General features: G+C 32.5%; 110 protein-coding genes (2 of these 110 only partly in view). 52 read left to right on the top strand and 58 right to left on the bottom strand.

Annotation, left to right across the window (positions count from 1 at the left end; translation table 11 throughout):
* Positions 1-226, bottom strand: the beginning of a protein-coding gene (locus Q5N74_RS04465) for an HIT family protein (protein WP_304387517.1). It extends 431 nt beyond the left edge of the window; only the first 226 of its 657 coding nucleotides appear in the window; the start codon lies at positions 224-226; its stop codon lies beyond the left edge, outside the window.
* 946 nt (positions 227-1,172) lie between these two features.
* Here Q5N74_RS04465 and Q5N74_RS04460 point away from each other — a divergent pair.
* From Q5N74_RS04460 to Q5N74_RS04445, 4 genes are all read left to right on the top strand, one after another.
* Complete coding sequence (locus Q5N74_RS04460; RefSeq protein WP_304387516.1) at positions 1,173-2,006, top strand: OmpA family protein; 834 nt, start codon at positions 1,173-1,175, stop codon at positions 2,004-2,006.
* Positions 2,007-2,184: 178 nt separating this feature from the next.
* Positions 2,185-2,802, top strand: a complete 618-nt coding sequence (locus Q5N74_RS04455) for a YqaA family protein (protein WP_304387515.1) — start codon at positions 2,185-2,187, stop codon at positions 2,800-2,802.
* A gap of 42 nt (positions 2,803-2,844) precedes the next feature.
* The gene (locus tag Q5N74_RS04450) at positions 2,845-3,141 is read left to right on the top strand and encodes a DUF3817 domain-containing protein (protein ID WP_304387514.1); all 297 of its coding nucleotides are present in this window, start codon (positions 2,845-2,847) and stop codon (positions 3,139-3,141) included.
* Positions 3,134-4,381, top strand: a complete 1,248-nt coding sequence (locus tag Q5N74_RS04445; RefSeq protein WP_304387512.1) for a mechanosensitive ion channel family protein — start codon at positions 3,134-3,136, stop codon at positions 4,379-4,381. The genes Q5N74_RS04450 and Q5N74_RS04445 overlap by 8 nt, the downstream gene beginning before the upstream one ends.
* A 1-nt stretch (position 4,382) precedes the next feature.
* Here the strand turns inward: Q5N74_RS04445 and Q5N74_RS04440 are convergent, their stop codons facing one another.
* The 7 genes from Q5N74_RS04440 to Q5N74_RS04410 all read right to left on the bottom strand — a co-directional run bounded on the left by Q5N74_RS04440 (position 4,383) and on the right by Q5N74_RS04410 (position 12,224).
* Positions 4,383-5,993: an alkaline phosphatase PhoX gene (locus Q5N74_RS04440; RefSeq protein ID WP_304387511.1), complete on the bottom strand. Its 1,611-nt coding sequence runs from the start codon at positions 5,991-5,993 to the stop codon at positions 4,383-4,385.
* 76 nt (positions 5,994-6,069) lie between these two features.
* Entirely contained in the window at positions 6,070-7,128 is a 1,059-nt protein-coding gene (gene leuB / locus Q5N74_RS04435) for a 3-isopropylmalate dehydrogenase (protein WP_304387510.1), read from the bottom strand.
* 10 nt (positions 7,129-7,138) lie between these two features.
* Positions 7,139-8,662: an alpha-isopropylmalate synthase regulatory domain-containing protein gene (locus Q5N74_RS04430; protein ID WP_304387509.1), complete on the bottom strand. Its 1,524-nt coding sequence runs from the start codon at positions 8,660-8,662 to the stop codon at positions 7,139-7,141.
* Entirely contained in the window at positions 8,663-9,259 is a 597-nt protein-coding gene (leuD, locus tag Q5N74_RS04425) for a 3-isopropylmalate dehydratase small subunit (RefSeq protein WP_304387508.1), read from the bottom strand. It lies immediately after the preceding gene.
* A 52-nt stretch (positions 9,260-9,311) separates the two neighbouring features.
* Positions 9,312-10,706 carry a 3-isopropylmalate dehydratase large subunit gene (leuC, locus tag Q5N74_RS04420; protein WP_304387507.1) on the bottom strand — a complete coding sequence of 465 codons (1,395 nt, stop codon included), beginning with the start codon at positions 10,704-10,706 and terminating at the stop codon, positions 9,312-9,314.
* A gap of 229 nt (positions 10,707-10,935) precedes the next feature.
* Positions 10,936-11,322, bottom strand: a complete 387-nt coding sequence (locus Q5N74_RS04415) for an acyl-CoA thioesterase (protein ID WP_304387506.1) — start codon at positions 11,320-11,322, stop codon at positions 10,936-10,938.
* An 8-nt stretch (positions 11,323-11,330) separates the two neighbouring features.
* Positions 11,331-12,224: a DUF72 domain-containing protein gene (locus Q5N74_RS04410; RefSeq protein WP_304387505.1), complete on the bottom strand. Its 894-nt coding sequence runs from the start codon at positions 12,222-12,224 to the stop codon at positions 11,331-11,333.
* A 120-nt stretch (positions 12,225-12,344) separates the two neighbouring features.
* On the opposite strand from Q5N74_RS04410, the gene Q5N74_RS04405 reads away from it, so the two are divergent.
* Positions 12,345-12,761: a glyoxalase gene (locus Q5N74_RS04405; RefSeq protein ID WP_304387504.1), complete on the top strand. Its 417-nt coding sequence runs from the start codon at positions 12,345-12,347 to the stop codon at positions 12,759-12,761.
* An 8-nt stretch (positions 12,762-12,769) separates the two neighbouring features.
* Positions 12,770-13,216, top strand: a complete 447-nt coding sequence (locus Q5N74_RS04400; RefSeq protein WP_304387503.1) for a hypothetical protein — start codon at positions 12,770-12,772, stop codon at positions 13,214-13,216.
* On the opposite strand, the gene Q5N74_RS04395 is transcribed toward Q5N74_RS04400, so the two are convergent.
* The 22 genes from Q5N74_RS04395 to Q5N74_RS04290 form a co-directional block, all read right to left on the bottom strand.
* Positions 13,209-13,886: a DUF2461 domain-containing protein gene (locus Q5N74_RS04395; RefSeq protein ID WP_304387502.1), complete on the bottom strand. Its 678-nt coding sequence runs from the start codon at positions 13,884-13,886 to the stop codon at positions 13,209-13,211. The genes Q5N74_RS04400 and Q5N74_RS04395 overlap by 8 nt on opposite strands.
* Before the next feature lie 90 nt (positions 13,887-13,976).
* Positions 13,977-14,528: a hypothetical protein gene (locus Q5N74_RS04390; RefSeq protein ID WP_304387501.1), complete on the bottom strand. Its 552-nt coding sequence runs from the start codon at positions 14,526-14,528 to the stop codon at positions 13,977-13,979.
* 146 nt (positions 14,529-14,674) lie between these two features.
* The gene (locus Q5N74_RS04385; RefSeq protein ID WP_304387500.1) at positions 14,675-14,830 is read right to left on the bottom strand and encodes a DUF1328 domain-containing protein; all 156 of its coding nucleotides are present in this window, start codon (positions 14,828-14,830) and stop codon (positions 14,675-14,677) included.
* A gap of 188 nt (positions 14,831-15,018) precedes the next feature.
* Positions 15,019-15,795 (bottom strand): tRNA pseudouridine(38-40) synthase TruA, encoded by a 777-nt coding sequence (locus Q5N74_RS04380; RefSeq protein ID WP_304387499.1) that lies wholly within the window; start codon positions 15,793-15,795, stop codon positions 15,019-15,021.
* Positions 15,796-15,909: 114 nt separating this feature from the next.
* Positions 15,910-16,503, bottom strand: coding sequence for a bifunctional phosphoribosyl-AMP cyclohydrolase/phosphoribosyl-ATP diphosphatase HisIE (hisIE, locus tag Q5N74_RS04375; protein WP_304387498.1), 594 nt, complete (start codon positions 16,501-16,503; stop codon positions 15,910-15,912).
* 95 nt (positions 16,504-16,598) lie between these two features.
* Positions 16,599-17,354, bottom strand: a complete 756-nt coding sequence (gene hisF, locus Q5N74_RS04370; protein ID WP_304387497.1) for an imidazole glycerol phosphate synthase subunit HisF — start codon at positions 17,352-17,354, stop codon at positions 16,599-16,601.
* Between the two features lies 1 nt (position 17,355).
* Positions 17,356-18,090 carry a 1-(5-phosphoribosyl)-5-[(5-phosphoribosylamino)methylideneamino]imidazole-4-carboxamide isomerase gene (hisA, locus tag Q5N74_RS04365; RefSeq protein WP_304387496.1) on the bottom strand — a complete coding sequence of 245 codons (735 nt, stop codon included), beginning with the start codon at positions 18,088-18,090 and terminating at the stop codon, positions 17,356-17,358.
* A 96-nt stretch (positions 18,091-18,186) separates the two neighbouring features.
* On the bottom strand, positions 18,187-18,768 hold the full coding sequence (hisH, locus tag Q5N74_RS04360; protein ID WP_304387495.1) for an imidazole glycerol phosphate synthase subunit HisH: 582 nt from the start codon (positions 18,766-18,768) through the stop codon (positions 18,187-18,189).
* A 77-nt stretch (positions 18,769-18,845) separates the two neighbouring features.
* Positions 18,846-19,982 (bottom strand): bifunctional histidinol-phosphatase/imidazoleglycerol-phosphate dehydratase HisB, encoded by a 1,137-nt coding sequence (hisB, locus tag Q5N74_RS04355; RefSeq protein ID WP_304387494.1) that lies wholly within the window; start codon positions 19,980-19,982, stop codon positions 18,846-18,848.
* Complete coding sequence (hisC, locus tag Q5N74_RS04350; RefSeq protein WP_304387493.1) at positions 19,982-21,016, bottom strand: histidinol-phosphate transaminase; 1,035 nt, start codon at positions 21,014-21,016, stop codon at positions 19,982-19,984. The genes hisB and hisC overlap by 1 nt, the downstream gene beginning before the upstream one ends.
* A gap of 84 nt (positions 21,017-21,100) precedes the next feature.
* On the bottom strand, positions 21,101-22,384 hold the full coding sequence (hisD, locus tag Q5N74_RS04345) for a histidinol dehydrogenase (protein WP_304387492.1): 1,284 nt from the start codon (positions 22,382-22,384) through the stop codon (positions 21,101-21,103).
* A 10-nt stretch (positions 22,385-22,394) separates the two neighbouring features.
* The gene (hisG, locus tag Q5N74_RS04340) at positions 22,395-23,252 is read right to left on the bottom strand and encodes an ATP phosphoribosyltransferase (protein ID WP_304387491.1); all 858 of its coding nucleotides are present in this window, start codon (positions 23,250-23,252) and stop codon (positions 22,395-22,397) included.
* A gap of 344 nt (positions 23,253-23,596) precedes the next feature.
* Positions 23,597-24,412, bottom strand: a complete 816-nt coding sequence (locus Q5N74_RS04335; protein ID WP_304387490.1) for a prohibitin family protein — start codon at positions 24,410-24,412, stop codon at positions 23,597-23,599.
* A 13-nt stretch (positions 24,413-24,425) separates the two neighbouring features.
* Complete coding sequence (locus Q5N74_RS04330) at positions 24,426-26,459, bottom strand: VWA domain-containing protein (protein ID WP_304387489.1); 2,034 nt, start codon at positions 26,457-26,459, stop codon at positions 24,426-24,428.
* Positions 26,460-26,515: 56 nt separating this feature from the next.
* Positions 26,516-27,262, bottom strand: coding sequence for a 3-oxoacyl-[acyl-carrier-protein] reductase (fabG, locus tag Q5N74_RS04325; protein ID WP_304387488.1), 747 nt, complete (start codon positions 27,260-27,262; stop codon positions 26,516-26,518).
* A gap of 152 nt (positions 27,263-27,414) precedes the next feature.
* Complete coding sequence (gene sucD / locus Q5N74_RS04320) at positions 27,415-28,287, bottom strand: succinate--CoA ligase subunit alpha (RefSeq protein ID WP_304387487.1); 873 nt, start codon at positions 28,285-28,287, stop codon at positions 27,415-27,417.
* Positions 28,288-28,360: 73 nt separating this feature from the next.
* Entirely contained in the window at positions 28,361-29,299 is a 939-nt protein-coding gene (locus tag Q5N74_RS04315; RefSeq protein ID WP_304387486.1) for a UDP-3-O-(3-hydroxymyristoyl)glucosamine N-acyltransferase, read from the bottom strand.
* Positions 29,300-29,366: 67 nt separating this feature from the next.
* Entirely contained in the window at positions 29,367-29,933 is a 567-nt protein-coding gene (gene efp / locus Q5N74_RS04310) for an elongation factor P (RefSeq protein WP_304387485.1), read from the bottom strand.
* 50 nt (positions 29,934-29,983) lie between these two features.
* The gene (gene lpxA / locus Q5N74_RS04305; RefSeq protein WP_304387484.1) at positions 29,984-30,769 is read right to left on the bottom strand and encodes an acyl-ACP--UDP-N-acetylglucosamine O-acyltransferase; all 786 of its coding nucleotides are present in this window, start codon (positions 30,767-30,769) and stop codon (positions 29,984-29,986) included.
* Between the two features lie 39 nt (positions 30,770-30,808).
* The gene (locus tag Q5N74_RS04300) at positions 30,809-32,215 is read right to left on the bottom strand and encodes a bifunctional UDP-3-O-[3-hydroxymyristoyl] N-acetylglucosamine deacetylase/3-hydroxyacyl-ACP dehydratase (RefSeq protein WP_304387483.1); all 1,407 of its coding nucleotides are present in this window, start codon (positions 32,213-32,215) and stop codon (positions 30,809-30,811) included.
* The gene (gene lpxD / locus Q5N74_RS04295) at positions 32,206-33,228 is read right to left on the bottom strand and encodes a UDP-3-O-(3-hydroxymyristoyl)glucosamine N-acyltransferase (protein ID WP_304387482.1); all 1,023 of its coding nucleotides are present in this window, start codon (positions 33,226-33,228) and stop codon (positions 32,206-32,208) included. Before lpxD ends, Q5N74_RS04300 begins: the two co-directional genes overlap by 10 nt.
* Before the next feature lie 137 nt (positions 33,229-33,365).
* On the bottom strand, positions 33,366-34,592 hold the full coding sequence (locus Q5N74_RS04290; protein ID WP_304387481.1) for an HD domain-containing protein: 1,227 nt from the start codon (positions 34,590-34,592) through the stop codon (positions 33,366-33,368).
* A gap of 104 nt (positions 34,593-34,696) precedes the next feature.
* Here Q5N74_RS04290 and Q5N74_RS04285 point away from each other — a divergent pair, with 104 nt between their 5' ends.
* The 3 genes from Q5N74_RS04285 (at position 34,697) to Q5N74_RS04275 (ending at position 37,570) form a co-directional block, all read left to right on the top strand.
* The gene (locus tag Q5N74_RS04285) at positions 34,697-36,250 is read left to right on the top strand and encodes a PglZ domain-containing protein (RefSeq protein WP_304387480.1); all 1,554 of its coding nucleotides are present in this window, start codon (positions 34,697-34,699) and stop codon (positions 36,248-36,250) included.
* A gap of 90 nt (positions 36,251-36,340) precedes the next feature.
* Complete coding sequence (gene tsaE / locus Q5N74_RS04280; protein WP_304387479.1) at positions 36,341-36,748, top strand: tRNA (adenosine(37)-N6)-threonylcarbamoyltransferase complex ATPase subunit type 1 TsaE; 408 nt, start codon at positions 36,341-36,343, stop codon at positions 36,746-36,748.
* A gap of 282 nt (positions 36,749-37,030) precedes the next feature.
* Positions 37,031-37,570 (top strand): hypothetical protein, encoded by a 540-nt coding sequence (locus tag Q5N74_RS04275; protein WP_304387478.1) that lies wholly within the window; start codon positions 37,031-37,033, stop codon positions 37,568-37,570.
* 489 nt (positions 37,571-38,059) lie between these two features.
* Here the strand turns inward: Q5N74_RS04275 and Q5N74_RS04270 are convergent, their stop codons facing one another.
* The gene (locus Q5N74_RS04270; protein WP_304387477.1) at positions 38,060-40,492 is read right to left on the bottom strand and encodes a TonB-dependent receptor; all 2,433 of its coding nucleotides are present in this window, start codon (positions 40,490-40,492) and stop codon (positions 38,060-38,062) included.
* A gap of 205 nt (positions 40,493-40,697) precedes the next feature.
* On the opposite strand from Q5N74_RS04270, the gene Q5N74_RS04265 reads away from it, so the two are divergent.
* From Q5N74_RS04265 to Q5N74_RS04250, 4 genes are all read left to right on the top strand, one after another.
* Positions 40,698-41,897, top strand: a complete 1,200-nt coding sequence (locus Q5N74_RS04265; RefSeq protein ID WP_304387476.1) for an alanine dehydrogenase — start codon at positions 40,698-40,700, stop codon at positions 41,895-41,897.
* A gap of 34 nt (positions 41,898-41,931) precedes the next feature.
* The gene (locus Q5N74_RS04260; RefSeq protein ID WP_304387475.1) at positions 41,932-42,306 is read left to right on the top strand and encodes a hypothetical protein; all 375 of its coding nucleotides are present in this window, start codon (positions 41,932-41,934) and stop codon (positions 42,304-42,306) included.
* Positions 42,306-42,902, top strand: a complete 597-nt coding sequence (locus Q5N74_RS04255; protein ID WP_304387474.1) for a sugar transferase — start codon at positions 42,306-42,308, stop codon at positions 42,900-42,902. The genes Q5N74_RS04260 and Q5N74_RS04255 overlap by 1 nt, the downstream gene beginning before the upstream one ends.
* A gap of 98 nt (positions 42,903-43,000) precedes the next feature.
* Positions 43,001-44,068 carry an SDR family NAD(P)-dependent oxidoreductase gene (locus Q5N74_RS04250; RefSeq protein WP_304387473.1) on the top strand — a complete coding sequence of 356 codons (1,068 nt, stop codon included), beginning with the start codon at positions 43,001-43,003 and terminating at the stop codon, positions 44,066-44,068.
* A 5-nt stretch (positions 44,069-44,073) separates the two neighbouring features.
* Here the strand turns inward: Q5N74_RS04250 and Q5N74_RS04245 are convergent, their stop codons facing one another.
* Positions 44,074-45,240, bottom strand: a complete 1,167-nt coding sequence (locus Q5N74_RS04245; RefSeq protein WP_304387538.1) for a proline dehydrogenase family protein — start codon at positions 45,238-45,240, stop codon at positions 44,074-44,076.
* Positions 45,241-45,343: 103 nt separating this feature from the next.
* Here Q5N74_RS04245 and aroB point away from each other — a divergent pair, with 103 nt between their 5' ends.
* Both aroB and Q5N74_RS04235 read left to right on the top strand, forming a co-directional pair.
* Positions 45,344-46,411: a 3-dehydroquinate synthase gene (gene aroB, locus Q5N74_RS04240; protein WP_304387472.1), complete on the top strand. Its 1,068-nt coding sequence runs from the start codon at positions 45,344-45,346 to the stop codon at positions 46,409-46,411.
* 54 nt (positions 46,412-46,465) lie between these two features.
* Positions 46,466-47,212 (top strand): tyrosine-protein phosphatase, encoded by a 747-nt coding sequence (locus Q5N74_RS04235; protein ID WP_304387471.1) that lies wholly within the window; start codon positions 46,466-46,468, stop codon positions 47,210-47,212.
* Here Q5N74_RS04235 and Q5N74_RS04230 read toward each other — a convergent pair.
* Genes Q5N74_RS04230 through Q5N74_RS04215 form a run of 4 tightly spaced genes read right to left on the bottom strand, consistent with a single transcriptional unit; the run spans position 47,209 to position 53,496 of the window.
* Entirely contained in the window at positions 47,209-49,605 is a 2,397-nt protein-coding gene (locus Q5N74_RS04230; RefSeq protein WP_304387470.1) for a tyrosine-protein kinase, read from the bottom strand. The two genes, Q5N74_RS04235 and Q5N74_RS04230, sit on opposite strands and share 4 nt — an antisense overlap.
* Positions 49,606-49,610: 5 nt before the next feature.
* Entirely contained in the window at positions 49,611-50,384 is a 774-nt protein-coding gene (locus tag Q5N74_RS04225) for a polysaccharide biosynthesis/export family protein (RefSeq protein WP_304387469.1), read from the bottom strand.
* Between the two features lie 44 nt (positions 50,385-50,428).
* The gene (locus Q5N74_RS04220; protein ID WP_304387468.1) at positions 50,429-52,369 is read right to left on the bottom strand and encodes a nucleoside-diphosphate sugar epimerase/dehydratase; all 1,941 of its coding nucleotides are present in this window, start codon (positions 52,367-52,369) and stop codon (positions 50,429-50,431) included.
* Positions 52,366-53,496, bottom strand: coding sequence for an aminotransferase class I/II-fold pyridoxal phosphate-dependent enzyme (locus Q5N74_RS04215; RefSeq protein WP_304387467.1), 1,131 nt, complete (start codon positions 53,494-53,496; stop codon positions 52,366-52,368). Before Q5N74_RS04215 ends, Q5N74_RS04220 begins: the two co-directional genes overlap by 4 nt.
* A gap of 635 nt (positions 53,497-54,131) precedes the next feature.
* On the opposite strand from Q5N74_RS04215, the gene Q5N74_RS04210 reads away from it, so the two are divergent.
* From Q5N74_RS04210 to Q5N74_RS04095, 24 genes are all read left to right on the top strand, one after another.
* Positions 54,132-55,349 carry a DUF2334 domain-containing protein gene (locus Q5N74_RS04210; RefSeq protein WP_304387466.1) on the top strand — a complete coding sequence of 406 codons (1,218 nt, stop codon included), beginning with the start codon at positions 54,132-54,134 and terminating at the stop codon, positions 55,347-55,349.
* 287 nt (positions 55,350-55,636) lie between these two features.
* Positions 55,637-56,635, top strand: a complete 999-nt coding sequence (locus Q5N74_RS04205; protein ID WP_304387465.1) for an SDR family oxidoreductase — start codon at positions 55,637-55,639, stop codon at positions 56,633-56,635.
* A gap of 24 nt (positions 56,636-56,659) precedes the next feature.
* Positions 56,660-57,940, top strand: coding sequence for a nucleotide sugar dehydrogenase (locus Q5N74_RS04200; RefSeq protein ID WP_304387464.1), 1,281 nt, complete (start codon positions 56,660-56,662; stop codon positions 57,938-57,940).
* A gap of 19 nt (positions 57,941-57,959) precedes the next feature.
* A complete protein-coding gene (rfbB, locus tag Q5N74_RS04195; RefSeq protein ID WP_304387463.1) occupies positions 57,960-59,009 on the top strand; it encodes a dTDP-glucose 4,6-dehydratase in 1,050 nt (349 codons plus the stop codon).
* A 3-nt stretch (positions 59,010-59,012) separates the two neighbouring features.
* The gene (gene rfbA / locus Q5N74_RS04190; RefSeq protein WP_304387462.1) at positions 59,013-59,876 is read left to right on the top strand and encodes a glucose-1-phosphate thymidylyltransferase RfbA; all 864 of its coding nucleotides are present in this window, start codon (positions 59,013-59,015) and stop codon (positions 59,874-59,876) included.
* Positions 59,876-60,286, top strand: a complete 411-nt coding sequence (locus Q5N74_RS04185) for an FdtA/QdtA family cupin domain-containing protein (RefSeq protein ID WP_304387461.1) — start codon at positions 59,876-59,878, stop codon at positions 60,284-60,286. The genes rfbA and Q5N74_RS04185 overlap by 1 nt, the downstream gene beginning before the upstream one ends.
* A complete protein-coding gene (locus tag Q5N74_RS04180) occupies positions 60,270-60,689 on the top strand; it encodes an FdtA/QdtA family cupin domain-containing protein (protein WP_304387460.1) in 420 nt (139 codons plus the stop codon). The genes Q5N74_RS04185 and Q5N74_RS04180 overlap by 17 nt, the downstream gene beginning before the upstream one ends.
* Positions 60,686-61,240 carry an acyltransferase gene (locus Q5N74_RS04175; RefSeq protein ID WP_304387459.1) on the top strand — a complete coding sequence of 185 codons (555 nt, stop codon included), beginning with the start codon at positions 60,686-60,688 and terminating at the stop codon, positions 61,238-61,240. Before Q5N74_RS04180 ends, Q5N74_RS04175 begins: the two co-directional genes overlap by 4 nt.
* Entirely contained in the window at positions 61,233-62,336 is a 1,104-nt protein-coding gene (locus tag Q5N74_RS04170; RefSeq protein ID WP_304387458.1) for a DegT/DnrJ/EryC1/StrS aminotransferase family protein, read from the top strand. Before Q5N74_RS04175 ends, Q5N74_RS04170 begins: the two co-directional genes overlap by 8 nt.
* Positions 62,337-62,341: 5 nt before the next feature.
* On the top strand, positions 62,342-63,790 hold the full coding sequence (locus tag Q5N74_RS04165) for an MBOAT family protein (protein WP_304387457.1): 1,449 nt from the start codon (positions 62,342-62,344) through the stop codon (positions 63,788-63,790).
* A 14-nt stretch (positions 63,791-63,804) separates the two neighbouring features.
* Positions 63,805-64,782, top strand: coding sequence for a hypothetical protein (locus tag Q5N74_RS04160; protein ID WP_304387456.1), 978 nt, complete (start codon positions 63,805-63,807; stop codon positions 64,780-64,782).
* A gap of 1 nt (position 64,783) precedes the next feature.
* Positions 64,784-65,506 carry a hypothetical protein gene (locus tag Q5N74_RS04155; RefSeq protein WP_304387455.1) on the top strand — a complete coding sequence of 241 codons (723 nt, stop codon included), beginning with the start codon at positions 64,784-64,786 and terminating at the stop codon, positions 65,504-65,506.
* Positions 65,506-66,990 (top strand): O-antigen translocase, encoded by a 1,485-nt coding sequence (locus Q5N74_RS04150; RefSeq protein ID WP_304387454.1) that lies wholly within the window; start codon positions 65,506-65,508, stop codon positions 66,988-66,990. The genes Q5N74_RS04155 and Q5N74_RS04150 overlap by 1 nt, the downstream gene beginning before the upstream one ends.
* Before the next feature lie 8 nt (positions 66,991-66,998).
* Entirely contained in the window at positions 66,999-67,919 is a 921-nt protein-coding gene (locus Q5N74_RS04145; RefSeq protein ID WP_304387453.1) for a glycosyltransferase, read from the top strand.
* A complete protein-coding gene (locus tag Q5N74_RS04140) occupies positions 67,916-68,917 on the top strand; it encodes a glycosyltransferase (RefSeq protein ID WP_304387452.1) in 1,002 nt (333 codons plus the stop codon). Before Q5N74_RS04145 ends, Q5N74_RS04140 begins: the two co-directional genes overlap by 4 nt.
* Positions 68,914-70,017 (top strand): glycosyltransferase family 4 protein, encoded by a 1,104-nt coding sequence (locus Q5N74_RS04135; protein ID WP_304387451.1) that lies wholly within the window; start codon positions 68,914-68,916, stop codon positions 70,015-70,017. The genes Q5N74_RS04140 and Q5N74_RS04135 overlap by 4 nt, the downstream gene beginning before the upstream one ends.
* Complete coding sequence (locus tag Q5N74_RS04130) at positions 70,014-71,219, top strand: glycosyltransferase (protein ID WP_304387450.1); 1,206 nt, start codon at positions 70,014-70,016, stop codon at positions 71,217-71,219. Before Q5N74_RS04135 ends, Q5N74_RS04130 begins: the two co-directional genes overlap by 4 nt.
* Positions 71,220-71,266: 47 nt before the next feature.
* On the top strand, positions 71,267-72,748 hold the full coding sequence (locus Q5N74_RS04125) for an amino acid adenylation domain-containing protein (RefSeq protein ID WP_304387449.1): 1,482 nt from the start codon (positions 71,267-71,269) through the stop codon (positions 72,746-72,748).
* A gap of 12 nt (positions 72,749-72,760) precedes the next feature.
* A complete protein-coding gene (locus tag Q5N74_RS04120) occupies positions 72,761-73,000 on the top strand; it encodes an acyl carrier protein (RefSeq protein WP_304387448.1) in 240 nt (79 codons plus the stop codon).
* 15 nt (positions 73,001-73,015) lie between these two features.
* Complete coding sequence (locus Q5N74_RS04115; protein WP_304387447.1) at positions 73,016-74,461, top strand: MBOAT family protein; 1,446 nt, start codon at positions 73,016-73,018, stop codon at positions 74,459-74,461.
* A gap of 4 nt (positions 74,462-74,465) precedes the next feature.
* Positions 74,466-75,401, top strand: a complete 936-nt coding sequence (locus tag Q5N74_RS04110) for a hypothetical protein (RefSeq protein ID WP_304387446.1) — start codon at positions 74,466-74,468, stop codon at positions 75,399-75,401.
* A 29-nt stretch (positions 75,402-75,430) separates the two neighbouring features.
* The gene (locus Q5N74_RS04105) at positions 75,431-76,528 is read left to right on the top strand and encodes an EpsG family protein (RefSeq protein WP_304387445.1); all 1,098 of its coding nucleotides are present in this window, start codon (positions 75,431-75,433) and stop codon (positions 76,526-76,528) included.
* Positions 76,529-76,541: 13 nt separating this feature from the next.
* Positions 76,542-77,540 (top strand): glycosyltransferase, encoded by a 999-nt coding sequence (locus tag Q5N74_RS04100; protein ID WP_304387444.1) that lies wholly within the window; start codon positions 76,542-76,544, stop codon positions 77,538-77,540.
* 223 nt (positions 77,541-77,763) lie between these two features.
* Positions 77,764-78,879: a glycosyltransferase family 4 protein gene (locus Q5N74_RS04095; protein ID WP_304387443.1), complete on the top strand. Its 1,116-nt coding sequence runs from the start codon at positions 77,764-77,766 to the stop codon at positions 78,877-78,879.
* 72 nt (positions 78,880-78,951) lie between these two features.
* Here Q5N74_RS04095 and Q5N74_RS04090 read toward each other — a convergent pair whose 3' ends face one another.
* Positions 78,952-80,790, bottom strand: coding sequence for a right-handed parallel beta-helix repeat-containing protein (locus Q5N74_RS04090; RefSeq protein ID WP_304387442.1), 1,839 nt, complete (start codon positions 80,788-80,790; stop codon positions 78,952-78,954).
* A 513-nt stretch (positions 80,791-81,303) separates the two neighbouring features.
* Here Q5N74_RS04090 and Q5N74_RS04085 point away from each other — a divergent pair.
* Complete coding sequence (locus tag Q5N74_RS04085; protein ID WP_304387441.1) at positions 81,304-82,452, top strand: glycosyltransferase family 4 protein; 1,149 nt, start codon at positions 81,304-81,306, stop codon at positions 82,450-82,452.
* On the opposite strand, the gene Q5N74_RS04080 is transcribed toward Q5N74_RS04085, so the two are convergent.
* Positions 82,449-82,931 carry a GNAT family N-acetyltransferase gene (locus Q5N74_RS04080; RefSeq protein ID WP_304387440.1) on the bottom strand — a complete coding sequence of 161 codons (483 nt, stop codon included), beginning with the start codon at positions 82,929-82,931 and terminating at the stop codon, positions 82,449-82,451. The genes Q5N74_RS04085 and Q5N74_RS04080 overlap by 4 nt on opposite strands.
* Before the next feature lie 131 nt (positions 82,932-83,062).
* On the opposite strand from Q5N74_RS04080, the gene Q5N74_RS04075 reads away from it, so the two are divergent.
* The 3 genes from Q5N74_RS04075 to Q5N74_RS04065 all read left to right on the top strand — a co-directional run bounded on the left by Q5N74_RS04075 (position 83,063) and on the right by Q5N74_RS04065 (position 85,445).
* Positions 83,063-84,136, top strand: coding sequence for a hypothetical protein (locus Q5N74_RS04075; RefSeq protein WP_304387439.1), 1,074 nt, complete (start codon positions 83,063-83,065; stop codon positions 84,134-84,136).
* Between the two features lie 99 nt (positions 84,137-84,235).
* A complete protein-coding gene (locus Q5N74_RS04070; RefSeq protein WP_304387438.1) occupies positions 84,236-84,853 on the top strand; it encodes a sugar transferase in 618 nt (205 codons plus the stop codon).
* Complete coding sequence (locus Q5N74_RS04065) at positions 84,837-85,445, top strand: sugar transferase (protein WP_304387437.1); 609 nt, start codon at positions 84,837-84,839, stop codon at positions 85,443-85,445. Before Q5N74_RS04070 ends, Q5N74_RS04065 begins: the two co-directional genes overlap by 17 nt.
* Before the next feature lie 40 nt (positions 85,446-85,485).
* On the opposite strand, the gene Q5N74_RS04060 is transcribed toward Q5N74_RS04065, so the two are convergent.
* The 7 genes from Q5N74_RS04060 to Q5N74_RS04030 all read right to left on the bottom strand — a co-directional run bounded on the left by Q5N74_RS04060 (position 85,486) and on the right by Q5N74_RS04030 (position 92,655).
* Positions 85,486-86,586, bottom strand: a complete 1,101-nt coding sequence (locus Q5N74_RS04060) for a GNAT family N-acetyltransferase (protein ID WP_304387436.1) — start codon at positions 86,584-86,586, stop codon at positions 85,486-85,488.
* A 6-nt stretch (positions 86,587-86,592) separates the two neighbouring features.
* Complete coding sequence (locus tag Q5N74_RS04055) at positions 86,593-87,279, bottom strand: HAD family hydrolase (RefSeq protein ID WP_304387435.1); 687 nt, start codon at positions 87,277-87,279, stop codon at positions 86,593-86,595.
* Entirely contained in the window at positions 87,263-88,228 is a 966-nt protein-coding gene (locus Q5N74_RS04050; RefSeq protein ID WP_304387434.1) for an ATP-grasp domain-containing protein, read from the bottom strand. Before Q5N74_RS04050 ends, Q5N74_RS04055 begins: the two co-directional genes overlap by 17 nt.
* 147 nt (positions 88,229-88,375) lie before the next feature.
* Positions 88,376-89,314 (bottom strand): hypothetical protein, encoded by a 939-nt coding sequence (locus Q5N74_RS04045; protein WP_304387433.1) that lies wholly within the window; start codon positions 89,312-89,314, stop codon positions 88,376-88,378.
* A 5-nt stretch (positions 89,315-89,319) separates the two neighbouring features.
* Positions 89,320-90,771, bottom strand: coding sequence for an MBOAT family protein (locus tag Q5N74_RS04040; protein ID WP_304387432.1), 1,452 nt, complete (start codon positions 90,769-90,771; stop codon positions 89,320-89,322).
* A gap of 176 nt (positions 90,772-90,947) precedes the next feature.
* Entirely contained in the window at positions 90,948-91,427 is a 480-nt protein-coding gene (locus Q5N74_RS04035; RefSeq protein ID WP_304387430.1) for an Lrp/AsnC family transcriptional regulator, read from the bottom strand.
* 70 nt (positions 91,428-91,497) lie between these two features.
* A complete protein-coding gene (locus Q5N74_RS04030) occupies positions 91,498-92,655 on the bottom strand; it encodes a M14 family zinc carboxypeptidase (protein ID WP_304387429.1) in 1,158 nt (385 codons plus the stop codon).
* A 291-nt stretch (positions 92,656-92,946) separates the two neighbouring features.
* On the opposite strand from Q5N74_RS04030, the gene Q5N74_RS04025 reads away from it, so the two are divergent.
* Complete coding sequence (locus Q5N74_RS04025) at positions 92,947-93,351, top strand: helix-turn-helix transcriptional regulator (protein ID WP_304387428.1); 405 nt, start codon at positions 92,947-92,949, stop codon at positions 93,349-93,351.
* Between the two features lie 41 nt (positions 93,352-93,392).
* Positions 93,393-93,767 carry a DNA topoisomerase IV gene (locus tag Q5N74_RS04020; RefSeq protein WP_304387427.1) on the top strand — a complete coding sequence of 125 codons (375 nt, stop codon included), beginning with the start codon at positions 93,393-93,395 and terminating at the stop codon, positions 93,765-93,767.
* Here Q5N74_RS04020 and Q5N74_RS04015 read toward each other — a convergent pair.
* Both Q5N74_RS04015 and Q5N74_RS04010 read right to left on the bottom strand, forming a co-directional pair.
* Complete coding sequence (locus Q5N74_RS04015) at positions 93,760-94,260, bottom strand: hydrolase (protein WP_304387426.1); 501 nt, start codon at positions 94,258-94,260, stop codon at positions 93,760-93,762. The two genes, Q5N74_RS04020 and Q5N74_RS04015, sit on opposite strands and share 8 nt — an antisense overlap.
* Positions 94,261-94,270: 10 nt before the next feature.
* Entirely contained in the window at positions 94,271-95,032 is a 762-nt protein-coding gene (locus tag Q5N74_RS04010) for an MBL fold metallo-hydrolase (protein WP_304387425.1), read from the bottom strand.
* Between the two features lie 257 nt (positions 95,033-95,289).
* On the opposite strand from Q5N74_RS04010, the gene Q5N74_RS04005 reads away from it, so the two are divergent.
* A complete protein-coding gene (locus Q5N74_RS04005; protein ID WP_304387424.1) occupies positions 95,290-96,762 on the top strand; it encodes a TonB-dependent receptor in 1,473 nt (490 codons plus the stop codon).
* Between the two features lie 38 nt (positions 96,763-96,800).
* Here the strand turns inward: Q5N74_RS04005 and bcp are convergent, their stop codons facing one another.
* On the bottom strand, positions 96,801-97,253 hold the full coding sequence (bcp, locus tag Q5N74_RS04000; protein ID WP_304387423.1) for a thioredoxin-dependent thiol peroxidase: 453 nt from the start codon (positions 97,251-97,253) through the stop codon (positions 96,801-96,803).
* A 32-nt stretch (positions 97,254-97,285) separates the two neighbouring features.
* Between bcp and nth the strand changes: the two genes are divergently transcribed.
* Positions 97,286-97,951 carry an endonuclease III gene (gene nth / locus Q5N74_RS03995; RefSeq protein WP_304387422.1) on the top strand — a complete coding sequence of 222 codons (666 nt, stop codon included), beginning with the start codon at positions 97,286-97,288 and terminating at the stop codon, positions 97,949-97,951.
* A 25-nt stretch (positions 97,952-97,976) separates the two neighbouring features.
* Here nth and Q5N74_RS03990 read toward each other — a convergent pair whose 3' ends face one another.
* Together Q5N74_RS03990 and Q5N74_RS03985 are read right to left on the bottom strand one after the other, a co-directional pair.
* Positions 97,977-98,123: a hypothetical protein gene (locus tag Q5N74_RS03990; RefSeq protein ID WP_304387421.1), complete on the bottom strand. Its 147-nt coding sequence runs from the start codon at positions 98,121-98,123 to the stop codon at positions 97,977-97,979.
* Positions 98,124-98,180: 57 nt separating this feature from the next.
* Positions 98,181-98,765, bottom strand: coding sequence for an RNA polymerase sigma factor (locus Q5N74_RS03985; RefSeq protein WP_304387419.1), 585 nt, complete (start codon positions 98,763-98,765; stop codon positions 98,181-98,183).
* Positions 98,766-99,001: 236 nt separating this feature from the next.
* Here Q5N74_RS03985 and uvrA point away from each other — a divergent pair, with 236 nt between their 5' ends.
* Together uvrA and Q5N74_RS03975 are read left to right on the top strand one after the other, a co-directional pair.
* Positions 99,002-101,785 (top strand): excinuclease ABC subunit UvrA, encoded by a 2,784-nt coding sequence (gene uvrA / locus Q5N74_RS03980; RefSeq protein ID WP_304387418.1) that lies wholly within the window; start codon positions 99,002-99,004, stop codon positions 101,783-101,785.
* A 197-nt stretch (positions 101,786-101,982) separates the two neighbouring features.
* Entirely contained in the window at positions 101,983-102,651 is a 669-nt protein-coding gene (locus Q5N74_RS03975) for a hypothetical protein (protein WP_304387417.1), read from the top strand.
* Between the two features lie 104 nt (positions 102,652-102,755).
* Here the strand turns inward: Q5N74_RS03975 and Q5N74_RS03970 are convergent, their stop codons facing one another.
* Genes Q5N74_RS03970 through Q5N74_RS03960 form a run of 3 tightly spaced genes read right to left on the bottom strand, consistent with a single transcriptional unit; the run spans position 102,756 to position 104,974 of the window.
* On the bottom strand, positions 102,756-103,571 hold the full coding sequence (locus Q5N74_RS03970) for a DUF6503 family protein (protein WP_304387416.1): 816 nt from the start codon (positions 103,569-103,571) through the stop codon (positions 102,756-102,758).
* Positions 103,572-103,595: 24 nt separating this feature from the next.
* Positions 103,596-104,330 carry an SDR family oxidoreductase gene (locus Q5N74_RS03965; protein WP_369686017.1) on the bottom strand — a complete coding sequence of 245 codons (735 nt, stop codon included), beginning with the start codon at positions 104,328-104,330 and terminating at the stop codon, positions 103,596-103,598.
* Between the two features lie 41 nt (positions 104,331-104,371).
* Positions 104,372-104,974: a TetR/AcrR family transcriptional regulator gene (locus Q5N74_RS03960; RefSeq protein ID WP_304387415.1), complete on the bottom strand. Its 603-nt coding sequence runs from the start codon at positions 104,972-104,974 to the stop codon at positions 104,372-104,374.
* Positions 104,975-105,146: 172 nt separating this feature from the next.
* Between Q5N74_RS03960 and Q5N74_RS03955 the strand changes: the two genes are divergently transcribed.
* On the top strand, positions 105,147-106,334 hold the full coding sequence (locus tag Q5N74_RS03955; protein ID WP_304387414.1) for a hypothetical protein: 1,188 nt from the start codon (positions 105,147-105,149) through the stop codon (positions 106,332-106,334).
* A 129-nt stretch (positions 106,335-106,463) separates the two neighbouring features.
* Here Q5N74_RS03955 and Q5N74_RS03950 read toward each other — a convergent pair whose 3' ends face one another.
* Genes Q5N74_RS03950 through Q5N74_RS03935 form a run of 4 tightly spaced genes read right to left on the bottom strand, consistent with a single transcriptional unit; the run spans position 106,464 to position 111,924 of the window.
* Positions 106,464-107,921: an oligosaccharide flippase family protein gene (locus tag Q5N74_RS03950; RefSeq protein WP_304387413.1), complete on the bottom strand. Its 1,458-nt coding sequence runs from the start codon at positions 107,919-107,921 to the stop codon at positions 106,464-106,466.
* Positions 107,922-109,199: a glycosyl transferase family 1 gene (locus Q5N74_RS03945; protein WP_304387412.1), complete on the bottom strand. Its 1,278-nt coding sequence runs from the start codon at positions 109,197-109,199 to the stop codon at positions 107,922-107,924.
* Positions 109,192-111,618 carry a YfhO family protein gene (locus tag Q5N74_RS03940; RefSeq protein WP_304387411.1) on the bottom strand — a complete coding sequence of 809 codons (2,427 nt, stop codon included), beginning with the start codon at positions 111,616-111,618 and terminating at the stop codon, positions 109,192-109,194. The genes Q5N74_RS03945 and Q5N74_RS03940 overlap by 8 nt, the downstream gene beginning before the upstream one ends.
* Before the next feature lie 30 nt (positions 111,619-111,648).
* The gene (locus Q5N74_RS03935; protein ID WP_304387410.1) at positions 111,649-111,924 is read right to left on the bottom strand and encodes a DUF4834 family protein; all 276 of its coding nucleotides are present in this window, start codon (positions 111,922-111,924) and stop codon (positions 111,649-111,651) included.
* A gap of 155 nt (positions 111,925-112,079) precedes the next feature.
* Here Q5N74_RS03935 and Q5N74_RS03930 point away from each other — a divergent pair, with 155 nt between their 5' ends.
* Positions 112,080-113,075: a transporter gene (locus tag Q5N74_RS03930; protein WP_304387409.1), complete on the top strand. Its 996-nt coding sequence runs from the start codon at positions 112,080-112,082 to the stop codon at positions 113,073-113,075.
* Between the two features lie 20 nt (positions 113,076-113,095).
* Positions 113,096-114,217 (top strand): GTP cyclohydrolase, encoded by a 1,122-nt coding sequence (locus Q5N74_RS03925; protein ID WP_304387408.1) that lies wholly within the window; start codon positions 113,096-113,098, stop codon positions 114,215-114,217.
* A 54-nt stretch (positions 114,218-114,271) separates the two neighbouring features.
* Here the strand turns inward: Q5N74_RS03925 and Q5N74_RS03920 are convergent, their stop codons facing one another.
* On the bottom strand, positions 114,272-115,343 hold the 3' portion of the coding sequence (locus tag Q5N74_RS03920; protein WP_304387407.1) for an aminotransferase class I/II-fold pyridoxal phosphate-dependent enzyme. 188 nt of this gene lie beyond the right edge of the window; 1,072 of the gene's 1,260 nt are visible here — the last part of the coding sequence; its start codon lies off the right edge, out of view; the stop codon is at positions 114,272-114,274.

Raw genomic sequence — 115,343 nt, 5'->3', positions numbered from 1 at the left:
TAACAGCACTTACTAAAGAATCAAATTCTGTCGAATATTTTTTTGGAATTTTACTGCAAGACTCAAAATGTTGTTTGGAGCATATCAAAAGATAACCTTCAACGATAGGGCCTAGTGAAAGCATAACATAAAAATTGTCAGATTCAAAAAGTATTCTATTCTTATCTGGTGGGTTACAAAACCGACAGTATTTTTCTATATCTAGTTCAAGTGATTCTGAATGCATAACGATGGCTATCCTAATAATAAATTAATTATCCAAATTGTAGAGTTATACAACTTTACAAGCTAAATTAGATGATAAATTTAGTCATTCTTTTTAACTAAAAGCAGGTCTTTTAAGCTATATTTTTGGTTTATTATGGCTAAAATTGAGAATCTTAAAGATGTTATATTTTTTCACTTAACTATGATTGGAATTGAAGTATGCTAAAAGCGAAAGTTGTTACTACAATTACTTAAAAAAAATTATTCTAAAAGCCTCTTCTACAATGTTAATGGCACACTTTTTATGCGACGACTTAGGAGGGAAGCATAGTAATGTGTGTGGAATGGAAATGTTTACCTTTGCATAGAATTAAAGCAGTTACTATGGTTTCATATGAAATACGAGGTTTTATTGAGAGATTAAATCAAGATATTGAAAATAAAGAAATAAGAAGAAGATTTCATGAGAACTATGAATGGTTAGAATCTTATTTATCGAATACGCGATTTTTAATAAGAGCAAAAAGGTTAGCTTTTATTTTGGCGTTGGCAAGCGATGGATAATTGTGTTATAAATAAATTGCAATAAGCAATTTGATTTTATAAAAGCAATCGAGTGCTTGGTAGCGGCTATTTTACATAACAACAAATTATAGATACAAATGTTTTATAAACGCTGCGAAGCAAACCGCTTATTAGTTTAATGACCCAAGTTCGTATTACTGTAATGGAATACAATGTTTCTGGGATATTTTACATAATACTACATTATAGCTATCAAATGGACTTCTGTCTTAAATAACCGAATGATAACATTTGTACTATAATTAATATTATGTAAAATAGACTTTCTACAAACACTTCTATTACAATGGATTACATAATATTTTACAAATTATTAAAATCCATATAATCTAGAACCTTCTTTTCCCCGTAATTAATAGTAAACAGTTAAAAATTATATTATGAGGAAAGTATCGTTGGTAGTTTTGGCTACTATTTTTATGACAGCATGTGTTTCAAAGAAAAAATATGTCGCTCTAGAACATGAAAATGGTCAAATAAAAAGTGCTTTAACTAAAACACAATTTGAAAAAGAAGAACTTGAAACTAAGTTTGCTAAAATTGAAGCGCGTGTGGAAGCCTTCAATACTAAAATAAATACATTAACAGCAGAAAACGACGTAAAAATGGAATCTGTTGGTAATGTGGCAGTCATTTCTAACGAAACAAAAAAGAAAATGCGCCATACCTTAACTAAGGTAGACCCGAATAAATTAAGACAAGCTACGACTCTAAAAGATTCTATGAATTTAGCCGTGTCTTACAACTTAAAAAAATCGTTCGCTAACAGTAACTTAAACGAAGATGAAGATATCGCTATCGATATTGATGAAACGGTGGTTATGATTTCTATTTCAGATAAAATGTTATTCAACACAGCGAGTTACCGTATTAGCAATAAAGCAAACAACATACTACAAAAATTGGCAGACGTTATTAATTCAGAGCCAAGTATTGAAGTAATGGTTGAAGGCCATACAGATGCGCGTTCAATTAACACGCCTAAAATCGCAGATAACTGGGATTTAAGTGTATTACGTGCAACATCTGTAGTTAGAAAATTACAAGACAGCTATGGTGTGGCTCCAGAAAAATTAATTGCCTCGGGACGAAGTAGTTACTTACCTGTTGCTGGTAACGATTCCAAAGAAGATCGTTCTAAAAACAGAAGAACCCGTATTGTTATTTTACCAAATATCAATAAATTCTTTGCTCTTATGGCATCGAATGAGTAAAAAAATCCCTTGATTAATTAATCCATTAAAAGGTTGCTTATATGTTTATATAAGTGACCTTTTTTTATGCCATAAGCATAACATTCTCCATATGTTATAATAATATTAAAATTGGTTCACTGGTGGTATTAAACATATTATTTGAAGTATCTTTGTGCTCCCAAATAAGACTCGTTTTATGAAAGAAAAGCCGAAACCAAAAACAGAAAAATCACGCTGGCAATTACTGCATCAGTATTACAGCTATACGGGTTTTTACAGTTTTGTTTGGCAAGCTGTAAAAAAGGCGCTGCCTTTTATTATTCTTATTGTTGCGGCTATTTATGTGGTGAATCATTATTATGATATCAATGCGGCTTTAGTTAAACTGACTGAAACACTACCTGCATATGGCGTACTTACTTTCTTTTTTGTTTCTGAAACCATTTTGGGCTTGGTCCCTCCCGAAATTTTTATTGCTTGGGCTGGTAAAATGTATGCGCCCTGGTTATACCTTGCGGTGTTAGCTTTATTATCATATTCTGGTGGTTTAGTTTCGTATTATATTGGCCATGTTATTACTAAAATACCTAAAGTGCACAATTATTTAGAAGTTAAAATGGCAAAACAGCTTAAAAACTCTAAAAAATGGGGCGGTTTTTTAATTGTGGTGGGCGCCCTATTGCCTCTGCCCTTTTCAATTTCTTGTATGGCTGCTGGTATTATCGATTTTCCGTTTAGAAATGTAGTGGCTTACGGTTCACTGCGGTTACTACGGTTTTTAATTTATGGCATCGTTATTTTTCACGCTTTTTAAAAAGCACAATCACATCTGCATTTACACACAAATTTAATTTCTATGTTTTCATTCGTTACTATATTTAGAGCTATAGCCTTTTTAGAAGGGGTTTCATATATTTTATTATTATTTATCGCAACACCTATCAAGTACTTTTTAAACGACCCACAATACGTAAAATTACTAGGTATGCCGCATGGTATTTTATTTATTGGCTATATTATTATGGCGTTTATGCTTAAAAAGGAATCTCACTGGAACACGAAACAGTTTGCTGAAATAGTGATCGCTTCTATAATTCCGTTTGGTACTTTTTATATTGATAAGAAGTATTTAAAATCTCTTAAAAATGGATAAAATAAAACATTTTATATACGATTACCTACTCACGCTTGGCTTGACTGAAACAGGTGCAAAATACTTGAATGTATTAGGACTTATCATTCTTTTGCTACTCGTTATTTTTATCATAGATTTTATTATTAGAAAGGTGCTTATTGGTGTGTTTTCACAATTTGCTTCTAAATCTAAAACCAATTTTGACGATTTATTAGTTAAAAATAAAGTACCCAGAAACATTGCCCACATCACGCCCTTATTGGTGGCTTTAGAGTTTATCTCAGATGTATTTTATGATTTTCCTGGTTTTGAAATGGTCGTGGAACGTGGTTTAAAAGTATATGCCATCATTTTAACTTTATGGATTGTACGCAGTATTCTTAACACCCTTAAAGATTACTTTAAAACTTTAACAAGCTTAAGAGACAAACCTATTGATAGTTACATACAAGTATTCATGATTTTTGCATGGGTAGTTGGTGTGTTTTCTGCCATTGCGCTTATTACAAAAACACCTTTTATACATTTTGTAACCGGTTTGGGTGCCGCATCGGCGATTATTATTTTAATTTTTAAAGACACTATTTTAGGTTTTGTTGCCAGTATTCAGGTCTCTATTAATGATATGGTACGCATTGGCGACTGGATTACTTTTGAAAAATATGGAGCCGATGGTGATGTGATTGAAATAAATTTAGCGACTGTAAAGGTTCAGAATTTTGATAAAACCATTACGACCATTCCAACCTATGCGCTTATTTCAGATTCGTTTAAGAACTGGCGTGGTATGGAAAGTTCTGATGGAAGACGTATTAAACGTGCCATTTTCATTAAACAAGGTGGCGTGCGCTATTTAACAGATGATGATGTACAAGAACTAAAAACGATTCAACTTATTAGCACGTACTTGGAAACCAGACAGGCTGATATTAAATCGTACAACGAATCTAACTCCATCAATAAAGACCTTTTATTAAACGGAAGAAACCTGACGAATTTGGGTATTTTTAGAAAGTATATTGATTCGTATTTGCAAAATCATTCTGCCGTCAATAAAGATATGATGATTATGGCGCGCCAATTAGCTCCAACAACACAAGGAATACCTTTAGAAATTTATGCTTTTAGTAGTGATAAACGTTGGGAAAACTACGAATACATCATGTCTGATATTTTCGACCATCTTATTGCTGCTCTTCCGTATTTTGATTTAGAAATTTTTGAATTACCGAGTGCCTCTAGTTTTTTAGCTGAATAATTTAGTTTACAATCAATTTAGACGTTTCTTGGTTATTTATTTTAACTGAATAAATACCAGTAGCTATATTTTTAAGGTCTAAATGTACTTGATTTACAGATGTGTAATCCATATCTAGAAGCACTTCACCAAGAATCGAATACAGCTTCATGTTTTGAATGTGATGCCCTTTAATAGTAAGCTGTTTATCCTGTTTTAAAGGGTTTGGAAACAACTTTAATGCATTTTCAGGTAAGCCAGCAACCGATAAAGAAGATCCTAAATGTTCATTGCGGGCAATAACCAATACCGTGCCTTTATCAAAATGCGTTGTTTTTCCAGCGGCATCTATTTGGTTGGCTACATTTCCAGAATCGGGATGTTGTATGGACATGAACAAATATTTATAATCGGGTGTAAACGTGATGCCCGTAGGCTCGGAACCTATAGGCGTGGTACCAAACAACTCGACTAAGGGATTCGCCTGAGTATGTCCCGCTTTTACGACCCATATGTAATGGTTATCACCATCTTGCAATACCCATAAATTACCGTCACCATCAAAAGCTAAATTATCATTGCCACTGCCCCAAGCAACAGCTGTGGTTGTTGCACCATCATTAATAGTGTAGGTTATATTTTGGTTGGCATCTGTATTGCCTACAAAGGTTTCCATAGTTATGGTAGACGCTGTAGTTTCTAACACATCTGAATCTTGAAAACGGTAAACGCGATGGTCTGGGGCTCCTTTTACAGCAAAATAGACCCAACCATCAGGACCTATTTCAACATCTTCAATGCCATTAAATTCGGTAGCATCTGCATAATCGGTATCACTATCTGTAAGATCGGGGTCTGCTCCACTCCTACTATACGTGTTATTTCGGTCTGTTTTACTACTGTTTGGTAAAAGGATCCAACTTCCAGTTCCGTTTTTAGAACCTTTGTACACATATAGTAATCCATCACTTAAATCTTGTGCATTGGTCGCAATAAACTTATAGAGATAGCCCACTTTGCCAGATTCAATAACATCAGCCCCTTGATATACCGTTCTATGATTCGAATGAATGGCCACATTTTCATGAGAAAAATTTCCCATGGCCCAGAGTTTTTGATTATTAACAATGGTTTTCGTAGCCGGGTCAATTTCTACATTCCAACCAAAATCTGAATAGAGATCGCTATTAAAGTCGAAGGATGCCGATAATTCTTCAGAGCTTATAATGGTTCCCCATGGAGTCACGGTTCCAGAACAATTAGCTGCAGTTCCTGCTACTGGTGAAAAATCAATGGCTTGAGATGCGCTGGTGTTCCAAAGTTTTGACGTGGCATTAAAATTTATATCTAAAACTGCGACACCTCCCGGGTAGGTTTCTGAATTAATACTTAAATAACCTGCCGTACTACTTCCTGTTATAGGTACGTACCCTGTAAAATCAGGATTTCCGGCTAAAACGCCACCTTCCGTAAGGGCATCATCAACTTCTATTATTTTTTGAAAGATGTGTGTGGATGGAATCACAAAATTTTCAGTACGACTTATAGGCGTTACCGAGGTAAAATCGCCCATACTTTGTGAAAAGGAATAAAAGGAAAAAGCGCAGAATAAACCGAGTAATTGTACTTTCATTTTATGGTATAAAAAAAAGGATTCAGTATAAATTTACTGAATCCTTTTATATAGTCGATAATTAAATCGTTATTATTTAGATATTTGCAGCTAACCAGTCACCTACTTCTTTAGTACCGTATGCTTTTCCTCCATCGGCTAAATCTTCAGTAACAATACCTTCAGCTAATGCTTTGTTAACAGCATCTCTAATTACTTTCCCTTCCTCAGGTAAATTAAAAGCAATTTCGAACATCATTGCTGCCGATAAAACCATAGCCATTGGGTTAGCAATATTCAATCCTGTTGCTTGTGGATACGACCCGTGAATAGGTTCGAATAAAGCAATATCAGACCCCATAGATGCCGATGGCATTAATCCCATAGATCCTGAAATAACAGACGCTTCATCCGTTAATATATCACCAAATAAGTTTTCAGTAATCAATACATCGTAAGTGTTAGGCCATTGCACCAAACGCATCGCTACAGCATCAACCAATTCATAAGAAACAGTAACTTCTGGATAATCTTTTTCCATAGCCTGAACTGTTTCTCTCCACAAACGAGATGTTTCCATAACGTTAGCCTTATCAACACAACACAATCTATTAGAACGTGTCATTGCTAATTCAAAACCTTTTTTAGCCAAACGTTGTACTTCCATACGTGTATAAACACAGTTATCGAAAGCAGTTTCTCCACCGTCTCTTCTACCCTTTTCTCCAAAATAGATACCACCAGTTAACTCGCGTAAAAACACTAAATCTGTTCCTTCAATACGTTCCTTTTTTAAAGGTGATTTATCTAATAACGACGGAAACGTAAATGTTGGTCGTAAATTAGCAAATAAGCCAAGTTGTTTACGCATTTGAAGTAAACCATTTTCTGGACGAACTTTTGCAGAAGGGTCATTATCAAAACGAGGAAGACCAATAGCGCCAAATAAAACAGCATCTGAAGCTAAACAAACTTGATGTGTAGAATCTGGGTAAGGTTCTCCAACTGCATCAATGGCAGCGGCACCAGTTAATGCTGGTTTCCAAGTTATTTCATGTCCAAATTTTTGAGCAACTGCTTCACTCACTTTTTGTGCTTGCTCCATGACTTCAGGTCCAATCCCGTCACCAGCTAATACTGCTATATTAAATTTCATATTTATAATCTTAATTAGTAATAATATTCAACATTTTTTCTGTGGCCTTAATTGCAGACACCGTTTGATCGGAGTCTAAACCACGTGTTTTAAATTCTTTTTCTGGACTTTTCCAGGTTATAATAGTTTCACACAACGCATCGGAATGACTACCAGGAGGTATTCTCACGGCATAATCAATCAAATCTGGCAGTACTGTTTTTTTACTGATATAAATGCTTCTAAGAGCATTCATAAAAGCATCAAACTGCCCGTCACCTTGTGCATTTTGTTCGAAAACTTCGCCATTTATGGAAAGAGATACCGTGGTTGAAGGTTTTAAACCTTTGGCATGCGTTAATACATACGCAATCACTTTTACCTTTTCTTCATAAGAATAGCTATCCAAAACATCGGAAATGATGTATGGTAAATCTTCTTTAGTAACTACTTCTTTTTTATCACCCAATTCAATAATACGTTGGGTTACTTTCTTTAAATCTTCATCATTAAGAGACAGACCTAATTCTTGTAAATTCTTTTGAATATTGGCTTTTCCAGATGATTTTCCTAAAGCATATTTTCGCGTTCTACCAAAACGTTCTGGCATTAAATCGCTAAAATATAGGTTCTTTTTATTATCACCATCGGCATGAATTCCAGCCGTTTGCGTAAACACATTGGCTCCAATAATAGGTTTGTTTGCAGGAATCATAATACCTGAAAAGTTTTCAACCAGTTTGCTTACCGTATATAAAACCTTTTCATTAACCCCAACTTGTATGTTAGGCATAAAATCGTTTATAACTGCAATCGTACTAGCCATAGGTGCATTTCCTGCACGCTCGCCCATGCCATTTACGGTTAAATGCAAACCATCTGCTCCCGCATTTAAAGCTGCCATCACATTGGCAACACCTAAATCATAATCATTATGTGCGTGAAAATCGAAGTGTAAATTCGGGTAGGTATCTTTAATTTCTTTTAAAAACTCAAAAGATTCTGTTGGCGTTAAAACCCCCAATGTATCTGGAAGCATAATACGCTCTACAGATTGGGTGGCTAAAAATGCTAAAAACTCAAAAACATAGTCTTTAGAATTACGCATACCATTACTCCAATCTTCTAAATACACATTGGTTCTTATCCCATTTTCTTTAGCTAAAGAAATAGTTTCTGATATTTCCTCAAAGTGCTGATTAGGAGTCTTTTTTAACTGATATGTTAAATGATTTAATGAACCTTTAGTTAATAGATTTTGAACTTTAGCTCCTGCTTCAATCATCCAATGGATAGAGACTCCTTTGTCCACAAAAGTTAAAACTTCAACTTGGTCCAGATACTTATTTTCTTTTGCCCAATTAGTGACACTTTTCACTGCTTGAAACTCACCTTCAGACACACGTGCCGAGGCAATTTCTATTCTATTTACTTTTAATTCTTCAAGTAAAAGTTTAGCAATAGTAAGTTTTTCTGAAGCTGAAAACGACACGCCCGAGGTTTGTTCACCATCGCGCAATGTCGTATCCATTATTTCAATATGTTTTGGAGTCATTTACAGTAGTAAGCCGTTTGCAAATGTTTCAATATCCCCTTTTATGTTTTGTAAATAATCTATATCATCAAAACCATTAAGCATGTTTTCTTTCTTATAACTATTGATTTCAAAAGATTCTTGAGCTCCCGTTGAAAGAATAGTAATGGTTTGATTTTCAAGATTTACTTCGATTTCCGTTTTCGGATCGTCGTAAATGGCGTTAAAAATCAGTTCAGAGAATTCAGCACTTACTTGCACTGGTAATACACCTACATTTAAACAGTTGTTTCTAAAAATATCTGCAAAGAAACTAGATACCACACAACGGAAACCATAATCGTAAACCGCCCATGCTGCATGCTCTCTAGAAGAACCTGAACCAAAGTTTTTACCTCCTACTAAAATTTTACCTGTGTAAATAGGGTTGTTTAGTACGAAACTTTCTTTTGGTGAATCGTCGTTATTGTATCTCCAATCACGGAATAAGTTATCACCAAAACCTTCACGTTTTGTTGCTTTTAAGAAACGTGCTGGTATAATTTGATCGGTATCCACATTTTCTAATGGTAATGGAACCGCTGTACTAGTTAATATATTGAATTTATCGTATGCCATTTTTCTATTGTATTTTTTGATTTAATCGTTGATTTGTTTATAAAGTCAATGATTATAATAAGTCTCTTGGATCTGTAACAACACCTGTAACAGCAGCAGCAGCAGCTACTAACGGACTCGCTAATAAAGTTCTAGAACCAGGTCCTTGGCGTCCTTCAAAATTTCTGTTTGACGTACTTACAGCGTACTTACCAGCAGGAACCTTATCGTCATTCATCGCTAAACATGCTGAACAACCTGGTTGTCTTAAAACAAATCCAGCTTCATGTATAATGTCTAAAATACCTTCTTCAGTAATTAAAGCTTCTACTTCGTGAGATCCTGGAACTAACCAAGCCGTAACGTGGTCTGCTTTTTTCTTACCTTTTATAATAGAAGCAAATGCGCGGAAATCTTCAATTCTACCATTTGTACAACTTCCTAAAAATACATAATCGATCTTTTTACCAATCATAGATTCATTTTCATTGTAACCCATATAGTCTAAAGACTTTTTATAAGTTGCAACACCACCTTCTACAGCTTCAGCCGTTGGAATGTTTTTAGAAATCCCCATACCCATACCCGGATTGGTTCCGTAGGTAATCATTGGTTCGATATCGCTTGCAGCGAATGTTAATTCTTTATCAAATACAGAATCTGCATCGGTTTTTAATGTTTTCCAGTGTGCAACCGCTGTATCCCAAGCATCACCTTTAAGTGATAATGGTTTACCTTTTAAGTATGCAAACGTCGTTTCATCTGGAGCAATCATACCACCACGTGCACCCATCTCGATAGATAAGTTACAAACAGTCATACGGCCTTCCATAGTCATATTTTCAAATACATCACCTGCATATTCTACAAAATAACCTGTAGCGCCCGATGTAGATAATTGAGCGATAACATATAAAGCAACATCTTTAGGCGTCACACCTTTTCCTAACTGCCCATTAACGTTAATTCGCATTTTCTTAGGTTTTGGTTGCATGATACATTGTGTAGATAATACCATTTCAACTTCCGATGTACCAATACCAAATGCAATAGCACCAAAAGCACCATGCGTAGATGTATGTGAATCTCCACAAACAATAGTTGCTCCTGGGAATGTAATACCGTTTTCTGGTCCTACAACGTGTACAATACCATTTTTTTGGTGACCAAGACCCCAGTGGCTAATGCCATATTCATTTGAATTATCTTCTAAGGCTTTTAATTGCTTAGCAGATAACGGGTCTTCAACTGGTAAATGTTGGTTAATTGTTGGTGTGTTATGGTCTGCCGTTGCAAATGTACGCTCTGGATATAATACTTTTAAACCGCGACTTTTTAACCCAAGAAATGCTACAGGACTTGTAACTTCATGAATAAAATGACGATCTATAAAGAATACATCAGGTCCTCCTTCAATTTGTCTTACAACATGCGAATCCCATACTTTATCAAACAATGTTTTGCTCATATTCTATCTAATTTAATTTAAATCTTTGTGAATTTTTTGCTAATAATTTTGGTTTAGCAAAAGGCTTACAAAGTTAGGAAAAACTGCTCTTTTTATTAAGCATATCACAAGTTTTAAGAGCCTTCTCCATTTATTTTTATAGTATTATTAATGGAAACATAAAAAATCGATGATATTTTAATAGAATAGCAGGATAGGTTATGAATTTTGAAGCAATTATGAATCAATATTACTTTAACCGGTCTACAACGAATTCAATTTGAGTTTTTCCGTGCGGTTTTGCCTTCCCGTCGGGTCCTACATTTACCATAACAATGTTTGAAATGGTGATAATAGTTTCTCTGGTCATTTTATTTCTAACCTCACAACTAAGGGTTATAGATGCTTTTCCAAATGTCACAACATCAATGCCAATTTCAATGATATCGCCTTGTTTTGCCGATGCTTTAAAATCTATTTCACTTATGTACTTGGTAACTACTTTTGGGTTTTCTAATTGAATGATGGTATAAAGCGCCGCTTCTTCATCAATCCATTCTAATAGTCTACCTCCAAACAAGGTGCCGTTAGCATTTAAATCTTCTGGTTTTACCCATTTTCTGGTGTGAAATCTCATAATTTTATTTATAATAATGTTTGTTGTCCGTTTGTGTCATCATTGGGAATAACTAAATGGTAGCCCAATTCCGTATTCAGCTTTTTTATAAAATATGCTGAAAGTAATGGTGATTCTTTTTCAATGTTTTGATGAATAAAAAAATCTATTTCTTTAACACCTTGTTCTTTCCAATCTTTCAATCGCTCAATCCAAGCATCCAACCGGTTGTAATCGCTGGCATGGTTTGCGCCCACATAACGTACAAAGGCCGTAGCATTGGTTAACCGCATGTGCATAATATCGCGCCTTCCGGCAGAATCTACAATGATATTTGAAATGTTGTTTGCTTCTAAAAGTTGATATAAATCTGGTGCAATGGAAGCATCGTTGTACCAATTAGTATGTCTAAACTCCATGGCTAATGGTATTTCTTTAGGCCATTCTTCCACAAATTTAATAACTCTATCAAAATATTTAGGTGCGAAATTATCATTCATTTGTAAAAATATAGTGCCTAATTTTTCTTTTAAATTAGAAGCATTATACAAATAATGTTCTACTACCTCTTTCGTTTCTTGCAAGCGCTTCCAATGGCTAATTTCTTGATTTAGTTTTGGGAAAAACTTAAAATTAGCAGGTGTTTTGTCATACCAAGAAGCAAACTGATCCGCAGGGAAAATTCTATAAAAGGTCGCATTTAATTCTATAGAGTTAAACTGACTGGAATAATACACCAACTCATCTTTAGTGCCTCTGGGATAAAAACCTTTTAAATCGGCTCTGTTCCATTTAGCACAACCAACATATACTTCGGGGATGTTATCATCCTTAAATTTATTTAAAACACGACGGGTTTCTGAATGATCTGGAGGTAAGGTGAAATCTATATTTTCAGGGTTATTTACGCTTCCAAACTTCATTTTTATTTTTTGGCTTAAAGATAAAAATTTATAGTTGTTAATAACCCCGTTAACAACTATAAACCCTCCAAAACAGATTAAGTTTTAATATTTGATACTTTTAATAAAAACTCTTAAACCATGAATACACGACAATTTAATCTAAAAAGCATTCGTCCTGAAATTCTTAGTACCACCATTCGCGACGATATGAGTAACGACGAGCGCTTTCAAAATTTAGTACTTCGCCCTGTAATAAAGTTGCAAAATGATTTGTTTATTGAAGTTTTTAAAAACTATATTGCTAAGCATAAAATGGTGTTTTATGATTTGACTTTAGAGAAGCGTTTAGATTTTATTGAAAGCGCTGTAAATAGAGATATCAAGTTTCGTAACTCATTAAAAGGCATGGTGATAGGATTGTTTACTGTGGAAGAATATCTAATTTACATTCAAAATTCTTCAGCTTTAAATAAACGCATGATGCAAATTGTTAAAGAGCGATTAATTAGTAACGTGCAACTTTTTGAACAGACAGAAGTGCTTAAAGCAGTGTGAAAAATTTAATGACAACAAAACAGAAACTATTGCAAATTTGTAATGAACGTGTTGATAAACGCATTAGTGATTACAAAGAAGAAGTTAATTTAATAAAAGAATCTATTGAGAGTAACGATAAAGGAAACTCTGAAGGCGACGATTCTGGTAGCGGAAAACTGTTAAATGACTTAGAAAAAAACATGACTTACTTAAATGATGCTAAGAAAACCAAAGAGTATCTAAGTAACATAAAATCAAATATTGTTAGTCAAGAAGTGATATTGGGCAGTATCGTAAAAACGAATGTGATGGATTTTTATATTTCCACGAGTATTGGGAAAATAGAACTGGATGATGCTGTTTTTTATGCTATTTCAGTGAACTCCCCTATTGGCCAATTACTAATTAATAAACCTGTAAATAGTAGTTTTGAGTTCAATCAAAACAAATATACTATTACAGAAATTATATAAGAGATTCACCATTTAAATCGGTTGTAAGCACATCGCTCATATAATTAAAATATGGGCGAATGGCTTTAAAAGACTGGTTTACATCGTCAAAAAAGCCTTCACTTAATACTTGAGCATCTGTGTATTTCTTAGTGAAAATATATTGCTTCTTTCGTATTAAATCGATGGATTTATGTTCTTTACTAAAACCTTTAGGAGCTGTTTTTACTTCATCACCCACAATACCACCCCAAACACTTTTAAAGTTTTCATCTTTTAAAATGGCACGTATTTCAGTGTCGTCCATTTCAAATTCTTTTCGAATGCGTAGTAAATCGGCCGAAACTGGTTCCCAGAAACCTGTAGCGATAAAACTTTCATTATTGGGTTGAATGTGTAAATAATAACCACCACGTAACCTAGGCTTTGTTCTATGGAATGAACCACCAAAATGGGTTTTATAAGGTAACTTGTTTTTTGAGAAACGCACATCACGATAAATACGGAATATTTTTAGTTTATCGACTTCATCGTGTTCACCTATCTTTTTAAAAACCGCATTATAAAAGGCTTTAACGTCTTTCTCTAATTCTTTGAATTCAGGTTTATGCTCATTAAACCAATCTCTATCATTGTTTTTTTCTAAGCGTTTAAAAAAACCTAATGCTTCTTTCTGAATTTGTGGAATCATGCTATTATATTAACTTTATAAAGTTCGAAAATACAAAAAGCCCCGTTAAAACGGGGCTTTTAAACATCAATTAATTAACCCTTACATTAATTACTTCTGCATTAAAATAAACTCTTGACTGGTTACAGTTTGAGTATTTTTGTCATAAAACTCGATGGTAAAACTTCCGTCTTCATTAAAATATCCAATACCTGTATCATTTCCTTTTTGAAATAAATAATGGTTATCTCTATTAAATTTAACAATGTTACCATAGCTATTTGGAGTATCTGTATCATTCACTAATACTGAAAACCCATTTTCTACTTTTCTAAAACCGTATTGATTTCCATTAAATTCATAATAAGATATTTCTGTTTTAGAATCGTATGAATTGCCCTTATCATCATCTACTTCAATGGTTCTTTTTACTTTTACAGGACTGTTAACAACATCCTTATCTCTTTTGTTTTCATCCTTATGAGCGAACTCTATATCTTGTTCTTCTCGTGTTGTGACTTTAATTTTTTTCTCAGTTATTTCAGACCCATTATTGGTTTTAACTGTTTTAATTGTAGATTCTTCCGATACATTTTTAGGTTTATCTTGTGCCCAAACGTTACCAGCAACCAAGATTAAACAAGCGTACATTATATTTTTCATTTTATTTAATTTTAAATTATTATTAGTATTTATTTTGAAGAAAGAGCACTACACCCTATTTCTTCTCGTTTTATTTCAGAGTGAAAATTGTAATTTTTCTACACACATGTGCTTTTCATTATTATAAGATTTATAGTAATTCCTGTTTATTTCCTACCCTTTAAGAGTGATAAAAGAAAAAGAACAAGGAATATAAAGAAACATATTCTCGCAATACCAGCGGAAGCTCCAGCGATACCTGAAAAACCTAACACTCCAGCAATTAATGCTATAATAACGAATGTAATTGTCCAACGTAACATAGTTTCAAATTTTAATGGTTTATATTAAGTTTTGAAGATTTAACTTCGTTTGATGTTACAAAGGTGCGAAGAAAGGGAAGGTTTGCTGTTACATGTTTTTTGCAATAATTTGTATAATTCACATAAAAAACCATGTAAAACACTTATTATCAGTGTTTAAATTGAGTGTTTGAAAGAAAGTTAGTGGTTTAAGAAAATTCTATACTATTCAAAATTAAGCCAGAAGCAGGGGCTATATATGTCATTTTAATAAAGCAGTCTTGCTCTAAACTTTGCTTTATGGTATCCAAACTTAGCTTGCCTCTACCTAAATCTATAAGGGTTCCCATCATAAGTCTTATCTGGTTTCTCATAAAACCTTTACCACGAACACGAAGTATGTATGTTTTTTCAGGGAAGTAGTTGGCGGTGTAGATGGTGTTTTCAACTAATTCGCAGGTAATTATCTCTCGATTGTAAATACCGTGATCTGTTGGTTTAAAGCAATATGATTTAAAATAATGGGCACCTTCAAAAAGTTTAGCGCCTTGTTTCATTAAATCAATATCCAGATCATCCAAAATGGTCGTCATAATAGGGGCACAAAACGGATGGCATTTTTCACCGTAGGTGAATAAATAAAGGTATTCTTTAATTTTTGAATGATTGATGATATTGAATTTAGCATCCACTTCACGAATGGTAATTGCTCGAATATCTTGGGGTAAATTATAATTGAACAGACTTAAAAAAGCATCTGGATCTTCTAAGGGTTCTTCTAAAAACAACTCAAATGCAGCACATTCCGCAGATACCATGGCATCCGTTCTACCAGAACTTAAGCTTTTAAAATACTTACCGTCTAACACAAAATTCAAGGTTCTATCTACCATTAAATGCAAGGTTTTTACATTCGGTTGTTTTTGCCAACCATGAAAACGGTACCCTAAATATTGTACGGTTATGACGTAAAAGTATTTTTTCATCAATGAAATTTATGCGTGTAGAAATTTTCTAAAGAAATAGATAAGGAATTTAAAAGTAAACGATTCCTAAAACAAAAAGGCTTTAGAAATGTATAAAGCCTTTTGTTTTGATTTTTATTTATGTCTGCCTTTAAGCTCTGCTTCAATATCTTTTAAAGTAAAACCTTTGGCTTGTAGTAACATTAAGTAGTGAAAAAGTAAATCGGCCGATTCATATAAAAACAACTCATCATTGTTATCCATCGCTTCAATAACCGTTTCCACAGCCTCCTCGCCTACTTTTTGTGCTACTTTATTTATGCCTTTTGAAAACAAACTGGCCACATATGATTTTTGAGTGTCTTTATTTGCAACCCGTTCTGTAATAACGTTTTCTAAAGTTGAAAAGAAACCGTAATTCGAGTTGTTTTTCTCACTCCAACAGGTATCGGTACCTTTATGACAAGTTGGTCCTACTGGGTTTACTTGAAGTAAAAGCGTATCATTATCGCAATCGTTTTTAATAGTAACCAAGTTTAAAAAGTTCCCACTTTCTTCACCTTTTGTCCATAGACGCTGCTTACTTCTACTAAAAAAAGTAACTTGTTTTGTATCAATCGTTTTTTGGTAAGCTTCGGCATTCATGTAGCCCAACATCAACACGTTTTTTGTTGTGGCATCTTGAATAATGGCTGGAACGAGTCCGTTTGTATCGTATTTAATATCCATAATTTTCTATTGTCATTACAAAGCAAATAATCATTTACTATGGCAATCTTATTCGTTTTCAAGAAATTACTTGGTCATTTTTCTTCGTAATGACGTTATAAGCGTATTTCTATATGATGTTCTTTTAATTCTTTTTTCAAATCTGGAATAGGTATTTCACCAAAATGAAATACACTGGCCGCTAAAGCAGCATCTGCTTTCCCTTCCTTAAACGTATCCACAAAGTGCAGTACATTACCGGCACCGCCTGAGGCAATAATAGGGATGTTTAAAGATTCAGACAATTTAGCTAAGGCCTCATTAGCAAACCCATTCTTGGTACCATCATGATCCATCGAGGTAAATAAAATTTCACCGGCACCACGTTGCTCAACTTCTTTAGCCCATTCAAATAAATCCATATCGGTGGGAATACTTCCGCCTGCTAAATGCACTTTCCAATTCCCATCAATTTGTTTGGCATCAATGGCGACAACTACGCATTGGCTTCCGAATTTGTTAGCCAATTCATTAACCAAATCCGGACGTTTCACTGCGGATGAGTTGATAGAAACTTTATCGGCACCACATTTTAACAAGGCATCTACATGTTCTATAGACGAAATTCCACCACCTACAGTAAATGGAATATTTACTTGCTCTGCAACACGAATTACCATGTCTAAAGTAGTGGCGCGTGCCTCTAAAGTGGCCGAAATATCAAGAAACACCAATTCATCGGCGCCAACATTGGCGTATTGTTTAGCAAGTTCTACAGGATCTCCCGCATCACGTAAATCAACAAAATTCACACCTTTTACGGTACGACCGTTTTTAATATCTAAACAAGGAATAATTCTTTTAGTCAACATATTACACGAACTTTTCAAGTTGTTTTAAGCTAATTCTATTTTCGTAAATAGCTTTTCCAATAATAACACCTTCACAGCCTAACTCTTTAAGGATAGGCAATTCGTCTATTATTGAAATACCGCCTGAAGCAATTAATTTAATAGATTGCCCATTACTGCTATTGGTGCATTCTGAAATTATTTGTTTATACAAATCAACCGACGGGCCTTCAAGCATACCATCTTTAGAAATATCTGTACAAATAACATATTGAATGCTCTTTTTTTGATACCTTTTTATAAATGGGATAACCTCTTCTTTACTTTGCTCCATCCACCCACTTATGGATATTTTTCCATCATCACTATCGGCTCCCAATATAATTTTAGCAGCACCATATTTGGAAATCCAACCTTCAAAAGTTTCTGGATCTTTAACAGCAATACTTCCACCTGTTACTTGTTTTGCACCAGAATTGAATGCTATATGTAAATCTTCATTCGTTTTTAAACCACCACCAAAATCAATTTTAAGATTGGTTTTTGATGATATTTGTTCTAAAACCTTATAGTTTACAATATGCTTTGCTTTCGCACCATCTAAATCGACTAAATGTAAATACTGAATGCCCGCATCTTCAAACATTTTAGCAACTTCAAGCGGATTTTCATTATATATCTTTTTTGTGCTGTAATCACCTTTAGTTAAGCGAACACATTTTCCGTCTATAATATCTATGGCTGGTATAATTCTCATATCATTTCCTGTGAAAGGAGGAATTTTTTAATTAAACTTTTATTCTTAATAATGGCTATAATTACTGTAATAGAAGAAGCCATTTTTTTATGGATTTTATAACTTCAAAAAGTTCTCTAAAATCTTTTCTCCTGCGAAACTACTCTTTTCTGGGTGAAATTGTACCCCGTAAAAGTTATTATGCTGTAATGCAGAAGCATAATTAATACTATAATCTGTTGTAGCTATGGTTTCGGCACAATGTTCAGCGTAATAACTATGCACCAAATACATATACTCATTTTCTTTAATGCCTTTAAACAACTCCGATTTTAAATCTTTAATAACATTCCAGCCCATATGTGGCACTTTTACATCATTATCAAAGCGCTTAACTTGTGTTTTAAAAACACCAAGGCCTTTTGTATTTCCTTCTTCTGTATACTCACATAGTAGTTGCATACCTAGGCAAATACCTAAAACAGGTTGCGTTAATTTAGGGATAAGCGTATCCAACCCCGTCTCTTTTAACATCGCCATGGCAGTGCTAGCCTCACCTACTCCTGGGAAAATAATTTTATCGGCTGCTAAAATTTCTTCTGGATTGTTTGATAAAACAGCATCAACCCCCAAACGTTTAAAAGCAAATTGGATGCTTTTAATATTTCCTGCGCCGTAATTTATAATAACTAATTTCAATTTTTTGATATTAAAAGTTCGATATTAGAAGGTGAAAGACTTTTTAATTTTCACCTTCTAATACTTAATATATGTCTTTATAAAACACCTTTTGTTGAAGGTAAAAACATCTTGTTAGAATCTCTTTTTACAGCCATTTTCATGGCTTTCGCAAAAGCTTTAAAAATACCTTCTATTTTATGATGCTCGTTTACCCCTTCAGCTTTTATATTTAGGTTGCATTTAGCACCGTCTGTAAACGATTTAAATAAGTGAAAGAACATTTCCGTTGGCATGTCTCCTATTTTTTCGCGTTTAAATTCAGCATCCCATTCTAACCAATTTCTACCACCAAAATCGACAGCGACTTGCGCTAAACAATCGTCCATTGGTAAACAGAATCCATAACGTTCAATCCCTAATTTATTTCCTAAGGCTTTATTGAATAACTCCCCAAAGGCAATCATGGTATCTTCAATAGTATGATGTTCATCAACTTCCAAATCACCATTTACTTTTATAGTTAAATCCATAGAACCATGGCGACCAATTTGATCGAGCATATGATCGAAAAATGATAAACCGGTATCAATGTCATTTTTACCAGAACCATCTAAATTCAACTTAATATAAATCTGTGTTTCGTTCGTATTACGTGTAATTTCTGCAACGCGATCATTTAATTTTAAAAACTCATAAATAGTTTTCCAATCGGTTGTTGTTAACGCGATAGCATCTAAAATTTCTTTTTGAGACGCTTCTATTTCATCAGCACCTAAGTCGGGGTTTTCAGATAAATAAATACCTTTTGCTCCTAAATTTTTGGCCAATTCCATATCGGTAATACGATCACCCAACACATAGGAATTTGCTAAATCATAAGCATCTGTAAAGTACTTGGTTAACAAACCTGTTCTTGGTTTACGCGTTGGTGCATTTTCATGCGGGAATGTTTTATCTATATGAATCTCAGTAAATTCAACACCTTCTTTGGCAAAGGCACTCAATACTTTGTTTTGTGCTGGCCAGAATGTGTCTTCAGGAAATGAATCGGTACCCAAACCATCTTGATTCGTAACCATAACCAATTCATAATCCAACTCGCCTGCAATTTTAGCCATGTATTGAAATACTTTTGGGTAAAACTCTAACTTTTCTAAACTATCCAATTGGTAATCTACGGGTGGTTCTAAAACCAAAGTGCCATCACGGTCTATAAATAATACTTTCTTCATTATATAGATTTTAAGGTATCTATTAATATTTTATTCTCTTGGGGTGTTCCCACCGTTAAACGCAAGGTATTGTCACACCCAGGTTGCGTGGTTCTGTTTCTTATCACAATCCCTTTTTCTATAAGCTGATTGTAACGCTTAGTGGCATCATCAACCTTTACAAGTACAAAATTAGCGTCTGATGGATATATTTTAGAAACATAACTGACAGATTCTAATTCTGAAATTAAAGCACTACGTTGCGTTAGAATATCTTTAATTTGATTAGAAGCCAAATCTTTAATATTTAAAAGTTCGATGGCTTTTTTCTGCGTTAGCTCGTTAATATTATAAGGTGGTTTAATGGTATTTAAAACCGTAATAATTTCTGTGGAAGCATAGCATATCCCCAAACGAATCCCTGCCATTCCGTAGGCTTTAGATAGGGTTTGCGCTACAATTAAATTGGGGTATGTGTCTAGTTTTGAAATCCAACTAGCTTCGTTTGAAAAATCGATATACGCTTCATCAACAACCACAATTCCCTTAAAATTACTGACTAATCGCTCTATAGCTTCCGTATTAAAACTATTTCCAGATGGGTTATTAGGCGAACAGATAAACAACAGTTTACTGTTTTCATCTGCAGCATTCAGTACCGCACCCACTTCAGGCTGAAATTCAGCATCTAAGTTCACCTTTTTAATGCCAATCGCATTCAAATTAGCAAGCACTTCATACATGCCGTATGTAGGCGGTAAAATAACAACGTTATCTTGGTTAGGCTCACAAAAAGCTCTAAAAATTAAATCTAACACTTCATCGCTACCATTACCAAATAGAATTTGGTTTGTTGGCAGCCCTTTCGTTTTAGATAAAATAGCTTTTAAAGCACCTTGTTGTGGATCTGGGTATCGGTTTACACCATTTTCAAACGGATTTTCATTCGCGTCTAAAAACACCATATCAGCAGTTACACCTTGAAATTCATCACGTGCAGAAGAATACGGTTTTAGTGCTTTTATCGTTGGACGTATTAAATCTTGTATGTTCATTTTTTCGTCACACTGAATGTATTTCAGTGTCTCATGTATTTATGAGTGTGATGTTGAATCAAGTTCAACATGACGCTTAGTTAATTATTTTAAATCTTTCAGTCTTATGGAAACCGCATTTTTATGTGCATGCAAACCTTCTGCTTCAGCCATAAGTTCTATAGTTTCACCAATATTCAAAATGCCTTCTTTCGATATTTTTTGAAAGGTCATGCTTTTAGAAAAACTATCTAGATTCACTCCCGAATAGGCTTTACTAAAACCGTTGGTTGGCAAGGTATGGTTGGTTCCCGAAGCATAATCGCCTGCACTTTCAGGTGTATAATCACCTATAAAAACAGAACCTGCATTTTCAATATGATCTACGTAAAAATCTTCATTTTTAGAACAAACTATAAAATGTTCTGGGCCATATTCATTTATTAATTCCAACGCTAAATCATCATTTTCAACATAAATAAGCTTCGAATTTGCAATCGCTTTTTCAGCAATCGCTTTACGCGGAAGGACTTCCAGTTGTTTTTCAACTTCTTCGGATACTTTATTTATTAAATCAGTCGAAGTTGACACCAAAATAACTTGACTATCGGCACCGTGTTCTGCTTGACTTAACAAATCGGAAGCAATATATGCTGCGTTAGCAAATTCATCGGCTACCACTAAAAGCTCACTTGGTCCTGCTGGCATATCAATAGCCACACCAAATTTGGTTGCTAATTGTTTTGCTACAGTTACAAACTGATTTCCTGGTCCGAATATTTTATAAACTTGAGGAATCGTTTCCGTTCCAAAAGTTAATCCTGCTACGGCTTGAATGCCACCAACTTTTATAATTTTAGTCACGCCACAAAGTTGTGCTGCAAACAATATTTCTGGAGCTAATTCCCCTTTCTTATTAGGTGGCGAACATAATACAATCTCTTTACAACCTGCAATTTGTGCTGGAACCGCCAACATTAAAACGGTTGAAAATAAAGGTGCTGTACCTCCAGGAATATATAAACCCACTTTTTGTATGGGGCGTTTTTCTTGCCAACATTGTACACCCTTTGTGGTTTCAATGTGAATTTTATTAGTTTTTTGTGCTGAATGAAAAACTTCAATATTATGCTTAGCTGTTTTTATAGCCTTTTGTAGTTTTTCTGGCACAGTAGCGATGGCTTTCTCAATTTCTTCAGGAGTCACCAATTGAGACGCTAAAGAAACGCCATCAAACTTAGAAGTGTATGTATTGATAGCCGTATCGCCATTCTCACGCACGTCTTCAAAAATTTGAATAACGGTTGCTTCAATATCACCAACAGTTTGAGTAGGTCTTTTTAATACCTGAGACCAATCGCTTTTATTTGGGTTGTTTATTATTTGCATAACAAATTAATTAAAGCACCATTTTCTCGATAGGACAAACTAAAATACCTTGTGCACCGTTCGCTTTTAACTCGTCTATAACATTCCAAAACTCATTTTTACTTATTACAGAATGTACAGAACTCCAACCCTCTTGAGCCAAAGGTAATACCGTTGGACTTTTCATGCCTGGCAACACATTAATAATGTCTTGTATTCTATCGTTTGGTGCGTTTAATAAAATATATTTTGACTGTCTTCCTCTTAAAACCGATTGCATTCTAAACTGAATGGTGTCTAAAATAGCTTGTTTTTCAGCATCTAAAATAGGTGAAACTGCTAAAACCGCTTCCGATTTTAAAATCATTTCCACTTCTTTCAGGTTGTTTTTAAACAAGGTGCTACCACTAGAAACGATATCTACAATAGCATCTGCTAAACCAATATTAGGCGCAATTTCAACCGAACCATTAATAATGTGAAGGTTTGCGTTAATGCCATTTTTATCTAAAAAACTTTGAACCGTATGTGGGTAAGAAGTAGCTATTCGTTTTCCTTCCAAATCTGAAATACTAGTGTAATTCATTGTTTTTGGCACAGCAACACACACACGACAGCTAGAAAAACCTAATTTTTCTGCTATGTTGATACCGTTTCCTTTTTCAATTAATACGTTTTCACCAATAATAGCAGCATCTACCACACCATCTTTAAGGTATTGTGGAATATCACCATTTCTTAGATAGAAAACTTCAACAGGAAAATTTCTTGCTGATGCTTTTAATTGATCAATGCCATTATCAATAGAAATACCAATATCTTTTAGTAATTCCATAGATTCGTCGTGTAAACGACCTGACTTCTGTACTGCAATTCTTAATGTACTCATTTTAAATAATTTAAATAGTTATCCGTTTTCGGGATAAAAAGATTCCCGTTTTCACGGGAAAAATAAAACCCGCTTGATTGTCTCAAACGGGTTTAAAAAATATGTTGATTTTATTCAATACATTTTCATTTCGCTTGAAGGCAAATTTGAAAATGATGATGATGTGATTGAATAAAGTTCATGTTGTTTTGTTTTCACTTTTGCAAATATCACTAATTATAGTGGATTATTCCAAATAATTTTAACAAATCTTAGTGATATTAAATATTCTATATTTTAAAGCAAATATCATTAACTAATATTCAAAATATCTTTAAAATTTATGAATTATTTTATTCAATATCCTATTGATTTCCTAAGATAAGCGGTAAACCACTGTCTCCTGAACCGATAACGATTATTTTAGTGTTTGGAGATTCTGACAATTTAACTGTAGCGTCAATCCCTTTATCTTGTAAAATTTTATCGGTTAATGAGGCGCTAAGTATTCTATTAGATTCTGCTTTACCTTCAGCTTCAATAATTACTTTTTGAGCTTCTTTAGCAGCCGTAACCAATCTAAATTCATATTCTAAAGATTCTTGCTCTTGCTTCAATTTACGCTCAATTGCATCTTTAATAGTAGATGGCAGGGTCACGTCTCGTACTAAGACTTCATTCAATTGAATGTATTGTGGCTCCACTATTTTCTTTGTTTCTTCAAAAATTTCTTGTTGAATAGCATCTCTTTTACTTGAATACAATTGTTCTGGGGTATAGCGACCAACAACGCTACGAGCCGCAGAACGAATGGCTGGAAGCAAAACACGTTCTTTATACATTTCACTTTTTTCTTGATGCAACTTCCCTAATTCTATGAAATTTGGCTGAAACCAAACAGAGGCTTCTAACTTAATATCTAGCCCGTTAGATGAAAGTACATTCATTTTTTCTAATATTTCTTGCTGACGTACTTCATAAACAAAAACTCTATTCCAAGGCGCTACAACGTGAAAGCCTTCTCCTAAAGGCGGCTCATCGGTAACTACACCATTATCAAATGTTCTATAAAGCACACCTGCTTGACCTGATGCAACAGTTACTGTTGATTTAGAAAGTAATACTATAATAATTATCGCTACCACTAATATGGGCAATGCTACTTTTGGTAATTTTTCCATTGTTTATTCTTTTTTAAATTAATCCGTTATATTTTCTTAAAAACCACTCTAAAGACAAACTTAAAATGATAATGATGAGCAGGTATTTCCAGTCCACCAGAGGAAGCCTGTTTTTAGTACTTTTTTGAATTGTTGCGAATCTACTATCTTTTAATAGACTTTCCATCAAACCTTCTGTATTGTTTACAAAAAAACTTTCACCTTGACTGTTAGTAGCCAATTGTTTTAGTTTTGTTACATCTGCATTTAAAAATTGTTGTTCTACGTTGTATTCTAGTATTTTAAAGTTACCAGATTTAGATATATTCTCGTTTGAAGCACTTATTGTAAAGCTATAGTCTGATGGTGGTAAACTACTTAAATCGACTTGAAAATTGGTACTACTTAAAATAAGCGGAAAGGTTTTTGTTTCTTTTGAAACTGTATTTACCACTTTTATTTGAAGTGCTTCGCGAGTATCAAACTCATAATTTTTATCGAAAAATTCTGCTTTTATAATAACATTTGTACTCCCGTTATAAAAGGATTCATGCTCAATATTCAATCTATTTTTCTGTTTGTTTGACGCTACATATTGAATAAGCTTCCCTATAAAATCATCAAACTGTAGAAACGATTTCGATTCCATATAGCTTTGTGCACGCCATTGCCAAATATTCTCACCAAACAATACTGCTTCTCGCCTACCGTTGGTTTCAAACGTTGCTAATAAAGGATCCTTTTTTGAGATACCATTAATTGTTTTATTTAGAATGGTTTCAAAAGGCACCGTAAATAACACAGAACCGTATGGTGAATTTAAAGGCGGAAACAACTCAAAATTAATGTCTTCAATAATGAATGGTGCATAACTTTTATTTAGTTCCGCTTGATAATTTTCTATTTGGTTGGTAACTTGTGTTGTGAATGTTTTATTGATTCTGTTTACAAAATTCAGGTCTGTTTTCGTGCCAATTATTGTGAATCTGTTTTTATTTTCTTTATTTAAAACATCATAAATAATATTAAACTTATTATTTGGCTGATACAATATAACTAATTGAAAATCATTTATTTGATTTAGATACTCATTAATAGTTAAGAGCGATACAGAACGCTGCTCATTACTCTCAATACTCTTTTTTAAAACGCCTAAGTCTGGATGCGTAAAATCACTTACTATGGCTATTTTTGTTTTTTGATCAATAACTTCTATCGCGAAATTTTTAAAGTTATTGGTTGTGTTTTTTTCATTACTCAACGGTTCCAACATGGCCTTGTAAGCGTGTACTCCAACTGAATTTGCAGGTAGCTTAAAGTTAATAACTTTAGAATTATTCTGTTTGGTAAAATTTACGTTTTCAGAAAACACAACCTTATCCCCAATTGTTACAACAAACTTAGACTGAACAGATTCGCTACCATTATATACTAAAATGGTTTCGATAGGAAATTGGTTTTTTAAATATGCATACTTATTAACGTTAAGTTGCTGGATTTTCAAATCGGTATACTTAACCGTATCACCCAAAATAACAGAATATATTGGCTGCTTGTAATCAGTATAGGCGAACTCATAACTGTTTCCATAAGTCTGGTTTCCGTCGCTAATTAAGATGGTCGGTGAAGTTGTTTGCTTATATATTTGTGCTAACTGACTAAAAGCATTCTCAATATTGGTCTGTTTCTCATTAAAGCCAAAACTACTTGACGCTTGTAGTTTCTCGCCCAGCGTATAGGTTTCAATATTAAACTTAGCCTTTAAAGGTTTACTTGCTTTTAATTTATCTATTAAATTATGAGCTGCTTTATCTTGTTTTAAATAGGCTATAGAACTGGAATTATCAACCGCAATAACCAAATTGGGTTTTATAGAAGAAAGTGTTATTTGCTCCAACTTGGGGTTGACAAGCAATAATAACACAGAAAAAATGGTTACAAACCTTAAAAACAAAAAAAGCATGTTTAATTTAGACATGCTTTTTTTGTTCAATTTATACTGAAATCCTGCCAATAACAAAGCAATGATTCCAGAGAGTATGATATAAACTAGAGTTTCAGAACTCATTAAATAACTTTTGGGTTTAAATTGATGAGATTCCTGCCTTCGCAGAAATAACAAATCTAGGTTAACATACCACCATCAACATTAAGTGTTTGTCCAGTTACATATGCACTCATATCACTTGCTAAAAACACACAAACATTCGCTACATCATCTGGAGTACCACCACGTTTTAATGGAATTCCTGCACGCCATCCTTTTACAACCTCTTCATCAAGTTTTGCTGTCATTTCAGTTTCAATAAAACCTGGTGCAACTACGTTACTTCTAATGTTTCTAGACCCTAATTCTAAGGCAACTGATTTTGAAAACCCTATAATTCCAGCTTTAGAAGCTGCATAATTGGTTTGACCTGCGTTTCCTTTCACTCCAACTACCGAACTCATATTAATAATAGAGCCCTTACGTTGTTTAAGCATTGTTTTCTGAACAGCTTTCGTCATATTGAAAACCGACTTTAGATTCACTTCAATAACCGTATCGAAATCTTCTTCAGAAATACGCATTAATAAATTATCTTTTGTAATACCTGCATTGTTAACCAATACATCGATACTACCAAATTCTGCAACAACATCTTCTGCTAATTTTTGAGATTCATCAAAACTAGCTGCATTACTCTTATAACCTTTAGCTTTAACACCTTGAGCAATCAGTTCTTTTTCAAGTTCGTTAGCAGCTTCTACAGAGCTACTGTATGTAAACGCCACATTAGCGCCTTGAGCAGCAAACACTTGTGCTATACCTCTACCTATGCCTCTACTAGCTCCTGTGATGATGGCCGTTTTTCCTTCTAATAATTTCATCTATAAATTAATTTAATTTCATACTAGACACATAAATGATGTGCTATATGAATAGTTGGTTATTTCCTAAATTCAAATATAATAAATACAAATTGCAACAAATAAAAAACCTCACAAATTATTGCGAGGTTTTTCAAATATTTTAAAAGATTTTATTCTAAAACTTCTTTTACTTTCTTACCAATTTCAGCAGGAGAATCTACTACGTGAATTCCACAAGCAGCCATAATTTTCTTTTTGGCTTGTGCTGTATCATCACTTCCACCTACTATCGCACCAGCATGACCCATTGTACGTCCTGCAGGAGCTGTTTCACCAGCTATAAAACCAACAATAGGTTTCTTGCTTCCACTAGCTTTGTACCAGTTTGCAGCATCTGCTTCTAATTGACCTCCAATTTCACCAATCATAACAACTACTTCTGTTTCTGGATCGTTAATTAAAAGTTCAACAGCTTCTTTAGTAGTCGTTCCAATAATTGGATCTCCACCAATACCAATAGCAGTCGTGATACCTAAACCTTGTTTTACAACTTGGTCTGCCGCTTCATACGTTAAAGTTCCTGATTTAGAAACGATACCTACTGTTCCTTTTTTGAAAACGAAACCTGGCATAATACCAACCTTTGCTTCACCTGGAGTAATAACACCAGGACAGTTAGGGCCAATTAATCGGCACTCTTTATTTTTTATATAATTTGAAGCCGTAATCATATCGGCAACAGGAATACCTTCTGTAATAGTGATGATTACTTTAATACCTGCATCAGCAGCTTCCATAATCGCATCTGCAGCAAAAGCTGGTGGCACGAAAATAATGGTTGTATCTGCGCCAACTTGCTCTACAGCATCTTTAACAGTATCAAACACGGGTCTATCTAAATGAGTTTGACCACCTTTTCCAGGAGTTACGCCACCTACAACGTTTGTTCCGTATTCAATCATTTGACTTGCATGGAATGTACCTTCACTACCAGTAAAACCTTGAACTATAATTTTTGAATCTTTGTTTACTAAAACACTCATTTTATATTTTTTTATTTAAATAAAGCTGCACAAAAATACTTTATTTGCTTATACTTTTAGCAGCATTTAAGATTTATTTTTTAGTTTTTATAAACTGTAATATTTCGGGTATTCTCTTAATGTTTGCCATTTCCTTCATTACAGATCTGGCCTCTTGAGCCGGCGTTCCCCAATAGGTTTTATTACCTTCCAAGGATTTGCTTATACCAGATTGCGCATGAACCACAGCGTTTTTATGAATCGTAATACCACTGGTACAGCCAACTTGCCCCCAAATGGTCACTTCATCTTCAATAATCACACAGCCAGCAATACCAGCTTGTGAAGCAATTAAGCATTTTTTACCAATAACGGTGTCGTGCCCAATTTGAATTTGATTATCTAATTTAGAACCTTCTCCAATAGTCGTATCACCGGTTACACCTCTGTCTATGGTGCAATTAGCTCCAATATCTACATGATCTTTAACAACAACACGTCCACAAGATTTTAAACGATCAAAACCATCAGGTCTCTTTTTATAGTAAAAAGCATTCGCTCCTAAAACAGTTCCAGAATGAATGGTTACATGGTTTCCAATGACGGCATCATCATAAATACTCACATGGGCATGAATGATACAATTTGCACCAATCACCACATTATGACCAATAAAAGCCCCAGGTTGTACAACCGAATTAGCTCCAATAATAGCAGAATCTGATATATGACTAGGCGATGCTTTGAAAGGCTTAAAAGAATCGGTTAGCTTATTGAAATCTCTAAAAGGATCATCACTAATTAACAAGCCCTTCCCTTCAGGACATGCGACTTCTTTATTAATTAAAATAATAGTAGCAGCTGAATTTAAAGCCTTGTCATAATACTTCGGATGATCTACAAAAACAATATCACCAGGTTCTACAACATGAATTTCATTCATTCCCAAAACAGGAAAATCGTCGCTACCAACAAAATCGCATCCAATTAATTGAGCAATTTGTTTTAAAGTATGTGGATTTGGAAACTTCATTTATTTGCTTAGTTGCTGAAATTGCTGAAATGTTTAAACCAATAAACGCTTCAACAATTAAACATAATTACTCTTTTACACGCTCTTTGTAAGTTCCCTTTTCAGTTTCTACTTTTATTTTATCACCTTCATTAATAAATAAAGGAACATTTACAATAGCACCTGTTTCAACCGTTGCTGGTTTAGTCGCATTAGTTGCTGTATTTCCTTTAACACCCGGCTCTGTTGCAGTTACTTCTAAAACTACACTTGCAGGCATCTCTACAGAAAGCGGCATGTTGTCTTCAGAATTAATAATTACTGTAACTACCTCACCTTCTTTCATTAACCCTGGATTATCTAAAGCAGATTCTGTAAGTTGAATTTGCGTATAATCTTCCGTGTTCATAAAATGATAATATTCACCATCATTGTATAAAAATTGAAATTTATGAGTTTCAACACGTACATCTTCTAATTTATGTCCTGCTGAAAATGTATTATCTAACACTTTTCCGTTAGTAACACTTTTCATTTTAGTTCTAACAAACGCAGGCCCTTTTCCAGGTTTTACGTGTAAAAATTCTGTTATTTTATAAATGTCGTTGTTATACCTTATACATAATCCGTTTCTAATATCACTTGTAGTAGCCATTGTAATGTTTGTTGTTTGTTATTAATGTAAAGTTGTAAAAACTAATTTTCTTAGTTTGCTTTGAAATAGCCTTTCATGATTCCTCTTTGTGAATCTTTTATAAATTGAAGGATTTCATCACGCTCTGGAGTTGCCTCCATTTCAGCTTCCATAATTTCGGTAGCTTGTGTGTTATTGTAATTTTTTTGGTAAAGAATTCTATAAATATTCTGAATTTCTCTAATTTTTTCTGTTGAATACCCGCGTCTTCTTAAGCCAACAGAGTTAATACCAACATAAGATAAAGGTTCTCTTGCCGCTTTCACAAAAGGAGGTACGTCTTTACGAACTAAAGAGCCACCAGTTACAAAGGCATGATTTCCCACGGAAACAAATTGATGAACAGCGGTCATACCTGCTAAAACCACATAGTCACCAATGGTGATATGTCCTGCAAGCGTACTGTTATTAGAAAAAATACAGTTATTACCCACTATACAGTCGTGTGCAATATGGCAATAAGCCATGATTAAGCAATTGTTCCCAATCACTGTTTTCATTCTATCAGTTGTACCTCTATTAATGGTAACACATTCTCTAATGGTTACGTTATCCCCTATTTCTACGGTTGTTTCTTCGTCGTTATATTTTAAATCTTGTGGAACAGCCGAAATAACTGAACCAGGAAAAATACTGCAATTTTTACCTATACGAGCACCTTCCATAATGGTAACATTACTCCCTATCCAAGTACCTTCACCAATAGTTACATTATTATAAATAGTGGTAAATGGCTCTATTACAACATTTTTTGCAATTTTAGCACCAGGATGCACGTAAGCGAGTGGTTGATTCATTTATTAGTTTTTATTATTAATAAATCAATATAGATTTAATTATTTAACTTTTGATATTTGAGCCATTAGCTCTGCTTCTGCACATAGTTTACCGTTTGCATATGCATAGCCCTGCATGTGGCAAATTCCGCGACGAATTGGCGTTATTAACGAACATTTAAAAATTAAAGTATCGCCTGGAACCACTTTTTGTTTAAACTTAACATTATCCATTTTCATGAAAAAGGTTAGGTAATTTTCTGGATCTGGAACCGTATTTAAAACTAACACACCACCTGTTTGCGCCATCGCTTCCACGATTAGAACTCCTGGCATTACAGGAGCACCTGGAAAGTGACCTGCAAAAAAGGACTCATTCATAGTTACATTTTTCTGAGCAATCACATGACTATCAGAAAGTTCAAAAACCTTATCTATTAATAAAAATGGTTGTCTGTGAGGTAACATAGCCATAATTTGAGTCACATCCATTAAAGGTGTTTGATTCAAATCGATATTAGGCACATTATTACGACGGTCGTTTTTAATAAGTTTAGAAAGCTTTTTGGCAAACTGTGTGTTTACAAAATGACCTGGTTTGTTAGCGATTACTTTACCTCTAATTCGGGTACCAATAAGTGCTAAATCACCTAAAACATCTAACAATTTATGTCTTGCTGCTTCATTTGGGTGGTGTAAAGTCAAATTATCAAGAATACCATTAGGTTTTACCGCAATACTATCCTTTTTAAAAGCCACTTTAAGCTTTGCCATGGTTTCTTCAGACAATGGCTTATCTACATAAACAATAGCGTTATTTAAATCGCCACCTTTTATAAGTCCGTGCTGAAGAAGCATTTCTATTTCATGTAAAAAACTAAAAGTTCTTGCGTTTGAAATGTCATTTTTAAAATCTGAAATTTGATTTAAAGTTGCGTTTTGAGTACCTAAAACTTTAGTGCCAAAATCTACCATAGTAGTAATTTGATACTCTTTTGAAGGCATAACTAAAATTTCACTTCCCGTTTCTTCATCGGTATATGAAACAATATCTGTAATAACATATTCCTCTCTAAAAGCATCCAGTTCTTCTATCTCGGCTTTTTCTAAAGCTTCAACAAAAAACTTAGAAGATCCATCCATAATAGGAGGCTCTGAAGCATTCAGTTCAATAATAACATTATCAATATCTAAACCAACTAAGGCAGCCAATACATGCTCTGAAGTTTGTATGATAACCCCATTTTTCTCTAAGCAGGTACCGCGTTGTGTGTTTGTTACATAATTGGCGTCTGCTTCAATAATTGGTAAACCTTCTAAATCAACACGTCTAAAGGCAAAACCCGTATTCGCTGCTGCTGGTTTGAAAGTTAAAGTCACATTTTTCCCTGTGTGTAAACCAACACCCATTAAAGAAACCTCGTTCTTTATGGTTTTTTGCTTTATTTCAGTATTTACTATTCCCATTTATTTTTCTCTAAATCATTAATATTTCTAACAATCTTAGGTAAGTTCTTAAAGTGAACGTACGATTTATTATAGTCGGTTAAACTAAGTGCTGGCGAACCTTGAAGCACTTCGTTGTCTTTTACATTTCTTGCAATACCAGATTGCGCTTGTATTTTTACATTATTGCCAATAACAATATGTCCAGCAATACCTACTTGACCACCAATTTGACAATTATCACCAATTTTAGTAGACCCAGCAACACCAGATTGCGCTGCAATAACAGTGTGTTTACCAATTTCTACACCATGTGCAATTTGAATATGGTTGTCTAGCTTAGCGCCCTCACGAATAATAGTGGAGCCAATAGTCGCTCTATCAATTGTTGTAGCAGCACCAATATCTACATAATCTTCAATAATAACATTTCCTGTTTGAGGTATTTTATTATAGCCTCCCTTTTCATTCGGTGCAAAACCAAAACCATCAGCCCCAATAACAACCCCTGAATTTATAACACAAGATTGCCCGATTATGGTTTCTGAGTAAATTTTTGCTCCAGAAAAAATAATGGTATTATCTCCAATAACCACATTTTCTCCAATATAGGCGTTTGGAAATATTTTAACATTATCGCCAATCTTAACATGGTCGCTAATGTATGAAAATGCGCCAACATAAACAGCATCTCCATAACTGGCAGATTCTGAAATAAAACAAGGTTGCTCTATACCAACCTTATTAAGCTTAATGGCATGGTAATATTCTAGAATTTTCGAAAAGGCTAAATAAGCGTCTTCAACTTTAATTAATGTTGTTTCAACTGTGTTTTCAGGAACAAAAGATTTGTTCACAATAGTAATAGAAGCCTTGGTACTATATATATGAGGTGTGTATTTTGGGTTTGCTAAAAACGTTAAAGAGCCTTCAAAACCTTCTTCAATTTTAGAAAGTTTTGACACTTCAGCATCTGGATTACCAACCACATCACCTTCTAAAATCCCTGCTATTTGTTGTGCTGTAAATTTCACCCTTTAAAGTTTTTTGTTTTTTATAATAGGTTTGGCAAAAATAGGAAAAATGTACTAAACTTTTTCAAATGCGCTTTCTTATTGTTAAATACTGATTTACAGATAATTAAAATCGAAACCATATAATTAACCGTAAATTATTTGCTTATTGCCTCTTTTGGGTAACATATATAGTACTTAGTTATTGGTTTTGATAGCGCTTTTAGATTAAGCTGATCGGAGGCCTTAACAATGTCTTCTACTTTACCCGATTTGTGCAAAATATTTATCCCTGTATGATTATTTTGATAGGCTTGATTTGAAATGCTACCAGAGAACACAAAATATTTCGCTTCCTCTTCAGTAACATTATATGTGGTAATCAACTTTTGTAAATGTTTGTGTAAATCTTTTTCTTTTATAGGCTTCTTTTTCAGCTTGATAGTTAATAGGTTTCTATTAATAATCATTTCACATAAATGACTCAACACAAAATCGGAATCGTATTGCCAATGTTTCATGGCTGAGATAATATCAAAATCATCTAAACGTGAAAACACATCGAGTGTGTTCTCGTTAAAATCATCTATAGCTATTTTATTTTCTAAAAAATACAACAACGGTTTACTTGCTTCTAGTTTATGATTACTATTATGCAACTCTTTGGCACGCTTTAAAACTCTAATTAACAACTGCTCTGCAGCCAATCCTGTTTTATGCAAGTACACTTGCCAATACATAAAACGTCTGGCAATCAAGAATTTCTCAACACTGTAGATTCCTTTTTCTTCTACTACCAATTCATCATTCACCACATGAAGCATGGTAATTAAGCGTTCGCTGTTTACATTACCTTCTGCAACACCCGTGTAAAAGCTATCGCGTTTTAAATAATCGGCGCGATCCATGTCAAATTGCCCAGAAATAAGCTGGCACATAAACTTTCTAGGGTATTCACCCTTAAAAATTTGAATGGCAAGCGTTAAACTTCCGTTAAATTCTTTATTTAAACGCTCCATGAAAAGCAAGGAAATTTGCTCATGAGACACGTTTTCTACAATGCTATGTTCCATAGCGTGCGAGAATGGCCCGTGGCCAATATCATGAAGTAAAATAGCAACATATAAGCCGGTTTCTTCTTCATTAGAGATTGTAACCCCTTTAAAACGAAGTACATTAACGGTTCTTTGCATTAAAGACACGCAACCTATGGCATGATGAAATCTGGTGTGATGTGCCCCCGGATAAACTAAATAGGACATCCCCATTTGGGTGATTCTTCTTAAACGCTGAAAATACTTATGCTGGATTAAATCGAAGATAAGGGAATTTGGAATCGTAATAAATCCGTAAATTGGGTCGTTTAATATTTTAAGTTTGTTCAAACTTTAAAAGTTAAGGTTTAATAGACACAAATATAATTATATACGTATATATAATAGACTATACTAAGAACAAATTGCTAATAATGCTTATTAAAAACATATAAATGAATACAATAAAAATACTTTGGGTAGATGATGAAATTGATTTACTGAAACCTCATATATTATTTTTACAACAACGCAACTACACCATTACCACTTGTAAAAGTGGTACGGAGGCCATTGATATACTTGAAACTGAGAATTTTGACATTGTTTTTTTAGATGAAAACATGCCTGGACTTAGTGGTCTTGAAACTTTAAATGAAATTAAAGAAAAGCAAGATAATCTTCCTGTTGTGATGATTACAAAAAGTGAAGAAGAGTATATTATGGAGGAAGCTATTGGTAATAAAATTGCCGATTACTTGATAAAACCCGTAAACCCAAACCAAATTCTACTAAGTTTAAAGAAGAATTTAGACCATTCTAGACTTGTTTCAGAAAAAACAACCTCCAATTACCAACAAGAATTTAGAAAAATAGCGATGGATTTGGCTATGGTGAATTCATATGAAGAATGGGTTACCTTGTATCAAAAACTGATTTACTGGGAAATTCAACTTGAAAACATTGAAGATCCTGGCATGTTTGAGATTTTAGAATCTCAAAAAAACGAAGCTAACATTCAATTCGGGAAATTTATTGAAAAGAATTATGCAAAATGGTTTGACCAACGCTCTGATGCTCCTATCATGTCGCACACCCTTTTCAAAGAAAAAATTGTACCGGAATTAAGCAAAGACCAACCCACCCTTTTAGTTGTTGTTGATAATTTAAGGTACGACCAATGGAAAGTATTTGAACCCATCATTAACAACCATTATAAAAAGGACAAAGAAGAAGCGTTTTTTAGCATATTACCAACAGCCACTCAATATGCTAGAAATGCCATATTTTCTGGATTAATGCCTAGTGATATGGAAAAATTGTTTCCGCAGTTTTGGAAAAATGATACGGATGAAGGCGGTAAAAATTTACATGAGGAAGATTTTTTAAACACCCAATTAAAACGCCTTGGATTAAACCATTTAACGACCGAGTTTTATAAAATCACGAATTTAAAAGCAGGAAAAAAATTAGCAGACAACTTCAAGTCACTTAAAAACAACGACTTAACTGTTGTTGTTTATAATTTTGTAGATATGCTTTCACATTCAAAAACTGAAATGGAAGTTGTTAAGGAACTAGCGTCTAATGATAAGGCCTACCGCTCTCTAGCATTAAGTTGGTTTAAAAACTCTCCGCTTTTAGAAATGATTCAACATGCTCAACAGTTAGGGTTTAAACTGATACTAACAACAGACCACGGGACTATTAACGTTAAAAACCCATCAAAAGTAATTGGTGATCGGGACACGAGTTTAAATTTACGCTATAAAACAGGACGTAGTTTAACTTATGAAAGTAAAGAAGTATTGGTGTTTAAAAACCCTCACGAAATACACCTACCATCTATAAATATGAGTAGCTCTTATATTTTTGCGAAAAGTGACTTGTTTTTCGCATACCCGAACAACTATAATCATTATGTAAGTTATTTTAGAAACACGTATCAGCATGGTGGTGTGTCACTTGAAGAAATGATTATACCTTTTGCTGTATTCAACCCAAAGTAGTCCATGTAATACAAAAATCACCGATAAAATACATTTTTTATTAGCTTTTTGTGTTTTTAATTTGTAACATTGCCTATTAAATATATAGAATTGGAAATTAATTATCAATTAGCTGATGTTGATGCAGTTGTTAAAGAGTTGCTCAAGCATTTAAAATCAAAAACCATATTGTTTTATGGAGATATGGGAGTTGGAAAAACAACTTTTATAAAGGGCTTAGTAAAAGAACTAGGAAGTACAGACGAAGTAAGCAGCCCAACCTTCTCTATAGTTAATGAATATGAATTGAAAAATGATAAAATTTTTCATTTTGATTTATACAGAATAAAAAGTTTAGAAGAAGCCTATAATTTTGGTATTGAAGATTATTTAGATTCCGATCATTGGGTTTTAATTGAATGGCCCGAACACATCATCCCCATTTTAAATAATCACTTTGATATATTAAATTTTGAGCTTAATAGCGAAACTAGTAGAAAATTAACCATAAAAAATTAAAAAACAACCAAGCATACAGTTATAAATAAATCGTTAATAACTTATAAAAAACAAGAAAATATTGGGCATTACGGGAAAACCGCACTAGAAAATCGAAATAAATATTGTTTTTAACATAATTTTAACATTTAAACACTTTCTTCATCTTAGTCTTTATTTACATTTGGGATATATTAATTAATTAAATCCCTTATAAAATGAAAACTAAAAATTATTTAATCGCAGTAGCGATCTTCGGAGGAATGTTGTTCACAGCTTATGCAGCTAACACAATTAACTTAGATGGACAGCAATCAGCCAAAGTTGAAAGATCTACAATCAAAGTACCTACCAACGGATAAAAAAAGCTTAATAATAGGTAGTATTATTGCTACTATTTTAGCAATAACTCCTTATTTATTTTCTCTGTACGAAAGTGTTCCTAATGAAAAAGTTTGGAACACTTTTTTGTTCACATACAATAGTGGTTTTTTCGAAAATGCCAATACAGCCATGTGGATCATTACAGGTAAAGCCATACCTCTTTTATTAATTTTAATTTGGTTTTTTACAAATAGACATTGGTGGTATCATGTATTACTAGTACCAATTGCCATGTATATATTTCAGATAGTTAGTGTTTTCTATGATGATCAGTTTCTTGACAAATTTCAATTAATATATATGCTACCTATAATGGCAATTGTCATTCCGTCAATATACTTAGTGCGAGCACGAATTTTTAATGAAATAAATTCAGCTAATAAATCACTAGAAGAACTGGAAGAAGAATTTAAAATATCTCCTAAAAATTTCTGGCAAAAAATTAAACAATATTTTTAATCTTTCTTAGAATTCAATCTATCTCGTTCTTCTAAATCAATTTGTCTTTGATTGGTCTTAAGACTAGCGTTTCCAAATTTATAATTAAAGCCAAATCAACCTATCCTCTCCCCTTCTTATTGCATCACATTCTGATTCCTGTTCTTCGTTGAACTATTGAAATTCTAGCCTTTAAACATGTCTATATAAGATAAATTAATAGAAGCACTTTGGTACCATAAAGATTTTTAATACGTATCAAGCTGATGACCACTAATAAGCGTTAGTCTATTATATTTTGATAAACGACACTTACATCTAAACTATTATTAAGTAAAGCGAACTAATTTATCCCATTAAGATATAACGTCCGTTTTTCATTTTGAGTTTATTTTTTAATAATTTCTAAAATATAAAATTCATTATCGTAATAGAACAACGAGAATAATACATAAATCCTCCAAAGTTTATCCAATCAAGTATTTCTGTATAAAAAATAAAACAATATTTTTAATCTTTTTTAGAATTCAATCTATCGCGTTCTTCTAAATCAATTTGTCTTTGATTGTTCTTAAGACTCGCATTTCCAAATTTATAATTAAAGCCGAAGGTAAAAAGCCTATTCTCTACTCTAGTAATTGTATTTACATCTTGATTTGAATACTTAGTAGAGGTATTGAAGTTTTGATTATTAAACATATCAACAAACCCTAAACTTACCGAGGCTTTATTATTCCACAAAGACTTTTTAATGTTTAAATCAAGTCCATGGCGACTACTAACAAGCGTTGGCCCATTAAATAACGGAGAGATATATTGATACGATATACTCAAGTTTAAACTATTATCTTTTAAAAGTGAGAAATAGTTAACTACATTTCCATACAGTGACCATTTTTCATTCTGAGTTAATTCATTATTACTCTCTAAGGCATAAAACTCATTCTCATAATAAAATAACGAGGATAGCACATATATGTTCCAACGTTTAGCCAATTTAGTGTAAGTCATAAAATCCAAACCATAAGAAACACTATGGTCAATATTGGTGTTAATGTACTTTAAAATGTTTTCCTCGTTGTCTTGAAAAGTTATTTCTAGAGTTGGATTATTTTCATAACGGTAATACAACTCAAAGGTATAATCTTTATTAAAGGTGTAACCTAAAGTAAATACATCATCAATCTGTGGCTTTAAATCAGGGTCTCCTGCTATATAGGCATTATCATTTAAGAAATACTTAAAAGGGTTTAATTCGCTATATCTGGGGCGATATATACGCTTATTGTAACTAAAATAAATATCATTGTTTTCATTTAATCTATTCAACACGTGTAAAGACGGGAAGAATTTCATGTAATCTCTTTTATTTACAGTATTGGTTGATAATGAATTTCCTGTAATATCTGTGTATTCAACACGAAGACCAGACTTCAAACTCCATTTCTCCCATTCATTCGAAAAAGAGCTGTATACTGCGTAATTAAGTTCGTCATACAGAAAAGTATCCGACATTTGTAAATCAACTACTTTCTCACCGTTTTCAAAAATATACTGGGTTAAAATACTCTCAGAATTTATACTCGAAACTTTAGCGCCCGTTTCAAATTGCCCTGATTTACTAAAAGGTAACTCATAATCTATTTGCCCTGTAAACAATTCTATATTCTGACTTGAAAAGGTTTGAAAATTATTATTTCTAAAAGCTGTTGTTTCATTTGGCAAGAAATAACCTGTTTTTACATCTTGAAAACTCGAGAAGTCATAATTTGTATGATGGGCACTTGCAAGTAGTTTTTCACCTTCTTTTTTAAATTTATGTATGTAATCGAGCGTAAAAGCCATATTAAACGTTTCTTCTGCCAGTCGATTCATGGAGTTAAATGTAGAATCTAAGACGTGACCAACACCAAAAACATCTGTGTTCGAATTTACATGAGTTTTTGAGTTTTTTCTCGGGGCCACTAATATACTTGTGGAAAAACCTAAACTATTATTAGAATTCAACTCATAGTCAATATTCGCATTTATATTATGATTGGAAGATTTTCGAGTCCTTTTAAAATCAGTTTCCCAGCTTGTTGTATTCTCATCATTCTCTATAAAATTAATAGACTCATTATTATGCCTATAATCTTTTCTTGGGTTGCCACTATAGTTGAAATAAGTGTTTAACTTGTCTGTTTTAAAAAAATGACTCGTTCCAAGCGAATACTTTGGGTACTCACTACCTTGTTTATAGTTGCCAAAAACACTCCCGTTATATCCTGCAATAATATTTTTACTCGTTACTATATTAATAACAGCGCCTCCTTCTGCTTCGTATTTTGCAGGAGGGCTTGTAATAACTTCAATAGACTTTATATTACTAGCTGTAGTGCCCTCTAAAAGTTGCTGTATTTCACTAGAGGACAAGTGCACTTTTCTATCATTTATATAAACTGTAGGCGTTGACTGTTTTACTGTAATAACCCCATCATGCACCAAAACACCTGGTGTATGCTTTAAAACATCTAATACATTATTATTAGAAAGTGTGGAGTTTTCAACATTAAAAACCAAGCGATCTACCATACGTTTAACCGTTGGTCGTTTTGAAATAATGGTAACACCATCTAAGCTTTCCAACTTTTCTTTGAGAACAATAACCCCAATGTTTTTAGTTTTATCAAGATCAATAACCATACTCTGTTCTTCAAACCCTAAAAAACTAATTATTACCGTATAAGTATTCGCAGTAAGGTTTTTGAATTGAAACACCCCGTTTTCATCACTTGTAGTTCCGTTAATAAGTTTAACATCAGCACTACTATAGAGTACTATATTAGAAAAAGCTACTGGTAAATTACTTTGATCTACTACAGTACCCGTTAAAATAATATCTTGTGAAAAACTAAATAAAGTATTTAGGAATAGAATGTAGGCTAAAAACGGTCTAAGCATAAAATTGGTTCAGGGTGTAAAAATATAAATTTATATTAATTACTGATAAGTTATCTCTGTTTTCATGTTTTTTCGTTCAAACCCACTAATTCAGATGAAATACTATAAATAATCACTTTTTAAACTCTAAAATAATTAATTTTGGTATCTGACTATCGAATAAAAAAAATATTTGTAATTTGATTTTTTTGTAAACTAAGCAACTATGGCAAAACAATTGTCTCCTTTTACTAAACAACAACTCTTACCCCAAGAAGAAACTCTTGAAATATTTAAACGGAAAGGTGAACTCTTTATAGGTATTCCCAAAGAAACAGCATTTCAAGAAAAGCGTGTTTGTTTAACACCAGATGCCGTTTTCGCCCTGGTTAGCAATGGCCATAGAGTATTATTAGAAGCTGGTGCAGGAAATGGTGCTAATTTTAGCGATAAAGATTACAGTGAATCTGGTGCAGAAATCACTAAGGATACCGCAAAGGTTTTTGCTTGTCCTATGGTTTTAAAAGTAGAGCCACCAAGCATCGAGCAAATAAAACTGATGAACCCGCAAACTATTTTAATTTCTGCTTTACAAATTAAAACGCAAAGCAAAAAGTATTTTGAAGCACTCGCATCTAAACGTATTACTGCTTTAGCCTTTGAGTTTATTAGAGATTCCGATGGCACCTATCCCGCCGTAAAAGCGCTAAGTGAAATTGCAGGAACAGCTTCTGTGCTTATTGCTGCAGAATTATTATCAGACACCAAAGGCGGTAACGGCTTAATGTTTGGAAACATTAGCGGTGTGCCTCCTATAGAAGTTGTGATTTTAGGAGCTGGAACTGTTGGGGAATTTGCAGCGAGAAGCTCCATTGGTTTAGGTGCTAATGTGAAAATATTCGATAATTCCATTACCAAATTAAGACGTATTCAAACCCACTTAGGTAGACCTCTTTTCACCTCTACCATTCAGCCAAAAAATTTAAACAAGGCTTTAAAACGTTGTGATGTTGTTATTGGAGCTGTTAGAGGGAATAACAGATCTCCTATTGTTGTTTCAGAAGCGATGGTGCAGTCTATGAAAAAAGGAGCGATTATTATTGATGTAAGTATCGATATGGGAGGTTGTTTTGAATCGAGTGAAGTTACCACACACAAAGAACCTACCTTTGTTAAGTATGGGGTAACCCATTATTGTGTGCCAAATATTCCTGCAAGATACTCTCGTACAGCCTCAGTATCAATAAGTAATATATTTACACCTTATTTATTAAAAATTGCAGAAGACGGTGGTTTAGAAAATTCACTTCGATTTGATAGAGGTTTAAAAAATGGGTTGTACTTTTACCACGGAATTTTAACTAGTAAATCTGTTGGTGAGTGGTTCGATTTAAATTATAGCGATATTAATCTCATTATTTTTTAAAGACACAAAGGCAACGAAACTTCTATTACATTAAATGAAATTAATTCAACGTATTGGTTACTACTTGGGAGGTTTTTCCCTCGGACTCGTCATATTAGCCTTCTTCTTAAATGGTAAAAAAACATCCTGCAGTTATGGTCCTGACGCCCGTGTTTTAAAGAATATTCGGCTAAAAAAAATTGAGTATTCTAATACCATTCAATCGCAATTACATACCAATAATTTAGATTCAGTTGCTGTCAACTACGTTTTAAGAAAAGGAAATATCAATTTTTCTGAAAGTAATTCAAGACAGAAGCCTTGTGGTGTTTATATGGTTGAGGGCGACTATAATGAAAAGGAAATTATATTAACTGTCGAAAATTGCGATAGCATTGCGACCATTACGAATTTTAGAATAGCTAATTAATGATTGCCAAGCGTTGTTTCGATATGATAGGCGCCTTTATTGGATTAATCATTCTCGCTCCCTTTTTAATACTCATTGCTATTTGTATTAAATTAGATTCGAAAGGACCTATTTTATTTATACAAGGCCGTGTTGGAAAAAACAATAAAGACTTCAACATCTATAAGTTTCGAACTATGCGTATGCAGTCTGAAACTAAAGGATTGCTTACTTTAGGAAATCACGATTCTAGAATAACAAAAGTAGGATATTTTTTACGACGCTATAAAATGGATGAGTTTCCGCAACTTATAAATATTTTAAAAAGCGACATGAGTTTTGTTGGCCCAAGACCTGAATTACGTTATTATGTGAACTTTTATAATGAAGACGACATGAAAATATTCACCGTTCGGCCAGGTATTACAGGACTTGCTTCGTTAAAATACAGAAATGAAGTAGAACTTTTAAAGGCTGCCGAAAACCCTGAAGAATTCTTCATTAAAACCATTATCCCAGATAAATTAAAATTCAATAAAGAGTATATAAAAAACAGAAGTTTTCTCTTCGATTTGAAACTCATTTTTATTACCATCATTAAAGTGATTACTCGGTAATACTTCTACCCTATTCTTCTTGTTTAGATACTTTATTATTCCTAATTTGGAACGGTGCTTAGCCTCATAAAAAAGCACTTAATCCGAGTATTGAATACATGAATCAAGCAACCTACAATCACATCAATCAACTCATAAAAGATTCTGGCGTTCTTCATAATAATGAAAGTTCTAAAAAAGAATTTCAAAACTTCAATTTCTCTGAAGAAACTATTTTAATTACAGGTGCTGCCGGTACTATTGGAAGTGAGTTAGCAAGACATATTTTGGCCTGTGAGTTTAAAAAAATGATTCTTGTTGATATAGCTGAATCGCCTCTTTATAATTTAATTAAAGAATTTGAAGATGAAGATTCCAATAAAATAGAATGTTTCCTTCTAAATATAAATGATAACGAATCTGTTGAATACCTGTTTCAAACCTATAAACCAACATTAATTTTTCATGCGGCGGCTTATAAACATGTGCCATTAATGGAATCGCACCCGTATGAAGCCGTAAAAACTAATATTCTAGCGACTAAATTATTAGTTGATTTGGCTATAAAACATAGCGTTTATAAATTCATTTTTATTTCTACAGATAAAGCAGTGAACCCCATTAGTGTGATGGGAATTTCTAAATATGTTGCAGAATGTTACATTAAGCAGCAAAAACCAAAAAGTAGTACACAATTTGCCATTACCCGCTTTGGAAACATTATAGGTTCTAATGGTTCTGTGCTCCCGTTATTTAAAAACCAGATAGACTCTGGGCTTTCTTTAACTTTAACCAGTAAAACCATAACACGGTATTTTATAGATAAGGGTAAAGCGTGTCACTCCATTTTAAAAATTGCTTCTTTTAAAAGTTTTGATGCTGATGTGTTTACCTTCAACATGGGAGATCCCATTAAACTCCACGATTTAGCACATTGTTTTATAGATAATTATGCTGAAAATGATTCAGTCGAAATTAAAATAACAGCCTTGCGTCCAGGAGAAAAGCATGATGAAGAGATTATTTCTAAAGATGAATTCTTAGAACCAACTTCAGATACTGATATTTTACTTGTGAAGCAAAAAGAATACAAAAAACAAAAGGAGATAGATTTAAGTAAATTAGTAATGATTACTCCTTATCTATCCCCTCAAGAGATTAAAAGTATTTTAATTAGTTATATATAACAACCTTAGGTTTTACGTCTTTTTTTCTCTTTGGTTATAAGAGCCAATTCACGGCCTGTTTGGCCTGCTACCGAAGTGTTTTCCTCTGCACGACGAATTAAGTAGGGCATCACGTCTTTTACAGGGCCAAAAGGCACGTACTTCGCTACATTATAACCTTTATCAGCTAAATTAAAACTGATATGATCACTCATTCCGTATAATTGTCCGAACCAGATTCTAGAATCAGTAGGCTTTAAACCTTTTTTCTCCATCAAGTCCATTAGTAAATACGAACTCGATTCATTATGAGTCCCTGCGAATATAGACATGCTATCTAAATGATCTAACATATAATGCAATCCCGCATTAAAGTTTTCATCTGTAGCAATTTTATTTTTACAAATGGGAGATTCATAGCCTTTAGCTTCTGCGCGGTCACGTTCCTTTTCCATGTAAGCACCACGCACTAATTTATAGCCAAGAAAATAGCCTTCAGTTTTCGCCTTTTCATGCTCATTCTTTAAAAAATCCATGCGATCGTGTCTATACATTTGAAGCGTATTAAAAACGACTGCTTTTTCTGTATTGTATTTTTTCATCATAGCGGTTACCAAAGCATCAGCGGCGTTTTGAAACCAACTTTCTTCAGCATCAATCAATACAGCCACATTATATGCTTTAGCTTTTTTACAAACTGCATCAAAGCGATCGACAACCTTATTCCATTCCGCTTGTTCCTTTTCGGTTAAGCCCGCGCCTTTACTTAGTTTTTCATACAAGTGAAACCTTCCAAAACCAGAGGGTTTAAAGACAGCTATTGGAATGGCTTTAATTTCTTTACAGAACTCCAAAATATTTAGAATGACGTCGCGTGCATGGTCAAATTCCTTTTCGCTCTCTTTAGCTTCCACCGAAAAATCTAAAACAGAACTCACCCCCTTTTCATGCATGCTATTAATTACTGGCAAGCAGTCTGTTTCATTAATACCTCCACAAAAATGATCGAAAACCGTATACCTAATTAAGCCTTCAATAGGTAAATGGACTTTTAAAGCAAAATTTGTAACTGCGCCACCAATGCGTACTAAAGGTTCAACAGACATCATTTTGAATAAAAAATAGGCGCGCTCTAATTCGGAATCACTTTTTAAAGCAAAAGCAATTTCGGTATTATCAAAAATAGGGGTAATTTTTTGCATTATATTCAATATTTGCTGCAAATATAATTAACCGCAAGTTACCATTTTATATAAAATCTCCTTAATTTCGTGTTTTCAAAAAAAAAACTATTTCATGAATTCTATAGAAACAAACAACTGCACTATTCATTTTAACAACATTTGTTATTCATCTATAAATGAACGTCTTAAGTCTAAAAATTTTTCTAAAATATTTATTTTAGTAGATGAAAATACGCATCAGTTTTGTTTACCATATTTTTTAGAAAGACTGGAAACAGACGTTGTTATCGAAATTATTGAAATAGAATCCGGTGAAATAAACAAAACCATAGACACCTGTGCTGGTGTTTGGAACACGCTTTCTGAGTTAAATGCCGATAGAAAAAGTCTTCTTATAAATATTGGTGGTGGTGTTATTACAGATTTAGGAGGTTTTGTAGCCTGTACTTTTAAACGCGGTATTGCTTATGTAAACGTCCCTACAACCCTATTATCTATGGTAGATGCTTCTGTGGGTGGAAAAACTGGGGTTGATTTAGGACACTTAAAAAACCAAATAGGTGTTATTAGTAATCCCGATTTAGTTCTTATCGATACTCATTTTTTAGGTACTTTACCCCAAAACCAAATGCGTTCTGGTTTAGCTGAAATGTTAAAGCATGGATTAATTAGCGATGAAAATTATTGGAACAAATTTCAAGATTTATCACAACTTTCTTTAGACGATTTAGATCAATTAATTTATGAGTCTGTCATAATTAAAAAGAATGTTGTTGAAATAGACCCTTTAGAAAATAACCTTAGGAAAACCTTAAACTTTGGTCATACACTTGGCCATGCTATCGAATCTTATTTTTTAAGCAATCCTAATAAGACAACTTTATTACATGGTGAAGCGATTATAGTCGGCATGATTTTAGCCGCTTATATATCAACGGAACTAGCTGGTTTCCCTAAACAAGTAGCACACCATATTAAAACACTATTTGTTGATTATTATGGAAAAGTAACCATTGAGAAATCGGAGTACGCAGCAATCATGGATTTACTTAAATATGACAAAAAGAATAACCATGGCAATATTAATTTTGTGCTATTAGAAAATATAGGAGCACCAAGAATAGATTGTTTGGTAGATGATACTATCATTATTGATTCATTTGAATTTTATGGGTCATAAGCAATACATTAGTACTTCCCAAATACTACTATTTTAACTTGTTCTGGTTTCAAAATGCTAAACTTCTTTTTTAAAAAACACTATTTAAAAGATTTACTTGTTGATTTTGTAGATATTCATAATCATATACTTCCTAGTATAGATGATGGTGCACAAAACATTAGAGAATCGATTGACCTTATTAAAAAACTTAAGGAGTTAGGTGTAAAACAATTTATACCCACGCCTCATGTGATGCAGGATTTCTATCCGAATACCGATGAGACTATTGGAAATGCGTATCAGTCACTGTTAGAAAATTTAAACAAACAGATTCAAAAAGGAATTACTATAAATCCAGCAGCAGAATATATGTTGGATTCATCATTTGAAAAATTATTGGATGCCGGGAACCTTTTTACATTAAAAGGAAACTATGTACTTATTGAAATGTCTTATTTTCAGCCTCCAATAAACTTAGAAGCTTTAATTTTTAAAATAAAAACGAAAGGGTACATTCCTGTTTTAGCACATCCAGAACGCTATGCTTTTTATCATAACAAATTGGGGAATTATGACAAACTAAAACAACAAGGCTGCTTATTTCAACTCAATTTGTTATCACTAGACAACCATTACGGTAAAGATGTGGAAACAACTGCAAATTACTTAATAGATAAAGGTCTTATAGATTTTACAGGAACCGATGCGCATCATGTAGCACATGTTGATAAACTTTCCCGTCTAGTATTGAATAAGAAAACATCTGAAAAAATGGTGCCTATAATTAGAAATACAAACACCACTTTTTCAGTAATTTAAAAGAGTCTTTTAAAGAAACTTTTCTTCTCTGGCGTACCGTAATAACCGTACTGAGCTCCATACCCAAAGTTTTCTTGGTGAACATCGTTAACAACCAACATCATCCCATTAAGTTTTTTGTTTGCGTGTAGTTCCTTAGCAAAGTTTAAAACCTGTTTTTCGGTATAGCCCGCCCGTGTTAAATAAATGGTATGTCCAGCATATTCACTTAACAATAGAGTATCGGTGACGAGCATCGCCGGAGCCGTATCTACAATGACGATATCATATTGACTAGAAGCATAATCAAATAGCTCTTTAACTCTATCTGTCATTAATAGTTCTGCAGGGTTTGGTGGTGTTTTTCCTGAAAATAAAATATCTAATTTTATACCATTAATGGTATATGAATTAATGGTTTCGCCTGCCAGAATTGTTTTATCTACTAAATACTCCGTTAAACCAATCATCTCATTACTAGTTGGTTTTATTTGATTCTTAATAGTGTTGTAAATTTGTGGATTTCTAATATCAGCACCAATTAATAATACACGTGTACTGGTATTGGCCATGGTAAGCGCTGTATTAATACTAAAAAAGGATTTCCCTTCACCTTTAATAGTAGAAGTTATAAATATCACATTATCATAGTTTTCAACGTTTCTTCCACGTCTCACATAATCAAAATTGGTTCTTACAATTCTAAAAGATTCTGAAAGAATAGATCTATCATTTTTCTCGACTAATAAAGCTTCTCCCTTCTTTCCACTTACCTTAGGAATCTCACCTAAAACTGTTATGTTTTTAATTTCTGTCTCTAAATCTTCTTTATTATGGATCTTATTGTCTAATAAATCACTTATATAAATAATTGAAAAAGGAATAAGGAACCCTATAAAAAGAGCTAATAAATAAGCTGTTTTTCTATTAGGAGAAATTGAGCCTCCACTATCATAAGCTTCGTCTATAATTTTCACATTAGGAGATGTTGCTGTAAGTGCTATAGTGGCTTCTTCCCTTTTTTGTAATAAATAAAGATATAATGATTCCTTTATACCTTGCTTTCTTTCAATCGACCTCAATTTACTTTCTTGACCTGGTACTGAAAATATTTTAGAATTAATTCTACTTGACTGATTTTCTAAACTATTCAAAGTTATATTTATTGACTTAGAAGAATTGTTAATAGATTGTTGTAAATTTTGCTTAATACCATTTAAAGTATTATCTAATTCGACGATGATGGCATTCTTTGAACCGGCACTCATTAACAATCTTTTGCGATTAGCTAACAATTCATTATACTTGGATGAAAGCCCTGAAATTACAGCGTCCCCCAATCCTAAATTAACTGGAATTGGTTGAAAGGATGAAGAATCATCACCTAAAGATTCTTTCATATAATTTAACTGTCTCAACTGGTTACGGGCAGCATCCAATTGTTGCTCATTTTGAGCACTTGAAGCTAAGAACTGTCCTGCCTCAGAGGTCACATTAGTTACCTTATTTCCTGTTTTAAACCTAACAATACTATCATCAACATTAACTAGATCAGAAGCTATTAATTGAACACGCTCATTAATGAAGTTAGCTGTATTTTCAGATCTTTTATTTTTTAATTCTAACGAAGATGTATTATACTGAACAATTAATGCATTAATAACATCTTTAGCTTTTTGTGGGATAGCGTCAGTTAAACTTAAATTTAAAATTTTAGAGCCCGATTCACCATCTCGGTAAATACCTATCCTATTTCTAAAATTCTCAGCAACATCTATAACTGGAGATAATTGAATTCTTATGTCTGTTTCAGAGGCTCCTTTAAATTGAGAATCATTTGGTGTTAAAATCATCCCACCAAATGGAGTTTTTATTTCTTTACCAAATGATATTTTTTTTGGTTCATCATCTTCGTTAATCCGGTATCCAAATTCAAGATCAGAATAAATTTCTATATAAAAATTAAAGTTAGTTTTATTAACAACGGAGTCAGATGCAATAAATGTAACTATTACAGGAGAACTTTTATATAATTCAGTTTCAAATACTTTTCCTTTAACGAAATATTGAATATTAAGATTCAATTTGTTAACAATATTTTTAAAAAAATCTCTAGATGTAATTACTTGAATTTCATCATCAACTTTTGCTTGATCGTTATTAGAGAAAATAGACAAATCATTAAGAGCATTTGTACCCGATGTTTTATCCTCATCATCCAGGAGCATTATTTTAGCAAACGCAGCGTAAACAGGTGTTGTATATCTCAGATTGATAAAAGCTATTCCTAAACAAATTAAAATGCTTAGAATAAACCAATACCATTTTTTATAAAAAAGTGAAAATAATTTTTTTAAATTAAATTGATTTGAATTAGACTGAGTTAATTCAATATTATTAGGGTTTGATACCATACGGACTAATTTCTAGTTACAAATATAAGGGCTGTAGTTAAAATAAATGATGAAATACTTATAATAGTCCCTATTCTAGCATCTCCTGACGCGTTACTAATGGATGATGTATTAGGTTCAACGTAAACATAATCATTCTGAGTCAAATAGAATACAGGAGAATTGAAAACCTCTTTACTTCTTAAGTCAACTCTTGTATATGTTTTTGTCCCATTAAAATCCCTAACAATTAGCACGTTATCTCGTCTACCTTTAATGGTTAAACCTCCGGCCATTCCAAGCGCTTCAAGAATTGAAATACGTTCTCCAGAAACTGGATAAACTCCTGGACTTCCTACTTCCCCATCTACAGTTACTTTAAAATTAACCACTCGGATTATTACAACAGGATCTTTTAGTAAGTCTCCATCAGAAAATTTTTTCTTAAATAAGGCTTTTGCTTCTTCAATTGTCAAGCCCAACAATTTAACTTTTCCTAAAACAGGGTAATCAATGTTACCTTCCGAGTCAATCAAGTAATCAATTAATTGACCACTGCCAGCACCTGTCGAAATCATTAAATTATATGGTTCGGTAACCGTTAAATTTAAACTTGATATATAAATACTTACAATGTCTCCTATTTTTAATTTGGCGGTAAAAGTATCTGTATCAACTACCGTTTCAAAATTTTTAGCATTTTGAAAGTAAACGATATCTTGTTTAGTTACACAAGAAGATAATAGAAGAAAAATAACACAAGCAAACATTAATTTGCTTTTAGCAATCGATATAGTCATTATGGAATAATTTGGGCAGAAAAGTAATGATTATTTTTTTTAAATTAAATTTTACTATAACTTTTATCTGAATTATCTAATAAATCACCTTTCGCTTTTTTATAAATTTGAACTTTTTTATCAAAACGTTCGTAGTCAGAATTATTAGACTTATACTCTGGTATCAAACGTTTCATTTTAATAACAATATTGTTATTCTGAAAACGGTTGGTTATACATAGTTCTTCTATTTCAGATTTCACTGTCGCATAGTCAATTTCTCTGGTTTTACTTATCATTATTTTTTTATGATACGTAGACAAGGTATTTTCACCATTAGCTAAAAGTTCTTCATAGAGTTTTTCTCCTGGACGTAATCCTGTTATTTTTATATCAATATCTTCAGGGAAACGAAGTCCTGATAATTTAATCATATTTTTAGCAAGCTCGTATATTTTCACAGACTCTCCCATATCAAATATAAATATTTCACCACCCTTACCCATCGTGCCTGCTTCTAAAACTAACTGCGCAGCCTCAGGTATAGTCATAAAAAATCGTGTAATGTCCTGATGTGTTAAAGTTAATGGTCCACCATTTTCAATTTGTTTTTTAAATAATGGTATAACAGATCCATTAGAACCTAATACATTTCCAAAACGGGTTGTTATAAATTTGGTTTTACTTGTTTTTTGTAAACAACTAATATACATTTCCGCCATACGTTTCGTTGCTCCCATAACACTTGTTGGGTTTACAGCTTTGTCTGTAGAAACAAAAACAAACTTCTTCACATTATAACGCGAACAGGTATCTGCTAAAAGTTTGGTGCCATTCACATTAATTTTAATAGCTTCATAAGGTGATTTCTCCATTAAAGGCACGTGCTTATAAGCCGCCGCATGAAAAACCATCGTTGGTTTATGTTCTTGAAAAATACTATCAATACGCAAGCCATCTCTAATATCGGCAACGATACTTATAAAGTTATGCTTACCATCACGTAACAAATCTTGTTGAACATCATATAGTGCGGATTCCGCTTGGTCAACCAATATTAATTTTTGAAGATCAAAATTTGAAAGTTGTTTCACCAATTCGCTACCAATTGAGCCTGCAGCTCCAGTTACTAAAATAGTCTCACCGCTAAATTCATCTATAAGATTTGGATTATCAATTTTTATTGGAGCTCTTCCTAAAAGATCTTCAATTTGAACTTGCTTAATTTGACGCACATTTAACTCCCCATTAATCCAACTTTCTATTGGTGGTACTTTGGTTATTTTCACATTCAAACTTACCAAACTAATTAGGCTGTCTTTATTAATGTTTTCTGAAGTAATTATAATTTCATTAATATTATGTGTTTCAATATATTCTTGATCAATTTTATTTTTATTCAAAATAGAAATACCATTAATAGATTTTCCGTTTTTACTTGAGTTGTCGTCGATAAAGCCCAAAATATCGAATTTTTCACGAACATTACTAATTAATGCATTATAAGTAACAATCCCAGAATCACCCGCTCCATAAATAAGAACACGTTTCGATAATACATATTTGCATTTTAAATGGTTATAGGCCATTTTAAACACCAATCGACTCGCACTTAAAAAAACAAAACTTAATAAGGCGTGCATTGTAATTATAGAAAGTGGTATCGTAAAGTTTGAAATTAAAACCACTTCCCTATTTGCAAGCACAAATAATGCTGTTAAAAGAGTCATGACTAAAACCGATTTAAATAAATTCACAACGTCTGTAAATCCTGTATGTCTAATAACACTCTTAAACGATCCAAAAACAAAAAAGCTAATTACTGCAACAACTAATATAAATGGAAGTTGAAACAAAAACTGTGCTAAATCAAAGTTTAAAGTAAAGTTAAACCTAATAAAATAGGATAAGCAAAAAGTGATTAAAACTAAAGTTAAATCAATAGCTAAAACAAGCCACTTAGATGCATACTTTTGAGAGAGATAAGTAATGTAATTGTTTATCATAAGTTTGGGATTTTAGATATTATATTAAGAATCCTTTCTAAATCATCTTGATCTAAATTCGATCCACTAGGTAAACAAAGTCCTTTTTCAAAAAGAGCTTCAGAGGTACCATTTGTAAAATGTAGGCAATCTTTAAAAACAGGCTGCATGTGCATGGGTTTCCATAACGGCCTTGACTCAATATCATCTTTAAGTAATTCAAGTCTTATTTCTTCACGCAGTTCGTACGAACTGGTTTTAACACAAGTGATCCATCTGTTAGAAAAGAAACCTTGTGGTTCATCTACAAAAGATAAATTAGTATGTTTCGATAAATTTTCTTTATAAAAATTAAAATTATGTCTTCTAGCCGCTACCCGTTCATCAAGAACTTCCATTTGCCCTCTACCAATACCTGCTAAGACATTACTCATCCTGTAGTTAAAACCAACTGAAGAATGCTCGTAATGTGGCGCTTGGTCTCTAGCTTGAGTGGACAAGAAAACGGCCTTTTCTTTAAGTTCTAAGTTCTTCACAATTAAGGCTCCACCACCAGAAGTTGTTATTATTTTATTTCCGTTAAAGGATAAAATCCCGATATCAGAAAGTGCTCCGCACGGCATATCATTATAATAACTTCCAAAAGCTTCTGCACTATCTTCTATGACAGGAATGTCATATTTTTTGGAAATTTCATTTATTTCCTGTGCCTTATATGGCATACCATATAAATGAACAGCTATAATAGCTTTTGGTTTCTTGTGTTTTTCAATTCGATCTCTAATCGCTATTTCAAGTAATTCTGGACACATATTCCAGGTATCTGATTCACTATCTATAAAAACGGGTGTGGCTCCTTGATATATAATAGGATTTGCAGACGCCGAAAAAGTAAAACTTTGACATAATACTTCATCACCTCTTGAAACACCTAATAATTGAAGCGCTATATGTATAGAAGCAGTTCCTGAGCTTAATACAGCTGCATGAACGTTATTACCCAAATAATTTTGAATATCTTTCTCAAAACCATCTACATTAGGTCCTAAAGGAGCTATCCAATTCGTATCGAAAGCTTCGTTTACAAATTTTTGCTCAGAACCACCCATATGAGGTGATGATAAATATATTTTAGTTTTGGTCAACATTTTAAATTTAAATCTTTTTAATAATTGTGGAAAGTTGGAAAATTCACGCACTATATTAACCCTAGTTTATTAACTGTGGTTAAAATAATTTATATTAATCTTGGGTTTTCCTGCTTTCGCACATAACAAAATTTATTAATTATAAGCTTAACTATAACTGATGCTAGATGTTTATAAATTGTTTTTTAGTAAACAAATTAAAATTGAGAGTCTAAAAATATTTTAATTAACATCTGTACAATTAAATTAATGCTGCTATTAATCAATTCAATCTTGTATTTGATGCTGTAAATTTAGTGATTGTTTTTAACCAAAAAGCCAAGTGTGAAGTTAATTCGCTAAAAGAGTTATTAAAATCGGTTAACGACATTGCCCTACAGAGTTCATAGTAATTCTTTGTAGATAGTCGATTTGTATTACACTTTTTCTACTTACTATATAGGTCAAAACAACCATCTTCTACTATGACATTCTTTGTTCTTAACCTAGTTTAAATTTATTAAATATGACTGATTTAATTGTTCTGCGCATAATTTTTAGACGGTAAAAACATAATCTTTATCAAATTTATTTATCATTTAAACTTTTATTTTTAACATTTGCAGTATTATTATTATTTATGTAAATAAAATCACATGTCGACACTACGTTATCCAACAAAAATTATATTACTACTTATATTAAGTTTGTTAACTAATTCTAGTTGTAGTGAAAAAACAAATACTGCATCCATCAAAATGGTATTTAGGTTTGATGATTATTCAGCTAAAAGTAACACGGATTTAGAATTAAAAATTATTGATGCGTTTAGAAAAAACAAGGTACCTTTTACTATTGCTACAATTCCATTTGTAATAGCAGGTGATGAGCACAGTTTTGCTCCCCAAAATGGATTACCATTAACTCAAGAGAAAGCCAACATTCTTAAACATGCCATGAATGAGGGTGTGGTTGATATTGCCTTACACGGTTATACACATCAAGTACATGTTAACGATAATAATGAGTTTGCTGATTTAAGTTATAATATTCAAAAGGAAAAGCTAGTAAAAGGAAAAAAACTACTTGAAGATTTAATAGATGAACCTATACACACTTTTGTTCCCCCTTGGAATTCATACGACATAAACACTTTAAAAGCTATGGAAACTGTTGGTTTTTCAACTTTATCAGCTGATCGTGGCAGGATAGGTAATTCTAATTCGAATTTGAACTTCTTACCCTTTACATGTGAATTACCGAACATATGGAATGCTATAACCGAAGCAAGAAATGAAGTAAAAAACAACAAAAAGTCAAAGCCCACCATTGTTGTCATGTTTCATGAATATGACTTTAAAAGTGTAAAAAACACAGGTAATATTACCATAAGTGAACTAAATGACTTATTAAAATCATTAAAAACACAGGAGGACATTAGTTTATTCTCAATAGGAGGAATTATACAAAAATTTAACGATTTCACACCCAATCAATACATCATAACAAATAGGATTTATTTTTTAAATCAATATTTACCTTCATTTTTAAGGCATGAGGTTCATATAACTCACTATTCAGATATAACACATTACCCTACGCTCCTAAAGGCAATTGGTTTTTATTTCATAATAATTACTGTTATAGCGATTCTTTTCTATTATATAGGAATGCTAATATTCCGATACTCAGAATTATTCTTAAAGATTGTATTATTATTAAGTAGTATTTCTACTGCTATTTTATTCTATCGTGTGTTTTATAATTTTAAATTTGGTAGAATGGGTCTTTTAATTTGTGTGACTGCTCTTGGAGCGACTATAGGACTAATAATTAGTTTTATCAAACTAAAACTTAAAAGAAATTTTAAATAATTTTTTTTTCATAAAACGATATTTTAGAAGTATTTTCTTGTGTGTTTTTTATAAATATAAAGGATTAATTTATCCCTATATTTTCATATACCACAATTCGTACTAAATTGTAGTAATTTTCGAGATATAAATTATTCAATATACAACTAGTTTACACCAATATTAGCAACACAATTCGCTTCAAATGACATTCGTCGGAAAAAACATAACCTTAATATAATTAAGTAAACGTTTTAAATATATTTTTCACATATTTGCCTTCTATTAATAATAACCCACACATTTTAATGACCAACAATCAATTAAACGTATTAGAAGGAAAACAAGTTCTTATAACTGGAGGTGCAGGCTTTATTGGATCGAATTTATGTGAAGTTCTACTTAATAACAATGTAAAAGTAGTTTGTTTAGATAATTTCTCTACAGGCAAACGTATTAATATAGCCCCTTTTCTTCAAAATTCTAATTTCCATTTAGTTGAAGGTGACATTAGAAATATGGACGATTGTAAAAATGCCTGTAAGAATACGGACTATGTGTTACATCAAGCCGCTTTAGGCTCGGTTCCGCGCTCTATAAATGACCCTATTACAACTAACGATGTAAATGTCTCTGGTTTTTTAAATATGCTCGTTGCAGCAAGGGACGCAGGAGTTAAGCGTTTTGTATATGCCGCAAGCTCTTCAACATATGGGGATCACGAAGCATTGCCCAAAGTGGAAGATATTATAGGTAAACCATTGTCTCCTTATGCGATCACTAAATATGTGAATGAATTATATGCTAATATTTTTCATACTACTTATAATTTTGACACCATTGGATTGCGGTATTTCAATGTTTTTGGAAAAAGACAAGCTCCAGATGGCGCCTATGCAGCTGTTATCCCTAAATTTGTTCAACAATTTATAAATCATGAATCACCAGTAATCAACGGTGATGGGAGCTACTCTCGAGATTTCACTTATATTGACAACGTTGTGCAAATGAATTTGAATGCACTAACTACTACGAATAAAGAAGCTTTAAATACCGTGTACAACGTGGCTTACGGAGAAAGAACTACGCTATTGGAATTAGCCAGTTTGCTAAAGTCATACTTATCTGAATTTGATAGATCAATAGCTGATATTGAAATTGAACACAGAAACAATAGAGTTGGTGATATTCCCCATTCTTTGGCTTCAATTGACAAAGCAAAACGACTTTTAAATTATGATCCTAAATATAATATTAGTAACGGTTTAAAGGAAGCTGTTAGCTGGTATTGGGAAAATTTAAAATAATCAAGAAACACCATTAAAGTTATAATGAAAAATATTAAAATTGCTGTTATAGGCTTAGGCTATGTTGGCTTACCGTTAGCGAGACTTTTTGCAACAAAATATTCTGTTGTAGGTTTTGACATTAATCAAAAAAGGATAAACGAATTACAATCTGGAAAAGATGCCACTTTAGAGGTTGAAGAATCTGTTTTACAGTCTGTTCTTAAAATGAATTCGAATGATGATTTAGGGTTATTCTGCTCTTCAAATATTGAAGATATTAAAGATTGTAATTATTATATTATTACAGTTCCTACCCCTATCGATAAAAATAATAGACCAGATTTAACGCCGCTTTATAAATCGAGTGAAACTGTTGCTAAAGTTTTAAAGAAAAACGATATTGTTATCTATGAGTCTACCGTTTACCCTGGAGTGACGGAAGATGAATGTGTTCCTGTACTTGAAAAAATAAGCGGCTTAACGTTTAATGTAGATTTTTATGCAGGTTATTCACCAGAACGTATTAACCCAGGGGACAAACTACATACCGTTGATAAAATATTAAAAGTTACAGCAGGTTCTACTCCTGAAATTGGCATAAAGGTAAATGACTTATATGCCAGTATTATTACTGCAGGTACACACCTAGCTCCTACTATCAAAGTTGCTGAAGCTGCTAAAGTGATTGAAAATTCACAACGTGATATCAATATTGCTTTTGTTAATGAATTAGCCAAAATTTTCAATTTAATGAATATTGATACGCACGCCGTGTTAGAAGCGGCTGGTACCAAGTGGAATTTTTTACCCTTTAAACCAGGTTTAGTTGGTGGCCATTGTATTGGGGTCGATCCCTATTATTTAGCACAAAAAGCACAAGAAGTTGGGTACCATCCTGAAATCATATTAGCTGGACGTCGGGTTAATGACAGTATGGGGCAATACGTAGCATCTGAAGTTATTAAATTGATGGTTCATAATGATATCCGGATCAAGGGAGCAAGCATATTAGTATTAGGCATTACCTTTAAAGAAAATTGCCCTGATGTTCGAAATACAAAAGCGGTTGATGTTATAAATCAATTAAAAGGTTATGGAACACAAGTAACTATTTTCGATCCTTGGGCAAACCCAGAAGAGGTTTCTCATGAATATAATTTAGACACACTAAATCAATTACCCACGGGTAAATTTGATGCCGTTGTTTTAACTGTTGCTCATAACGAGTTTTTAACAGCAAACTTAAGTTCATTATTAAATTCAAATGGGATTTTATATGATGTTAAAGGCATTTTAAAAGAGCATGTTAGTGGAAGATTATAATTTTTAAAATGAATTCAAAATGAAGATTTTAATAACAGGAGGTGCTGGCTTTATAGGTTCACATGTGGTGAGATTGTTTGCTAAGAAATATTCAAACTATCAAATTTATAATTTAGATAAGTTAACTTATGCTGGTAATCTAGAAAATTTATCTGATTTACAGTCATTTAAAAACTACAGCTTTATTAAGGGAGATATTACCGATGAAACTTTTATAAACAAGCTATTCTTAGAGCATAAATTCGATTCTGTAATTCACCTTGCGGCAGAATCTCATGTTGACCGATCCATTACAGACCCATTGGCATTTGCAAAAACCAATATATTGGGTACCATGATTTTATTAAATGCTTTTAAAAACATATGGAATGGCCAGTGGGAGAATAAATTATTTTACCATGTTAGCACCGATGAAGTATATGGAAGTCTAGGTACGACTGGGTTATTTGAAGAAACAACATCATACGATCCCAATTCACCCTATTCGGCTTCAAAAGCTAGTTCAGACCACTTTGTTAGAGCATATGGTGAAACATATGGAATACCATATGTGATTTCTAATTGTTCTAATAATTATGGTGCCAATCAGTTTCCAGAAAAACTGATTCCTCTATTCATAAATAATATCATTCAAAACAAGTCTCTGCCTGTTTATGGAGATGGTAATTACACCAGAGATTGGCTATATGTTATAGACCACGCAATTGCTATCGATTTAGTTTTTCATAAAGGAAAGAACCATGAAACCTATAATATTGGAGGATTTAATGAATGGAAAAATTTAGACTTAGTTAAATTACTATGTCAAAATATGGATACCAAATTAGGAAGACCTTTAGGTGCTTCCGAAAAACTAATAACATTTATAAAAGACAGACCAGGCCATGATTTACGCTATGCCATTGATGCTTCAAAAATAAATAAAGAATTGGGTTGGAAACCAACGGTAACTTTTGAAGAAGGATTAAGCAAAACCATTAATTGGTATTTAGAAAACACCATTTGGTTAAATAATGTCACGTCTGGTGAATATTTAAAATATTACAAAAACATGTATTTAAACTCATAACATATGAAAGGAATAATACTTGCTGGAGGTTCGGGAACAAGACTTTTCCCTCTAACCATATCTGTTAGTAAACAGTTACTACCCGTTTATGATAAACCCATGATTTATTACCCGCTATCTGTTTTAATGCTGGCAGGAATTAGAGACATACTTATCATTACAACACCTCATGATCAACACGCTTTTATTAATTTATTAGGCGATGGTTCACAAGTAGGGTGTCATTTTGAATACGCTGTACAACCAGAACCAAATGGATTAGCCGAAGCCTTTATAATTGGTGCCGATTTTATTGGAAAAGATAAAGTAGCCCTGGTTTTAGGTGATAATATTTTTTACGGAAGTGGTTTTGGTAAATTACTCAGAAGTAAAACCAGTATAACAGGCGCCTCTATCTTTGCGTACCCTGTAAACGACCCAGAACGTTATGGCGTGGTAGAGTTTGATGAAAATGAAAAAGTAATAAGTATTGAAGAGAAACCTAAAGTAGCAAAATCTTCATACGCCGTACCAGGCCTCTATTTCTATGATAATAGGGTTGTTGCATTTGCTAAAAAAGTAAAACCGTCTGCACGAGGTGAAAAAGAAATAACGACCCTAAACCAAATGTATCTCGAGGAAAACGAACTAGAAGTAGGCATCATGACTAGAGGTATGGCTTGGCTAGACACGGGTACTGTAGATTCTATGGATGACGCTACCGAATTTGTGCGCGTTATGGAAAAACGTACGGGAACTAAAATAGCCTGTATTGAAGAAATCGCTTTTTTACACGGGTATATAAATAAAGAGCAAGCTAAAGAAGTTGCTAAAAAATACGGAAAAAGTGGTTACGGTGATTATATATTAAAAGTAATATCCGAATAATGGAAGGTGTTAAAATTATAAATTTACCAAAAATATTAGATCCAAGAGGCAATCTTAGTTTTTTTGAAAATAGTAATCAAATTCCATTTGATATTAAAAGAAGCTATTGGATATACGATGTTCCTGGAGGAGAAATACGTGGAAGTCATGCTTTTAAAACGTCACACGAATTTATTATAGCACTTTCAGGAAGTTTTGATATCGTTTTAAACGATGGCGAAAATGAAGAGAAATTCAGTTTAAACAGGTCTTATTACGGGCTTTATGTCCCTAATTTATTATGGCGACGTATTGAAAATTTTTCCACAAACTCCTTAGCACTCATCGTCTCAAATGTAGCTTATAATGAAAGTGATTATATAAGAGATTTTGATGCATTTAAAAAAAACAGAAATGAAGTTAAAAGCTAGTACAGTATATGATTGTTCTGTAATAGATGTTTCTAAAGTTAACAATGATGCTGGAAATATTACGGTAGTGGAAAATGGTCATAATATTCCTTTTGAAGTAAAAAGAATTTATTATTTATACGATGTTCCTAGTGGTGAAGCACGAGGTGGACATGCACATTATGAATTAGAACAATTTATTATAGCTGCCAGTGGTAGCTTTGATGTTATTTTAGATGATGGTGTAAACAAAAAACGGGTTTCTTTAAATAGACCCAATTTAGCGTTACATATTGTACCTGGCTTATGGAGAGAACTGGATAATTTTTCTTCTGGCTCTATTTGTATGGTTTTGGCATCTCATAAGTACGAAGAAAGTGATTATATCAGGGATCATAATGAATTTATTAAACTAAAAAAATGAGTTTTTTTACACATAATTTATCTGATATTCAATCAAAAAATATAGGTGATAACACAACTATTTGGCAGTTTGTTGTTGTTTTGAAAAATGCTATAATAGGTAAAAATTGTAATATTTGTTCTCATGTTTTTATAGAAAACAAAGTTGAAATAGGTGATAGTGTGACTATTAAATGTGGTGTTCAAATTTGGGATGGAATTAAATTAAAGGACCATGTTTTTATTGGCCCTAATGTCACGTTCACAAACGACTTATCTCCTAGATCAAAAGGTGATTTCAAAATTATAGAAACAACCATTAACAAAGGGGCTTCTATTGGTGCTAATGCCACCATTATAGCAGGTAATAATATTGGGGATTATGCTATGGTTGGTGCGGGATCCGTGGTTACAAAAAACATAAAAAACAACGAACTTTGGATAGGTAACCCCGCCAAACATGTCGGGTATATCACAATCGAAGGAGAAATTTTAGATTTAAATTTAGTACATAAAAAATCTAAAGAACAATATAAATGGAATAAAACCAATTTAATTAAATCAGATGATTAAGTTTTTAGATTTACAGAAAGTAAACCAACAATACCAGGAAGAATTAAAAGAAGCTGCTTCACGCGTTATAGATTCTGGATGGTATTTACAAGGTAACGAATTAGAATTATTTGAAACTAATTACGCTACATTTTGTGGTAGTAAATATGCTCTAGGGGTTGCAAATGGTTTAGATGCATTACGCCTTATATTCAAAGCTTACATAGAGATGGGTGTCATGCAAAAAGGAGATGAAGTTATTATTCCTGCAAACACTTACATTGCTTCGGTATTGGCAGTTACCGACAATGGCTTAGTACCTGTTTTAGTTGAGCCTACCATTGCAACATATAATTTAGATACATCAAAATTAGAACGAGCCATCACATCTAAAACAAAAGCTATTTTAACAGTGCATTTATACGGACAAAACTCCGTGGATGCTGTTATGTTAGCTATTTGTAAAAAATATAATTTAAAATTAATAGAAGATAGTGCACAATCCCACGGTGCCATCTATAACGGAAAAGTGATGGGTAGCATTGGTGATGCAACAGGCCATAGTTTTTACCCAGGTAAAAATTTAGGCGCTTTGGGTGATGCAGGTGCAGTTACCACAAATGATGAAGCTTTATTTCAAGTCATTAAAGCTCTGGGTAACTATGGTTCAATAAAAAAATATGAAAACAAGTACAAAGGTTTAAATTCTAGATTAGATGAAATTCAAGCGGCCTTTTTAAATGTAAAGCTTAAGTATATTAATGCGGATATTAAAAACCGTAGAATGGTTGCCAATTATTATTTAAATAACATTAAAAACCCTCTAATAACACTTCCTACGGTATTAATCCAAGATGGTCATGTGTGGCACTTATTTGTTATTAGATTAAAAAACCGTGAAGCTTTGCAAAATTACTTATTGGAAAATGGCGTTCAAACATTAATACACTACCCCATCCCTCCACATAAACAAATGGCTTATACCGAATTAAGTGATTTAAATTTGCCGATAACAGAAAAAATACATCAAGAGGTTTTAAGTTTACCTATAAGCGCTGTCTTGACTCAAGATGAATTAGTGCGTATTGTAGAACTTGTAAATGCTTATAAACAATAATATAAATGCTATTTAACTCTCTAGATTTTGCGGTTTTTTTACCAATAGTATTTGTGCTCTATTGGTTTGTTTTAAAAAACAACCTAAAGTCCCAAAACATACTAATAGTTATTGCTAGCTATGTGTTTTATGGATGGTGGGATTGGAGATTTTTATCTTTAATCGCATTTAGTACTGTTTTAGATTTTTTGATTGGATTGAAACTTTCTAAAGAAGAGAACCAGCAAAAACGTAAAATACTATTATGGTGCAGTATTTTTGTAAATCTTGGCTTTTTAGGGTTCTTCAAGTATTATAATTTCTTCTTAGACAATTTCATTACCGCATTTTCATTTTTTGGAAATGACATTAAAGCAAACTCATTAAATATTATACTACCTGTTGGTATTAGTTTTTATACCTTTCAAACTTTAAGCTATACCATTGATGTGTATAGAAAAAAACTAGAGCCTACTAAAGATTTTGTTGCTTTTACAGCCTTTGTTTCCTTCTTTCCACAATTAGTAGCGGGGCCTATAGAAAGAGCAACCAACCTACTCCCCCAGTTTTATAAAAAAAGAACGTTCAATTATACCTTAGCTGTAGATGGTTTAAGGCAAATATTATGGGGCCTTTTCAAAAAAATTGTTATTGCTGATAATTGTGCAACCTATGCTAATTTAATTTTCAATAATTCTGATGATTATTCGGGAAGTACTTTAGTGTTAGGCGCTTTATTTTTTACCTTTCAAATTTATGGCGATTTCTCAGGTTATTCTGATATTGCCATAGGAACATCCAGACTGTTTGGCTTCGATTTAAAACAAAACTTTGCATTCCCTTATTTTTCAAGAGATATTGCGGAGTTCTGGAGGCGTTGGCACATATCATTATCTTCTTGGTTTAAAGACTACGTATATATACCACTTGGAGGTAGTCAAGGAGGTACGGCCATGAAAATAAGGAATACTTTTATCATTTTTATAGTAAGTGGGTTTTGGCATGGTGCGAACTGGACATTTATTGTTTGGGGCGCTTTAAACGCCATCTATTTTCTACCATTGTTACTCACTAATAAAAACAGAAACAACATAGAAGTGGTTGCTAACAATACCTTTTTACCTAGTATAAAGGAAGTTTTTCAAATGCTTATTACCCTTAGTTTAACAATATTGGCTTGGGTGTTTTTTAGAGCAGATACTGTTGGGCATGCCTTAAGTATTATTTCTGAAATTTTTTCTAAAAGCCTATTAACCATTCCAAATTTTGAAGGTTTCATAAAATCTCTAGTTGTTATATTAATGATCCTGTTTTTTATATCGATTGAGTGGTTAGGAAGAAGAGGTTTATTTGCACTTGAAAAAATTTACGTTGTGAAATATAGACTATTGCGTTGGGCATTCTACTTAATGTTGATTATATCCATAATCATTTTTGGAGGCGACCAACAAGGTTTTATTTATTTTCAATTTTAAAACACACGATTATTATGAAAAGGTTTTTATTGCAAGCACTTGGTTTTATTGTCGTTTTTTCAATTTTAAATTTAATTGTTGGTTACGTATATGATATACCTGTTAAAGAATCTATTAAAAATAAAACTCATAAAAATTATTTAAAATATTCAAAAATTCATGACTCAAATAATAAGTATGACATTGTTTTTTTAGGTTCTAGTAGAGGCTATACTGCTTATAATCCTGTGATTTTTGATAGTATCTTGCAAACCAAATCATTTAACATGTGTACGGGTTCTCAAAATGTTATAGAATCGTATTTTGTTTTAAAAGACATCTTACAACATCAAAAACCTAAAAAAATCGTTTATGAAATGTTTTTAGAATCATTCGATACCACCGATGATTATTACCAAATACTATCTAATGCCACTTTTTTCGAATCAACCCAATTAAAACAAGAGATGATTATTAATGGGTTTGGATTATCTGGTATATCTAATTACCTTTCTCCCATACTTTGTAATAAACTATACATTAAAGCAGCGATCATGGGATTAATTACTGGTGGAAACGATGTGACCTCCAATAACAAAAAAACAAGTTACTGGGTTTCGGGCTATTTACATGAAGAAAAAGAGGTTAGCAAAAATGCTATATCTAATTTTGAACATTTGGCAACCCTATCTAATTCAAATGTATCTGATAAAAAATTAGAGTACTTCAACAAAATAGCGGCCTTGTGTAAAGAAAACAATATAGAACTTGTGTGTGTAAGGTCGCCATTCCCTCCTACGCGTTTGCAAAATGAAAAAAATAAAGATTTAAAAGATTTAAATAACTATTTTAATAATTTATGTATTCAAAATCAATTGAAGTTTTATGATTTCAATACCATAAAGAACCAAGATATTAATTATTTAGATACCGATTTTTCCGATTCCCACCATATGAATTATAAAGGGGCTTCTAAAGCATCACTTCAACTATCATTATTGTTAAAAAACTAAAATGAAAAGAAAAATAATTCGTTTATTTAAACATATAGCAAGAGACCCGTTAACTTTTCCTTTAAGATTTGTAATTAGTTTAATTTGCTACTCTAGATCTTGGTACTATTCCCGCAACATAGATGAAGGTGGAGGTAAAATAATTATTACAGAACCATTTATTAACTTTAAAATCAAAAAGGATAAAACGGCTTATTTATATATTAAAGAGAATTTAAGAATCATTCCACACATTGGAGGTAATTCTAACTCTGTCATTTCAATGGGAGCAAACTCTAAATTACTAATTAAAGGTTCCTTTACAATTGGACACGGAGTGCGGTTTATGTTAGCTTCTAACTCAACTTTGGATATTGGAGGAAAAGATAAGGAATCTGATTCAGGTATTACGTCAGACACTCTAATCATGGTAAACAAACATATAAAAATAGGTAAAGACTTTTTATGTGCATGGAATGTCTTTATAAGTGATTCAGATTGGCATTCCATTAAAGGTCAAGACCATCAAGCAAATGTAATCATTGGAGATCATACCTGGGTAGCAAATAATTCAAGTATATTGAAAGGGACCATTTTAGGAGATAACTCTATCGTAGCAAGCTTTACCAAAGTAATTAATAAACAATATCCTGGTAATTCTATGATTGCAGGTACTCCTGCAAAAGTGGTAAAGACAGGGGTTGATTGGAATAGAGACACATCACACATTTTTTTAGACAATTAATGAAGTTAAATCAGTCATCATACAGACAAATAATGAAAGCAACCTCCATCTTTGGAGGGGTTCAAGTTTTCAATATTATTATAACTATTATTAAATCTAAAGCCATTGCTGTGTTATTAGGGCCTGCGGGTATGGGTATTAGTGGCTTACTTCAATCAGCTATTGGGTTAATAACGACTACCACGAACTTCAGACTTGGTAACAGTGCTGTGAAAGATATTGCGGCTGCCCAATCTACAGGAAATCAAGACCGAATAGCTAAAGTAATTGGCGTACTAAGGCGACTCGTTTGGGTGACAGGATTATTAGGTGCCTTAGTCACGGTAGTCTTATCTCCTTGGCTTAGTGAACTTACTTTTGGTAATAAGGAGTACACAACAGCCTTTATATGGCTTTCTGTTACTTTGCTATTAAACCAATTATCGAGTGGTCAAATGGTGTTGTTACAAGGTATGAGGCAACTTAATTATTTGGCGAAAGCGAATATAGCTGGTTCAGTCATGGGGCTTATTGTATCAGTACCAATTTATTATTTCTATGGTGTTGATGGTATTGTCCCTACCATGATTTTATCCTCTGTTTTTTCTATGGTTATCTCATGGTACTACAGTAGTAAAATCGTATTGTCTAAAATTTTTATTACTAAAAAAGATATTGTTTTAGAAGGAAAAGGAATGCTTCAATTAGGGTTCATGCTAAGCTTGACCAGCTTAATGACTGCAGGGGAATCGTTTATAGTACGAAGTTATATAAGCAATATTGGAAGCCTCGAAGATGTTGGTTTATACAGTGCCGGTTTTGCCATAATAGGAACCTATGTGGGCTTAATATTTGCTGCCATGGGCACTGATTATTTCCCAAGACTTTCGGGTGTTGCGAAGGATAATAAAGAAGTGACAAAATTGGTTAATCAACAATCCGAAATTGGCATATTAATATTGGCACCTATCTTAACCGTATTTTTAATTTTTATTAACTGGGTGGTTATTATTTTATATTCTACCAAGTTTATTGCTGTTAATGAAATGATTCATTGGGCAGCACTCGGTATGTACTTTAAGGTTGTAAGTTGGTGTATGGGGTTTATTTTTTTAGCAAAAGGAGCTTCAAAAACTTTTTTTTGGAGTGAATTGGCAGGAAATAGTTATTTATTAATATTAAATATATTAGGCTATAAGTTTTTTGGTCTAGAAGGTCTAGGCATATCATTTTTAGTTGGCTATTTTCTAGTATTAATTCAGGTTTATTTTATTGCAAAATATAAATATCAATTCTATTTCGAAGTTGAATTCTATAAAATTTTCGGAATTCAAATGGTACTCGCTCTAATTTGTTTTTGGGTTTCTAGATTTATTGAAAGCCCGTGGATGTATGTAATTGGAAGTTTTTTAATTATGATTTCATGCTTCTATTCCTATGTAGAATTAGATAAACGACTAGATATCAAGAGCGTAATTAGGAATTTAAAAAACAAAAACAAATAAAGACATTTATGATTCAGAAACCCCCAAATGACATTCATAATAGCAACAATCCTTTAGTTTCTATAATTATAGTTACCTATAATTCTGGTAAGTTTATACTAGAAACCTTAGAAAGTGCTAAAACGCAATCTTATAAGAATGTGGAACTTATTATTAGTGATGATTGTTCTTCTGACAATACCATAAAAATTTGTGAAGAATGGATAAAGGCTAATAGAGCCTATTTTATTAACTGTATTATAGTAACAACTCCCGTTAATACTGGAATACCAGCCAACTGTAATAGAGGTCTTAATGCAGCGCAAGGCGTATGGATAAAAATATTAGCTGGAGATGATATGTTTTATCAAGATTGTATTCAATCCAATATAGATTATACATCCCAAAACAACAATATTAAATTTTTATTTTCAAAAGTTGATTTTTTAATAAATGAACCAGCCATCAAATATGGCCAAGACATTCCGTTAATAGATCTGGAGTTTTATAATGCGACACCTAAATATCAACATGAATTATTAGTAGAGGGCAGTAAAAAAGCCTATGTACCAGCTGCTACAGGTTTTCTAAACAAACAAACATTAATAGATTTAAGTGGCTTTGATGAAGAGATACAATTATGTGAAGACTACCCCATGTGGATGAAAGCAACAAAAAACAATATTAAGCTGTATTTTATGGATAAAAAAACGGTTTGGTATCGTGTGCACGAAGAAAGCATCATGGGCTCCAGAAGCCTTCGCTATGAACAGTCTATGAAAAAAGTTTTTTTTAAATATCGCTTTAAGTTTTTATTACGTAAGCGACCATTTTTTGCCATAGATTTATTTTTTAGAAACATTTCAAGAACCAGCCTGTTTTGGAGTAGAACAACAAACCTATTACTTCCATCTACCTATATTTCATGGTTAAAAATTAAATTAAAATGATTAAACTTAGTATCATAGTACCTGTTTATAATGTTGATCAATTTGTAGAGCGTTGCGTACTTTCTATTACCAATCAAGACATTCCAGAAAATGAATATGAAATTATTCTTATAAATGATGGATCCACAGATAATTCGCTAGAAGTAATCACCAGACTCTCTAAAAATTATTCAAATATTATTATTCACGACCAAAAAAATACCGGATTGGGTGGTGCCAGAAATAAGGGTCTAGAATTGGCCAAAGGCACTTATGTTTGGTTTATAGATTCAGATGATTTTATTACACCAAATTCTCTTAAAGAATTGTTATCCTCTACTTTTGATAATAACTTAGATTGTTTAAGTTTTAGTTTTAATTGTACAGATGAGGCTGGACAGGTTATAGATTGGATTCATTTTAAACCCGATTTTAATGGTAAGTCTGTAATAACAGGATCTGAATTTTATTCTAATAACTACCATGATAGCTATTTATGTTTCTATTTTTTTAAACGTTCTATTTTTTTAGACCACAAAATTTATTTTGAACAAAAAATAAACATGCAAGATTCTGAAATCATGCCGAGGATAATGAACCATGTTAACAGAATCATGCACTTGGATAAAATTATATACTCCTATGTAAAAAGAGAAACATCTTTCATTAATAATAATAATAGTACTGTTAGAGAAAAGTATTATTATTCTATAATAGCTGTTAATGATTTATTAACCAATTTTAAATCTAGCTTACAAAATAACGATGCCTTAAAGCTAGGATTAGAAAAAAAATTAGTATCAATTAATAAAATATTATTTTTACAATTTTTATATAATGATTTTGATACAGATACATTAAATCAAATTATAAAAAAACTCAAACAAAGTAAACTATATCCATTTAAATCAATCGCAGAGCAAAGTAAGTCTAAAAAAATTATTTACAACACATTAAGACCATTCATAAACAAATACCCAATAACAAGTAGAAATATCTATTTGAAGTTAAGAAAATGAGACTTTTATACATTACAAATCAAATTTTTGCTGCTGCTGGCCTTGAAAGAGTTTTATCAATCAAGGCCAGCGCACTTGCTGATGACTTTGATTATGATGTTCATATTATAACACTAAACCAAGGTAATGAACCATTATTTTATTCGTTTAGCAATAAAATAACCTATCACGATCTGAGTATAAAAGGAAATACATTAAATTATATATTTAATTATATTTCTAAAATCCGGGACACAATTAATAAAATAAACCCCGATTGTATTTCAGTTTGCGATGATGGTTTAAAAGGTTTTTATCTGCCATTTTTAATAAGCAAAAATTGTCCTATTATTTACGAACGACATGCCTCTAAATATATTTCTTTAAATTCCAATAGTTTAAGGGATAAAATAAAGCATTATTTACAAAACAAATTGATGCATATAGGAGCTAAAAAATTTGATGCCTTTGTTGTATTAACAGATAATAATGTCAAGGAATGGGAATTACGTAACATACGGGTCATACCTAACCCTTTATCTTTTTATCCACACGATTTTTCAACTGTAAGTGAAAATAAGGTTATATCGGTAGGCTCCCATTACTATCAAAAAGGCTTTGATGTTTTACTGCAAATTTGGGCAACGTTAAGTGCTCAGTTTCCAAATTGGGAACTTAACATTTACGGGAAGGCTGATGATAAAAACACGTATAGCAAGCTTGCCAAAAAATTAAAAATAGACCATCAGGTAAATTTTTTCAAGCCCGTTAAAAACATTGGCGATAAGTACAAAGAATCTTCTATTTACGCCATGACATCAAGGTCAGAAGGTTTTGGTATGGTTCTTATAGAAGCAATGGCATACGGCGTGCCCTGTATCGCTTTTGATTGCCCTAGTGGTCCTAAAGATATTATAACTAATAATGAAGATGGCTTTTTAATTTCAAATGGAGATTTAAGTGACTATACTGAAAAGTTAAAATATTTAATGCAGAATAAAGAAGAGAGGTCCAAAATGGGACAAGCAGCACGCTTAAAATCTAAAACCTATTTGCCTGAATCCATCATACTACAATGGCATACCCTATTTACTAATTTAAGACTTAAATCTATTAAATGAAAAATATTCTCTTAATATTACCTTATGGAGGCGTTGGTGGTATGGAACGATTAGCTTTGAATTTTTATAAAACGTATAAAGCACAAGGTTACACTGTGAAAGCTTTAAAATTTTTTAAATTAGAATCTGATATAATCAATTTTAATGAGGATGAAATCTATTTTTCGAATAAAGACTTATCAAGTTTTAATAAAATAGAACGCTTTAAATTTTACTTAAGTACACCTTTAAAAATCAGACAAATTATTAAACAATATAATATAACCCACAGTATATCTTTTGGAGATTTAACAAACATTTTTAGTGCGCTTACATATACAAAAGAATACAAAATTGGAAGTGTACATGCTCTTAAAAGTATAGAACTAAGTACCAATACTCTATTTAGTAAATTAACAAAAATCGGGTACAAAAGCACCTATAAAAATTTCGATAAATTAGTTAGCATTAGCTATGCGATAAAAAAGGACTTAATTGAAAACTGTGGCTATAAATATAAATCAAATTTAGAAGTTATTTACAATCCCCATGATTTAGAAACGATTATTAAATTGAGTAAAGAGCCAATAACAGAAATAAATGAAAAAAATCTTTTTGAAAAAGATACCATACTGTTTTTAGGAAGAATGTCCATTCAGAAATCCCCTTGGCATTTAATAAAAGCCTTTAATATGTTGAAAAACAAGAAGGATGTTAACCTAGTTTTTATTGGTGATGGTGACAACCAGGTCTATAATTATATAGTGAAATTAATAGCTTATTTTAAAATAGAAAACAATGTTTTTTTGTTAGGCAGGAAATCTAATCCGTACAAATATTTAGCAAAATCAAAAGTGTTAGCATTATCATCTCATTATGAAGGAACTCCAAATGTTATTATAGAGGCCATCACTTTAAATATTCCCGTTGTATGTTCAAATTGCACTGATGGCATTGCTGAATTGATGAGTATGAACCCTAATATCAAAAAATCAAACGAAAACATAATAGTAGAAGGAGGTATTATTACCCCTAATCTTTATGAAGGAGAAATGACTGTACCAAGTTCAATATTAGATATTACGGCTAAAGAAATACAGTTTTCCGAAGCTTTAATGGAGGTATTGCAAAATAAAAACTGGGAAAGCAAATTGGCAAAAAACTCAACTCTGCTCACTGACAAATTTAATATTAATAGAGTAACCAACGATTATTTAAAATAACAACAAATTACAATTGCTATAATAAAGAAATTAACACCATTACTGAAATGAAATTAATAGAAATTTTACAAAAATCAATTGAGAAAAATCAATTAAGCAATGCTTTTTGTATTAATAATACGTATTATACATATAAAAATTTTGCTCAAATTATATCAAACGTCCGCTATAGTTTACAAGAATCGACTAAAGAAACTAATTTACATATTGGTTTAATAACAAATGACGATATTGAAACTTATGCCTCGATTATGGCATTATGGCTCGAAGGTAAAGCATATGTTCCCATTAATCCAGAAACCCCTATTAGCAGAAATAATTCTATTATAGAGCAAGCTGGTATTTCAACCATTTTAGATTCTTCAAAAACCACAGGGGCTTTCGATCATTTAACCTTAAGAACTTCGGGTTTAAAAAATGAAAATATAAATTTATCAGCTAAAACATTTCCTAAGGAGAATTTAGCTTATATTTTATTTACATCGGGGACCACTGGAATACCAAAAGGCGTTCCCATTTCTTTCTTCAACCTTTCTGAATTTATTCAAGCTTTTTGGGATTTAAATTTTAATTTAAATGATGAAGACAGATGCCTCCAAATGTTTGAACTTACATTTGACATGTCTGTTTTTTCGTTTTTACCTCCTTTATTAAAAGGCGCTTGCGTTTATACAATTCCAAAAGACAAAATTAAATATAGTTATATTTTTGAACTTATGGATGATTATGAATTAACATTTGTTTCGATGGTTCCATCCATACTCCATTATTTACGACCCTATTTTAGTGAAATTAACTGCCCAAATTTAAGGGTAAGTGTATTTGCAGGAGAAGCATTACCGTTAGATATTGTTGAAGAATGGAGCAAATGTGTTCCAAATGCAGCCATTGCCAATGCCTATGGCCCCACCGAATGTACCATCGTTTGTACGAATTACACTTACACGTCTCTTGGCGATTTAAAGTCTTACAAAGGTATATTATCTATTGGTAAAGACATGTTAAATACAAAAACCATAATTATAGACGAAACCATGGAAGAAGTGAGTACCGGTGAAAGTGGTGAGTTGTGTTTAAGCAGTACCCAACTGTCACTTGGTTACTGGAAAAATGAAGAAAAAGATAAAGAAGTTTTCTTTTTTAAAAACATGAACGATAAAAAAACCCGCTTTTATAAAACAGGGGATTTATGTAGAAAGGATTCAGAAGGCAATATTTTTTACTTAGGAAGAATTGATTTTCAAGCGAAAATACAAGGCTTTAGAGTAGAATTAGCTGAAATAGAACATCATGTTCGTGTTTATTTAAAAAAAACAAATACCGTAGCTTTGGCTTTTACTAATAGTATTAATAATACTGAAATAGGTCTAGTTCTCGAATCAAATAAATTTGACACCAACCCTTTGCTAGCATATTTAAAAACGATGCTACCTAGTTATATGATACCCACTAAAATTGAATTTACCGAAATTTTCCCTATGAATATTAATGGGAAAACAGATAGAAAAAAATTATTAGAATTATTTTAAATTATAAATATTATGGAAAGAACTACAATTATTGAAAAAATAAAAATTACGTTAACCCATGTTTTAGGACATGAAAACTTTGAACTTACGGACGATTTAACAGCTAAAGATGTGGATGGCTGGGATTCATTATCACATATGATGATTATTACAAAAATTGAAGAAGAATTTAAAATAACATTTAAATTACGTGACTTGAACAAGTTAAATAATATGGGGTCATTAATTAGTTTAGTTCAGTCAAAATTATAAAATAAAACTTGGTTTATGATTTTCAATTCCTACGAATTTATTGTTTTTTTCACTCTCGTATTTATTCTTTATTGGTTTGTACTCGACAAAACTAGTAAAACACAAAACAGTTTGCTTCTAATTGCTAGTCTTGTTTTTTTTGGCTGGACCGATTGGAGGTTTTTAATTGTATTGATATTCAATATTTTGTTCAATTATTTTTTAGCGAAAAAAATATATAAAGAAAATAAAGAAAAGATAAAAATTAGAATTCTTTGGATTGGAATTATTATAAATGTTGGTGTTTTAGGTTACTATAAATATTTCAACTTTTTTTACGAGAACTTTGTAGATGTATTTCATGTTTTTGGTTCAGATTTAACGTTTAGTCCACTTCAAATAATCATCCCATTAGGAATTAGTTTTTTTACATTTCAAACTCTAGGTTATATTTTAGATGTGTTTTATGAAGAAGTAGAACCATATAGCGATATATTACTTTTTTCTACTTACGTCACTTTTTTTCCAAAAATCCTGTCTGGTCCTATTGAAAGAGCACAAAAGTTCATTCCTCAAATTGTGAATAAGCGAACGTTTAATTACAATATGGCCGTGGATGGCCTTCGCCAAATTCTATGGGGTGTTTTTGCTAAAATGGTTATAGCTGAGAATTGTGCTGAAATAGTGAACCCCATTTTCAATAATTATCAAAACGAAAGTGGCAATACTTTATTAATAGGAGCGTCCTTCTATGCTATCCAATTATATGCAGATTTTTCAGGGTACTCTAATATGGCCATCGGAGTATCTAAATTATTTGGTATTGATTTAATGAGGAACTTTGCAACTCCTTTTTTCTCTACGAATATATCTGATTTTTGGCGTAAATGGCACATGTCATTAACAACTTGGATGATGGATTACATTTTCACTCCCTTGTCGTTTACATTAAGACGCTTTAAAAAATTAGGACTCATATTCTCCATAATTTTAACTTTCTTAATCGTGGGGTTATGGCATGGTGCCAATTGGACCTTTGTTGTTTTTGGTGCATTACACGGTATTTATTTCATCCCTTTGGTACTTACTGGAAGCATGAATAAATCATCTATTGTTGCTAAAGACCGTTTTTTACCTTCACTAGTAGAAATAATAAAAATGGCTTCTTTATTTTATTTAATCACCTTAACGTCTATCTTTTTTAGATCTAAACAGGTATCAGACGCCATTGAATATATTCAAATCATTTTTTCAAAATCTCTATTTAGCTATCCTGTTGCGTTTATAAATGCCAACGTGTTCTCTGTCATTTTTTTAATATTTATTTATTTCACAATAGAATGGTTTCACAGAACTAAGAGCCATGATTTTGAGATAAGCAACAAACCTGTTTATGTACGATGGACTTTATACATTGGTTTGTTTGTTTTTTTAATTCTATTTGGTAAATCATCTGATACGTTTATTTATTTTCAATTTTAATATTATGGTTAAATTCTTAAAAAAACTCTCGATATACGGTACTATTTGTTTCATAATAATCACATTGGTATTAATTATTTTTGGAGGAAATATCGATTATTTTTATGAAAAATTTACAACTCCCAAAACAAACTCTATGATTATTGGAGATTCAAGAGCCTTGCAAGGTATTCAACCCAATGTCCTAAATAAAAGACTCAAATCTTTGGATATTGATTTACCAATCTTGAATTATAGCTTTACTATTGCTCAAGCACATATAGGTCCATTATATCGAAAAAGTATTTTGAAAAAGATTGAAGGAAAATCGAAAAACGGCCTATTTATAGTATCACTAACCCCTATGATGATTGCTTCTCATCATTCAAAAAACAACGAAAAAGGTGAATTCATTGAGGCTAATACTCCTCCACATAATATGCTGAATGTCACAATGAATCCTAATTATGAATATTTGTTAAGAAACATTAACTACTTTCACTTTAAAGCATTATTTAGAAAAAGTTCTACAATGCACAAAAACGGGTGGTTAGAAGCTCATAATTTACCTACAAATACGAATACCCTCAAAGAATGGAAGAATTTGCAACTGGAGATGATGGAAGGCTTCGAAAGAGATTATGAAATTTCAGAGTATCGCAAAAAATCATTGGATAGCTTAATAAAAGATTTGAAAAAAAACGGAAAAGTAGTTTTAATTAGAATGCCTATTGAAAAGGAAATCTTAGATTTAGAAAACATCTTCTACCCAGAATTTGATGATTTTATTTCTGAAACTGCTCATACTAATAATATAAAATATTATAACTTTACTAAAAGTGATGCTATAAAAATGAATTTTACAACTTATGATGGTCACCATTTAAACAAAGAAGGAGGTATACAATTCACCAATGCTCTAAGTGATTCTATTTCTAGCATTATAAATAAAAACAACTAAATAGCTACTATTAGATTATAATTAATTCTATGATAGATTTCATTCCATTAGAATATTATTACGATGTATATATAAATTTTATTTTATTTCTAGTTTTATGTATTTTAGTACATACCTTTACTCTAACTGGCTATGAAAATAGAATTCATAATTTAAATAAATTTCTATCCTTATTTCTGTTAGTTTTTCTCGTTATTTACCTGGGATTTAGACCTATAAGCGGTCGGTTTTTTACAGACATGTCTACTTACGCCCTAAGTTTTGAATTATATCAGGCAGGCAATCCTTTATATATGGACGGGGATCTTGGTTTTGAATTGTTCACCTACGCATTAGCCAAGGTGGGCTCAATACATCTGTTTTTTGTTTTGAGTATTATTTTATACATACTTCCCCTTTATATAGCGAGTAAAATTTGGTTCCCCAATTATTACTTATTTGCTTTTATCATGCTTCTAGCTTCATTTTCTTTTTATACCTATGGTGTTAATGGAATGCGAAATGGTATTGCCTCTTCCCTATTTATTTTGGGAATCGCTTTAAATAAAAGAACAGCTTTAATGATTATTATCCTATTTCTTTCGGTTAGCATCCACCAAAGTATGAAATTACCTATATTGGCATTTATAATGTCATACTTTATAATTGACACAAAAAAATATCTTCTTTTTTGGCTATTTTCAATAGCAATTTCCATTGCCATAGGGCCAACTTTGGTCAGCTTATTTAGTCAATTAGGCTTAGGAGGAGAAAAGCTTAGTGGTTATTTGTCAACCAAACCTAGTGCTAACGACTTTAAAAGTGTCGGGTTTAGGTATGATTTTGTATTATATAGTGCTGTACCTGTATTTGCAGGTTATTACTTTATTATAAAAAGAAATTTTTCGGATGTTTTATACAAACGCATTTTACATACGTATCTAATTTGCAATGGTATGTGGATTATGATTAATACAGCTAATTATTCTAATAGATTTGCCTATTTATCATGGTTTCTTATGGCTATTGTTATTTGTTACCCATATTTAAAGGAAATTTTTTGGAAAAACCAATTTTATAGAATAGGAATATTTACGACACTATATTTTGGTTTCACCTATTTTATGTCTTATATATATTATGCATAACATGTTACCCTCTATGAAATTATCGATTATTGTGCCCGTTTATAATGTGGCAGACTATTTAAATACCTGTATTAAAAGTTTAACTATACAAGATATAGATAAGGACCAATTTGAAATAATAGCGGTAAATGATGGTTCAACCGATACGAGTTTGCTTGTTTTAGAAGAATTAAAGAACGAATTTGTTAACTTGAAAATAATAAGTCAAGAGAACCAAGGTCTTAGCGGCGCTAGAAACACAGGTTTAAATAATGCTTTAGGCCAATTTATATTATTTGTTGATGCAGATGATTATATACTTCCTAATGTACTGAAAAACCTTATTGACACAGCGGTGTTTAATAAAACAGACATCCTTGAATTTGGTGCCAAAGGCATTACACCACATAATAAAATTGTGTATTCGGCATCTGCTTCCTCCAACAATAAAGTACTTACAGGTGCTGAATATTTAGCAGAAATAAATTATATGAGTTCTGCATGTAATAAATTGTACCGCTTAAGTTTTATGAATATACATCAACTACGCTTTATGCCCAATGTGTATATTGAAGATATTGAATTTAACTCTAGAGCTGTTGTACTTTGCGATCGCATTATGGCTATCGATACTATTATAGCGCACTTTTTGCAACGTGAAGGTTCTATAACAAGAACTAGAAATTTTGCTAAAAAGGAAAAAATGATTTTTGATATTTTTACAGTCATTAATTCTATAAATGATTTAGCAGAACAACACGTTACCACAAAATCAATAGCCTATATTCCATTAAAAAAACGAGTAAGCTCTTTAGTTGCAACCATGCTTATACGCGTGCTAAAAGACACCAAATCTACAAGTACGAAAAAAGAAATTATAACACTTTTAAAATCAAAAAACTTATACCCTACCAAATTTAAACCCGATACTAAGGATAAAAGATGGTTTTTATATTTTGCAAATAATTATCTGGTATTTTCATTATCTTGTTTTATGTTTTCAAAATTTAATAAACTTCGGCATGGAAGTTAAATTAATTAGTAAAGTATAGCACGCTTTACAAAAAAGTACACAATTAAGTAACAATTAGCAATCTCCCTAAATACAAAAGATTATATACTTTAAAAAACAATTATTTAAACTGTAATCTTAATAGCAAAAAAAGTGAAAAGCTTTTTTGCAGTACATCAGATAAAATATTTTATTTGATGTATAGCTAATCTGCCTAATAAAATAATTTAAAAATTTAGCTATTATGAAAATTCTAATACTACTTAGTAGAATCGACCAAACCGGGGTTACTACTAATACTTTAGACCTAGTAAGCGGTTTAATTAAGGAAAGCAACGACGTTTACTTGGTAACAGGTGGTCCTATTGAATGTAATAACCCCCGCCTCGATGCTATTTATGACAATTTTAAAAAAATAGGCACCAAGGTTAATCAATTTAGTATCCCTAAAGGAAATTCTGTACAGAGACTTAATACATCTTTCCTATCGATTTTAAAAATTATGTACTATATATTAAAAATTAAACCAGATGTAATACATGCACAATCCCCCTACATGTCTTTTATACCTTGGTTAATGCATAAAAAGTTTGTATCGACACTACATGTTAACGATTTTGTTAAATCATTCAAATATAAAAACGCGACCCATTTAATAGCCATTAGTAGAGAAACCAGAGATTACGCCATGGATTTATTTAAATACAAAAATGAGGATATCACTATAGTGAATCATGGAGTTTCTGAAGCCTTTGCTATAAATATGTCTCTTGAAGAAAAAAACGCCTTTAAATTAGCTAATAACATTCCTCTTGATAAAGTTATTATAGGCTTTGTTGGCAGTATTGAAAAACGTAAAGGCCATGATTTATTATTACAAGCTGTTGAAAGTTTAGATGCTTCAATAAAAGATAAAATTCATATTATTTTTTTAGGCTCTTCTAAACATAATAATACACGTCCTTGGTTAGACAATTTAATACAGATTACCAATACGAAAGATAGTGTAACCTGTTTTGATTACCAAGACCCAAAAAAATTTTACGACATATTTGATATATTTGTGTTACCATCGCGCTTAGAAGGGTTTGGGTTGGTTGTAATTGAAGCAATGATGAATGGTTGCTGCGTTTTACGTAGTAATACTGAAGGAGCATATGACCAAATTAATCATGGCGAAGATGGTTTTATTTTTGATAATAATAATTACCAACAATTGGCAGAACTTTTAAAAACAAGTATCGAAAACATACCATTACGCCTAACCATTGCTGAAAAAGGAAAAGAAAAAGCATTAAACAAGTTTACAATTAAAGCGATGACACAAGGCACACTCCATGTTTACAATAAAATTATTTAAATTTATATATTAAATAGCTTAAAAAAAAAGAGACTCCATATGGAGTCTCTTTTTTTATACTATATTTTATGCTTAATTTAAGGTGTTATTTACCTCTACAAAATTATTGGATTCGCGCACTAAAAATCTAGCCTTAGTAAGTGTACTATTTTTTACGGTAACATTTGGACTTTGATTAATATAAACATATGATGGTCCTGATACCCTAGCAATAAATTGATTATTATCAAACAATACGGTATAATTTAATGACTCAGTTGTGTTATTACTAACCTGCCAATTCATTGGTGATTTATCTACAACAATTTTATTGTTTCTAAATATCATATTACCATTAGCCCCATAGCCTGATATCCCAACAGCATTAGCTCCTTCAATATCATTGTTTTCAAAAATAAAATTATTAGCGTTTTTAGGTGCGATACCAGCTCCAAAATCACGAATAGTATTATTTGCAACCAGACCGGTGTCTCCTGTTGCTTCTATCCCGATATTAAAACCCGAAATAGAATTACCTATAACTTCATAAGTATTTGTGTCACCGGTAGATATTCCTGCTACACTCTTATTCGCTTCTGAAGCTACAAGCGTATTGTTAATGAATTTTGTTCTCCAACCATGATGTGCGCCTATTTCATTGTCAGAAAAATTCCCCTCAATAACTACATCTTCCCCCGTATAATCAATAATACTAGAGTTTGAATTCCCTGTAAATGTACAGCCTTTAATAAGAATATACTGTGCTCTGGCATAATAACGTAAATTACCATTTTCGTCTTGATCCATGTATGGTTCTATATCAATACCCGTTCTTGGTAAAACTCCAGCCGATGTAAATTGGATCGTATTACCGTTGGCATCTTTAGATTGAGTACCAATTCCAGCGTCAGTAATAATACAATTCTCTAAAGTTATATTCTCACCATCTGTGATACTGACATTGTTACGTCTCGACCTAGTTGTTGTACAATTTTTAATTAAAATATTTTTATTAAATTTAGCTCCGGCTTCGTACCTTAAATTCCTTCCATTGGCAATTGACAAACCATCACCTGTAGCATCAGCCATATATACACCGTCTGCAACTATGTTTTCGGCACTAGCAAACTGCAAAAGCATCGGCCATTCATGAGAAAAATAAGTACCAACATTTTCAGTAACATATTCATGCTCCCAACGGTCTCCTATCAAATTCCCTCCTGTTATGGTTACATTTTTATTTTCAAAAACAGTTAATAAAACAGAAAAAGGAAACGCATTAGGTTGTACTCTTAAAAAAGTATTATCAGTCATTATCAGATTAAAATCAGAAGGTAAATGAAGTGCATTATTAGCTACCCCAGCAACATCACTACTAATGCCTACTGCAAAATACGCATCCATATTGTCTATTGTGAAAGTTTGAACGCCCATTTCTTTTGTTTTATCAATGGTATTTTGCAATAAAGTTTTATTTCTTAAAGCTACAGCATCAGTTACTTTACCTTCTACAATTCCCCATCTTTTTGGGTCAAAATTAAAAGTAGGATCTTTTAATAAAGGTGTAGTACCACCTAATATTAAGGTAGAATTCAACAAATCGCCATCAATGGTATTCCCATTTGAAAAATTAATAGTTCCGTTAATAATTGAACCACCTTCATAAACAACAGTCACGTTAGTTGGTAATGTTATAGATTCTCCATTTAAATCTAACACACAGTTTATAATAATTGTAGAATTTGCAGCTACATTATTTAATGTAAAATCACAGGGAGTACTTGCATTAGCTTCAGTTGTGCTATCTGTGTCTTCCGGGGTCTCGTTGTCTAATACAATTTCACTTGTTGGTTCTTTAAATAATTCTTCACTATTGCATGATACCAAAGATATCATTACAAAGAATACTAAATACATAGGTCTAATCATCATTTTCATAGGTTTTAATTTGGGGGTGAATAATAATCTCAGTGTAATATTACAAAAAAAAACACAATAACCGCTAAAGTGTTTGATTTTTTCGATGAAATGCATTTTTAATTTCAAAATAAATCCGTTTAACTGCATTTTTTATCGATTAATTGGTTTTTATTGTTTCTATTAAGCCTATATACGTCCCCATTCATGTTCTGGATGTTTTAACCACAGTATTTTTTTAAAAGTGCAAAAATATCCTAAAAAATAACATAACCACCCTATTGTTAATAAAATTTTAAAAATAAATAACACTAAGTATTTATTTATCAACAGATTAATTAGTAAAACACAAGTACTTGTTAATTTTATAAAAAAAAAAAAAAACAAACACATAACCATTCACACCTTTAATAGCAAGTTTATAATTTTAATGGAAGTCATTAATACCGTTAAATAAATATAAACACAAATTAGTTTTATATATTTGCCCATCTACGCAGTCTATTTGTAGGTGATTAGAAACTTTATATGGAAGAGAAGAAAAAAATTATTAGAGTTGTTACTTCTGGCATGTCTTTCAAATTAATCCCAGGCCAATTAAAATTTTTAAGTAACTATTACGAGGTTATAGGTGTTTCGTCCCAATCGCCAGTACTAGAAGAAATTAGCACAAGCGAGGGTATTGAAATTATCCCAATAGAATTGGAGAGACACATCTCTCTATATAAAGACCTTAAATCTTTGTACAAACTATACAGGCTCTTTAAAAATGAGAAACCACATATTGTACATTCCATCACGCCTAAAGCAGGTTTATTAAGTATGATGGCATCTTATTTAGCGAGAGTTCCAAATAGACTACACACCTTCACGGGGTTGATTTTTCCTACTCAAACAGGTTTATTTAAAAAATTATTAATAACAACTGATCGAATTTTATGTTCTTGCGCTACTAGAATTTTCCCTGAAGGCAATGGTGTTAAAAACGATCTCGAAAAATTTAAAATCACCTCTAAACCCCTAAAGGTTTTAGCTAATGGTAATGTAAATGGTATAGACATCGATTATTTCTCAATGCAGCATTTTAGTGAAGATAACCAGAAAGAAACCCGTGCCAATTTAAAAATTGACAAAAAAGAGTTTGTATTTGTTTTTGCTGGCAGACTTGTTAAAGACAAAGGTATTAATGAACTTATTTCTGTATTTAATAAGCTTTGTCAAACAGAACAAGATGTAACCTTATTATTAGTTGGCATATATGAAGAGAAACTGGACCCGTTGTTACCTGAAACTATAAACAGTATAAAAAACAACCCTAAAATAATAGAAACAGGCTGGGTTACAGATGTAAGGCCTTATTTTGCTATTTCAGACGCTTTAGCTTTTCCTAGCTACCGCGAGGGGTTCCCAAATGTTGTTATGCAAGCAGGAGCCATGCAACTCCCTTGTATTGTGACAGATATAAACGGCTGTAACGAAATTATAGAACATAATGAAACAGGAATTATAATACCAGTAAAAGACGAATTAGCACTATATAATGCTATGAGTTATGTGTTAAATAATCAATCGGAATCAAATAAGATGGGTGCCGTCTCTAGACAATTTATTACGACTAAGTTTGAAAGAAGTATCGTTTGGAAGGCGTTATTGTCTGAATATAAAAGTTTAAATTAGGAAAATAAATCACCCTGAATTTCCATTTTAATAAACCCATCTTCTAATTGAAGCTGTTTAAAACCGCTATTTTGATACGCTTTTACAGCAGCTTTATGAACTTCTTTCACGTATAAATATATTAACGAAAGTTTAAGCACATCAAACCCATACTCTAAAATTAATTTAGTAGCCGTAGTTCCTATTCCTTTATTCCAAAAGGCTGCCTCGCCAATAAATATATGAAATTGAGCCTCCGAGCCTTCAATATCCGTTAATTGAACATTTCCTATATATTGATTGCTATCAGAAAGACAAATAGCAAATCGTTTTTCATTAGTTCTTTCAAAAACTTTTTTAATCCATGATAATTCCATCTCAATGGTCACCAAATTATCAGGTTTAGCCCCGGTAAATTTCCAAATTTCCGGATTATTCCTCCACTTAACAGAAACATATGCGTCCTGTTCTTCTAGCGGTCTTATATAAATAGCTTCCATTCTATATTTTTAGTTTGTCTCATTAAACTTATATTAATTTTTAATGAAATGTATTGTTAGTAAAACTATTTTATTTTATTTAATTTGCCAAAAAATATTTAGCTTTTAATGTAGTCTTAAATTATTTAACCATGACAAACGTATCTACTAATCTTAACAATAAAGGTATAGGGTCCTTTTTTGCCTTTGTAGAGAATCACGATAAAAATTTAACAAAACACAAAACCGTTTTCAGTCCTGAAAACAAAATGCTGTTTTACACAGGAAGACAAGCTATTAAATATTTAATTGAATTAATTAGAACAGAACAAAATGCATTCACCATTTGGTTACCAGAATATTATTGCATGCATGTTACAGAGTGGTTAAAATCTAATTATTCGAATATTGAGACCTACAAAACCAATCCTTCGAATCCTAAACATATAATTAATGCTTTTGAATTTGCCTCGAAAAAAGATGTGATAATTATAAACAACTTTTGGGGTGTTAGCGAATGTTTAATTGACACTGGGGGCATTGATGTAATTACCATAGAAGACCATTCTCATGGGTGGCTAAGTAATTCCTGTATAAACAGTAAGGCCGATTTTTGCATGACATCTTTGAGAAAATCCCTGCCAATTCCTTTAGGTGGTATGGCTTGGAGCCCAAAAAATCATGAACTTAATAAAAGTATAAAATTAATGACTTCTGAATCCTACGAACCTATTTGGGATAAGACATTAACCGCCATGGTTTATAAAAATGAATATGAAAAAACAGGAAATCTATCATTAAAAAAAGAGAGTCTATTGCTTATAAAGGATGCCGAACTAAATTTACATAAAAACTATAATTTAACTAGCATACAAAGCAAGCACGAAGAAATTATAAATAAATTCTTGCCAATAAATTATCTAGAATTTAAATCGGAGAATATAAAGGAACTACATAAGAGTTTACAAACTAATCAGGAATTTGAAATCATTGATACCAATACATCAACCACGTTTGGGCTTATCTTACATTTTAAGGAAAGCACAAATTTAGATAAAATAAGGACTTATTTAATTGATAATAACATTTACCCATCCCTATTATGGCCTGGAAATATTAACACCTATGGTTATTATTTAAACATTCATTTAGATTATAGGTATACAAAAAAGGATATGTTATACATAGCAAACGTTTTGAATAAGACTGATGACACCTTAAAATAGCTACCTTTATTTGTATTTATAACTGATTAACAAATAGGCTATAAGAATTCTAATTTTTTATTAATATAAATGATATTTTTGCATGAAATTTAAGCTTCTATGTATAAACATTTTTTTAAAAGAATATTAGACATTGCCTTCGCGTTTATTGCATTAATTATTTTATCTCCCATTTTTTTAATTCTAAGTTTAGCCCTGTTTTTTCTAAACAAAGACACGCCTTTTTATTTTCAACAACGCCCAGGAAAGAATGAGAAAATTTTTAAAATAATTAAGTTTAAGTCTATGACTGATAAAAAAGGTCCTGATGGAAAGCTTTTGCCTGACGAAGAACGAGTTACTCGCTTCGGAGACTTCATCAGGAAATACTCTCTAGATGAAATCCCACAATTATTAAATATATTATCAGGAGACATGAGTTTAATTGGACCTAGACCGTTAAGAGTACAATACTTACCATATTATACGGAGACAGAAAAAATAAGACACACTATAAGACCTGGAGTTACTGGCTGGGCACAAGTATCTGGTAGAAATTCTTTGGGATGGGATGAAAAATTAGCACTAGATGTTGAATATGTTGAAAAAATGAACTGGCTTTTAGACTTTAAAATATTTTTTAAAACTATTAAAAAAGTATTTAATGCTAGTGATGTAAACATTAACGAAACTATTATTGACTTAAATGATCACAGAAATAATGTACAAAACAATTAAAAGAATACTTGACTTTTTAGCAGCCCTAATTGCTCTTTTTATATTTTCTCCTATATTTATTATACTTCTAATTTGCTTATTAGTTGTAAATAATGGCAAACCATTCTTTTTTCAAGAACGACCTGGCAAAAATGATAAACTTTTTAGAATTGTGAAATTTAAAACGATGCGAGATTTAAAACCTGATGACGCACAGAACGTTCATAGTTTAAACAGAGTAACAAAGATAGGGCATTTTATTAGAAAATATTCTTTAGACGAAATACCGCAGTTAATAAACGTTATCAAAGGCGATATGAGTATTGTTGGTCCTAGACCACTACTCTCCTCTTATTTACCTCTATATAATAATTTTCAAAAAAAACGTCATAATGTAAGACCTGGTATTACTGGTTGGGCACAAATAAAAGGAAGAAATACTATTTCTTGGGAGCGGAAATTTGAATATGATGTGTGGTACGTTGAAAATATTTCATTACTAATAGATTTAAAAATAATTATCTTAACGATAAAAAGAATTGTGAAGCCAGAAGGCATTAACACCGCTGATGGCCTTAATATGCCTGAATTCACAGGCACTTCCAATCCATAAAAAAAATATTTTTCGCGGCCAATAATGAGGTTTCACTGTATTAATTAGAGAATGCGTTTTTTCTGTAGACTGGAAAAAAACCAATTTGTTGTTTATTTTGTTTTTCATCTGGGTTAACACATTCCGAAATAACAGAGCTATTCAATAAATTATCTAGTTTCTTATATATTTTAGTATTAATAATCTTTCTACCAGTATAAAATATCAAATCCTTATCATTAGGGAAAAACGACTTTTTATACTGGTATAAACTATCACCATCAGTACGTCCTCCTCCTAATACATACTGTGTATACCCATGCTGCCGCGCCCAATTTAACACTTCTATTTTTAAAAAATCGTTGGGGCGCAACTTGAAATATTCAGATAAGGTACCGCCTAAGAACGAAAATAAGCTTGTTCCTGAAATCAATACCAATTCTGTGGATATCGCGACATCGCCTTTAAAAACGAGTGCAATCATAAAATCATCACCACTCAATTCAATAATACTTTCAAAATATTCCAGCGAATAGCGGTACTCTTTATCCGCTCCAATTCGAGACATGGTCGTGATATAAATATCATAAAACTGCTTGATATCTGCTTTCGTTAAACCTTTATGTAAAAACTTTACTTTCAGCCCTTCCTTAGCACTTTTACGGTAATTATTTCTAACTTTTTGTTTAAAATTTTGCCATTGCGCTACTTCATCAACCACACAGCCATTCACATTCGTAAGTGTGGGCACCAACTTGCCAGAATAAAAATGATAATTATTGTTTAAGCTAAACCTAATAAATTCGGATACCACATGGTTATCCTTGTACCAAGCATCTACAAGTTCCCAAAACAAAATGAGATAGCCTCTAGACATCGCTTCATTAAACAAGGGACCACTATAACCATACGGAGAGCTCACATCAAAATAGTTTTGATGCTTTTCAAAATGCGGAATCCTTCTTAAAATAATAGGCATTAAAATTAGGAGTGTTCCCTTTTCATCACGTAGTGAAAAATAACTTAATTCATCCTGAGTGTTTTCATGAATATTTGAAAACCAAATTTTATAAAAAGGGTTGGTAACATTGAAGGACTCAACAGACTTCAAATAGATTTCGAAACTTATTTGATTTGATATTTTATTTATTTCTAACTTCATTTCCTTTTAGAGCACCTGATTCATTAAGTGTGAGATTTCAATGAAATCTTGTATTAAATAATCTGCTGTTTCTTCACTTTCCATAGTGAAAGCTTGTTTATGTATGTTTGTCCCGCTATCTAATAGACATATGGTTTTCCATCCCAAAAGACGCGGCGAACTAAAATCTTTGCGGGTATTATCGCCAATATAGATATAAGTTTTTTCGGCACCATAGGTATTAACAAAATACTGGTAATTCTTAACATTTGGCTTTTCTGAACCAAACTCTTCCGAAATAATCACCCCATCGAAATAATCGCTAAGCCCCAATGCTAAAAGCTTGTTTCGCTGCTGTATACTACGGCCGTCGGTGATCAAGCCAACCTTAAAGACCTCCTTTTTCAAATGTTTCAGCACGTTTTCATATTCAGGAGTCAAACAAATGGAAGGCACATGATGTCTATACATCCCTAACAAGTCTTGAACTGTTATATTTTGAAATTCCTGCTTTTTAATAAGGCTTTCAAACACGTTCAAACCAGCGTGGTAATCGGCTAACATGGCTTCATACAGCTTATCAGCTAATACGCCAAACCGCGAGCCAAGGTAATTAGCGATTTCCCTATAAGCCGATTTTAAAAAATCTATTTCCTTGTACAGCGTATCATCTAAATCAAAGACAACGACTAATTCCTTATTCTTTATAATCATGAACTAATACCTCATCATCATAACGCAACATAAGCAAATCAGCTTCCCAATCATTATAACTATTAATTTCTTCATCAAACAAATATTCTTGAATGATCCATTTTGGATAATTGGCCCCAGCAGCATACGATAAGGGAAAACCGCCTCCAAATCGCGCATTTATTTCTATACCATAAATACAATCATCTGTAATATGTTTAAAAAACTGAGCGGTGAGACACCCGATGGCCCCGTCTATATGCTTCAAATGTTCACCGATATAATCTACTAACATATTCTTTTTAGTGATGCCCTTATTCACTTCCCCATCGCGCACTTCAATACGCTGTCTAGGAACGACCGATTTTAAATTATTAAATTTATCATAATATAAATCACAAGTAAACTCTTCATAAAAAGAATGATCCAAATATTCTAAAAACATTAAGTTTTTGTTCTTAAAATGGTACTCGGTTAAATCTTCATGTTTATTAATGATAAAGGTATCTACACTACGACTACCATTAAAAGGCTTTATAAAAAGAGGCAATTCATAATCGTATTTTGAATACTCTTTAGCAACATTAATATCGTTTACAAGGAAGAACGTACTCATTTGTCGTTTATCTCTACATATACCTATAAATTCTTGAGATGAAACAATTGCTGTGATTCCGTTTTTTAAGAAAAGGTCTTTGTTTTTTGCTAATAATAATAATTCAGTGTCTATCGTAGGAATTATGAGTTTAATATTATTATCAAGACATACATCTAATAATAATTTAAAGTAATTTTTATCACAAACCAAAGGTAACTGAAAAGCCTTGTCGGACACATGGCAAGCAGAAGACAACCTAATATTAAAATCGGTGGTCATAACCTTTCCTTCAGGTACTAGGGCTTTTAATTCAGCTTGAAAAGCTCTCACTAATGATACCCTTCTACCTGCAGATGTTATTAATATATTCATTTCTTTGTAAGAATTTAATATTTAAAATGTTATCAAAATTATAATAAAAGAATTAAAATGAAAAATGGATTCCAAACTATAACTTTAATATTAATTACTTTTCTTCTTAATTTAAAATACAATGCGATATTGAAGCTTTACATCTAATTATTTTATGTAATCCGTAATCAAATTCGCAATAATATCTCTCCCATGATTGTTCCAGTGCTTGTCATAAATTAATGTCGGAGTCCGTTTTGATGTTTCAAAAGGCTTAGAGAAATCAATATACTTAAAATTTTCCCTTTTTAAATATGCTAAAAATAATTCTGGAGTTTTTTTAGATTCAATAAGAAAAACAAATCTGGTTTTATCAAAACCATAAATAGAAATTAAATTCATGAAATTTTCAAAGTATTTTAATTCTATATTCTTCTGAGTATCCTCTTTGTTGATTTTTGGCTCGTCTAAACTATTCTCAATAGACATTGTTTTCTTTCCTAATTCTCTAATGTGGTCAAAAAAACCATTGCTTTGTAAATAAACAATTAACTTAATTTCCTTCATTAATTTATACAATGGTGTTTCAAAAACCATACGATCTTGAACCACGTTATATTCTCCCCGCGTCAAATCATTCTCAAATTTTAAACCTAGAACAACATGATCTATGAAGTCAAATTGTTTTTTGTATTTATTTATTAGATGCAACTGGTCCGCTAAATCATAACCAGCATAGCCGTATTCATAGACTTCGACTCCTTTCAGTTTATCTTCTATTTTTTTACCAATAGAATTGTAATAATTTTGATGAAAACCTTCTATAAAGGAATCTCCCACTAATGCGATTTCCACTTTGTCTTTTGACGGATTAAACTCCCTATATGAATTAAACCCAAGCTTATTAATGTGGTATTTTGAAAAGTTCTGTCTTCTGTTACCTGTTACTGAATATCCTTCTTGATTTGGCACCCATTTTTCAACATCATACTCATCAACATAGCGCTCTGGATAATCTTTGGTGAGATGAAAAACCCGTACCAAAATTTCCAAACTTAGAACGACTAAGATGCTATATACTATTAATTTAAGAACTAGTTTCTTCATCTTATTTAAAATTGAAAATAAATAAACGATCTATCCATATGACTATCATAAAACAATAACATAGAAAAAATAACGATGGTATACACGATAAACCGAACCACTTTAGATTTAAACTTAAACGGTGAACGTTCATCTTTCCTAATTATATATTCATAAATAACAAACAATATAATCAAAACATAATAATCTATCATTCGATAGCCCATAGGATGGCTATAGGCTTCATATGAAAAATCAGTAAAAATCTTATTTATAAAACTAAAGGCAGCAGTGATGGATTCCGACCTAAAAAATATCCTTGAAAAAGTAACAATGGCAAAGGTTAATAATACTTGTCCAACCTCGGTTAGTGTTGGTAAGAAGGTGTTCTCCCCTACTACAGAGTCTTTATAAACAGCATTTCTACCCATCAAAAAAACAGGAATAAAAACGAGGGCATGAAAGGCTCCCCAAAATATAAACGTCCAGTTAGCCCCGTGCCAAAACCCACTTACTAAAAACACAATACTAATATTTCTAATAGCCTTTAATTTACTCACTTTAGAGCCGCCTAAAGGAATATACACATAATGTCTAAACCAGGTGGATAAGGATACATGCCACCGTTGCCAATACTCCGCTACGTTTCTTGAGAAGTTAGGGAATTTAAAATTAGACATCAGCTCCACTCCAAAAAGCTTAGCCGTCCCTATAGCTATATCTGAATATCCACTAAAATCACCATATACCTGAAAACTAAACATCGTGACACCTAAAATAAGCGTAGACGCAGGATAAGTAGAATAATTAGTAAAAATATCATCCACCATAGGTGCTAAAGAATCTGCGATAACTATTTTTTTAAATAAACCCCATAAAATTAATTTAAGACCACTTACAATTTGATCATAATTAAAAGTACGCTTATTTAATATTTGAGACAGTAAATTAGAGGCGCGCTCAATAGGCCCTGCTACCAACTGCGGAAAGAAACTAACAAAAGCTGCAAAAGATAAAAAATCGGTTGTTGGCTTTAACTTTTTATAATACACATCAAACGAATAGGACATGGTTTGAAACGTATAAAAAGAGATTCCCACCGGTAAAATAACACGCAAAGTCCAAGTGCTTTTTATCTCATAGCCCATTATCGACACCATATCAACCCAGGAGTCTATAAAAAAGTTATAGTATTTAAAAAAACCTAAAAGCCCTACATTAAAAATAACACTAACCCATAGCCAAGATTTACGTTTAGACTTCTCATCTAAGCTATCTATTTTTAAAGCAACAAAGTAATCGACTACCGTGCTTAATAAAATTAAGGATAAAAACCGCCAATCCCAAAGTCCATAAAACACATAACTAGCTACTAAAATTAATATATTTTGTGCCTTTACACGTTTATTGAGAACAAACCAATAAAGAAGAAAAACAATAGGAAGAAATATAAAATACTCTAAAGAATTAAATACCATATAAAGCGAATAGAAACATCAAATTAGTTGCAAATTACGTGAACAAACATCTAACTTTAATAAAAAAAGCACAAAAATAGTCTTCAAATAACTGAATTAGTCTTTAATCTACACGTAACACAAAAAAAAAGCCAGCTTCTTTTAAAACTGGCTTTATATTTAACTCTTATTTTAAACTACATCTCATTAAAAATGGAATGCATTAATCGTTTTTTATCATTGATGCTTTCTTCTAAAGAAATCATAGTTTCTGTTCTATAAACACCCTCAATATCATCTAACTTGAATATAATTTCTTTGGCGTGTTCTGTACTTCTTGCTCTAATTTTACAAAAAATATTAAACTTCCCTGTAGTTATATGTGCTACCGTTACAAAAGCGATTTCATTAATACGTTCCAGTACAAATTTTGTTTGAGATGTATTATTCAAATAAACGCCTACATAGGCTATAAATGAATATCCTAACTTTTTGTAATCTAACATTAACGACGAGCCTTTAATAATACCTTGCTCTTCCATTTTCTTAACACGTACATGAACTGTACCTGCAGAAATTAATAATTTTTTCGCAATGTCTGTAAACGGAATTCTTGTGTTATCAATTAACATGTCAAGAATTTGATGATCAATTTCGTCTAATTTAATTTTCCCCATAATTAACTATTCTTAAATATAAGGCAAAATTAATACATTTTTATTAATAATTACGCATTATACGTACACTTTATTTCGGTATTAATAAGATTTTTTCATTATTCATTATTACGAAAACGTTTTCGTAATCAACTTTCAATAATTCACCATCTCCATCCATAACCTCTAACTTATTAGCTTGAATTGTTTTATGCGCAAAATAAGAATCTAAATTTTCGATTTTTTCAACTTTAGGAACGAATTGCACCTTATTATCAATTAATTTTTCTTGGAATAAAATTCCTATATCTGTTATAATAGCTTCTTTACCCCTTCCTATTTTAGCATTCTTAATAATAATGTCTAAAAATAATTTTTCATTCTCTGGAATCGACAAATAAGGTTCATAATAAGCACCAGATACTTCATTTTTTGAAATATAATCTAACGAAGCGATATAAGACATATAAATAAGACGTCTTGTTTCTTCCCTACCATAATCATTAGGTGAATGCCCTGCTTCAAACAAAATAGTTGGCACGTTTTCACATTGAAATGCATCTCCAACACAGTTTATATTAAAGGCATCATCATAAACCCCTACATGATTGGGTATAACGGCTTGTAGCGCTTCATTCATGACAGCAATAACCTCCATAACCCTTTTTCTATTTGGGGTAATGGTACATGCCTCATCTTGAGCCGGTGCCAGAAAAGAGATTGTAGCAGGGTTATTAGTCTTACCCGCACTAAAAATAGTACGTTGCCCATGTAAATTATAACAATAGTGAGGTTTAAAGGCGTTAAAGGCTGCTCGTAACACCTTACTTTCTGGTTGTGTTAAATCTTGAGCATCTCTATTTAAATCGATGTGATTGGCATTTATACGGGTATAGGCATTTGCCCCGTCAGGACTTAAAATAGGTATTATATATAAGGTACACGCATTTAAAATGTGGCTTACAGATGAATTCTCATCAAAAAGCGTGTTTAATAGATCAAACAAAGCCTTTGTTGTGGTCGATTCGTTACCATGCATTTGAGACCACATAAGAATACGCTTAGAGCCTGTACCTATTTTAATACCATAAATAGGGCGATTTAAAACGGAATGACCAAGGGTCTCCATTTGCACTTTATGAGCCATATTTTCCAACAAAGGTTCGATGTGTTTATTGGTAATATAACGGTGGTTTAAAGTTGATTCTTTATACGTTGAAAATAATGATTCTATAAGTTCTGTTTGCATGTTACTAATTTAGGCTACAAATGTAAACAATTACTAATTTACAATTGTAAACAACAAAAACACTTGTTTTGTTTACAATGTTATACATGAGAAACAAGCATTTGATTAAGAATGTAAACGAAATTCATAGATTAATTAAAATGACATACTAAATGACTTGTTTTCAGTTTATTAAACCACATATGTTAAAGCTTTAATTTACTATGAATCAATATTTAACACAGTATTTACGTTTCGTTCAGACTTATTATGCTACATTTGTAACGTTAAAACACATTTGTAACAGTTACAATGATAAACACAGAAGCTTTTACTAAAAGACTGCAAAAAGTCATCGATTACTACGGAGAATCCGCATCCTCTTTCGCTGAAAAGATAGGCGTGCAACGCTCTAGTATATCGCATATTTTATCGGGTAGAAATAAACCAAGCTTGGAATTTGTTTTAAAGATACTTTCTGCTTTTCCGGAAGTTGAATTGTATTGGCTACTAAATGGTAAAGGTGAATTTCCGTCATCAAATAAAACCGTCGATCAAAACACGGTTAAACCAACAACACCAGAAATACCAATTGCAACACCATCACCTCTTCCTGTAATTGAGAATCATATAGAGCCCCAGATAAAAGATGATAAAACAATAGAACGCATTGTTATTTTTTATTCTGACGGAAGTTTTAAAAATTTTCAGAATTAAAACTATTTAAGTTTAGTAGTTTTGTACTGAAATTTTTAATTATGAAATTAGTATACCTCTTCGTTTTATTGAGTTTTTTTAGCTGCTACGAAACTTCTCGTAATTGCACCGATTTTAAGACAGGTGAATTCTACAGCGAGGTCACTATTGATGGTGAATTGTATAAATCGAAATTCAATCGTACAGAAGCGCTGCAAATCGAAATTTACAATAAGAAAACAGATTCTTCTCAATTACGCTGGATAAATGACTGTGAAGTTATTTTCAAAACCATAAACCCAAAGAATATGGCAGAACGAAAGGATATTCATTTAAAAATACTAACAACCACAGATTCTTCATACACCTACGAATACTCTTATGTGGGTGATACAAAAAAACAAAAAGGGATTGCCTACAAGGTGAAAGCTAATTAAAAGGGTACAGAAACGATTCAACCAAATTAAATTTTAGTTGCTTGCCTTCTGTAATTTGATACGTTAAAAACAATTCACCCCAATACTGCCCGTCTGAGAAATCGGCAACGATCCATTTATGGTTCAATAGTTTCACCGTGTTAATCATCATGCGCTTCCCTTCTTCTGAAGCATAAGGGATGATAGGGTGTTCGCCTTTTTCTTCATTCAATCTGTAAAGTTCATCTTTTATTAAAGGCACCAATTCCGCTACATTATACCCCTTGTTTTCAAAATAACTTATAGCGTCTTCATTTCTTTCAAAATTGAAATGTGATAAATCTAAATTTTCATTTTGTAAAACTGCTACGGAATCTTTATAGCGTTCTGCTTGTGTTTTGTAGCCATCTAATTTACGGTCCATATCTGCAAAAACACGTTTAGCGTTTACGTACTGAAACAATATCAGTAGTATAGAAAAAACGAATAAGTACATGAAAATTTTCTGTTTCATTTTGTAAAATTTAAATTGTTATCTGTAAACCATCATAAGCTAAAAAAACGTTTTCTGGCAATGCTTTTTCAACATCATCATGAAAACCTAGCATATGACTAATATGTGTTAAATAGGCTTTTTCAGGTCTTACCTTATCTATAAATTCAAGAGCTTCTTCTAAATTAAAATGTGTTTGATGCGGCTCAACCCTTAACGCATTAATCACTAACACCTTTACGTTTTTAATTTTTTCAACCTCCTTATCTTTCACCGTTTTCATATCGGTTAAATAAGCAAAATCATTAAATCGAAAACCAAAGACTTGTAAATTACCATGCTTCCCATTCACAGGAATCACCTCTTGATTATTTATAGTAAAAACTTCATTTTTAACCCGATTTGTAATGACTGTCGGAGCACCAGGATACCTATTCTTTGTAGCAAAAATATAATCGAACCTTGTTTTTAGCGATTTCAAAACACGTTTATGTGCGTAAATAGAGACATCTCCTTGTCTAAAATAAAAAGGCCTAATGTCGTCTAAACCTAAAGTGTGATCGGAATGCTCATGTGTAAACAAAATTCCATCCAGTTTCGTGCAGTTGGCGCGTAACATTTGATATCTAAAATCTGGCCCACAGTCAACAACATACGTAAAACCATTCCACTCTATCAACACAGAAACACGTAACCGCTTATCTTTTTTGCTAGAACTTAAACACACAGGGTGCGTACTCCCAATAATGGGAATGCCTTGCGAAGTTCCAGTTCCTAAAAATGTTATTTTCAAAAAATTAGTATTTACTGTTTTTTAATTTATTTTCAACCAATCGCTTATTTCTAAAAATAATTATCATTAAAAACAGCTACATTTGCAATAATCAATAATTAAGGCGTATCTATTTTATAGAAATAAGAAAATAATTGAATCATTTTATGTGTTCACTAAAAGGATTCAAATCTACCAACAAAATTAGAGTTAATTTTTTATTTGCTTCTATTATTTGATACCTTTGTTTAACATAATTAAGTAACCCAAATAGTAACATGGAAATTACCTTAAAGGGAGATAGGGAATTTGAAGAAATTCCGTCATTAAAAACCAAAGCACTCCGCATCAACCTAAATGAAAACATTTACGGTACGTTTGCAGAAATTGGAGCTGGACAAGAAACAAGTCGACATTTTTTTAGAGCTGGTGGCGCCTCCGGAACCATCGCAAAAGCAATGTCAGCCTACGATAAGGCTTTTAGTGATGCTATTTATGGCGCTGAAGATGATGGCCGTTATGTAACAGAGCCTCGTTTGAGAAAAATGCTTAATCATGAGATTGACCTTATTGAAAAACGCCTTTCACGAAAAGATTATCCTAATAAAATGTTCTTTTCTTTTGCAAACACCGTAACAACTATCGATTTTGCAAAACAGTTTAAGGGGCATGGCTGGATTGGAATTAAATACCAAATAGAACCAAACCAAGAGTATAATGAGGTTCTTTTACACATCCGTTTTAAAGAAACAGACGCGAGACTTCAACAAGAAACACTTGGCGTTATTGGTACAAACTTAATTTATGGTGCTTTTTACAAGTACAACGAGCCTAAAAAATTACTACGCTACTTATACGACCATTTAGATAAAGATCAATTAGAAATTGATACTGTTAATTTCTCAGGTCCTTTATTTAAGAATGTTGATAATCGCTTAATGAGTTTGCAACTTGTTAAAAACGGTATGACCGATGCGGTAATGTTTGGTCCTGATGGAAAAAACGTATTACCTGCACGCATATTTTACAAGAAAAACATTTTAGCTTTTAGAGGTAGTTTCAGACCGGTAACGCAAGTAAATATGGATATGTATGAAAATGCATATAAAATGTTTATTGCCGAGAAAAAAGTAGACCCAGACAACACGGAGGTTGTTTTCGAAATAACCCTTTCCAACTTACGTGCTGAAGGAGAAATTGACGAACAGGATTTCATGGACAGAGCAGATTTGTTATGTTCTCTAGGACACTCTGTTATGATATCTAACTTTCAGGAATACTACAAGGTTGTCGAGTACTTTTCTAACTACTCAAAAGCACGTATGGGACTTGCCATGGGAGTTAGCAATTTGGTTGATATTTTTGATGAAAAATACTATCGACATTTAAGTGGAGGTATATTGGAAGCCTTTGGTAAATTATTCTTTAAAGATTTAAAAGTTTACCTATACCCTATGATTGACATTGAAACAGGTCAATTAACAAATAGCGAAAACTTAAAAGTATATCCACGTATGAAGGAATTATATAAATTCTTTAAATACAACGGGAAAGTCATAGATATCAAAGATTTTGATGAGAAATGCTTAACCATTTTCTCTAGAGAAATTTTAAATCAGATTAGCGATGGTGAACGCGGATGGGAAAACATGGTACCAGAAGGTATTGCCGATTTAATTAAAGATTACCGAATGTTTGGATACACCAGGAAACCCTTGGTACTACCTAAACGAAAAAAATATACTAAGTAAAAACTAAAAAGCCTTCTTAAATTTGAGAAGGCTTTTTTTTATTCTAATATTTGAGAAGCATGTATTTTTGCTTTTACGGCATCAATCACACGATCTACGACTCCCGCCTCATTAACGACAAATGTTTTACGATGAATCCCATCATACGTGCGACCCATGAATTTTTTAGGTCCCCAAACGCCAAACGTATTAATCATAACCTTATCGACATCTGCTATTAAAGGGTATTGAAATTCATGTTTATTCTTAAAATTGGATTGTTTTTTCTGTGTATCAGCACTAACGCCCAATATTTCATAACCAGCATCTGCTAATTCCTTATAATGATCTCGTAAATTACATGCTTCAACGGTACATGTAGGCGTGCTTGCGGCTGGGTAAAAGAATACCACTAACTTCTTCCCTTTATAATCTGATAATTTAATAACGTTTCCTTGTTCATCAAACACCTCGAAATTTGGCACTTGGTCTCCTTGTTTTAATGTATTCATAATAGTAACTTTGGTTTCTACAAAAATACAACATGACAAAGGAAAATAAGGTAGAATTCGTTATAAATACGCTTAAAGAATTATACCCAACCATACCCATTCCGTTAGACCATAAAGACCCTTACACCTTACTAATAGCGGTTTTAATGTCTGCACAAAGCACCGATGTTCGCGTGAATCAAATCACACCTTTATTATTTGAGAAAGCTGATAATCCGTATGATATGGTTAAACTTTCTGTGGAAGAAATTCGAGAAATCATAAAACCAGTGGGGTTATCACCCATGAAAAGCAAAGGCATTCATGGACTTTCAAAAATATTAATTGAAAAATATGACGGTATCGTTCCACAGAGTTTTGAAACTTTAGAAACCTTCCCTGCGGTGGGACATAAAACGGCAAGCGTGGTTATGTCGCAAGCTTTTGGCGTTCCCGCCTTCCCTGTAGACACACATATCCATAGACTTATGTATCGCTGGAACTTAACAAACGGAAAAAACGTAGTACAAACAGAAAAAGATGCTAAACGATTATTTCCTGAAGAACTTTGGAACGACTTGCATCTACAAATTATTTGGTACGGTAGACAGTATTCGCCCGCACGTGGTTGGGATTTAGAAAAAGACATCATCACAAAAACGATTGGTAGACAAACTGTAATTGATGATTATTATAAATTAAAAAGCCCTAATAAATAAAATAGTTATTAGGGCTTTTTACGACTCAGTTTAGAAGCGCTTCAAACTTCATGTTTTTACAAGTAATAACACTTAAAGCTTTAGAGTAATTTAAAATTAAATTAACCGTTTCTTCTCTCGGTTCAAGTTCGTTCAATTTTTTAATAGAATTTTCAGAGTAAATTTTTGCCATTTTAATAATTTAAGGGTGAATTCAAGTTATTAACGCAACTAAATTTACTTTATTGTACTAATTCGTTAAAATTATATGATGCTTGTCTATGATTTTTCTTAAGTTTATTAAGGCATAACGCATACGTCCTAAGGCTGTATTGATACTAACACCTGTTTTGTCTGAGATTTCTTTAAAACTTAAATCCTCATAAATACGCATTAGCAATACTTCTTTTTGGTCTGCGGGCAACTCTTCAACCAAACGTCTTACATCTGTTTCTACCTGCTCTTTAATCAGGCTGTTTTCAGCATTTAAACTACTATCACTTAATACGTTGAAAATATTAAATTCATCTGTATTATCAAATTTTGGCATTCTGTTGTTTTTTCTAAAAAAATCAATCACCAAATTATGAGAAATACGCATGACCCAAGGTAAAAACTTACCTTCTTCATTATAAGCTCCACGTTTTAGGGTACGAATTACTTTAATAAAAGTGTCCTGAAAAATATCTTCAGCCACATCTCTATCATAAACTTTCGAGTAAATAAAACTGTAAATTCTTTGTTTGTGCCTGTAAATAAGAGTTTCTAAGGCACCTTCATCACCTTTAATATAATTGCTAACTAGCGTAGCGTCTTGTATAAGTTCGTGTTGCATAATTATTACTTTTAGTGCATAGAAAAAAGTTCTCTGCTTGGGGTTTTTGGGTTAAAAGTAATGTTCTGCTATAGGCGAGAGTTATTTAAAATATTGATTAATAGAATCAAATATAACTATTATCATTCCAAAAAAACAAGATTTAATCTGTTTTTTTAACTTTTATTTAAAGTATTATGCATTTTTTAGCTTGCCATACTTATAGTATCTTTGCGAAATTATTCCTTTAAAAGCGTATGACTACTAATATTTCCGAAGTAAACCCGAAAGAAAACATCATTATTAAAGGTGCTAAACTGCACAACTTAAAAAACATTGATGTCGTTATACCCAGAAATAAATTAGTCGTAATTACAGGTTTGTCGGGTTCTGGTAAATCCAGTTTAGCTTTTGATACTTTATATGCAGAGGGGCAAAGGCGCTATGTAGAAAGCTTATCAAGTTATGCGCGCCAATTTTTAGGACGATTAAACAAGCCCAAGGTCGACTATATAAAAGGTATTGCTCCTGCCATTGCTATAGAACAAAAAGTGAACTCTACCAACCCACGATCAACCGTTGGGACTACTACAGAAATTTATGATTACTTAAAACTATTATTTGCTAGAGTAGGAAAAACCTATTCACCTGTTTCTGGTTTGGAAGTGAAAAAAGACACCGTTTCAGATGTTTTAAACTATTTAAAAACATTTACAGAAGGCGAAAAACTACTGCTCCTCGCTCCTATTCATGTAGAAGAAGGACGCACTATAGAAGACAAACTTAAAGCCCTACATCAACAAGGTTACGCAAGAATAAAAGTAAACAAGGACGTTGTTCGAATTGACAACGTTGACACTCTAAACAAAGAAGACAACATCTTATTGGTTGTAGATCGTATTATCTACAAAGACGATGAAGATTTTCAAAACAGACTTGCAGACGCTATTCAAACTGCTTTTTTTGAAGGTAAGGGCGATTGTACTATTGAAACCTTAAGCGATAATAAAGAACGTTTTTTTAGTAATAAATTTGACATGGATGGCATTAATTTTTTAGAGCCAAATGTTCATTTATTCAGTTTTAATAACCCCTATGGCGCCTGCCCTAAATGTGAAGGCTATGGAGATATTGTTGGAATTGATGATGATTTAGTTATCCCCAATACAGCGCTTTCAGTATATGAAAACGCTATTTTCCCTTGGCGTGGTGAGAGTATGAGTTGGTACAGAGACCAATTGGTTAACAATTCTCATAAATTCGAATTCCCAATTCATAAACCCTATTTTCAGTTAAGCAACACACAAAAACAACTTATTTGGAATGGCAACCAGCATTTTGAAGGCTTAAATTCATTTTTTACCGAATTAGAATCTAAGGCTTATAAAATTCAAAACCGCGTCATGTTGTCGCGTTACCGCGGAAAAACCAAATGCAAAACCTGTAACGGCAAGCGCTTACGCGTAGAAGCCAACTATGTTAAAATTGGAAATGCAACTATTACCGATTTAGTTGAAATGCCTTTAAACAAGTTAGCGAACTTTTTCAACCAATTAGAACTAAACGATTACGATACACAAATAGCAAATAGGCTTTTAAAAGAAATTAATAACCGTTTATTATTTCTAGCCAACGTGGGGTTAGACTATTTAACGCTGAACAGAAGGTCCAATACTTTATCGGGCGGGGAAAGCCAGCGTATCAATCTAGCAACCTCCTTAGGAAGTAGCTTAGTAGGCTCTATGTACATTTTAGACGAGCCTAGTATCGGTTTACACCCCAAAGACACCGAGCGCCTCATCGTTGTTTTAAAACAATTACGTGATTTAGGAAACACCGTTATTGTAGTTGAGCACGATGAAGACATTATGAAAGCTGCCGATACTATTATTGATATTGGTCCAGAAGCAGGGACTTTTGGTGGCGAATTGGTCGCTCAAGGCACCTATGAAGATATTTTAGCTTCAAATTCCTTAACAGCGCAATACTTAAATGAAACTCTAAAAATTGAAGTACCAAAAACCCGTAGAACATCAAAGTATTATATTGATATCTTAGGAGCTCGCGAAAACAACCTCAAAAACATCGATGTTCGTTTTCCTCTCGGTATGCTTACTGTTATTACAGGTGTTTCTGGGAGTGGAAAAAGTACGTTAATTAAAAAAATATTGTTTCCAGCGATTCAAAAAAAACTTACAGATTTCTCGGACAAACCCGGACAATTCACCACTTTAGAAGGTAATTACAGCAATATAAAACACATTGAATTCGTCGATCAAAACCCTATAGGAAGGTCGTCACGATCCAACCCGGTGACTTATATTAAAGCTTATGATGATATTCGAGCTTTGTTTTCAAATCAAAAACTAAGCAACATACGTAACTACCAAGCAAAACACTTTTCTTTTAATGTAGATGGCGGACGTTGTGAGACTTGTAAAGGCGAAGGTGAAGTAACCATTGAAATGCAATTCATGGCCGATGTGCATTTAGAATGTGAAACTTGTAAAGGAAAACGCTTTAAAAAAGAGGTTTTAGAAGTAACTTTTGCGAACAAAAATATTGATGACATTTTAAACTTAACCATAGACGATGCCATTACTTTTTTTGAAGCCAACGAGCAAACTAAAATAAAAAACAAACTACAACCTTTGCAAGATGTTGGCTTAGGTTATGTTACTTTAGGTCAAAGCTCTTCTACCCTTTCTGGTGGTGAAGCACAACGTATTAAACTAGCTTCCTTTTTAGGGAAAGGCACTAATAAAGATAAAGCTCTCTTTATTTTTGATGAACCAACAACAGGTTTGCACTTTCATGATATTCAAAAACTATTAAAATCTTTTAATGCCCTAATTGAAAAAGGACATTCCATTATAGTTGTAGAACATAATATAGACCTAATTAAATGTGCCGATTATATTATTGATTTAGGTCCCAGTGGAGGGGAAACTGGCGGAAACCTAGTCGCTAAAGGAACTCCAGAAGATATTATCAAAATTAAAAGTTCTGAAACAGGAAAATATTTAGCAGATAAGCTTTAATAACTAAGCTCCTTTTGACCGCTATTTTCATTAAAACAAAGGCCCCCAAAATAAAAATACTTCATACTTCAAAACATTATAAATCACAAACAACTGACCTTTAGTTGTTTGAATTTTTGGCACGCAAATTGAAATGTACATTGCAACAGCGAGAGCCGAAAAGCTAAAGAGTAGGCAACATCTCAAATATTTGAACTATGAAAAGAACAGTATTTTTAATTGCAGGTTTGTTAATGGCATTAACAACAGCATCAGCAACAAATTCAAACGATAACAACAACGACGCTACATACAGGAATAGCTATACGCAACCTATTGTATTTATAGAGCACGACGTGGAATTTTTAATATTCCCTGATGGTAGTTTCGATTTTAACACCAATGTTAGAAACAATTATTCTGATAGTAATTCTAGAAGAAACTCTATTAATGTAAGCTACACTGGTCGAAACGCTTCAGTACAATACAGCTCTAATAATCTTAATAGAGGTGTATCAATTGATAGAGATCGTGACGGAACCGTAAGACGTATTGGAAACGTAAATTTAAATTATGATCGTTATGGTAAAATTACACGAGCTGGTAATATCTATATTGACTACAATCGCGGGAATGGATTGTTAATGCAAGTTGGCGGTTTGTACTTAAACTACAGTCACAGAGGTGAAATATTAACCATGCACGGTCATGTAAACAGCTATAATACAAACTGCAACATGTGCGGAACAGCTTCTTGTAGCATAGATCACTCTAAAAGTAAAGGACACCATTATAATGACAAAGATGATCATCATTACAAAAAAGATGACCATTACTACTACAAGCATGATGGAAAAATGAAAAAATACAAAAAGAAAAAACATTAATTTTTAATCACATAGATGAAAAAATCCCGAAGCACATGATGCACTTCGGGATTTTTTATTTGTAAACCTTAACGAAACAGGTTTCAACTATGTAAAAAAAGCATTTATTGTAAAAAATCTGCCTTTGTCAACCCGTTATTAAATTTAATATCAGACCAAGTTACATAAATCCAAGGCTCTTCACTTACATCTGCATGCCATGTAGATTTTTTGTACTGTCTTTTTGTAGGCATCAATAAACCATCAACTTCCTCATACTGAAGTTCCATTAAAAAAGGTGTCTCTATCACACCAAAATCGGCCACAGTAAATAAAAATTGATCCACCAATTGTGTGTTTTTATTTAAATATAACTGATAAATATCCGTTGGTTTATCATCGATTGACTGGAAAGTAACCTTCACAACATTGTATGCTGTGTTATTCACTTCTTCTTCCCCTAAATACTCATAATTCACCCCCGGATCTAATAATTTTTGAAACATCGCGAACCAATAAAAATTGGTGGGTCTATTGAAAGCTACACGTTTCAACTGGGTTGGATCACTTAAAACAACTCCGTTATGTTTTAGCCAAAAGCCTTTACCGTCATACCCTTGTTCGATCACACCTTCTAACTCAGGCAATGTACGTTCATGGTTATTATAGATCCCATAAGACAACTCGCCGTTGAACATGTATTTCTCTGTTGAAACATCTTTTTTCCCATCAGGCGTTTGATAAGTATACGTATATACAACATCTTTTTTATTAAGAAGCATGCGATAACTCCCTGCTTTCTCTATCATATTAGAAACCAATTCATGCCCCTTGTTTTTGAAAGTAGGTGATGGTTCTTGAACTGGTGTCGATTGCTTTTTATCTTTACAAGACAAAAGGAACATACTTAAAATAATAGTTGATACTAATCTTAATTTCATTTTATATAATTTTTGGTTTTAATATTACACTAAGGCACCATTTGCACCTATTACTTGTCCAGATATCCACTTTGAATCATCACTTGCTAAAAACAGCACAACACGCGCTATATCAATAGGTTTTGCTAATCTATTAAAGGCATTCATAGCACTAATTTTATCTATGGTTTCTTGAGATTTTCCTGTTAAAAATAAATCGGTTTCTGTTGCACCTGGAGCAAGTGCATTTACAGATATACCTCTACCTATTTCTTTAGAAAACACACGAGACATTTGCTCAACTGCTGCTTTTGAAGCCGAATACAACGCATAAGTTGGAAACATTAACTTCACGGTACTCGACGAAAAATTAATAATACTTCCATTATCAGCTAATTTGCTATCAGCTTCCTGCAAGGTATTAAAGATGCCTCTTACATTCACATCAAACTGCCTGGTAAAATCTTCTTGGGTCGAATCTTTAAGCTTTTCACAAACCATAACTCCTGCATTGTTCACCAAAACATCTATTTTCCCATAAACCGCAATAGCTCTGTCAAACAATTGAGTTACCTCTTTTCTTTGGCTTACATCTGCTTTTACAACCAAACACTCTCCTCCATTCTTTTTTATCGTGCTTGCCACCACCTGTGCATCAGCTTCACTATTGGAATGATTGATGATAACACGTGCTCCATTTTCAGCTAAAAGCAATGCGATTTCTTTACCAATTCCTCTTGAAGCACCTGTTACAAGAACAACTTTATCTTTTAAATTCATGTTATTATTATTTATAAATTATTGATAGTTTTAGAAAAAAATCATGCTTTTAATAGACTTAAGTAGAGCGATAACCCGGAAATGTATTCATCAATAATGACATCATTTTCATATAATTTTCTAATGCCACGAATACCTTCAAAAGCACTTATTAGATACACCGCAACAGCAGGACTGGAAACTACTTTATTGATTGAGTTTTCGGCTTTCCCTCTTTCTATCAATAATACTAAAGCTGCTTTCCATGCTTCAATAATGTTTTTTAGAGCAATTTGATAAACAGATTCAAAATCCCCTATTTCATTTATAAAATTATTCATGGGGCACCCATGTTGCTTATCATAAATTGAAAAGGTTTTTATACGGTCTAAAAAAGTAGTTTCTAATATTTTGAAAGCATCACCAGATTCTGTTAATGGCAAAATCATGCCTTGAAAGACTCTTTTTTCCAATTTAGAAGTGATTATTTCCAATCCTAACTCCTTTTTGCCTTTATAGTGATGATAAAAAGCACCTTTAGTCAAATTGGTAGCCGTCATTATTTTATCAATACTTGTTGTTTTGAAACCATTTTCATAAAACAGCTTAAAAGCCTCATCAATAATGATTTGTTTGGTACGTTCAGACTTTAGCTCTTGTTCCATATGGCAAAGGTATTTAAAAAACATACTAAGCAGAATGTTTTTAGTTAGTTTTAACATTTTCTCTATTCCCAAACTAATTTTTTAACTGATAAACAGACACTTAAATAACGTAGTTCATTTTTGGCACGTTGTTTGTAATTATCTAATCGTATCACAATTAATACTAACACTTATGAAAAAGTATATATTTTTATTAGCTAGTTTAATCCTTACCGGATTTACGGTTAATGCAGCCACAAACACCACAGACAATACAAATACCATTTACGATAACGGTTACGGAAACTCTTTCATTTTTGTTGAAGACGGTATCGAGTTTTCAGTATTCCGTGATGGGCAATTCGATTTCAACATTTTACGAGGCAACTCCAATTTAAATATATCTATTGGATCGCCACATGCTAATATTAGTTTTAACTCTGGTTATGATTACAACGCCTATGTGCAGTACGATGAATATGGAGCTATCATTCAAGTAGAAAACACACCGATTTATTATGATTATTACGGACGTGTAACACAGGTTGGAAACGTAGATATTAATTATAACAACTATGGTAATTTAAATCGTGTTGGTGGTTTGTATGTGCATTATAATAACTACAATGTGTTTTCACATTACACAGGTTACATAAATGTTTATAACAGACATTATGTTTCAAGACCTTGGCACCGTTACTATAGTGTACCATCATATGATTATTGCGTAGTTTACAACAGACCATATAGACAACACTACACGCCTGTTCGTTACACGTACTCTAGACCATTTTATAATAATCACAGACCAAAAACAGCTGTTTATAGTAGACATGGTGAATCTGTTTCTAGAAATAGAAGTTATGCGACTGCAAACAGAAGTTCTAGAAATGTTACTGAAGTAAATAGATATGCAAACTCGAAAAGAGAGGCATCAAATTCTAACTCTAGACGTTATGATAACGGAAGAAACTCTCAAGTAATAAAGCGCGTTGATTCTAGATATGATAATGCTAATAACAATAGGGTGTCTAGAGATAATAGTTATCAAAATAAAGACTCTAGAAGCACACGAGAAAGCAGTAATAGAACTGTTATTCAGAACAACTCTAGAAGCAATAATACAAGAAATTCTAGAGAAAATACGGTTACCCATAAACCAAACAACAATAATGAACGTACATATAATAAAAGCAATTCAAACACCAGAAGCACACCGCAAGTAACGCAACGTACCACGCTAAGTACACCAAGAGCAACACAACAAAGAACTGCTACAAGGTCTACACAACAAAGCAAACCCGTGGCGTCACAATCGAGAAGTAGCTCTGATAATAAAAATACAAGATCGGAATCTTCAACAACAAGAAGACGATCGTAACAATTTTGGTTGGTTAGTTTGGAAATCCCTGCGATAAGTTTGCCTCAAAGCAACATCGTGGGGGTTTCCGTTTTAAATCACTTTGTAATTACTCTTTTTCTTATTTCTTCTAATTAACAAAACAAACAACTATTTAAGTTTTAAATACTTTTTAATGACTCCGGAAATATCTTCGGAAACATTTAGCTTCAAAATAACATAAACATACATCGCCATTGCTAATAACGATTTTAAAGCAATGTTAATTATTGGGTGAAAAGGAAAATCCCAAAAATAAAAAATCAAGACACTTAATATAATTAAGCACAAAACCTTGACCGTATCCTTATTAAAAGGCATCATATTAAATTTAGATTTCACAAAATAAATTTTAATACTATTATAAACAGAAACTGCTAGAAACGTAGCAAATGCCGACCCGTTAATACCAAACATAGGAATGAATAGTATATTTAAAATCACTGTTAATACGGTTAGTATAACTCCAAAAAGCAGCACAACCCTATAATAATCGCTATTAAACAACACCACATTATTACACCCCATTAAACAGTCGTATAATTTAGCGATACTCACCAAAAACACCACCACCAGGCCGCCGCTAAACTCTTTCGGAATTAAAAGATACATGCTGTTTATGTTTATAAGGATGATTAAAAATATAAACCCTCCTATAATAAATAAGGTTTGAGAGCTTCTGACATATAAATCTTTAAGAGCAACTTTGTTTTTATCGTTTAAATATTGTGCTGTTAACGGCTGAAGAATTTGCTGCATAGACCGAGAAGGCACTACAATAACCGTAGCTATATAAATAGCGACCCCATAATACGCGACTTCTTGAATTGGAATATACATACCCAACATAAAAGAATCGATATCTAAAATAATGGTAGCAATAGAGCCGGCTACAATAATTAATGTTGAGTATTTTAAAATAGACCACAAACCTTCTATTCGTTGAAATTTAATAACTGGGAGTCTCACAGTAAAAGCATACAGTTTCATAACGAGCATGCGTAAAACATATACAATTACAACGCCTACTATAAATTGTTCAACATCCAGCCATTTAAAATAAACAGCAAATAAAAGCAGCATCACACCTACTCTATGAAACACTTCTTTCATGAAATTCCCAAAAACCGTTTGTAATTGGGTTTTAGACCAGGCAAAAAATACTTCGAAATAAGCCATTGCAATCGCCGATGCAAAAATGTACCAAACATAATCTTTAACAATTGGGTTTTTTTGAGATAAAAGTTCTCCAATCGCTTCATAAGTAAAACACCCTATAATACCAACAGGAATACTCAAGGTTAAAGGCAACAATAACATGAGGGTTAAAAAACTGTTTAACGAGTTTTTTGTTTTAAATGTAGAATAGAATTTTATAATGGTATTATGCGCACCAAATGCCATAAGAGGCATAACAATATTAGCGGTACTTAATATAAAAGCAACCAATCCATAATACACATCGGAAATAAAATAAGTATATAAAAACAAGGTGTTAAGCGCGCCAATACCAAAACCTAAATAGGTGGAAACGGTATTTTTAAACGACTGCGATGTAACAATGCCCATTTATATGAATTTCGATAATACTTCGGTTAGCGATTTTCTGCTGTATTTTTGCAAACCTACAGGAAAAACTTCCAAGATTTTATTTTTGTATGCTGTATAATGCTCTAAGATAGTTGTTTTTAACAAATGGTATTCTTCGTAATTAAAGTAGCGACCAGTATTCGTTTCTTTGATTATTTTTTCAACATCAGAATCTTTTGGCCCTAAAGCAATAATGGGTCTATTAGAAACCATATACTCAAATAACTTTCCTGGAACAATACATTTGGTGTCGACGGAATCAATCTCGATTAATAATAATATTTGTGATTTTTTTTGAAACGCTATAGCTTCTTTATGCGACACATACCCTATGTTATTTACAAAGTCACTTAAATTATATTTTTCAAGAGAGTGAAGCACATTTTCACTTACAAATCCAATAAAATTAAGTTGAAAATCTTTTGAAAAAGAATCGTTTTCCAAAACCAAATCATTTAAGACACGCCATAAAACTTCAGGGTTCCGTTTAGATAATAGCGATCCAATATGAGCTAATGTAAACTTTGAATCCATTTCAAAAGGCACAACCGACTCTTTATCATACCCATTTGTAATCACCTCAATAGGTTGATTGGTGAGTTGCTGAAACTCTTTCTTCGTCGTGAAACTGGTAACTAGTATTTGATCGCTTGTTGCTAAAACCTGCTTTTCAAAGGCCTTATGCTTTGCTTTTGAAGATGCTGTTAATCGTAATTGTTTATGATACCCTATGGTCGTCCACGGATCTCTAAAATCTGAAATCCACTTCACTCCTAGTTGCTCTTTTAATTGCAAACCAATTAAATGCACACTATGTGGTGGCCCTGTAGTAATTATAGTTTCAATATTTTCTTTTGATATATAATCTGAAAGAAAGGCAACCGAAGGTTTCACCCAAGCTTTACGCGCATCGGGTATAAAAAAATTACCTCTAATAAAGAGAAGTGCTTTCTCAATAAAACCCTGGGTTTTCTTTTCAGAAATAACACCCTTACTTATGGTTTTTGATGTTTTTTTAGAGAACAAACCCGCTAATTTATAAGGTTCCTTAATAAGGTGTTTCAAGATGGTTAATTCCTCTGAAACTTCAGCCATCAAACTAGCATCTATTAATGGATAATTGGGATTCTCTGGAATATAAACGACTGGTTCAATATTAAACTCAGGTAAGTACTTCACAAATTTTAACCAACGCTGTACCCCTGGACCTCCTGCAGGTGGCCAATAATATGTTATTATGAGTGCTTTTTTACGCACTTGTTTTTGATTTCTTTTTAAACTCGTAGAAAAAACCACCAAGCACCAACAGTCCAAACAAAATAGAACTCGCTAAAGCAATGCTACTTCCTGTTTTTACAACATCAGGATCGAACTTAAATTCAATCGTGTGTTTTCCCGCTGGAACCTCCATACCACGCAAGGTATAATTAACACGCAAATGGGTTGTTTCTTTTCCGTCTACAAAGGTTTTCCATCCATTCCCATAATACACTTCAGAAAACACTACAAACCCCTTATTCACATTGTTCGATTGGTATTTTAAATAGTTTGGTTTGTAGCTTACAAGTTTAATCGCCGCTAAAGAATCAACGTTGTAAGTGTTTTGGATGTTTTTATTAATAGTTGAATTATAAACCGCTTTGTTTTTATTATCTAAACTGTCAAGTGTTTTTATTTCTTCATTTGAAGAAGAAACACCTTTTAATTCTTTTACAAACCATGCATGTCCATTCGCATCGTCATTCACATAAGGAAATATAGCACCTTCATTATCTTGAGCAATAATATACTTGGTGTTAAGCATACTAAGCACATTAATATTGTTTTTAACTATATAAAAATCGAATAGTTCACTGTAACGTTTTAATTCTGCTGCATTATAACCATTTAAAGAATTATGATAATACGATGGTTTTGCGGCACCACCTACCAAATCGAAAACACGATAATAACTGGTGTCTTTCAAAATTTCTATATCGGCTTCATTCGGTTGGAAAGGCTTATTAACTTGAATCGCTGGAACAAAATCGTCATTATTAACATAACGTCTATCAACTCCAATCAAATCGAATAAAATAAGAGCACCAAATGCAACAACTACCCATTTTTCTTTCAGTTTGTTCTGTAAATACATATAAATAGCACCTACAGAAAGCAATACAAGTATTAATGATCTAATGGTATCATTCGTAAAAATAGTTTGTCTATCTGCTTTCAAAGCATCTACAAAGGCATCTCCGTAATTCTGGCGGTAGTAACCATCATTTCCTCCAACAAAATCAAATAAAGATGATTTAAATAATAAGAATACTAGCGCTAAACCTCCTGTTATAATCGCTGAATATTTTAGTGCTTTTAATTTTTCTTCTTTCTTTTCAAAATCATTAAACAATCTGGTCAATCCGAAAATTGCTAAAACAGGAATACACAATTCTAAAATAATTTGAATTGAAGTAACTGCCCTGAATTTATTATACATAGGCACGTAATCGATAAATAAATCGGTTAAAAAGCCCAAGTTTTTTCCGTAGGACAATAAAAGCGACATGATAGATCCTCCAACAAGCCACCATTTTAAACGTCCTTTTACCAGAAATAATGCAAAAACAAACAGGAACAACACTACAGCCCCAATATAGGCCGGTGCTTCAACAATAGGTTGATCACCCCAATACATAGGCGCGTGTTTTGCTTCTTGTGCTGCTTGCGATGTGGTAGCACCTAATTTTCGAAAAGCTTCATAAGTAGCTGAGCCTCTTCCAACATCTTCACCGTTACCACCGCCCATAAATCGAGGAATAAACAGGTTAAATGTTTCAGCAAAACCATAACTAAATTGAGTAATATAATCTCTGTCTAACCCAGAACTTGCTTCTTTTGGAGAGCCATCAGGGTTGATTGTTAATTCACTTTTTCCACGCGTACTTTCTTTAACATATTCTTGCGTTGCCAATACATTGGTCGCATTTAATGCGATGGCTAAAATAACGGCAGCCATTAAAATTCCAACGGTTTTAAAAAAATGAGGCAGTTCCTTCTTTTTATAAGCATCCACTAAATATGCAACACCTAGCACAAGCACCAATAACATCAAATAATAGGTCATTTGAAAATGGTTGGCTACCATTTCTAGCCCCATAGCCACGGTTGTGAGTAAAAAACCTGCTACATAACGTTTTTGAAACGTTAATAAAACACCACTTAGAACCAATGGCATATAAGCAATAGCATGCGCTTTACTGTTGTGTCCTACTCCTAAAATTATAATTAAATAGGTTGAAAAACCAAAGGCGAGCGCCCCAAGAGTTGCCAATTTAAAATCGACTTTCAATACTAACAAAAGCACATAAAAGCTTATTAAATATAAAAATAAATAATCGGCTGGTCGCGGTAAAAACCGAAGTGTTAAATCTAATTTTTTAATGTAATTATGAGGGTATTTTGCTCCTAATTGATAGGTTGGCATACCTGCAAAAGCGCCATTTGTCCAATACGTTTCTTCGCCCGTTTTTTCTTTGAAATCTTTTTGCTGCTTACTCATGCCAATATATTGCATGATATCGCTTTGAAAAATTTGTTCCCCTTTTAAAACAGGATTAAAATAGGCTAATGAAATAACTACAAAACCCAGAATAACTAAGAAATGTGGAAGAAGTTTTTTTATTGAAAACTGCATGAAATTATATTAAAAAGAATGGATGTGAAATTAGTCAATTTCTTCGTAATCCACATATTCACCAACATCTTTATTTGAAGTTTTTACGTTTGGAACTTTGTCTATAGAAACCTCGCCTTCCTTCTTTGTTGGTTGTTGCTGCGGACGTTGTTGAAATTGCCCGCCAAATTTTTGTTCTGCTTTTTTAGCTATATATTTAAGTAATAAAGGCGCAAACAGTCTTGAAAGAACCTTCAGTCCATAATAAATAAGGATAATTATTAAAATCGTTCTAATAAAACCGGTTACAGATGCTTGTTGTAACATAAAAAATAATTTTTAACAAAAATACAATTCTATCTGCTTAAAAAAGGTTCAAAAATGATAAAAAAAGTATAAAATATCTATATTTGGAAAGCCTTAAGTCAGTATTTTTTAAGCATCAGTAAATAATATAATTTACGATAACTAAAAACACCGTTATGAATCCATTCAAATCTACCCTGTTTTTCCTAATAAGTTTAATAAGCACGCAAGCCTTTTCGCAATACACCGATGTTATAAACTCCAACCGTCCTGGTGTTTCTAGAAGTGCGTTTTCTGTTGGCACCAATGTTGCACAACTTGAAGTGGGCCCGTATATGATTAAAGAAGAACGAACACCTGCCACAAGTTACGATGTAGATGGTTTAGGTGTCGATTTTGCTGCACGTTATGGTTTATTATGGGAGCAGTTAGAACTTAATATTGAAGGAACATTTCAAAGCGACACAAAAACCTATACCTCCAATATTTCAGCTGAAGATAAACGCGCTAATTTTAAATATTTAACCGTTGGAGCTAAATATTTAGTGTACGATCCTTATAAAAATTCAGAAAACGAGAAACCTAATTTATTTAGTTGGAAAGCAAACCATCGCTTTAAATGGAAGTCGTTATTACCCGCAGTATCAATATATGCAGGAGCTAACTATGACACAGAAAACAACCCGTACACTGCCCCAGGCGTTGAAGGTTTTAGTCCGAAAATCATGATTGCTACACAGCACAATTTATCTGGCGGCTTTGTTTTTGTTCTGAATTTAATTAAAGATCGAATTGGTACAGAGCAGTCTGATTTTCAATATATATTAACATTAACACATTCATTCTCTCCTAAATGGGTAATATTTGGAGAAACCCAAGGCATACAAAGTGATTTTTATGCTGATAATTTATTTAGATTTGGCGGCGGTTATTTATGGAGTAAAAACTTCCAATTAGACACCGCGGTTACTTTTAACACAAAAGATACGCCATCTGTTTTTGGTGTTAATTTTGGAATGTCTTACCGTTTAGATTTTCACGAAGACAAAGAAATAGATAATGGCAATTCTTCAAAAGGAAAAGGTTCTGGAAAAAACAAATCAAAGAAAACGACCGACGTTATAGAAGAGTATAACAAAAAGAACAAAAGAAAAGATCAAAATTTCAATTAAAAGATTTACGACATTCATAAATGATTTCAATAAAAGAAGTAACTACAAAAAGCGATTTAAAGGCTTTTGTAAAATTCCCATTTAAACTCTATAAAGACTCAAAATATTGGGTCCCACCTATTATTAGTGAAGAAATAAAAACCTTCAATAAAAAAGAAAACCCCGTGTTTAATGATGCAGATGCGCGTTTATTTCTAGCCTATAAGGACAATGAAATTGTGGGACGCGTTGCCGCTATTATTAATTGGTTAGAAGTAAAAAACCAAACATTAAAGAAAATGCGATTTGGTTGGTTTGATTTTATTGATGACTTAGACGTTTCGGAAGCGCTATTTAAACAAGTGGAAAGCATTGGTAAATCGCATGGTTTAGAATATACCGAAGGTCCTGTTGGTTTTTCAAACCTAGATAAGGTAGGTGTTATGACTGAAGGGTTTGAATCTATTTCCACGATGATTACCTGGTATAACCACCCTTATTATATTAAACATTATGAACATGCTGGTTATGTTGTTGAAAAATCATATTCTGAAAGCAAATTCCCTTTTGAGAATGTAAAACCTGAATTCTTTTTCAAAGCTCAAGAACTCATTAAAAGACGTTATCAACTTAGAGCATTGAAATTCACCAAAACAGAAGAGGTGATGCCTTACGTTGACAAGATGTTTGATTTATTTAATGAAAGTTATGCAAACTTATCTTCATTTGTAGCCATTACAGACATTCAAAAAGAATACTTTAAAAAGAAGTTTATCAGTTTTATTAATCCAGAATACATCAAATTTGTTGTAGATAAGAACAATGAACTGGTTGGATTCGCAATTGTAATGCCCGCATTTTCAAAAGCTTTACAGAAAATGAATGGTAAACTTTTCCCTTTTGGTTTCCGACACATCTTACAAGCTAAGAAACACAGTAAAGATGTTATTTTCTATTTAATAGGTATCCACCCCGATTACCAAAACAAAGGTGTACATGCCGTTATTTTTAACGAATACTACAATACTTTTACAGAAAAAGGCATTGAAACCTGTATAAGAACACCCGAACTAGAAGACAACCATGCGATCCATCAAATATGGAAACATTTTGACCCTGTAGTTTATAAACGCCGAAAAACATTACGAAAAAACATTATATAATAAAAAAGAGCTTCCAATGGAAGCTCTTTTTTATTTACTGTATTTTATAATTTATTACTCGCCCATGGCAGCCATTACAGCAGCCGATAAACGTTTGTAAGTTCCGTTCTCTAAACGCGTTCTAATAGAATCAAAAGCCTCTAAAGTAACTTGGATATCTTCTAAGGTATGTGTTGCCGTAGGAATTAATCTTAGTAAAATTAATCCTTTAGGTATCACGGGGTAAACTACTATAGAACAGAATATTCCGAAGTTTTCACGTAAATCTTTAACCAAGGCCATTGCCTCAGGAATACTTCCTTTAAGGTATACAGGCGTTACACAACTTTGTGTTGTTCCAATATCAAAACCTCTTTCTTTAAGTCCAGACTGTAATGCATTGGTATTCTCCCAAAGCTTATTTTTTAGTTCTGGCATAGTTTTAAGCATTTCTAAACGCTTTCTTGCTCCAACAACTAATTGCATTTGCAACGATTTAGCAAACATTTGAGAACGTAGATTATATTTTAAATAATCCATGATTTCTTTATCACCAGCTATAAAAGCTCCAGTTCCTGCCATAGATTTTGCAAACGTAGCAAAATACACATCAATATCATCTTGAACACCTTGCTCTTCACCTGCTCCAGCACCTGTAGCACCTAAAGTACCGAAACCATGTGCATCATCTACCAAAAATCTAAACGTATATTTCCTTTTAAGCGCTGCAATTTCTTTAAGTCTACCTTGCTCGCCTCGCATACCGAAAACACCTTCAGAAATCACTAAAATCCCTCCGCCAGTTTGTTCAGCCATTTTAGTAGCTCTATCTAGGTTCTTTTCTAAACTTTCAATATCATTATGCTTATAAGTAAAACGCTTACCCATATGTAAACGTACACCATCAATAATACATGCATGTGCATCTACATCATATACAATAATATCATCTTTAGACACTAAAGCATCAATAGTAGATACCATTCCTTGATATCCGAAATTTAATAAATAAGCAGCTTCCTTACTAACAAATTCAGCTAGTTCGTTCTGAAGCGTTTCATGAAGTTCTGTGTGACCAGACATCATACGAGCTCCCATTGGATACGCAGAACCATAAGCCAAACCAGCTTCTCCATCTACCTTACGC

It is taken from the genome of Mariniflexile sp. AS56, assembly GCF_030552475.1.
Classification (GTDB): domain Bacteria; phylum Bacteroidota; class Bacteroidia; order Flavobacteriales; family Flavobacteriaceae; genus Mariniflexile.
The sequence above is the reverse complement of the archived record's forward strand: the minus strand, read 5'-3'. Positions and strand labels throughout refer to the sequence as shown.

What these genes read in the sequence shown, in the direction of transcription:
- Q5N74_RS04460 (WP_304387516.1), top strand. Translation starts at nt 1,173, where the DNA reads ATGAGGAAAGTATCGTTGGTAGTTTTGGCTACTATTTTTATGACAGCA.
- Q5N74_RS04455 (WP_304387515.1), top strand. Translation starts at nt 2,185, where the DNA reads ATGAAAGAAAAGCCGAAACCAAAAACAGAAAAATCACGCTGGCAATTA.
- Q5N74_RS04450 (WP_304387514.1), top strand. Translation starts at nt 2,845, where the DNA reads ATGTTTTCATTCGTTACTATATTTAGAGCTATAGCCTTTTTAGAAGGG.
- Q5N74_RS04445 (WP_304387512.1), top strand. Translation starts at nt 3,134, where the DNA reads ATGGATAAAATAAAACATTTTATATACGATTACCTACTCACGCTTGGC.
- Q5N74_RS04440 (WP_304387511.1), bottom strand. Translation starts at nt 5,993, where the DNA reads ATGAAAGTACAATTACTCGGTTTATTCTGCGCTTTTTCCTTTTATTCC.
- leuB (WP_304387510.1), bottom strand. Translation starts at nt 7,128, where the DNA reads ATGAAATTTAATATAGCAGTATTAGCTGGTGACGGGATTGGACCTGAA.
- Q5N74_RS04430 (WP_304387509.1), bottom strand. Translation starts at nt 8,662, where the DNA reads ATGACTCCAAAACATATTGAAATAATGGATACGACATTGCGCGATGGT.
- leuD (WP_304387508.1), bottom strand. Translation starts at nt 9,259, where the DNA reads ATGGCATACGATAAATTCAATATATTAACTAGTACAGCGGTTCCATTA.
- leuC (WP_304387507.1), bottom strand. Translation starts at nt 10,706, where the DNA reads ATGAGCAAAACATTGTTTGATAAAGTATGGGATTCGCATGTTGTAAGA.
- Q5N74_RS04415 (WP_304387506.1), bottom strand. Translation starts at nt 11,322, where the DNA reads ATGAGATTTCACACCAGAAAATGGGTAAAACCAGAAGATTTAAATGCT.
- Q5N74_RS04410 (WP_304387505.1), bottom strand. Translation starts at nt 12,224, where the DNA reads ATGAAGTTTGGAAGCGTAAATAACCCTGAAAATATAGATTTCACCTTA.
- Q5N74_RS04405 (WP_304387504.1), top strand. Translation starts at nt 12,345, where the DNA reads ATGAATACACGACAATTTAATCTAAAAAGCATTCGTCCTGAAATTCTT.
- Q5N74_RS04400 (WP_304387503.1), top strand. Translation starts at nt 12,770, where the DNA reads ATGACAACAAAACAGAAACTATTGCAAATTTGTAATGAACGTGTTGAT.
- Q5N74_RS04395 (WP_304387502.1), bottom strand. Translation starts at nt 13,886, where the DNA reads ATGATTCCACAAATTCAGAAAGAAGCATTAGGTTTTTTTAAACGCTTA.
- Q5N74_RS04390 (WP_304387501.1), bottom strand. Translation starts at nt 14,528, where the DNA reads ATGAAAAATATAATGTACGCTTGTTTAATCTTGGTTGCTGGTAACGTT.
- Q5N74_RS04385 (WP_304387500.1), bottom strand. Translation starts at nt 14,830, where the DNA reads ATGTTACGTTGGACAATTACATTCGTTATTATAGCATTAATTGCTGGA.
- Q5N74_RS04380 (WP_304387499.1), bottom strand. Translation starts at nt 15,795, where the DNA reads ATGAAAAAATACTTTTACGTCATAACCGTACAATATTTAGGGTACCGT.
- hisIE (WP_304387498.1), bottom strand. Translation starts at nt 16,503, where the DNA reads ATGGATATTAAATACGATACAAACGGACTCGTTCCAGCCATTATTCAA.
- hisF (WP_304387497.1), bottom strand. Translation starts at nt 17,354, where the DNA reads ATGTTGACTAAAAGAATTATTCCTTGTTTAGATATTAAAAACGGTCGT.
- hisA (WP_304387496.1), bottom strand. Translation starts at nt 18,090, where the DNA reads ATGAGAATTATACCAGCCATAGATATTATAGACGGAAAATGTGTTCGC.
- hisB (WP_304387494.1), bottom strand. Translation starts at nt 19,982, where the DNA reads ATGAAGAAAGTATTATTTATAGACCGTGATGGCACTTTGGTTTTAGAA.
- hisC (WP_304387493.1), bottom strand. Translation starts at nt 21,016, where the DNA reads ATGAACATACAAGATTTAATACGTCCAACGATAAAAGCACTAAAACCG.
- hisD (WP_304387492.1), bottom strand. Translation starts at nt 22,384, where the DNA reads ATGCAAATAATAAACAACCCAAATAAAAGCGATTGGTCTCAGGTATTA.
- hisG (WP_304387491.1), bottom strand. Translation starts at nt 23,252, where the DNA reads ATGAGTACATTAAGAATTGCAGTACAGAAGTCAGGTCGTTTACACGAC.
- Q5N74_RS04335 (WP_304387490.1), bottom strand. Translation starts at nt 24,412, where the DNA reads ATGGAAAAATTACCAAAAGTAGCATTGCCCATATTAGTGGTAGCGATA.
- Q5N74_RS04330 (WP_304387489.1), bottom strand. Translation starts at nt 26,459, where the DNA reads ATGAGTTCTGAAACTCTAGTTTATATCATACTCTCTGGAATCATTGCT.
- fabG (WP_304387488.1), bottom strand. Translation starts at nt 27,262, where the DNA reads ATGAAATTATTAGAAGGAAAAACGGCCATCATCACAGGAGCTAGTAGA.
- sucD (WP_304387487.1), bottom strand. Translation starts at nt 28,287, where the DNA reads ATGAGTGTTTTAGTAAACAAAGATTCAAAAATTATAGTTCAAGGTTTT.
- Q5N74_RS04315 (WP_304387486.1), bottom strand. Translation starts at nt 29,299, where the DNA reads ATGAAGTTTCCAAATCCACATACTTTAAAACAAATTGCTCAATTAATT.
- efp (WP_304387485.1), bottom strand. Translation starts at nt 29,933, where the DNA reads ATGGCTACTACAAGTGATATTAGAAACGGATTATGTATAAGGTATAAC.
- lpxA (WP_304387484.1), bottom strand. Translation starts at nt 30,769, where the DNA reads ATGAATCAACCACTCGCTTACGTGCATCCTGGTGCTAAAATTGCAAAA.
- Q5N74_RS04300 (WP_304387483.1), bottom strand. Translation starts at nt 32,215, where the DNA reads ATGGGAATAGTAAATACTGAAATAAAGCAAAAAACCATAAAGAACGAG.
- Q5N74_RS04285 (WP_304387480.1), top strand. Translation starts at nt 34,697, where the DNA reads ATGAATACAATAAAAATACTTTGGGTAGATGATGAAATTGATTTACTG.
- Q5N74_RS04275 (WP_304387478.1), top strand. Translation starts at nt 37,031, where the DNA reads ATGGACAGCAATCAGCCAAAGTTGAAAGATCTACAATCAAAGTACCTA.
- Q5N74_RS04270 (WP_304387477.1), bottom strand. Translation starts at nt 40,492, where the DNA reads ATGCTTAGACCGTTTTTAGCCTACATTCTATTCCTAAATACTTTATTT.
- Q5N74_RS04265 (WP_304387476.1), top strand. Translation starts at nt 40,698, where the DNA reads ATGGCAAAACAATTGTCTCCTTTTACTAAACAACAACTCTTACCCCAA.
- Q5N74_RS04260 (WP_304387475.1), top strand. Translation starts at nt 41,932, where the DNA reads ATGAAATTAATTCAACGTATTGGTTACTACTTGGGAGGTTTTTCCCTC.
- Q5N74_RS04255 (WP_304387474.1), top strand. Translation starts at nt 42,306, where the DNA reads ATGATTGCCAAGCGTTGTTTCGATATGATAGGCGCCTTTATTGGATTA.
- Q5N74_RS04250 (WP_304387473.1), top strand. Translation starts at nt 43,001, where the DNA reads ATGAATCAAGCAACCTACAATCACATCAATCAACTCATAAAAGATTCT.
- aroB (WP_304387472.1), top strand. Translation starts at nt 45,344, where the DNA reads ATGAATTCTATAGAAACAAACAACTGCACTATTCATTTTAACAACATT.
- Q5N74_RS04235 (WP_304387471.1), top strand. Translation starts at nt 46,466, where the DNA reads ATGCTAAACTTCTTTTTTAAAAAACACTATTTAAAAGATTTACTTGTT.
- Q5N74_RS04230 (WP_304387470.1), bottom strand. Translation starts at nt 49,605, where the DNA reads ATGGTATCAAACCCTAATAATATTGAATTAACTCAGTCTAATTCAAAT.
- Q5N74_RS04225 (WP_304387469.1), bottom strand. Translation starts at nt 50,384, where the DNA reads ATGACTATATCGATTGCTAAAAGCAAATTAATGTTTGCTTGTGTTATT.
- Q5N74_RS04220 (WP_304387468.1), bottom strand. Translation starts at nt 52,369, where the DNA reads ATGATAAACAATTACATTACTTATCTCTCTCAAAAGTATGCATCTAAG.
- Q5N74_RS04215 (WP_304387467.1), bottom strand. Translation starts at nt 53,496, where the DNA reads ATGTTGACCAAAACTAAAATATATTTATCATCACCTCATATGGGTGGT.
- Q5N74_RS04210 (WP_304387466.1), top strand. Translation starts at nt 54,132, where the DNA reads ATGTCGACACTACGTTATCCAACAAAAATTATATTACTACTTATATTA.
- Q5N74_RS04205 (WP_304387465.1), top strand. Translation starts at nt 55,637, where the DNA reads ATGACCAACAATCAATTAAACGTATTAGAAGGAAAACAAGTTCTTATA.
- Q5N74_RS04200 (WP_304387464.1), top strand. Translation starts at nt 56,660, where the DNA reads ATGAAAAATATTAAAATTGCTGTTATAGGCTTAGGCTATGTTGGCTTA.
- rfbB (WP_304387463.1), top strand. Translation starts at nt 57,960, where the DNA reads ATGAAGATTTTAATAACAGGAGGTGCTGGCTTTATAGGTTCACATGTG.
- rfbA (WP_304387462.1), top strand. Translation starts at nt 59,013, where the DNA reads ATGAAAGGAATAATACTTGCTGGAGGTTCGGGAACAAGACTTTTCCCT.
- Q5N74_RS04185 (WP_304387461.1), top strand. Translation starts at nt 59,876, where the DNA reads ATGGAAGGTGTTAAAATTATAAATTTACCAAAAATATTAGATCCAAGA.
- Q5N74_RS04180 (WP_304387460.1), top strand. Translation starts at nt 60,270, where the DNA reads ATGAAGTTAAAAGCTAGTACAGTATATGATTGTTCTGTAATAGATGTT.
- Q5N74_RS04175 (WP_304387459.1), top strand. Translation starts at nt 60,686, where the DNA reads ATGAGTTTTTTTACACATAATTTATCTGATATTCAATCAAAAAATATA.
- Q5N74_RS04170 (WP_304387458.1), top strand. Translation starts at nt 61,233, where the DNA reads ATGATTAAGTTTTTAGATTTACAGAAAGTAAACCAACAATACCAGGAA.
- Q5N74_RS04165 (WP_304387457.1), top strand. Translation starts at nt 62,342, where the DNA reads ATGCTATTTAACTCTCTAGATTTTGCGGTTTTTTTACCAATAGTATTT.
- Q5N74_RS04160 (WP_304387456.1), top strand. Translation starts at nt 63,805, where the DNA reads ATGAAAAGGTTTTTATTGCAAGCACTTGGTTTTATTGTCGTTTTTTCA.
- Q5N74_RS04155 (WP_304387455.1), top strand. Translation starts at nt 64,784, where the DNA reads ATGAAAAGAAAAATAATTCGTTTATTTAAACATATAGCAAGAGACCCG.
- Q5N74_RS04150 (WP_304387454.1), top strand. Translation starts at nt 65,506, where the DNA reads ATGAAGTTAAATCAGTCATCATACAGACAAATAATGAAAGCAACCTCC.
- Q5N74_RS04145 (WP_304387453.1), top strand. Translation starts at nt 66,999, where the DNA reads ATGATTCAGAAACCCCCAAATGACATTCATAATAGCAACAATCCTTTA.
- Q5N74_RS04140 (WP_304387452.1), top strand. Translation starts at nt 67,916, where the DNA reads ATGATTAAACTTAGTATCATAGTACCTGTTTATAATGTTGATCAATTT.
- Q5N74_RS04135 (WP_304387451.1), top strand. Translation starts at nt 68,914, where the DNA reads ATGAGACTTTTATACATTACAAATCAAATTTTTGCTGCTGCTGGCCTT.
- Q5N74_RS04130 (WP_304387450.1), top strand. Translation starts at nt 70,014, where the DNA reads ATGAAAAATATTCTCTTAATATTACCTTATGGAGGCGTTGGTGGTATG.
- Q5N74_RS04125 (WP_304387449.1), top strand. Translation starts at nt 71,267, where the DNA reads ATGAAATTAATAGAAATTTTACAAAAATCAATTGAGAAAAATCAATTA.
- Q5N74_RS04120 (WP_304387448.1), top strand. Translation starts at nt 72,761, where the DNA reads ATGGAAAGAACTACAATTATTGAAAAAATAAAAATTACGTTAACCCAT.
- Q5N74_RS04115 (WP_304387447.1), top strand. Translation starts at nt 73,016, where the DNA reads ATGATTTTCAATTCCTACGAATTTATTGTTTTTTTCACTCTCGTATTT.
- Q5N74_RS04110 (WP_304387446.1), top strand. Translation starts at nt 74,466, where the DNA reads ATGGTTAAATTCTTAAAAAAACTCTCGATATACGGTACTATTTGTTTC.
- Q5N74_RS04105 (WP_304387445.1), top strand. Translation starts at nt 75,431, where the DNA reads ATGATAGATTTCATTCCATTAGAATATTATTACGATGTATATATAAAT.
- Q5N74_RS04100 (WP_304387444.1), top strand. Translation starts at nt 76,542, where the DNA reads ATGAAATTATCGATTATTGTGCCCGTTTATAATGTGGCAGACTATTTA.
- Q5N74_RS04095 (WP_304387443.1), top strand. Translation starts at nt 77,764, where the DNA reads ATGAAAATTCTAATACTACTTAGTAGAATCGACCAAACCGGGGTTACT.
- Q5N74_RS04090 (WP_304387442.1), bottom strand. Translation starts at nt 80,790, where the DNA reads ATGATGATTAGACCTATGTATTTAGTATTCTTTGTAATGATATCTTTG.
- Q5N74_RS04085 (WP_304387441.1), top strand. Translation starts at nt 81,304, where the DNA reads ATGGAAGAGAAGAAAAAAATTATTAGAGTTGTTACTTCTGGCATGTCT.
- Q5N74_RS04080 (WP_304387440.1), bottom strand. Translation starts at nt 82,931, where the DNA reads ATGGAAGCTATTTATATAAGACCGCTAGAAGAACAGGACGCATATGTT.
- Q5N74_RS04075 (WP_304387439.1), top strand. Translation starts at nt 83,063, where the DNA reads ATGACAAACGTATCTACTAATCTTAACAATAAAGGTATAGGGTCCTTT.
- Q5N74_RS04070 (WP_304387438.1), top strand. Translation starts at nt 84,236, where the DNA reads ATGTATAAACATTTTTTTAAAAGAATATTAGACATTGCCTTCGCGTTT.
- Q5N74_RS04065 (WP_304387437.1), top strand. Translation starts at nt 84,837, where the DNA reads ATGTACAAAACAATTAAAAGAATACTTGACTTTTTAGCAGCCCTAATT.
- Q5N74_RS04060 (WP_304387436.1), bottom strand. Translation starts at nt 86,586, where the DNA reads ATGAAGTTAGAAATAAATAAAATATCAAATCAAATAAGTTTCGAAATC.
- Q5N74_RS04055 (WP_304387435.1), bottom strand. Translation starts at nt 87,279, where the DNA reads ATGATTATAAAGAATAAGGAATTAGTCGTTGTCTTTGATTTAGATGAT.
- Q5N74_RS04050 (WP_304387434.1), bottom strand. Translation starts at nt 88,228, where the DNA reads ATGAATATATTAATAACATCTGCAGGTAGAAGGGTATCATTAGTGAGA.
- Q5N74_RS04045 (WP_304387433.1), bottom strand. Translation starts at nt 89,314, where the DNA reads ATGAAGAAACTAGTTCTTAAATTAATAGTATATAGCATCTTAGTCGTT.
- Q5N74_RS04040 (WP_304387432.1), bottom strand. Translation starts at nt 90,771, where the DNA reads ATGGTATTTAATTCTTTAGAGTATTTTATATTTCTTCCTATTGTTTTT.
- Q5N74_RS04035 (WP_304387430.1), bottom strand. Translation starts at nt 91,427, where the DNA reads ATGGGGAAAATTAAATTAGACGAAATTGATCATCAAATTCTTGACATG.
- Q5N74_RS04030 (WP_304387429.1), bottom strand. Translation starts at nt 92,655, where the DNA reads ATGCAAACAGAACTTATAGAATCATTATTTTCAACGTATAAAGAATCA.
- Q5N74_RS04025 (WP_304387428.1), top strand. Translation starts at nt 92,947, where the DNA reads ATGATAAACACAGAAGCTTTTACTAAAAGACTGCAAAAAGTCATCGAT.
- Q5N74_RS04020 (WP_304387427.1), top strand. Translation starts at nt 93,393, where the DNA reads ATGAAATTAGTATACCTCTTCGTTTTATTGAGTTTTTTTAGCTGCTAC.
- Q5N74_RS04015 (WP_304387426.1), bottom strand. Translation starts at nt 94,260, where the DNA reads ATGAAACAGAAAATTTTCATGTACTTATTCGTTTTTTCTATACTACTG.
- Q5N74_RS04005 (WP_304387424.1), top strand. Translation starts at nt 95,290, where the DNA reads ATGGAAATTACCTTAAAGGGAGATAGGGAATTTGAAGAAATTCCGTCA.
- bcp (WP_304387423.1), bottom strand. Translation starts at nt 97,253, where the DNA reads ATGAATACATTAAAACAAGGAGACCAAGTGCCAAATTTCGAGGTGTTT.
- nth (WP_304387422.1), top strand. Translation starts at nt 97,286, where the DNA reads ATGACAAAGGAAAATAAGGTAGAATTCGTTATAAATACGCTTAAAGAA.
- Q5N74_RS03990 (WP_304387421.1), bottom strand. Translation starts at nt 98,123, where the DNA reads ATGGCAAAAATTTACTCTGAAAATTCTATTAAAAAATTGAACGAACTT.
- Q5N74_RS03985 (WP_304387419.1), bottom strand. Translation starts at nt 98,765, where the DNA reads ATGCAACACGAACTTATACAAGACGCTACGCTAGTTAGCAATTATATT.
- uvrA (WP_304387418.1), top strand. Translation starts at nt 99,002, where the DNA reads ATGACTACTAATATTTCCGAAGTAAACCCGAAAGAAAACATCATTATT.
- Q5N74_RS03975 (WP_304387417.1), top strand. Translation starts at nt 101,983, where the DNA reads ATGAAAAGAACAGTATTTTTAATTGCAGGTTTGTTAATGGCATTAACA.
- Q5N74_RS03970 (WP_304387416.1), bottom strand. Translation starts at nt 103,571, where the DNA reads ATGAAATTAAGATTAGTATCAACTATTATTTTAAGTATGTTCCTTTTG.
- Q5N74_RS03965 (WP_369686017.1), bottom strand. Translation starts at nt 104,330, where the DNA reads ATGAATTTAAAAGATAAAGTTGTTCTTGTAACAGGTGCTTCAAGAGGA.
- Q5N74_RS03960 (WP_304387415.1), bottom strand. Translation starts at nt 104,974, where the DNA reads ATGGAACAAGAGCTAAAGTCTGAACGTACCAAACAAATCATTATTGAT.
- Q5N74_RS03955 (WP_304387414.1), top strand. Translation starts at nt 105,147, where the DNA reads ATGAAAAAGTATATATTTTTATTAGCTAGTTTAATCCTTACCGGATTT.
- Q5N74_RS03950 (WP_304387413.1), bottom strand. Translation starts at nt 107,921, where the DNA reads ATGGGCATTGTTACATCGCAGTCGTTTAAAAATACCGTTTCCACCTAT.
- Q5N74_RS03940 (WP_304387411.1), bottom strand. Translation starts at nt 111,618, where the DNA reads ATGCAGTTTTCAATAAAAAAACTTCTTCCACATTTCTTAGTTATTCTG.
- Q5N74_RS03935 (WP_304387410.1), bottom strand. Translation starts at nt 111,924, where the DNA reads ATGTTACAACAAGCATCTGTAACCGGTTTTATTAGAACGATTTTAATA.
- Q5N74_RS03930 (WP_304387409.1), top strand. Translation starts at nt 112,080, where the DNA reads ATGAATCCATTCAAATCTACCCTGTTTTTCCTAATAAGTTTAATAAGC.
- Q5N74_RS03925 (WP_304387408.1), top strand. Translation starts at nt 113,096, where the DNA reads ATGATTTCAATAAAAGAAGTAACTACAAAAAGCGATTTAAAGGCTTTT.